The sequence below is a fragment of the Nitratireductor rhodophyticola genome, from assembly GCF_019891355.1.
GTDB classification, from domain to species: domain Bacteria; phylum Pseudomonadota; class Alphaproteobacteria; order Rhizobiales; family Rhizobiaceae; genus Nitratireductor; species Nitratireductor rhodophyticola.
In genome coordinates this window covers 227,226-341,664 of record NZ_JAHSSF010000002.1, presented here as the reverse complement: position 1 = coordinate 341,664, position 114,439 = coordinate 227,226, and the positions used below count along the sequence as shown (strand labels likewise).

Annotated in this window: 103 protein-coding genes and 1 riboswitch (2 of these 104 only partly in view); of the genes, 47 read left to right on the top strand and 56 right to left on the bottom strand. The window is 62.1% G+C overall.

Annotated features, from left to right (window positions below):
* The 5 genes in view from KUG85_RS07360 to KUG85_RS07340 are tightly spaced (at most 21 nt apart) and all read left to right on the top strand, a layout consistent with a single transcriptional unit that may run on beyond the window.
* On the top strand, positions 1 to 297 hold the final stretch of the coding sequence (locus tag KUG85_RS07360; RefSeq protein WP_223004718.1) for an ABC transporter substrate-binding protein. Its footprint begins 1,260 nt before the window's first position; 297 of the gene's 1,557 nt are visible here — the last part of the coding sequence; the start codon falls outside the window, past its left edge; its stop codon occupies positions 295 to 297.
* Positions 298 to 318: 21 nt separating this feature from the next.
* Positions 319 to 1,266: an ABC transporter permease gene (locus tag KUG85_RS07355; RefSeq protein ID WP_223004717.1), complete on the top strand. Its 948-nt coding sequence runs from the start codon at positions 319 to 321 to the stop codon at positions 1,264 to 1,266.
* The gene (locus KUG85_RS07350; RefSeq protein WP_223004716.1) at positions 1,263 to 2,105 is read left to right on the top strand and encodes an ABC transporter permease; all 843 of its coding nucleotides are present in this window, start codon (positions 1,263 to 1,265) and stop codon (positions 2,103 to 2,105) included. The genes KUG85_RS07355 and KUG85_RS07350 overlap by 4 nt, the downstream gene beginning before the upstream one ends.
* A 1-nt stretch (position 2,106) precedes the next feature.
* A complete protein-coding gene (locus KUG85_RS07345) occupies positions 2,107 to 3,885 on the top strand; it encodes a dipeptide ABC transporter ATP-binding protein (protein WP_223004715.1) in 1,779 nt (592 codons plus the stop codon).
* Positions 3,882 to 4,517: an FMN-binding negative transcriptional regulator gene (locus tag KUG85_RS07340; RefSeq protein WP_223004714.1), complete on the top strand. Its 636-nt coding sequence runs from the start codon at positions 3,882 to 3,884 to the stop codon at positions 4,515 to 4,517. The genes KUG85_RS07345 and KUG85_RS07340 overlap by 4 nt, the downstream gene beginning before the upstream one ends.
* Before the next feature lie 128 nt (positions 4,518 to 4,645).
* On the opposite strand, the gene KUG85_RS07335 is transcribed toward KUG85_RS07340, so the two are convergent.
* From KUG85_RS07335 to fmdA, 12 genes are all read right to left on the bottom strand, one after another.
* Complete coding sequence (locus KUG85_RS07335; RefSeq protein WP_223004713.1) at positions 4,646 to 5,722, bottom strand: ABC transporter ATP-binding protein; 1,077 nt, start codon at positions 5,720 to 5,722, stop codon at positions 4,646 to 4,648.
* A gap of 12 nt (positions 5,723 to 5,734) precedes the next feature.
* Positions 5,735 to 6,568, bottom strand: a complete 834-nt coding sequence (locus KUG85_RS07330) for a carbohydrate ABC transporter permease (RefSeq protein ID WP_025029913.1) — start codon at positions 6,566 to 6,568, stop codon at positions 5,735 to 5,737.
* Positions 6,569 to 6,572: 4 nt separating this feature from the next.
* Positions 6,573 to 7,508 carry a carbohydrate ABC transporter permease gene (locus KUG85_RS07325; protein WP_223004712.1) on the bottom strand — a complete coding sequence of 312 codons (936 nt, stop codon included), beginning with the start codon at positions 7,506 to 7,508 and terminating at the stop codon, positions 6,573 to 6,575.
* Between the two features lie 117 nt (positions 7,509 to 7,625).
* On the bottom strand, positions 7,626 to 8,885 hold the full coding sequence (locus KUG85_RS07320) for an ABC transporter substrate-binding protein (protein ID WP_223004711.1): 1,260 nt from the start codon (positions 8,883 to 8,885) through the stop codon (positions 7,626 to 7,628).
* A gap of 85 nt (positions 8,886 to 8,970) precedes the next feature.
* Complete coding sequence (locus KUG85_RS07315) at positions 8,971 to 10,143, bottom strand: PLP-dependent transferase (RefSeq protein WP_223004710.1); 1,173 nt, start codon at positions 10,141 to 10,143, stop codon at positions 8,971 to 8,973.
* The gene (locus KUG85_RS07310; protein ID WP_065817419.1) at positions 10,140 to 10,859 is read right to left on the bottom strand and encodes a FadR/GntR family transcriptional regulator; all 720 of its coding nucleotides are present in this window, start codon (positions 10,857 to 10,859) and stop codon (positions 10,140 to 10,142) included. The genes KUG85_RS07315 and KUG85_RS07310 overlap by 4 nt, the downstream gene beginning before the upstream one ends.
* A gap of 495 nt (positions 10,860 to 11,354) precedes the next feature.
* Entirely contained in the window at positions 11,355 to 11,510 is a 156-nt protein-coding gene (locus KUG85_RS07305; protein ID WP_223004709.1) for a hypothetical protein, read from the bottom strand.
* A gap of 113 nt (positions 11,511 to 11,623) precedes the next feature.
* Positions 11,624 to 12,823: a phosphopentomutase gene (locus KUG85_RS07300; protein ID WP_223004708.1), complete on the bottom strand. Its 1,200-nt coding sequence runs from the start codon at positions 12,821 to 12,823 to the stop codon at positions 11,624 to 11,626.
* A gap of 3 nt (positions 12,824 to 12,826) precedes the next feature.
* A complete protein-coding gene (locus KUG85_RS07295; protein ID WP_065817188.1) occupies positions 12,827 to 13,111 on the bottom strand; it encodes a hypothetical protein in 285 nt (94 codons plus the stop codon).
* A 128-nt stretch (positions 13,112 to 13,239) separates the two neighbouring features.
* The gene (locus KUG85_RS07290; protein ID WP_223004707.1) at positions 13,240 to 13,545 is read right to left on the bottom strand and encodes an FmdB family zinc ribbon protein; all 306 of its coding nucleotides are present in this window, start codon (positions 13,543 to 13,545) and stop codon (positions 13,240 to 13,242) included.
* A gap of 62 nt (positions 13,546 to 13,607) precedes the next feature.
* The gene (locus KUG85_RS07285) at positions 13,608 to 14,120 is read right to left on the bottom strand and encodes an AmiS/UreI family transporter (protein WP_223004706.1); all 513 of its coding nucleotides are present in this window, start codon (positions 14,118 to 14,120) and stop codon (positions 13,608 to 13,610) included.
* Between the two features lie 85 nt (positions 14,121 to 14,205).
* Positions 14,206 to 15,432, bottom strand: a complete 1,227-nt coding sequence (fmdA, locus tag KUG85_RS07280) for a formamidase (protein WP_007007629.1) — start codon at positions 15,430 to 15,432, stop codon at positions 14,206 to 14,208.
* Between the two features lie 376 nt (positions 15,433 to 15,808).
* Here fmdA and KUG85_RS07275 point away from each other — a divergent pair, with 376 nt between their 5' ends.
* Positions 15,809 to 16,546: a response regulator gene (locus tag KUG85_RS07275; protein WP_206546876.1), complete on the top strand. Its 738-nt coding sequence runs from the start codon at positions 15,809 to 15,811 to the stop codon at positions 16,544 to 16,546.
* Here the strand turns inward: KUG85_RS07275 and KUG85_RS07270 are convergent.
* The 7 genes from KUG85_RS07270 to KUG85_RS07240 form a co-directional block, all read right to left on the bottom strand.
* The gene (locus tag KUG85_RS07270; RefSeq protein WP_083213040.1) at positions 16,531 to 17,730 is read right to left on the bottom strand and encodes a sensor histidine kinase; all 1,200 of its coding nucleotides are present in this window, start codon (positions 17,728 to 17,730) and stop codon (positions 16,531 to 16,533) included. The genes KUG85_RS07275 and KUG85_RS07270 overlap by 16 nt on opposite strands.
* On the bottom strand, positions 17,727 to 20,357 hold the full coding sequence (locus KUG85_RS07265) for an ATP-binding protein (protein ID WP_223004705.1): 2,631 nt from the start codon (positions 20,355 to 20,357) through the stop codon (positions 17,727 to 17,729). Before KUG85_RS07265 ends, KUG85_RS07270 begins: the two co-directional genes overlap by 4 nt.
* Positions 20,358 to 20,515: 158 nt before the next feature.
* The gene (locus KUG85_RS07260) at positions 20,516 to 21,469 is read right to left on the bottom strand and encodes a Csu type fimbrial protein (protein ID WP_223004704.1); all 954 of its coding nucleotides are present in this window, start codon (positions 21,467 to 21,469) and stop codon (positions 20,516 to 20,518) included.
* Positions 21,460 to 23,841, bottom strand: a complete 2,382-nt coding sequence (locus KUG85_RS07255; RefSeq protein WP_223005217.1) for a fimbria/pilus outer membrane usher protein — start codon at positions 23,839 to 23,841, stop codon at positions 21,460 to 21,462. Before KUG85_RS07255 ends, KUG85_RS07260 begins: the two co-directional genes overlap by 10 nt.
* 4 nt (positions 23,842 to 23,845) lie before the next feature.
* Positions 23,846 to 24,562: a fimbrial biogenesis chaperone gene (locus tag KUG85_RS07250; RefSeq protein ID WP_065817192.1), complete on the bottom strand. Its 717-nt coding sequence runs from the start codon at positions 24,560 to 24,562 to the stop codon at positions 23,846 to 23,848.
* Positions 24,563 to 24,586: 24 nt separating this feature from the next.
* The gene (locus tag KUG85_RS07245; protein WP_223004703.1) at positions 24,587 to 25,084 is read right to left on the bottom strand and encodes a Csu type fimbrial protein; all 498 of its coding nucleotides are present in this window, start codon (positions 25,082 to 25,084) and stop codon (positions 24,587 to 24,589) included.
* Between the two features lie 390 nt (positions 25,085 to 25,474).
* Positions 25,475 to 26,242, bottom strand: a complete 768-nt coding sequence (locus tag KUG85_RS07240; RefSeq protein ID WP_065817423.1) for a helix-turn-helix transcriptional regulator — start codon at positions 26,240 to 26,242, stop codon at positions 25,475 to 25,477.
* Positions 26,243 to 26,721: 479 nt separating this feature from the next.
* Between KUG85_RS07240 and KUG85_RS07235 the strand changes: the two genes are divergently transcribed.
* From KUG85_RS07235 to KUG85_RS07225, 3 genes are all read left to right on the top strand, one after another.
* On the top strand, positions 26,722 to 28,701 hold the full coding sequence (locus KUG85_RS07235) for a TonB-dependent receptor domain-containing protein (protein ID WP_223004702.1): 1,980 nt from the start codon (positions 26,722 to 26,724) through the stop codon (positions 28,699 to 28,701).
* A gap of 197 nt (positions 28,702 to 28,898) precedes the next feature.
* Positions 28,899 to 30,779 carry a PhoX family protein gene (locus KUG85_RS07230; RefSeq protein WP_223004701.1) on the top strand — a complete coding sequence of 627 codons (1,881 nt, stop codon included), beginning with the start codon at positions 28,899 to 28,901 and terminating at the stop codon, positions 30,777 to 30,779.
* 206 nt (positions 30,780 to 30,985) lie between these two features.
* Positions 30,986 to 31,783 carry an ion transporter gene (locus tag KUG85_RS07225; protein WP_223004700.1) on the top strand — a complete coding sequence of 266 codons (798 nt, stop codon included), beginning with the start codon at positions 30,986 to 30,988 and terminating at the stop codon, positions 31,781 to 31,783.
* A gap of 9 nt (positions 31,784 to 31,792) precedes the next feature.
* On the opposite strand, the gene KUG85_RS07220 is transcribed toward KUG85_RS07225, so the two are convergent.
* Positions 31,793 to 32,884 (bottom strand): 2'-deoxycytidine 5'-triphosphate deaminase, encoded by a 1,092-nt coding sequence (locus KUG85_RS07220; protein WP_223004699.1) that lies wholly within the window; start codon positions 32,882 to 32,884, stop codon positions 31,793 to 31,795.
* An 83-nt stretch (positions 32,885 to 32,967) separates the two neighbouring features.
* Positions 32,968 to 33,045: riboswitch (SAM riboswitch) on the top strand.
* 50 nt (positions 33,046 to 33,095) lie between these two features.
* On the opposite strand from KUG85_RS07220, the gene KUG85_RS07215 reads away from it, so the two are divergent.
* Positions 33,096 to 34,286, top strand: coding sequence for an O-succinylhomoserine sulfhydrylase (locus tag KUG85_RS07215; protein ID WP_223004698.1), 1,191 nt, complete (start codon positions 33,096 to 33,098; stop codon positions 34,284 to 34,286).
* Between the two features lie 7 nt (positions 34,287 to 34,293).
* Here KUG85_RS07215 and KUG85_RS07210 read toward each other — a convergent pair whose 3' ends face one another.
* Positions 34,294 to 34,899 carry a CDP-alcohol phosphatidyltransferase family protein gene (locus KUG85_RS07210; protein ID WP_223004697.1) on the bottom strand — a complete coding sequence of 202 codons (606 nt, stop codon included), beginning with the start codon at positions 34,897 to 34,899 and terminating at the stop codon, positions 34,294 to 34,296.
* 192 nt (positions 34,900 to 35,091) lie between these two features.
* On the opposite strand from KUG85_RS07210, the gene apaG reads away from it, so the two are divergent.
* Positions 35,092 to 35,484, top strand: coding sequence for a Co2+/Mg2+ efflux protein ApaG (gene apaG / locus KUG85_RS07205; RefSeq protein ID WP_007007647.1), 393 nt, complete (start codon positions 35,092 to 35,094; stop codon positions 35,482 to 35,484).
* Here the strand turns inward: apaG and KUG85_RS07200 are convergent.
* Genes KUG85_RS07200 through KUG85_RS07190 form a run of 3 tightly spaced genes read right to left on the bottom strand, consistent with a single transcriptional unit; the run spans position 35,477 to position 38,590 of the window.
* The gene (locus KUG85_RS07200) at positions 35,477 to 36,478 is read right to left on the bottom strand and encodes an Hsp33 family molecular chaperone (RefSeq protein ID WP_065817200.1); all 1,002 of its coding nucleotides are present in this window, start codon (positions 36,476 to 36,478) and stop codon (positions 35,477 to 35,479) included. The genes apaG and KUG85_RS07200 overlap by 8 nt on opposite strands.
* On the bottom strand, positions 36,460 to 37,377 hold the full coding sequence (gene argF / locus KUG85_RS07195; RefSeq protein ID WP_025029930.1) for an ornithine carbamoyltransferase: 918 nt from the start codon (positions 37,375 to 37,377) through the stop codon (positions 36,460 to 36,462). The genes KUG85_RS07200 and argF overlap by 19 nt, the downstream gene beginning before the upstream one ends.
* Positions 37,378 to 37,396: 19 nt before the next feature.
* Positions 37,397 to 38,590, bottom strand: coding sequence for an aspartate aminotransferase family protein (locus KUG85_RS07190; RefSeq protein ID WP_065817201.1), 1,194 nt, complete (start codon positions 38,588 to 38,590; stop codon positions 37,397 to 37,399).
* Between the two features lie 374 nt (positions 38,591 to 38,964).
* On the opposite strand from KUG85_RS07190, the gene KUG85_RS07185 reads away from it, so the two are divergent.
* The gene (locus tag KUG85_RS07185; RefSeq protein ID WP_065817202.1) at positions 38,965 to 39,480 is read left to right on the top strand and encodes a GcrA family cell cycle regulator; all 516 of its coding nucleotides are present in this window, start codon (positions 38,965 to 38,967) and stop codon (positions 39,478 to 39,480) included.
* 73 nt (positions 39,481 to 39,553) lie between these two features.
* Here KUG85_RS07185 and KUG85_RS07180 read toward each other — a convergent pair whose 3' ends face one another.
* A complete protein-coding gene (locus KUG85_RS07180; RefSeq protein ID WP_255606370.1) occupies positions 39,554 to 40,417 on the bottom strand; it encodes a LysR family transcriptional regulator in 864 nt (287 codons plus the stop codon).
* A 121-nt stretch (positions 40,418 to 40,538) separates the two neighbouring features.
* Here KUG85_RS07180 and KUG85_RS07175 point away from each other — a divergent pair, with 121 nt between their 5' ends.
* Positions 40,539 to 40,925: a RidA family protein gene (locus KUG85_RS07175; protein WP_223004695.1), complete on the top strand. Its 387-nt coding sequence runs from the start codon at positions 40,539 to 40,541 to the stop codon at positions 40,923 to 40,925.
* Positions 40,926 to 40,992: 67 nt separating this feature from the next.
* Here the strand turns inward: KUG85_RS07175 and phoU are convergent, their stop codons facing one another.
* Both phoU and KUG85_RS07165 read right to left on the bottom strand, forming a co-directional pair.
* Positions 40,993 to 41,709 carry a phosphate signaling complex protein PhoU gene (gene phoU, locus KUG85_RS07170; protein WP_007007654.1) on the bottom strand — a complete coding sequence of 239 codons (717 nt, stop codon included), beginning with the start codon at positions 41,707 to 41,709 and terminating at the stop codon, positions 40,993 to 40,995.
* A 105-nt stretch (positions 41,710 to 41,814) separates the two neighbouring features.
* Positions 41,815 to 43,017 carry a sensor histidine kinase gene (locus KUG85_RS07165; RefSeq protein ID WP_223004694.1) on the bottom strand — a complete coding sequence of 401 codons (1,203 nt, stop codon included), beginning with the start codon at positions 43,015 to 43,017 and terminating at the stop codon, positions 41,815 to 41,817.
* A 161-nt stretch (positions 43,018 to 43,178) separates the two neighbouring features.
* On the opposite strand from KUG85_RS07165, the gene ppk2 reads away from it, so the two are divergent.
* Complete coding sequence (gene ppk2 / locus KUG85_RS07160; RefSeq protein WP_223004693.1) at positions 43,179 to 44,078, top strand: polyphosphate kinase 2; 900 nt, start codon at positions 43,179 to 43,181, stop codon at positions 44,076 to 44,078.
* Here the strand turns inward: ppk2 and KUG85_RS07155 are convergent.
* Both KUG85_RS07155 and KUG85_RS07150 read right to left on the bottom strand, forming a co-directional pair.
* The gene (locus KUG85_RS07155; protein ID WP_255606287.1) at positions 44,055 to 45,992 is read right to left on the bottom strand and encodes a glycosyltransferase; all 1,938 of its coding nucleotides are present in this window, start codon (positions 45,990 to 45,992) and stop codon (positions 44,055 to 44,057) included. The two genes, ppk2 and KUG85_RS07155, sit on opposite strands and share 24 nt — an antisense overlap.
* A 247-nt stretch (positions 45,993 to 46,239) precedes the next feature.
* Positions 46,240 to 47,130, bottom strand: coding sequence for a helix-turn-helix transcriptional regulator (locus KUG85_RS07150; protein WP_223004692.1), 891 nt, complete (start codon positions 47,128 to 47,130; stop codon positions 46,240 to 46,242).
* 165 nt (positions 47,131 to 47,295) lie between these two features.
* Here KUG85_RS07150 and KUG85_RS07145 point away from each other — a divergent pair, with 165 nt between their 5' ends.
* Positions 47,296 to 48,138 (top strand): transporter substrate-binding domain-containing protein, encoded by an 843-nt coding sequence (locus tag KUG85_RS07145; protein ID WP_223005215.1) that lies wholly within the window; start codon positions 47,296 to 47,298, stop codon positions 48,136 to 48,138.
* On the opposite strand, the gene KUG85_RS07140 is transcribed toward KUG85_RS07145, so the two are convergent.
* A complete protein-coding gene (locus KUG85_RS07140) occupies positions 48,132 to 48,956 on the bottom strand; it encodes a sterol desaturase family protein (protein ID WP_223004691.1) in 825 nt (274 codons plus the stop codon). The two genes, KUG85_RS07145 and KUG85_RS07140, sit on opposite strands and share 7 nt — an antisense overlap.
* Positions 48,957 to 49,017: 61 nt before the next feature.
* A complete protein-coding gene (locus KUG85_RS07135) occupies positions 49,018 to 49,431 on the bottom strand; it encodes a tellurite resistance TerB family protein (RefSeq protein ID WP_007007660.1) in 414 nt (137 codons plus the stop codon).
* Between the two features lie 146 nt (positions 49,432 to 49,577).
* On the opposite strand from KUG85_RS07135, the gene KUG85_RS07130 reads away from it, so the two are divergent.
* A complete protein-coding gene (locus KUG85_RS07130) occupies positions 49,578 to 51,230 on the top strand; it encodes a lysine--tRNA ligase (protein ID WP_223004690.1) in 1,653 nt (550 codons plus the stop codon).
* 226 nt (positions 51,231 to 51,456) lie between these two features.
* Here the strand turns inward: KUG85_RS07130 and KUG85_RS07125 are convergent, their stop codons facing one another.
* The 9 genes from KUG85_RS07125 to phnF all read right to left on the bottom strand — a co-directional run bounded on the left by KUG85_RS07125 (position 51,457) and on the right by phnF (position 61,804).
* The gene (locus KUG85_RS07125; protein ID WP_255606285.1) at positions 51,457 to 52,032 is read right to left on the bottom strand and encodes a thermonuclease family protein; all 576 of its coding nucleotides are present in this window, start codon (positions 52,030 to 52,032) and stop codon (positions 51,457 to 51,459) included.
* A gap of 47 nt (positions 52,033 to 52,079) precedes the next feature.
* Entirely contained in the window at positions 52,080 to 52,727 is a 648-nt protein-coding gene (locus KUG85_RS07120) for a S24 family peptidase (RefSeq protein ID WP_007010528.1), read from the bottom strand.
* Positions 52,728 to 52,883: 156 nt separating this feature from the next.
* Complete coding sequence (locus tag KUG85_RS07115; RefSeq protein ID WP_065817426.1) at positions 52,884 to 53,450, bottom strand: ActR/PrrA/RegA family redox response regulator transcription factor; 567 nt, start codon at positions 53,448 to 53,450, stop codon at positions 52,884 to 52,886.
* A 53-nt stretch (positions 53,451 to 53,503) separates the two neighbouring features.
* Entirely contained in the window at positions 53,504 to 54,838 is a 1,335-nt protein-coding gene (locus KUG85_RS07110) for an ActS/PrrB/RegB family redox-sensitive histidine kinase (protein WP_065817212.1), read from the bottom strand.
* A 38-nt stretch (positions 54,839 to 54,876) separates the two neighbouring features.
* Complete coding sequence (gene hrpB, locus KUG85_RS07105) at positions 54,877 to 57,336, bottom strand: ATP-dependent helicase HrpB (protein ID WP_223004688.1); 2,460 nt, start codon at positions 57,334 to 57,336, stop codon at positions 54,877 to 54,879.
* Complete coding sequence (locus tag KUG85_RS07100; RefSeq protein WP_223004687.1) at positions 57,336 to 57,998, bottom strand: ATP-binding cassette domain-containing protein; 663 nt, start codon at positions 57,996 to 57,998, stop codon at positions 57,336 to 57,338. Before KUG85_RS07100 ends, hrpB begins: the two co-directional genes overlap by 1 nt.
* A complete protein-coding gene (locus KUG85_RS07095) occupies positions 57,991 to 59,670 on the bottom strand; it encodes an ABC transporter permease (RefSeq protein ID WP_223004686.1) in 1,680 nt (559 codons plus the stop codon). The genes KUG85_RS07100 and KUG85_RS07095 overlap by 8 nt, the downstream gene beginning before the upstream one ends.
* Before the next feature lie 21 nt (positions 59,671 to 59,691).
* Entirely contained in the window at positions 59,692 to 60,918 is a 1,227-nt protein-coding gene (locus tag KUG85_RS07090; protein ID WP_223004685.1) for an ABC transporter substrate-binding protein, read from the bottom strand.
* A 124-nt stretch (positions 60,919 to 61,042) separates the two neighbouring features.
* Positions 61,043 to 61,804: a phosphonate metabolism transcriptional regulator PhnF gene (gene phnF / locus KUG85_RS07085; RefSeq protein ID WP_223005214.1), complete on the bottom strand. Its 762-nt coding sequence runs from the start codon at positions 61,802 to 61,804 to the stop codon at positions 61,043 to 61,045.
* Positions 61,805 to 61,927: 123 nt separating this feature from the next.
* Here phnF and phnG point away from each other — a divergent pair, with 123 nt between their 5' ends.
* Genes phnG through KUG85_RS07070 form a run of 3 tightly spaced genes read left to right on the top strand, consistent with a single transcriptional unit; the run spans position 61,928 to position 64,116 of the window.
* Positions 61,928 to 62,395, top strand: coding sequence for a phosphonate C-P lyase system protein PhnG (gene phnG, locus KUG85_RS07080; protein WP_223004684.1), 468 nt, complete (start codon positions 61,928 to 61,930; stop codon positions 62,393 to 62,395).
* Positions 62,395 to 63,006: a phosphonate C-P lyase system protein PhnH gene (gene phnH, locus KUG85_RS07075; RefSeq protein ID WP_223004683.1), complete on the top strand. Its 612-nt coding sequence runs from the start codon at positions 62,395 to 62,397 to the stop codon at positions 63,004 to 63,006. The genes phnG and phnH overlap by 1 nt, the downstream gene beginning before the upstream one ends.
* A 3-nt stretch (positions 63,007 to 63,009) precedes the next feature.
* Positions 63,010 to 64,116, top strand: a complete 1,107-nt coding sequence (locus KUG85_RS07070) for a carbon-phosphorus lyase complex subunit PhnI (RefSeq protein ID WP_223004682.1) — start codon at positions 63,010 to 63,012, stop codon at positions 64,114 to 64,116.
* A gap of 2 nt (positions 64,117 to 64,118) precedes the next feature.
* Here KUG85_RS07070 and KUG85_RS07065 read toward each other — a convergent pair whose 3' ends face one another.
* Entirely contained in the window at positions 64,119 to 64,286 is a 168-nt protein-coding gene (locus KUG85_RS07065; protein ID WP_223004681.1) for a hypothetical protein, read from the bottom strand.
* A 68-nt stretch (positions 64,287 to 64,354) separates the two neighbouring features.
* Between KUG85_RS07065 and KUG85_RS07060 the strand changes: the two genes are divergently transcribed.
* From KUG85_RS07060 to bfr, 6 genes are all read left to right on the top strand, one after another.
* Complete coding sequence (locus KUG85_RS07060) at positions 64,355 to 65,230, top strand: alpha-D-ribose 1-methylphosphonate 5-phosphate C-P-lyase PhnJ (protein WP_223004680.1); 876 nt, start codon at positions 64,355 to 64,357, stop codon at positions 65,228 to 65,230.
* Positions 65,231 to 65,357: 127 nt separating this feature from the next.
* Positions 65,358 to 66,134: a phosphonate C-P lyase system protein PhnK gene (gene phnK, locus KUG85_RS07055; protein WP_223004679.1), complete on the top strand. Its 777-nt coding sequence runs from the start codon at positions 65,358 to 65,360 to the stop codon at positions 66,132 to 66,134.
* A 2-nt stretch (positions 66,135 to 66,136) separates the two neighbouring features.
* Positions 66,137 to 66,844 (top strand): phosphonate C-P lyase system protein PhnL, encoded by a 708-nt coding sequence (gene phnL, locus KUG85_RS07050; RefSeq protein WP_223004678.1) that lies wholly within the window; start codon positions 66,137 to 66,139, stop codon positions 66,842 to 66,844.
* The gene (locus tag KUG85_RS07045) at positions 66,841 to 67,455 is read left to right on the top strand and encodes a DapH/DapD/GlmU-related protein (RefSeq protein WP_223004677.1); all 615 of its coding nucleotides are present in this window, start codon (positions 66,841 to 66,843) and stop codon (positions 67,453 to 67,455) included. The genes phnL and KUG85_RS07045 overlap by 4 nt, the downstream gene beginning before the upstream one ends.
* A 561-nt stretch (positions 67,456 to 68,016) precedes the next feature.
* Positions 68,017 to 68,331 carry a (2Fe-2S)-binding protein gene (locus KUG85_RS07040; RefSeq protein WP_223005213.1) on the top strand — a complete coding sequence of 105 codons (315 nt, stop codon included), beginning with the start codon at positions 68,017 to 68,019 and terminating at the stop codon, positions 68,329 to 68,331.
* Entirely contained in the window at positions 68,297 to 68,782 is a 486-nt protein-coding gene (bfr, locus tag KUG85_RS07035) for a bacterioferritin (RefSeq protein WP_065817226.1), read from the top strand. Before KUG85_RS07040 ends, bfr begins: the two co-directional genes overlap by 35 nt.
* A 177-nt stretch (positions 68,783 to 68,959) precedes the next feature.
* Here the strand turns inward: bfr and KUG85_RS07030 are convergent, their stop codons facing one another.
* Positions 68,960 to 69,934: a methyltransferase domain-containing protein gene (locus KUG85_RS07030; protein WP_223004676.1), complete on the bottom strand. Its 975-nt coding sequence runs from the start codon at positions 69,932 to 69,934 to the stop codon at positions 68,960 to 68,962.
* A 116-nt stretch (positions 69,935 to 70,050) separates the two neighbouring features.
* On the opposite strand from KUG85_RS07030, the gene KUG85_RS07025 reads away from it, so the two are divergent.
* Positions 70,051 to 71,061, top strand: coding sequence for a ligase-associated DNA damage response exonuclease (locus tag KUG85_RS07025; protein ID WP_223004675.1), 1,011 nt, complete (start codon positions 70,051 to 70,053; stop codon positions 71,059 to 71,061).
* Positions 71,061 to 72,659 carry a cisplatin damage response ATP-dependent DNA ligase gene (locus KUG85_RS07020; RefSeq protein WP_223004674.1) on the top strand — a complete coding sequence of 533 codons (1,599 nt, stop codon included), beginning with the start codon at positions 71,061 to 71,063 and terminating at the stop codon, positions 72,657 to 72,659. The genes KUG85_RS07025 and KUG85_RS07020 overlap by 1 nt, the downstream gene beginning before the upstream one ends.
* 191 nt (positions 72,660 to 72,850) lie before the next feature.
* Here the strand turns inward: KUG85_RS07020 and KUG85_RS07015 are convergent, their stop codons facing one another.
* Entirely contained in the window at positions 72,851 to 73,939 is a 1,089-nt protein-coding gene (locus tag KUG85_RS07015; protein WP_223004673.1) for a hypothetical protein, read from the bottom strand.
* 156 nt (positions 73,940 to 74,095) lie between these two features.
* Here KUG85_RS07015 and KUG85_RS07010 point away from each other — a divergent pair, with 156 nt between their 5' ends.
* Together KUG85_RS07010 and KUG85_RS07005 are read left to right on the top strand one after the other, a co-directional pair.
* Positions 74,096 to 75,238 (top strand): aminotransferase class I/II-fold pyridoxal phosphate-dependent enzyme, encoded by a 1,143-nt coding sequence (locus tag KUG85_RS07010; protein ID WP_223004672.1) that lies wholly within the window; start codon positions 74,096 to 74,098, stop codon positions 75,236 to 75,238.
* A gap of 101 nt (positions 75,239 to 75,339) precedes the next feature.
* The gene (locus KUG85_RS07005) at positions 75,340 to 76,296 is read left to right on the top strand and encodes an NAD(P)H-dependent flavin oxidoreductase (protein ID WP_223004671.1); all 957 of its coding nucleotides are present in this window, start codon (positions 75,340 to 75,342) and stop codon (positions 76,294 to 76,296) included.
* Positions 76,297 to 76,308: 12 nt separating this feature from the next.
* Here KUG85_RS07005 and KUG85_RS07000 read toward each other — a convergent pair whose 3' ends face one another.
* Positions 76,309 to 76,716: a GFA family protein gene (locus tag KUG85_RS07000; RefSeq protein ID WP_223004670.1), complete on the bottom strand. Its 408-nt coding sequence runs from the start codon at positions 76,714 to 76,716 to the stop codon at positions 76,309 to 76,311.
* Positions 76,717 to 76,942: 226 nt separating this feature from the next.
* Here KUG85_RS07000 and phnC point away from each other — a divergent pair, with 226 nt between their 5' ends.
* From phnC to pdeM, 9 genes are all read left to right on the top strand, one after another.
* Positions 76,943 to 77,785 carry a phosphonate ABC transporter ATP-binding protein gene (gene phnC, locus KUG85_RS06995; RefSeq protein WP_065817235.1) on the top strand — a complete coding sequence of 281 codons (843 nt, stop codon included), beginning with the start codon at positions 76,943 to 76,945 and terminating at the stop codon, positions 77,783 to 77,785.
* A gap of 87 nt (positions 77,786 to 77,872) precedes the next feature.
* Positions 77,873 to 78,781, top strand: coding sequence for a phosphonate ABC transporter substrate-binding protein (gene phnD, locus KUG85_RS06990; protein ID WP_223004669.1), 909 nt, complete (start codon positions 77,873 to 77,875; stop codon positions 78,779 to 78,781).
* A 67-nt stretch (positions 78,782 to 78,848) separates the two neighbouring features.
* A complete protein-coding gene (gene phnE, locus KUG85_RS06985) occupies positions 78,849 to 79,817 on the top strand; it encodes a phosphonate ABC transporter, permease protein PhnE (protein WP_223004668.1) in 969 nt (322 codons plus the stop codon).
* Positions 79,818 to 79,819: 2 nt separating this feature from the next.
* Positions 79,820 to 81,367, top strand: a complete 1,548-nt coding sequence (gene phnE, locus KUG85_RS06980) for a phosphonate ABC transporter, permease protein PhnE (RefSeq protein ID WP_223004667.1) — start codon at positions 79,820 to 79,822, stop codon at positions 81,365 to 81,367.
* Positions 81,368 to 81,479: 112 nt separating this feature from the next.
* Positions 81,480 to 82,187, top strand: coding sequence for a DUF1045 domain-containing protein (locus KUG85_RS06975; protein ID WP_065817239.1), 708 nt, complete (start codon positions 81,480 to 81,482; stop codon positions 82,185 to 82,187).
* Between the two features lie 2 nt (positions 82,188 to 82,189).
* On the top strand, positions 82,190 to 83,329 hold the full coding sequence (locus KUG85_RS06970; RefSeq protein ID WP_065817240.1) for an alpha-D-ribose 1-methylphosphonate 5-triphosphate diphosphatase: 1,140 nt from the start codon (positions 82,190 to 82,192) through the stop codon (positions 83,327 to 83,329).
* The gene (gene phnN, locus KUG85_RS06965; protein ID WP_223004666.1) at positions 83,326 to 83,958 is read left to right on the top strand and encodes a phosphonate metabolism protein/1,5-bisphosphokinase (PRPP-forming) PhnN; all 633 of its coding nucleotides are present in this window, start codon (positions 83,326 to 83,328) and stop codon (positions 83,956 to 83,958) included. The genes KUG85_RS06970 and phnN overlap by 4 nt, the downstream gene beginning before the upstream one ends.
* A gap of 288 nt (positions 83,959 to 84,246) precedes the next feature.
* Entirely contained in the window at positions 84,247 to 86,778 is a 2,532-nt protein-coding gene (locus tag KUG85_RS06960; RefSeq protein ID WP_223004665.1) for a ligase-associated DNA damage response DEXH box helicase, read from the top strand.
* Positions 86,775 to 87,482, top strand: coding sequence for a ligase-associated DNA damage response endonuclease PdeM (gene pdeM / locus KUG85_RS06955; protein WP_065817243.1), 708 nt, complete (start codon positions 86,775 to 86,777; stop codon positions 87,480 to 87,482). The genes KUG85_RS06960 and pdeM overlap by 4 nt, the downstream gene beginning before the upstream one ends.
* A 104-nt stretch (positions 87,483 to 87,586) precedes the next feature.
* Here the strand turns inward: pdeM and KUG85_RS06950 are convergent, their stop codons facing one another.
* The 3 genes from KUG85_RS06950 to KUG85_RS06940 form a co-directional block, all read right to left on the bottom strand.
* Entirely contained in the window at positions 87,587 to 88,366 is a 780-nt protein-coding gene (locus tag KUG85_RS06950) for a TIGR02186 family protein (protein ID WP_223004664.1), read from the bottom strand.
* Between the two features lie 3 nt (positions 88,367 to 88,369).
* On the bottom strand, positions 88,370 to 89,290 hold the full coding sequence (locus tag KUG85_RS06945) for a sulfite exporter TauE/SafE family protein (protein ID WP_065817428.1): 921 nt from the start codon (positions 89,288 to 89,290) through the stop codon (positions 88,370 to 88,372).
* Between the two features lie 223 nt (positions 89,291 to 89,513).
* Positions 89,514 to 93,245 carry a peptidoglycan-binding protein gene (locus tag KUG85_RS06940; RefSeq protein WP_223004663.1) on the bottom strand — a complete coding sequence of 1,244 codons (3,732 nt, stop codon included), beginning with the start codon at positions 93,243 to 93,245 and terminating at the stop codon, positions 89,514 to 89,516.
* Positions 93,246 to 93,683: 438 nt separating this feature from the next.
* Here KUG85_RS06940 and KUG85_RS06935 point away from each other — a divergent pair, with 438 nt between their 5' ends.
* The 7 genes from KUG85_RS06935 to KUG85_RS06905 all read left to right on the top strand — a co-directional run bounded on the left by KUG85_RS06935 (position 93,684) and on the right by KUG85_RS06905 (position 102,429).
* Positions 93,684 to 94,151 carry a MerR family transcriptional regulator gene (locus KUG85_RS06935; RefSeq protein WP_223004662.1) on the top strand — a complete coding sequence of 156 codons (468 nt, stop codon included), beginning with the start codon at positions 93,684 to 93,686 and terminating at the stop codon, positions 94,149 to 94,151.
* Positions 94,152 to 94,530: 379 nt separating this feature from the next.
* On the top strand, positions 94,531 to 96,327 hold the full coding sequence (locus tag KUG85_RS06930) for an acyl-CoA dehydrogenase C-terminal domain-containing protein (protein WP_223004661.1): 1,797 nt from the start codon (positions 94,531 to 94,533) through the stop codon (positions 96,325 to 96,327).
* 134 nt (positions 96,328 to 96,461) lie between these two features.
* Positions 96,462 to 97,568, top strand: a complete 1,107-nt coding sequence (locus tag KUG85_RS06925) for an acyl-CoA dehydrogenase family protein (RefSeq protein ID WP_065817248.1) — start codon at positions 96,462 to 96,464, stop codon at positions 97,566 to 97,568.
* Between the two features lie 47 nt (positions 97,569 to 97,615).
* Positions 97,616 to 98,824: an acetyl-CoA C-acetyltransferase gene (locus tag KUG85_RS06920; protein WP_223004660.1), complete on the top strand. Its 1,209-nt coding sequence runs from the start codon at positions 97,616 to 97,618 to the stop codon at positions 98,822 to 98,824.
* Between the two features lie 22 nt (positions 98,825 to 98,846).
* On the top strand, positions 98,847 to 101,066 hold the full coding sequence (locus KUG85_RS06915) for a 3-hydroxyacyl-CoA dehydrogenase NAD-binding domain-containing protein (RefSeq protein WP_223004659.1): 2,220 nt from the start codon (positions 98,847 to 98,849) through the stop codon (positions 101,064 to 101,066).
* Between the two features lie 137 nt (positions 101,067 to 101,203).
* On the top strand, positions 101,204 to 101,749 hold the full coding sequence (locus KUG85_RS06910) for a thioesterase family protein (protein ID WP_065817251.1): 546 nt from the start codon (positions 101,204 to 101,206) through the stop codon (positions 101,747 to 101,749).
* Positions 101,750 to 101,811: 62 nt separating this feature from the next.
* Positions 101,812 to 102,429 (top strand): 2-hydroxychromene-2-carboxylate isomerase, encoded by a 618-nt coding sequence (locus tag KUG85_RS06905; protein ID WP_223004658.1) that lies wholly within the window; start codon positions 101,812 to 101,814, stop codon positions 102,427 to 102,429.
* Positions 102,430 to 102,432: 3 nt separating this feature from the next.
* Here the strand turns inward: KUG85_RS06905 and KUG85_RS06900 are convergent, their stop codons facing one another.
* Together KUG85_RS06900 and cueR are read right to left on the bottom strand one after the other, a co-directional pair.
* On the bottom strand, positions 102,433 to 102,933 hold the full coding sequence (locus KUG85_RS06900) for an MmcB family DNA repair protein (protein WP_007008146.1): 501 nt from the start codon (positions 102,931 to 102,933) through the stop codon (positions 102,433 to 102,435).
* Positions 102,934 to 102,971: 38 nt separating this feature from the next.
* Positions 102,972 to 103,361, bottom strand: coding sequence for a Cu(I)-responsive transcriptional regulator (gene cueR, locus KUG85_RS06895; protein ID WP_007008145.1), 390 nt, complete (start codon positions 103,359 to 103,361; stop codon positions 102,972 to 102,974).
* A gap of 196 nt (positions 103,362 to 103,557) precedes the next feature.
* Here cueR and KUG85_RS06890 point away from each other — a divergent pair, with 196 nt between their 5' ends.
* Positions 103,558 to 104,181, top strand: coding sequence for a L,D-transpeptidase (locus KUG85_RS06890; RefSeq protein WP_007008144.1), 624 nt, complete (start codon positions 103,558 to 103,560; stop codon positions 104,179 to 104,181).
* A 97-nt stretch (positions 104,182 to 104,278) separates the two neighbouring features.
* Here the strand turns inward: KUG85_RS06890 and KUG85_RS06885 are convergent, their stop codons facing one another.
* From KUG85_RS06885 to KUG85_RS06860, 6 genes are all read right to left on the bottom strand, one after another.
* Positions 104,279 to 104,854: a NifU family protein gene (locus tag KUG85_RS06885; RefSeq protein ID WP_223004657.1), complete on the bottom strand. Its 576-nt coding sequence runs from the start codon at positions 104,852 to 104,854 to the stop codon at positions 104,279 to 104,281.
* 92 nt (positions 104,855 to 104,946) lie between these two features.
* The gene (locus tag KUG85_RS06880; RefSeq protein ID WP_007008142.1) at positions 104,947 to 105,438 is read right to left on the bottom strand and encodes a universal stress protein; all 492 of its coding nucleotides are present in this window, start codon (positions 105,436 to 105,438) and stop codon (positions 104,947 to 104,949) included.
* Between the two features lie 92 nt (positions 105,439 to 105,530).
* On the bottom strand, positions 105,531 to 106,598 hold the full coding sequence (gene trpS, locus KUG85_RS06875) for a tryptophan--tRNA ligase (RefSeq protein WP_223004656.1): 1,068 nt from the start codon (positions 106,596 to 106,598) through the stop codon (positions 105,531 to 105,533).
* A gap of 72 nt (positions 106,599 to 106,670) precedes the next feature.
* Complete coding sequence (locus tag KUG85_RS06870) at positions 106,671 to 107,864, bottom strand: acyltransferase family protein (RefSeq protein ID WP_223004655.1); 1,194 nt, start codon at positions 107,862 to 107,864, stop codon at positions 106,671 to 106,673.
* 54 nt (positions 107,865 to 107,918) lie between these two features.
* A complete protein-coding gene (gene murJ / locus KUG85_RS06865; RefSeq protein WP_223004654.1) occupies positions 107,919 to 109,493 on the bottom strand; it encodes a murein biosynthesis integral membrane protein MurJ in 1,575 nt (524 codons plus the stop codon).
* 250 nt (positions 109,494 to 109,743) lie between these two features.
* Positions 109,744 to 112,542, bottom strand: a complete 2,799-nt coding sequence (locus KUG85_RS06860; protein WP_223004653.1) for a [protein-PII] uridylyltransferase — start codon at positions 112,540 to 112,542, stop codon at positions 109,744 to 109,746.
* Between the two features lie 134 nt (positions 112,543 to 112,676).
* Between KUG85_RS06860 and KUG85_RS06855 the strand changes: the two genes are divergently transcribed.
* Positions 112,677 to 113,636 carry a small ribosomal subunit Rsm22 family protein gene (locus KUG85_RS06855; protein WP_223004652.1) on the top strand — a complete coding sequence of 320 codons (960 nt, stop codon included), beginning with the start codon at positions 112,677 to 112,679 and terminating at the stop codon, positions 113,634 to 113,636.
* A 14-nt stretch (positions 113,637 to 113,650) separates the two neighbouring features.
* Here KUG85_RS06855 and mutS read toward each other — a convergent pair whose 3' ends face one another.
* A protein-coding gene (mutS, locus tag KUG85_RS06850) for a DNA mismatch repair protein MutS (RefSeq protein ID WP_223005212.1) crosses the window boundary here: on the bottom strand, positions 113,651 to 114,439 show its end. 1,860 nt of this gene lie beyond the right edge of the window; the window shows 789 of its 2,649 coding nt (coding positions 1,861–2,649); the start codon falls outside the window, past its right edge; it ends in the stop codon at positions 113,651 to 113,653.

Sequence of the window (114,439 nt, the reverse complement as noted above, 5' to 3'; positions counted from 1 at the left end):
ACCTTCTCGCCGCGCCTGCATGCCGGGCTGAGCTTCGAGATGTTCACCGGGGACGCCGACCGCAAGGCATGGAAGAATCCGGAAGCGGTGGCGATGATGAACGAATCCCTGCGCAGGGGCGATCCGGAAGAACTGCAGGCGATTATCGACAGACTGCACGAAGCCTTCATTGAGGAAGTTCCCGCAATCGGCCTTGGGCACCGCACCCTTTTCACCGGCATGTCGAGCAAGATCGACGGGTTTGAAAACTGGGGCGCGGGGCTGCTGCGCGGCTGGATGCTCAGGGTGAAAGACTGACGGCAGGCCAGGGAGGCGACCATGCCCATCTTCGTGCTCAAGCGCGTGCTGATGTCCATACCCACTTTCGTGATCGTGGCGGTGATCATCTTCGCGCTGGTACGGGCGCTGCCCGGAGACCCGGCATTGATGATGCTGGGCGGCAATATCGACGACGAGGCGACGCTGGAGCAGATGCGCAGCCAGTTGGGGCTCGACCAGCCAATGCCGGTGCAGTTCGTTGTCTGGCTGCGCGAGGTTTTCTCCGGCAATCTGGGAACCTCCATCATGACCGGGCAGGAGGTGGGCAGCCTCCTGTGGCAGCGCTTCGGCGTGACGGCGACGGTCGTGCTCCTGGCCATGGGATCGGCTCTTCTGGTGTCGATCCCCGCCGGGCTTCTGGCTGCGCACCGCCATAACAGCCGCACGGACTACGCCATCGTCTTCCTGACCATCCTCAAACTCTCGATGCCGAGCTTCTGGGTCGGGCTGATGCTTCTTGTCCTCTTCGGGGCGATACTGGGCTGGCTACCGACCGTCGGCTTCGTTTCGATCAGCGACGATCTCGGCCGGGGCATGCTCTATCTCATTCTGCCGGTCACATCGCTGGCCCTTTCGGAGATAGCGGTTCTTACCCGCATGATGCGGGCTGGAAGCCTCGAGATCATGGGCCGGGATTACATCACGCATGCGCGGGCCAAGGGCCTGCCGGAGCGCAAGGTCCTGTGGCGCCATGTCTTTCCGAACGCTTTTGCGCCGACACTGACCATGGTGGGCGTGATGCTTGCGGGACTGCTGGCCGGTGCGGCAGTGACCGAAACGGTATTCACACTGCCCGGCCTCGGCAAGCTTCTGGTCGATTCCATCTACGCCCGAGACTATCCGGTGCTGCAGGGCGCACTCCTGTTCATCGCCGCGGTCTATGTGCTGACCAATCTCCTTGTCGACATCGCCTATTCCTTCTTCGACCCAAGGGTGCGTCTTTCATGAGTTTCGCGAACCGTATTCTGGGCAAGGCCAACGGACTGGCCGGCGTCATTCTCGTCAGCCTCGTTCTGGGTGTGGCATTGCTGGGCAGCGTCTATACGCCCCATGACCCACTCAAGTCCGACCTGCTGAACCGCTTTGCGGGAAGCTCCCTTTCGCATCCGCTGGGCACTGACATGTTTGGCCGGGATATCCTGTCGCGCCTCATGCGTGGCGCATGGGTTTCCGTTTCGATCGGTCTTTCCACCCTGTTGATTCCGGTGCTTCTGGGAACGCTGCTCGGTGCGGCAGCTGGCTATTTTCGCGGTTGGTTCGACCGGGTGCTGATCGTCGTTCTGGATGCGCTGATGGCCTTTCCGGGATTGCTTATCGCGCTTGGGCTGATGGCGATCATCGGTGCGAACCGCTACGGTGTCATTCTCGCGCTTTCGGTGGCCTATCTGCCTGCGGTAACCCGCGTGGTGCGCGGCTCCGTCCTCTCCGTCAGCCAGTCGGAATTCGTCGAGGCTTCGACGACTATGGGAAACTCGCGCTTCTATACGCTTCTGGTGCATGTGCTTCCCAACTGCATTGCGCCGCTCATCGTGCTGACCACGATGATGTTTGGCTGGGTGCTTCTGGCAGAAAGCGCCCTGAGTTTCCTTGGCCTTGGCGTGCCGCCGCCCGAACCAAGCTGGGGCAATATTCTCGCGGAAGCTAAGGCGCATCTGATGCGCTACCCGATGCTGGGGCTTTTGCCTGGGCTCTGCATCTCGGTTGCGCTCCTTGGCGTGAATTTCCTCGGCGACGCCCTGCGTGACGAGCTGGATCCGAAGTCCACCACCTCGAAGGAGGTTATCTGACATGACAGGAAGCACAGAACACACGCCCGTTCTTTCAGTCGATGATCTGGAAATCTCCTTCGGCGCGCGGCCGGTGGTGAAGGGCGTAAGCTTTCAACTCGCCCCCGGAGAGATCATGGGGCTGGTCGGCGAGAGCGGCAGCGGCAAGAGCATGCTCGGGCGGGCGATCATGGGGCTTTTGCCGGGCGGAGGAGAAGTGACGCGCGGGCGCATTCTGTTCCAGAACCAGGAGGTGACGTCTTGCGGATCGCAGGAAGAGCTGCGGCTGATGCGTGGCAGGCAGGTCGGGCTGATTTTTCAGGAGCCCCTCTCCTCGCTCAATCCGAGCATGCGGATCGGTGAGCAGATGTATGAGGCGATGAGAGAGCATACGGACCTGTCCGAGGCGCAGATCCGCGAACGCGCACTGGAGATGCTGCGGCAGGTGAAGCTGCGAAACCCGGAGGGACTTCTGAAGCGCTATCCGCACGAGTTCTCCGGCGGCATGCGGCAGCGGATCATGATCGCCTCGGTGATGATGCTGAAACCGGCGCTGCTGATCGCAGATGAGCCGACCACGGCGCTTGATGCCGTCGTGCAGAAGGAGGTTCTCGACATCATGGCCGAGGTCGCCCGCGCCAATGGCACGGCGGTCATACTGATCTCGCACGATCTGGCGGTCGTGGCGGCCTATGCCGCCCGGATCGCGGTCATGGAAAAGGGTATTCTCGTCGAGGCGGGCACCACGCAATCCGTGCTCGCGCGCCCTGAACACGATTATACCCGCAGACTTCTTGCCGCCACACAGCTTGGGGAGCCCAGTCCGGTCAAAGGTGAGGAAGGCCCTCCCCTGCTTGCCGTCGAGGGGCTGCGGGTGGAGTTCCGGGAAAAGCGCTTCTTCGGCCTTATGGCAGACACGACGACCCATGCGGTGCGCGACGTGTCCCTGACGGTGCAACCCGGCGAGTTCGTGGGCCTAGTGGGCGAGAGCGGCAGCGGGAAAAGCACCATAGGCCGTGCGGTCGGCAAGCTGGTCTCCAAGGCCGGGGGCCGGATTGTCTTTGACGGGCAGGACATGGATGACTGCCCGCCGGCGCTGGAGCGCCGGCTTCGCCGCCGCATCCGCTTCGTGTTTCAGGACCCCTATTCCTCCCTCAATCCGCGCATGCGGATCGGGCGCATCGTGCGCGAGGGCCTGCGGCAGGACAGGACCATGTCCGAGGCGGCCAAACGCGCAAAAGCCGAGGAGATGCTGGAGGCGGTGGGGCTGCCGCGTGAGATGGCGCAGCGCTTTCCGCACGCGCTTTCGGGCGGCCAACGCCAACGTGTCGCCATCGCCCGGGCCCTTATCAGCAAGCCTGACCTCGTCATCGCGGACGAACCCGTCTCGGCGCTCGACGTCACGATCCAGGCGCAGATACTGGCGCTCTTCAAACAGCTGCAGAGCGAGTTCGGCTTCGCGTGCCTTTTCATCAGCCACGACCTCCATATCGTCGAACAGCTTTGCGCGCGCCTCTACGTGCTCAACAAGGGGCGCATCATGGAACAGGCCGAAACCGCCGCGCTCTTCGATCTGCCGCGCCATCCTTACACACGGCAGCTGCTGTCGGCTTCACCACGGCTGGAACGGGCGCAGGACGGGGTGCGGCTGGCATCTAGCGACCACGTTTGCGGTGCCACTATGGACAAGCTCCCCTATTACGATGCGGCTGTCGCAGATGTCCCTTATCACCTCACAGAGGCAGCGCCCGGCCACTACGTTGCACTGCGCGGTGCAGTGGCCCAGAAGGAATGGCAATGACAGGGAAAATCCAGCGACCCTATGTACCGCCTCTCTATCGCGCGGGTGACGCGGAGACACGCGACCTTGTGCGGGCCTATCCGCTCGCAACGATCATGACCTCCCGCCGTGGCACGATGGACGCAACACAAACGCCGCTTTTCTTCGAAAGCGACGCAGACGATTGCAGCACCGTTATCGGCCATATCGCGCGGATCAACCCGCAGGCCGAAGACGTCATGGAACCAGGGCCGATGCTGGCGGTGTTCAACGGCCCGTCAGCCTATGTGTCGCCGGAGTGGTATGTGGAAGACGAGGACGTGCCGACCTGGATATATCAGGCGGTGCATCTGCGCGGGGAAATAGAGCCGGTGGGCGGTGCGGATATGCGCTCCCTGATGGAAGACATCGTTCGCCTGTCCGAGCGCCGCATCGGCGGCACTTGGCGGCTCGACAGGATTTCTGAAGCGGACATCGCCCGCATGATGCCGAGAATCGTGGGCTTCCGCGTTCACATTGAAACGCTGACCGGGATTTCGAAAGTGGAGCAGACACGCTCGGTCAGGAACCGCAACGGTGTGGCCGGAGCACTGGAGCGCGGCCGGGAAATCGGGCGCGACGTTCTGGCTGGGTTGCTGTCCAAATCCGTCTGAAGGCCTCATGGCCGCCGGCTTCATTGTGAAGCCGTGGTTTTCTCTGCCACTCGTGCAGCATGCGCCGAGCCCGGGGTATTATCCCCGGTCATATTTCACCTGTTTCGTGCCTGTTGGCCGTAGCCGGCCTACGAAGTAACCCTGTCGCCTTCACCGTCAAAGAGATGAAGATGCCCGGGCGGAAAAGAGACCTTTACCGTCGGCCCCGCGTTCAAATGCGTGCGGTCGACAGTGAACACCTTGAATGGCAATCCATGATGCATGAGATGCAGGATCGTGCCGAAACCGGTCGGCTCGATCAGTTCCACGCCGGCATCCACACCTGTTCCGTCTGCATCGGAAAGTTCCACGTGCTCGGGACGAATTCCCACCGTAACCGGCTCATCGGCCGCAAGCGCATACTTCTGCGCGAGCGCGATCAACGTGCCATCCCCCAGGCGCACCGACGCTCCGTTCTCGCCCGGAACATAATGCGCAGAAAGAAAATTCATCCCCGGCGAACCGATGAACCCGGCCACGAAGAGGTTTGCGGGCCGGTCATAAAGGTCGAGCGGGCTGCCCACCTGCTGCACCACCCCGCCGTGCATGGCGACGATACGGTCGGCCAGCGTCATGGCCTCGATCTGGTCGTGGGTAACATAGATGGAGGTCGCGCCAAGGTCGCCATGCAGCTTTTTGATCTCCGCGCGCATCTGTTCGCGCAGCCGCGCATCGAGATTGGACAGGGGCTCGTCGAACAGAAACGCCTTGGGCTGGCGAACGATCGCCCGCCCCATGGCGACACGCTGACGCTGACCGCCCGAAAGTGCTTTGGGGCGCCGCTCCAGCAGCGGGTCGAGCCCCAGTTTCGACGCCGCTGCCGACACGGCAGACTGGATGCGCTCGCGCGGCGTTTTGCGTAGCCGCAGGCTATAGCTCATGTTTTCCGCCACGCTCATGTGCGGATAGAGCGCATAGGACTGGAACACCATGGCAATGTCGCGATCCTTGGGCGCCAGGTCGTTGACCCGCTTGCCCGCGATCGCGATATCGCCGCCGGTGACCTCCTCCAGCCCGGCAATCATGCGCAGCAGCGTGGATTTTCCGCATCCCGAAGGTCCAACGAGAACGATGAACTCACCATCGCTGATGTTCAGGTCGACGCCATGCAGAACCTGCACGGCGCCATAGGACTTGCGGATATCCTGAATGTCGATGGAAGCCATGACGTTTCCTTTTCAACCTTTGACCGCGCCGGCGGTGAGCCCCTGCACCAGATACCGCTGGATGAGGAAGAAGAAGACGCAGGCCGGGATGAGCGCCAGCACGCCCGCGGCCATCATCTGCCCGAAATCGACCGAGAACTTCGACACGAACGAAAGAAGCCCGACAGGGAACGTCGCCGCATCATTGCCGGAGATCAGCATCAGCGCGAACAGAAGCTCGCTCCAGGCGGCGGTGAAGACGAAGCCGATGGTCGCGGCGATGCCCGGCAGTGTCAGCGGCAGGATGATCTGCCGGAATGCCGTGAACTGTGTTGCCCCGTCGATCTTGGCAGCCTCCTCCAGATCTTTCGGGATCCCGTCGAAGAAGGACTGCATGAGAAAGGTGGCAAAGGGCACGTTGAAGGCCGAATAGACGATCACCAGTCCGGTCAGACTGTTGGTCAGACCCAGCGGGGAGAGCATCTTGAAGATCGGTGCCACGAGCATCACCAGCGGAAACATCTGTGTGAGCAGCATCAGGGCGACGATCCAGTATTTTGCCCTGAAGGCGAAGCGCGAGAGCGCATAGCCGGAAAGCGAGGCGAGGATCGTCACCACGATTGCGGTGGAGCCGGCCACGATCAGGCTGTTGCGGAAGAAGATCGGAAAATCGCTGTGCGCGACGACGAAGCGGAAATGATCGAAGCTGACCCGGGAGGGCCACATCCGCACGCCTTCCGAATAGAGAAGATCGTTGGGCGTCAGCGACACCTTCAGGAGCCAGAACAGCGGAAAGAGCGCAAAGACGATATAGGCCAGAATGGCAAGCCGGTGCGCGACAGTGAGAACCATGGATTTTGCCGTCATGCCGTCAGTCCTTGTTCAACATGGTCTGCCGCAGCAGCACGATCAGCATCGAATAGACGAGCAGCAGCACCAGAAGCACCATCGAGATCGCCGAGGCATAGCCGAAGTCGAGGCGCTTGAAGGCCTGTGTGAAGATGTAGCTCGCCACGATCTGCGTGCGGTCGGCCGGTCCGCCATTGGTCATGACAATGATCAGATCGGCGAAATTGGATATCCAGACCGTCCTCAGAAGCACGGTGATGGCGATCGTCGGCGCGAGGAAAGGCAGCGTGATCGAGCGGAAACGCTGGAAAGGCCCCGCCCCGTCGATGGCCGCGGCCTCATAAAGGTCCCGCGGAATTGCCTGAAGCGCCGCAAGCAGCGTAATCGCAAAAAACGGGATGCCCCACCACACATTGGCGACGATGGGCCCCCACATGGCCAGCTGCGGATCGGAAAGAATGTTGCCCGGCTCATCCAGAAGCCCGAGCGCAAAGAGCCAGTGCGGCAGCGGCCCGATCACGGGATTGAAGAGCCAGGCCCAGTTGAGACCGGTCAGGAAGGTGGGCACCGCCCAGGGCAGAAACACCAGCGCCTGCGCGATACCCCGGCCGCGAAACGGCTTGTCCAGAAGCAGCGCCAGGATCAGGCCAAAAAAGAACTGCAGAAAGACCGACGCGCCGGTCCACCACAGCGTGTTACGCAGGGCGCGATAGAACGCCTGATCCTGCGAAAGCGCGCGGAAATGGTCGAGACCGATGAAGCCGCCTGAAAACGGGTTGAGAATCTGTACGTCACGAAACGCGTAGGATAGGCCCAGCGCCAGCGGCACCAGCATCACCGTGGCGATCAAAACAAGCGACGGGGCGCTGTAGAGATAGGGCTCGCAGGCGCCCGCAAGCCGCTGCAGGAGGGGGCGCTTCGGCTGAACTCTCATATCCGTCGAACTGGTGTGGGTCATCGGCGGGTTCCGGATGAACGGGTCGCGGTCACACCCTCGCGCCGGGGCGCGAGGGTGCCGGTGAAGACGACCGGGCATGGGGAGAATTCATCCCCGGCCGCAGGTCCACCGCAGGAGCTACTGCTTGGCGAGAAACTTCTGCTGCGCCTTGGTCAGATAGTCCGCCCACTGGTCGGCGAGCTCTTCCGGCGTGATATCGCCGAGCAACGCTTCCTGAGTGGTCTTGATCGCCAGCGAATCCTTGAAGAAGGCGAATTCCTCAAGATAGGTCGGCATGGAGATCGGAATCGCCTCCGGGTCTTCCAGCTGCTCGAACCAGCCCTTGAACTGCGCACTCGCATAGAAGGGATCCTTCTCCGCCGAAGTGTGCACGGGAAGCGCGCCGGTGCGCTTGTTCCACTCATTGTTGCCCTCCGGCCCTTCCAGCGCGGAGATGAGTTTCCAGGCGAGGCCCTTGTTCTCACTTGCCGCCATCATCGACCAGCCGGCATAGCCGATGGTCGGGAAGGTCTTGCCAGATGGTCCCTTCGGCATGGTCGTCACGCCGAAATCGTCCGCACTCATGCGCTCCGAGATCGCGATGAGCGCATCCGGGTCCTGGTCAAGGAAAGCGCAGGTGCCGGAGTAGAAGCCGGCGACGATCTCGTTAAAACCCCAGTTGACGCTGTCCTTGGGCGCAAGACCGTCCTTGTAGATGTCGATCAGCCAGGTGAACCCGTCGACCCAGCCCTCGCTGTTGGCGGTGGATGTGCCGTCTTCGTTGAAGAAGACATCCGAGCCGGACATGATCGCCCCGAACATCATCCAGCCGTTCAGACCACCTGAACCGCCGCGCAGACAATACCCGTATTTGCCCGGCAGTTCGGATATCTTTTCCGAAGCGGTGCGGAACTCGGCCATGGTCTTCGGCGGTTCGGCAACACCTGCCTCTTCGAGCAGCTTCTTGTTGTAGAACATGGCCCGCAGATAAAAGCCGTAGGGCAGCATATATGCCGTGTCGTCGATATCGCGCCCGAGTTCGAGCGCCCGCGAAGACAGGCTCTCCGTGTGCTCCCAGTTTTCCAGATAGGGCTCGAGGCTCTCCAGCATGCCGTTGTTGGCGTAAAGCGAGAGCCAGGTGTCGGGCATCTCCATCACGTCGGGAATTTCACCCGCCGAAACCATGGTGGCGAACTTCTGGAACGCCTCGCCCCATGGCAGCGATATGATTTCGACCTTCGTGCCCGGATTGGCCTCTTCGAACTTGCCGACAATGGATTTCAGCGTCTCGGTGCGCGCCGGACTGGTGATGACCTCCACCAGCTTCAGCGTCGTGTCGGCCAGGGCTGTTCCCGTCATCAGTGTGGCGAAACTGGCCGCCAGCAGTAACTTTTTCATCGGATTCCCCTTTTCTTGTTTCATTGCTCTCTCCCATTGAGCACGCGGCCGATGCCTCCACATTCGGCCAATGCCCCACTCTGCTTCATGATCCGGAAGCCGCGTTGATCGCTCCTTCCAGATCGCGCCAAAGAGCCTCGGTTCCCTCAAGGCCCACATGCAGCCTCACAGATCGCGGATCGATGCCGAACGCTCTTGCCGAATTGGGCTGTGCCTTCTGCTGCAAGACAATCTCCGCCGGCACCACGAGGCTCTCATGCCCACCCCAGCTCACGCCGAGCTTGAAGAGCCGAAGCCCGTCGGCGAAAGCACGGATGTCGATCCCTTCGCGGAAGGTGAAGGAAAACAGCCCCGATGTTCCCTTCAGACCCGGCGGCAGCGCATTGGCCAGTCCCGGGTGGCGCACGGTCTTCACGACCGGGCTTGCCGCAAGCCGCCGCGCGATCTCCAGCCCTGCTTCCTCGTGCGCCCGCATGCGCGTCGGGAGCGTGCGCATGCCGCGGATGAGCAGCCACGCATCGAATGGCGAAAGCTTTCCACCGAGATAGGCATAGGTTTCACCGCGAATGCGCTCGATCATCGCTCTGGAGCCGGCAACCACACCCGCCACCACATCGCTGTGTCCGCCCAGATATTTGGAGGCGGAGTGAACCACGAGGTCCACGCCCAGAGTGAGCGGCTGCTGGAAAACGGGGCTCGACCAGCTGTTGTCGATCACGCTCACTACACCCTGCGCCCTGGCGAGCGCCGCCAGCGCTTTCACATCATGTGTTTCCATGATCCAGCTCGTCGGGCTTTCCATATAGAAAAGGCGCGCACCCGGCAGGGCCTTCGCCACCGCCGTCTCGTCACGACCGTCCACATAGGTCACCTCGACGCGCATGCGTTCAAGCAGCGTGCCGAACAGCCGAAACGTATCGGGATAGAGATGGCGCACGGCAACGATGCGGTCGCCTGGCTTCACGAAGCTCAAAACCGTGGAGGAAATGGCCGCCATGCCGCTTGCAAACCCGATGGCGTCCTCGCCACCCTCGAGCTTCGCCAGCATCTCCTCGAACATGCGAACGGTCGGATTGAGCCCACGGGTATAAACAGGTCGCACCTTCTCGCCGCGATAGGTCTGGAGCATCTCGTCATAGCTGGAGAAGGTGAAGAGCGAGGTTTGCACGATGGGAGGCACGACGGCATCGAAGGCATTCGCCTCGTCATGCGCGACGATCAGCGAAGCCATGTCATCGGGGTGCAAACTGGCGCTCATCTGGACATTTCCCTGATATCTTCCTCGACCACTTCGAGGATGCGTAGTGTTTTCTCGCGCGCCATGGCGGTGTCCTGGTCGACAATCGCGTCGAACAGCTCGCGGTGGAATGGAAACGAGCGCCGGGCGAAATCCTCGCGGTCGAACGGGTGATCCCAGAACCGCTCGAAGGCCTCGCGCATCTGTTCCAGAAGCTGGCGGAAGAGCGGGTTATGGGTCGCATCGTAGATGGCAAGGTGAAACGCTAGGTCCTCCGGCCCGGACGTGCCTTCTGCCAGATGCACGCGCTCCATCTCGTCGAGCTTTTCCTCGATATTGGCGAGATCGGCTGCGGTGCGCCGGCGTGCGGCCACCACGCTGGCCTCGGCCTCGATGCCGCGTCGCACTTCGAGCGTCTGCAAGAGGGCGTCGCGCTGGCGCGCGGTGTTCAGAGAAAGCGGCATGTGAACGGTGCCGGCCGCCACCGGCTTCAGGAGATAACTCCCGCTTCCCCGCCGTGTCTCGATCACGCCGAGCGCCTCGAAGCGCCTGATGACCTCGCGGATCGTCGACCGCCCGACCCCCAGCGCAGACATGAGCTCCCGCTCTGCCGGGAGACGGTCCCCGACCTTCAGTTCGGCCCGCTCGATATAGGCGGCAACAGCATCGGTGACCTGGCGAACCCGGTCCTGCGCCGGCAATGCGGTTATGATCGAGGTGTCTCTGATGCCTGCCATGTCACCATCCAAATTGGTCTGACATCATAGCAATAGGATCACGATTGTAAATCCGTTCTCGTCCGCTCCCTTCACGGGTTCGTCGGATCCGCGCGCAAATTCCGCACACGATGGCGGAGGCGCCGGACAAGATCACAGCCAGAAATTCTGACGCGATCCAGATATCGCAACCGATTGAAAGAAAAGGATTTCTAGAATATCCGGGAGATCACGGCGAGAGCTGTATAGGTCGCCTTGGGTCCGCTCTCCTGCCAGCCGGCTAGCGGGTTTATAAGTGCGTGGGTGGGAAGTTGTGCATATTTTTTCCGGTGTCGAGGTGACGTCGCGGGGCCGGCCGAGCAGGAACCACAGCCGCTCCTGCTGCGCGTCGGAAAGAAGGCCTGGCCGTTCTCCCTGACTGGCACAGAGAGCCAACCCCAAACTGGGCGCGCTGTCTTAGGGTCAGGCCCCTAATCCCGGCTTGGCACGCTCGGGATGTCAGCCTGTCCAAAAGCGTCAAACATCCAGAACCGGAACCTGCACCTGCGCGAGTTTTTTCTCGATGCTCAAATCCGCAGCGTCTCCCACAGACCGGGCCATCTGCTGAGCGATACCATGAAACGCTATCAAATCTGGATCGAACCGGGTGTTCTCGAAACGAATACCTTCCACCTGCTTCTCCTCCGAACTGCGGTTTCCGCCTGTGTCGGATGCACTTCTTCTAAGAAATGTCTGCCCGGATAAATGTCGCGTTGCCGAAGCGCTCCTTCACTTCGACCCAAACGTCAGGCCTCACCCTTCAGCAGGTGGTCTGCCACGAGTTGCGCCACCTGCCTGAACGGCAGAATGCCGGCGCTCCCGCGCCATGGCATCCTGTCTCCGGCCAGAAGCAGCGGAACGCGCTCGCGCGTGTGATCCGTGCCCGTCCAGGTCGGGTCGTTGCCGTGATCGGCGGTCAGCATGAGCAGATCGCCGGGGCGCAGCTTCGGCAGAAGCCCGGCCAGACGGCGATCAAACCACTCCAGCGCCCGCGCATATCCCGCCACATCGCGGCGATGACCGTAATGGCTGTCGAACTCGACGAAATTGGCAAAGACGAGATCGCCATCGGCGGCACTTTCGACGGTCTCCAGAAGCCGGTCGAACAGCGCATCGTCGCTCGGCCCCTTCAGCACGCGGGAAATGCCCTTGCCTGCGAAGATGTCGCCGATCTTGCCCACGGCATGGACGGTGCGGCCGGCGGCCACCACACGGTCGCAGATTGTTTCTCCGGGCGGTGCGATGGCGAAATCGCGCCGGTTGGCGGTGCGGGTAAAGCCGCTTTCCGCATCCCCCACGAAAGGCCGTGCGATGATGCGCCCGACATTCATGGGATGGAAGATTTCGGCCGCTGCCTCACAGAGTTGCAGAAGCCGTTCGAGACCAAATGTCTCCTCATGCGCGGCGATCTGCACCACGCTGTCAGCCGAGGTGTAGACGATTGGCGCGCCGGTCTCCATGTGCTCCGCGCCAAAGCGCTCAAGCACGTCCGAGCCCGAGCCATGCGCGTTGAAAAGTGTGCGCTCCAGCCCGCCCGCACGTCGCAGCCGCGCCATCGCCTCTTCCGGAAAGGCCGGAACCTCATGGGGGAAATAATGCCAGTCTCTCGAGAGCGGGAGGCCCGCCAACTCCCAGTGTCCGGTCTGGGTGTCCTTGCCGGCGCTTTCTTCCTGAAGGGCCGCCCAGGACGCTCCGGCCTCAGGCCCCGTTAGCCCCGGCGCGGACTGGCCGCAGGCGAGCTCGAGTGCCGCACCAAGACCAAGGGCTGAAAGATTGGGAAGATGAAGCGGGCCGGAACGCCCCTCCTCCGCCCTGCCCGCAGCACAGGCTTCGGCGATGTGAAGAACCGTGTTGGCACCGGCATCGCCGAACCGCTCGGCATCCGGTGCCCCGCCTATGCCCACCGAATCCAGAACGCACAGGAAGACACGGCCGTTCACAGACATCTCTCACCCTTCCGCGAAGCGCGCCTCCATGCGACGGCGCAGCGCTTCGAACAGTTCATAAAAGCTCCAGAGGAGCGGCACCATGGCGAGCACTGTGGCCGTGTCGGCGCTCTCCTGTCCAGTGGAAAGGAGAAGGCCTACGCCCTCAATGGCGTCCGTCAGCGCGCCGGTCAGGACAGCCTTCATGGTGAGTGTAGCGGCCACAACCGCACCGGCAAAGAGCTGCGATCCCTGCCCGGCACCCTCGCCTCCAATGCTGATCGAGAGTAGACCGTACGGGTTTCTCACGGCTCACTCAGGCGCCTCACGACATCATCGCTTTCGTGCGCATTTTTGGGGACAGCGGCTCTCAGACTGGCGGAGGCAGGATTGTGACCCTATGGCATCCGCCAGCCTCGAAAGACCGTATGGCCGGATCAGCAATGGCCGATCATCCATTTCTTGCATGGCGAGGGTGGGCCTTTTTTGCCGACCTTGCAGAGCGCGCAGCCGCACCCGGCCAGATGCTCCTTCTTGACCACACGCGGCTCACTGCCGCTCATTTCCGAGCGCGCCAGCGCGCGCCGGAGTGTGCCGTTCATCAGGCTGAGGCTCGGTGCGGCCACATCGCGGCTGCTTGGCGTCTGGCAGCTCGGGCAGGCGCATGCATTGCCTGCATCAGCCATGGACGTCCACTCGTCGAAAGGTCCGCAATCTTCGCAAACATAATTGTAAAGCGGCATGTTGGTCTCCGAAAATTCTGTGTCGCATGGTGCGGCGGCCTGACGCCGCCGCACGAAAAAGCTCAGAGCATTCCCTGAAGCAGCAGGAACCCCGGCAGCCAGCCGGTGATGATGCCCGTGAGGAGCGTGACAACCGCAGTGGCCTGCAGGATCGGACGCTTCAAGGCAAGCAGCAGGAAATACATGAACCAGAGCACCGCCCAGATGGCCCAGTTGAGGCCGAGCCAGGTGTCGGTGAAGGTCTGCGCGCCGGCCAGTCCTTCAATCGCGATGGGCACGACGGTGATCGCCACGAACAGGCTGAACCAGCCAAGCCCGCGGCCATCGACCGCGACCATGCGGTTGTAGGCGACCCAGAGATAGGTGGTGGTGAACAGCAGCGTCAGCGCCGCAGACTTGATCGACGCAGCATCCGCCGCAGCGCCGAATGCCGAAGCAAGCGCGACGCAGAGCGTGACGAAGCCGGACACCACATTGATGACGACAATCTCCCTGTCGTCGATCTTTCCCATCAGCCACAGCCCGTTGAGAAACAGGACGGCGCCGACGTAAAGCAAGGCAAACCCGAGCAGCATGGCAGCTCTTCCTCCCGAAAGGCGGGTTCAGCCGGGTCCCACCCCGGCTGTCCCGTTTGTTTCATTGAATATGCCCGATCAGGCGTCAGCTTGTTCGCGCGACATCCACGCCGGAGACCTGTTTGGTCGGCCCGGTCGAGTTTGGATTGATGTCGAAATCGAAGATCGCTGTCGGAATGGCCAGCGTGGCGCACACATTCGGTATGTCCACAATGCCGGCTATTCGGCCCTCCACAGGCGCTGTGCCGAGGATACTGTATGCCTGCTCGCCCGTGTAACCGAACTTCTTCAGATACTCGATCGCGTTGAGACAGGCCCGGCGATAGGCCACATGCGCGTCCAGATAATACTGTTCGCCCGTGTGCTCATCGACCGAGATGCCTTCGAAGATCAGGTAATCATCGAAATGCGGATCGATCGGGCTCGGCTTGAAGATCGGGTTGACGACACCGTATTTCGCCATGCCGCCCTTGATGACATCGACGCTGATGTCGATCCAGCCGGCCATTTCGATGGCGCCGCAGAAGGTGATTTCGCCATCGCCCTGCGAGAAGTGGATGTCGCCCATCGAGAGACCGCCACCCTTCACATAGACAGGGAAATAGACCTTCGAGCCACGCGACAGGTTCTTGATGTCGCAATTGCCGCCATGTTCGCGCGGCGGCACGGTGCGCCATGCTTCTTCCGCCGCCTTGCGTGCTGCATCACCCGACATCTGGCCCATGAGCGCCGTGTCGGAATAAGGCAGTGCGGCCAGCGGCGGCACCCGGTTCGGATCGGTCGAAACCAGCTCTTCCTCACGGCGGTTCGCTTCGGCCAGAAGCGCATGATCGGGCAGACAGCCGATCAGGCCCGGGTGAATGATGCCCGGATAGCGCACGCCCGGAATGTGGCGCGAGGTCGTGTAAATGCCCTGGAAGTCCCAGCACGACTTGGTTGCGTTCGGATAGTGCTCCGTCAGGAAGCCGCCGCCATTTTCCTTGGCGAACAGGCCGTTGAAGCCCCATTCGGATTCAGGCATTGCGCCGATATCGAGAATGTCGACGACCAGCAGATCTCCTGGCTCTGCGCCCTCGAAACCGAACGGACCGCTCAGATAGTGAACGCGGGTCAGGTCGACATCGCGCACGTCGTTGGCGCTGTCATTGTTGCCGATCTGACCACCGGTCCAGTCATAGCACTCGACGCGGAACACTTCACCGCGCTTGAAGGTCTCAACCATCGGAATATCGGGATGCCAGCGATTGTGAGTCTTGATCGCTTGATCCTCAGGCGCCTTGTTGAGATCGACTGAAAACACTGTTTTAGGCATAGGTCTCCTCCTCTTGAACGGCCAGTCGGAGGTTCCAGTGTCGAGCCCCCCGTCATTTTTGCGCCCGGCAACAAGATGCGGCCGGACGAAACCGTGCCGGAGAAGATTAGGTCTGGACTGTAAGCCGATTGGCTCTGGAGAACGCCGGGTTTGTAATTTTTTGTAACCGGCAGGGGACATTCCTGAGAATTCGTTTGCGCTTGAACAGCCGGAAATAAGCACGGCATTTCAGTTGCTTGCCATAGGCGCGCCCAGAGCCACCAGCGCCGTGCCCGCCCCGGTTACCTTTGGCCGGATACAAAAGGCGCATTTTCCAAAAGGCCGGAGCAAACTCCCTTCTCGACCGATGCAACCGTTTGCGACTATCGTATGAGCCATGGGGATCACGGACGAAAAACATCGCGTACTTGTTGTCGATGATGATCAGCGTCTTCGGCGCTTTCTTCAGCGTTTCCTCACGAGCGAAGGCTATGCCGTGACAAGCGCCGAGGACGGTCGCTCCATGCGCCGCGCAATGGCGGATGAGGACTTCGATCTCGTCATTCTCGATCTGACCTTCCCGGTCGGCGAAGACGGTGTCTCACTGGCCCGCGGCCTGCGCGCCCAGCACGACCTGCCGCTGATCATGCTTTCAGGTAAGAACAACACGATCGACAAGGTGGTCTGCCTGGAGCTGGGGGCCGACGATTACGTGACCAAGCCGTTCGAACCGCGCGAGCTTCTGGCCCGCATCCGCACCGTCATGCGCCGCTTCGCCAAGCGCATCAGCATGCCGGAACCGCAGGAGAAAAGCCGCTCGCCGATCATGTGCTTTGCCGGCTGGCAACTTGATCCCGCACGGCATCAGCTTTCCTCGCCACGAGGGGAGTCGGTGCGTCTGACAAGCCAGGAATTCCAGCTTCTGGCGGCGCTGGTGGAGCGGCGCGGGCGCGTTCTCTCGCGCGAGCAGATCCTCGACATCGTCGCCAACCGCAACTGGAATCCCTATGACCGCAGCATCGACGTGATGATCGGAAAGATCCGTCGCAAGCTGCGCGACAATGCCCGCGACACCCAGTTCATCAAGACCATTCGCGGTGTCGGTTACATGTTCGCGCCTCAATCCGAGGAATAATGCGCCGGCAAATACAGATTGACGCTGGTGCCCTTGCCCGGCGTGCTGAGAATGCCGAGACGGCCACCGGCCTGCCGCACGAAACCATCCACCATCGACAGGCCAAGACCGCTGCCCTGCCCCGGCGGCTTGGTGGTGAACATGGGCTGGAGCGCGCGGCGGCGCACCGCCACCGGCATGCCATGGCCGGTATCGCGCACCGAGAGGAGCACATAGCGCCCCGGTAACAGCCCCGAAGCGACGCGCGCATCCTCCGGGCGGACGATCACATTCGACGCATCGAAATGCAGGCTCCCGCCGCCCGGCATCGCATCGCGCGCATTGAGCGCCAGATTGACGAGGCTCGGCTCCAGCTGACCGGCGGGAATGAGCACGCTGTTCAACCCGTCTGCGACATTGAGCGAAACGGACACCGTGTCCCCCAGCGTACGCCCCAGAACCCGCATCAGGGGCGGAAGCGCCTCGCCAAGCTGCACCACGGCAATGTCTTTCGCGCGCTGGCGGCCAAAGCGCAGCAGGCGGTCGGTGAGTTCGGAACCGGACCTGGTGGCCTCGAGCGCATCGGTTACCAGCTCGGCCAGTTCCGGCTGATCGGCCAGCCGCTCCTCCAGCCAGCGCAGATTGCTCAGGAGGACGGCGAGGATGTTGTTGAAGTCATGCGCGATGCCGCTGGTGAGCTGGCCCATCGCCTCCATGCGCTGCTTCTGCCCGAGCCGCTCGGCGGCCAGCCGCTTCTCTTCCAGAAGCCGGATGCGCTCGAAGCAGCGGGCCAGCGTGGCAAGCAGGTCTTCGCTGTGAAACGGCTTGCAGAGATAATCATAGGCGCCCGCCTGCAACGCCTCCACCGCCGTGTCGATGGAAGCGTAGGCGGTGACCATCACGCACACGACGTCCGGCTCACGCTGGCGGATCTGGCGCACGAGATCGACGCCATTGCCGGTGCCGAGCCGCACATCGACCAGGGCGACCGCAATCCGCGCTTCTTCGAGGAAGGCGAGCGCCGTCTGCGGATCATGGGCGACCACGATCCTGTAGCCTTCGAGTTTCAGGAGGCCCGACAGGCTTGCGGCGAAATCCTCGTCATCGTCGACGATCAGGACGCAATGGTCTTCCGCCGGCGTGGTCTCGCGCAACGGATGTTCGCCGATGACTTCTGCGGGGAGGTCGAGTTCACGATCGGTCATGCTTTACGCACTCCCGCACATGGCAGAACGAGCGACACGGTGGTACCGATACCCTTCTGGCTTTCGATGAGCACATCGCCGCCATGCTGCTCCATGATACGCTTGACGAGCGGCATGCCGAGCCCGACGCCGAACGCCTTGGTGCTGAAGAGCGGCTCGAACACGCGCTCGGCGACATCCGCAGACATGCCGCCGCCATTGTCGGACACCGACAGGTAGACCCGGTCGCGCAGGCGCTGCGTGGAGATGATGATCTGACCGCTTTGCTTCCCGCGCTCCTCGCAGGCCTGCGCCGCGTTCTGCAGAACATTGGAGAAGGCCTGCCGCAGACGCTCGGCATCGGCAAGGACATCACACCCGGCATCGAGCTTGGGCGTGATGAGATGCGCGATCTCCTGATCCTCTTCGCTCAATTGCTGCTTGACCCAGCGGTCGATGGCGACGGGCGACATGACGGGCGCGTGCTTGCGCGAGAAGTCCAGAAGATCCTCGATGATGCGCACGCAGCGCCAGGCATTGCGCTGCAGGCGCTGCAATTCGCCGGTGATGGGCTCATCCGCGTTCTTGAGCGAGCGGCGCAGAATGTCGGCGGAGGTGACCATCGTGCCCAGCGGATTGCGCAGCTCATGGCTGACCGTGGCGGTGATCTGACCGATTGCCGCCAGACGCTCATTGGAGGCGAGTTCCTGCTGCGCCTGCCGAAGCTTTTCAAGCGATGTCACCAGATCGCGTTCTGCGAGCTCGCGGCTTTCATGCGAAAGAACGATCCACCACGCGCCGATGGCGAGCAGCGGCAAAAGCGCCAGAAACACCCGCAGGAGAAGCGCGCCGCTTTCCACATGCGGCTGGAGCGCGGTGGGTTCTATCAACCGGTATGTGAGCAGGAACACGGCCGCCGTCATGACCGCCAGCGAGAAGAGAACGCCGCTCACCTTGAGCAGACGCTGCGTCATGCGCGGCGCGATCTTGCTGCGCAGGGCGCGGCCCAGATAATGCGGCGCTTCCAGATTTGCGTCGGGAGCCTTGCAGGCATCGTGGCAGTGGGAATCGAGACTGCAGCAGAGCGAGCAGATCGGCCGCCGGTAGAAGGTGCAGTGCACCATGTCCGGCCGCTCATATTCCAGCTCGCAGATTTCGCAGCGCACCACCGGCTTGTCGGGCTCGGCAAGCGGTACGCGCGGGCGGGCAAGATAATAGCGGCCGCGTGTCGCCACGCCGATCAGCACTGCGCTTGAAAGCGCGGTGAAGAAGGCGATGGGAGCGGCATAGGCTTCCGCCAGATCACCGAAACTGCCCATGAAGCAGATGATGGCGAACAGCGAGGCAAACGCCATCGAACCACAGCCAACCGGATTGAAATCGTAGAGATAGGCACGCTTGAACTCGGTGAAGGGCGGGCTGACGCCCATCGGCTTCAAGATAGCGAGATCGGCAAAGATGGAGCCGATCCAGGCGGCGGCGATGACCGAGTAGACCGCCAGCACCAGCTCCAGCGTCTGGAAAATGCCAAGCAGCATCAAAAGCAGCGAGATCAGGATGTTGAAGATCAGCCAGACCACGCGGCCGGGGTGATAATGCGTGACGCGTGAGAAGAAATTGGACCAGGCGAGCGAGCCGGCATAGGCGTTCGTCACGTTGATCTTGACCTGTGAAATGAGAACGAAGATCGCCGCCAGCGCCAGCACGGTGCGCGGGTCGTCGCTCACATATTCATAGGCCTTGATGTACATGTGGATCGGCTCAAGCGCCGTCGATGGCGAGAGACCCGCAGAGACCGCAAGCACGGCCAGCAAGCTGCCGCAGAGAATCTTGAAACCGCCGACCACGATCCAGCCGGGGCCGGCGGAGATGACCGCCGCCCACCAGCGCCAGCGGTTTTCGCGGGTCTTGTCGGGCAGAAAGCGCAGGTAATCCACCTGCTCGCCGATCTGTATCGAAAGCGCGCACAGAACGCCGATGGCCGAGCCGAAGGCGAGCACATCGAAACCGCCATCCGCCGTTTCGCTGCCGGCAAAGGCCATCCACTGATCGAGCGTTTCGGGATGGCCGACCGCGATGTAGATGAAGGGCGCGAGCAGCATGGCGATCCAGATTGGCTGGGTGACCATCTGCAACTTGCTGATCATCGTCACGCCCATGAAGGTGATGGGGATGATGACGAGCGAGGAGATGATGTAGCCCAGCACCAGCGGCACATCCGCAAACAGTTTTAGCGCCTGCGCCATGATCGCGCCTTCGAGCGCGAAAAAGATGAAGGTGAAGGTCGCATAGATCAGCGACGTGATGGTGGAGCCGATATAGCCGAACCCCGCCCCGCGCGTGAGCAGATCCATGTCGATGTTGTAGCGGCTCGAATAGTAGGCGATGGGCAGGTTCGTCACGAAGACGAACAGGCAGGTGATGAGCACGGCGGGAAACGCATTGGCGAATCCGTAGCTGAGCGTGATCGCCCCGCCGATGGCCTCCAGAGCCAGAAATGAGATGCCGCCGAGCGCGGTGTTGGCGATGACGAACGGAGACCAGCGCCGGAACGACCGCGCCGCATAGCGCAGCGAATAGTCCTCCAGCGTCTCATTGGCGATCCATGAATGATAGGACCGTAAGGCAGGCGATTGCGGCGTTTCCACTAACCCGCACTCCGCCCTGCACACCGCCAGTCAGGCGAAGCCTGTGCTTTACGCATCTTGTTGAGGTTCTCCCATTCTCCCCTTCTGGATGATCACACAAAGCCGGCGTCGAAACCAGCCCACGGGCCTGCTGGCGATCCGGTGGCTGCACATTCCCGTCAATAGGTGACCGTCACGACCACCGTATCCACATAGGTTCCCGGCGATGGGGTGTGTTGTGGGGGCACACGTCCGTAGACTGTAAAACTCTGGCCGCTTCCACTGCCGCTGCCGGACACCGTCGTGCCTGCCGTGCTCCCCCAGGGCTGGCTGCGGGCGGCATCCCTGTAGAGACCGTAGATCACGGTTTCCGTTCCCTTCGACATTTCCCGCTGTGTTGGCGGGGCACCCGCATTGCCGCCATCCAGAGAGATCGTGTAGGCACTGCCGGGCGTGCATGTAACGTCGACCTCGCCCGTCGCATCGACATTTGTGGCCAGCACGCCCTGTGCACCGAAGTCGACATCCTGGGTGTTCACCTGGCAATTTGCCGGCACCGTCGCTGACACGGTGAAGCCTGGCCGCTCAACATTGCCAAGGGACGTGCTGCAGTCGCTGGACGTGGTGTAGCGGTAGTAAATCTCGACGTCGCTTCCGGCAAAAGAGGACAGGTAGGATCCGGGCGGCGCACTTGCCTGGCCGCCAAACAATCGTCCGTAGATCATGACGGTTCCGCTGCCCTGCCCCAGAACACCGAGTGTCAGCGGATATGCCGGCGGCCCCGGCGCAAATGGCCACGAATTTGATCCCCAGACCACACTGCGTCCGGAATCGACGTAGAGCTGGTAGTCGAGCTGGTTGCCGCCAGAAGCCAGTTGCCGCGCTGAAGCCGTTGCACCGCCACTGCCGCTGCCAATTCCCGGGCATATGAGTATGCGCGTCAACGGCAGGCCGGTACAGTTGATGCTCATTGAGGTGGAGCTGTCGGCTGGTGCGCCGGACAGCGTATCGATCTGACCGAAACTCATGCCGGATATGCCAAAGCTGCAGCTTTGTGCTTTTGCCTGGCCGCTGGCCAGGCAGGCGAGCATTGCCGTAGCCAGCATCCGTTTGCTGAGGAAATCTATCTGCATGTCACACCCTGGATTGTCACCTGACTGCCCGGGTCGGGCTCGTAGGCAAATTCTGCGGAACATGACGTGCCGTCCTGTCGTAGAACCATAAGGGCATTCCGGGCTCGAAGTCCGGTCAGATAGGCCTGACCGTCATAGCCCACGACGAACTCGTCCCCATCGCGCAGCCTGCCGGACAGGCCCACCGGGAGAGGAATGCCATCCGCATCGACCAGCTCCACAAGGGCTGCGTTCGGGGTGTCCGAGACACCAAAATCCAGCACAACACCGCTGCCATATGCCGGCACCACAACTTCTCTGGTGGCCGGCACACTGGCGTCCACGGGGAGATTTTCCGGGTCGATCGACACGGTGTTGCGCTCATAGGAATTCAGGCGGGGAACAAGGATTCTGCCCTGGCGATTGGTCCTGCCCACCGGCCTGTTCTGGTGCTTCACGACGACATCGCTCGCCCCGACATCAACAACCGCAAACGCATCGTCAATGCGGTTCGTGGCGAACACGCCTCCGCCGGCCACCACGATGGCCCCATCGACCTGCACCGTCGCCCTGACCTTATCGTCGTGCTGCTGGATCCCCGCTTCGAACCGCGCAAAGGACGCGCGATAGCTGGCGGATGCCCTGCGGTCCGGCGTTTCTCCTTCAGAGGTGCGGAGCCGCCAGCCGAAACTGCCATTCTCCAGCTTTTCGGATTTGGCGAGTTCGACAAATCCATTCACGCCATCCGGTCTGCTTTCGACGCCGGTGGTCACATTCACATCGCCGCCGAGAGGGAAGGACACACCGGCGAAGACACCGAAACTGTCGTCGTCTTCCAGATCCGTGAAGGCACTGGCATAGAGGTTGCCCCTCTCGAATATGCGCTGGCTGTATGACAGGCCGAGGATCTGGCTTCTGTCCCCGTCGGCATCCTTCAGATGCGTATAGGAAAGATTGAGACTGGACAGGTCCAGTGGCATGGGCACGCCGATGGCGACCTGGTCGACAGCCCGGGGCACGCCCGCGCTGAACACCGGGAGTCCACTCCCGACTGAGACCCGGTCTGCGGTGATCGATGCCACATCCTGGTAGGAGTCGAACGCGCGCTGGATGCGCCCGTAAAAGCTCCAGTCGTTGTGGCGCAGTTCGAGCGTTGCGTTGATCAGTCCGCCTGTCTGGCCGCCGCTGCGGCTTCCCGCGAGCGCAACGGAGGCGGCGCCGTAGGTTCCAAGTGGGAATGCCACTCCCGCGCCTGCATTCACGAGGTCTTCTCCAAGTTCGACATGCCCCTCAAGCGTCAACCAGTTGGTGAGCCCGTAGCGGACGCTGGCGATGCCATAGACGCGTTCGTCATAGTCGCTGGATCTGAGGCCGAAATTGCGCCTTGGGAACCCAGCCTCAACCGAGAAGTCGAGCAGGCCTTCGCGCAGGAGCATGCTGGAGGTGTAGAAGGGAAGGGTTGTCACCGTTTCCCGGCCAAACCGATCGCGAAGAACGACGCGCGCTTCGCCGGAACCCGTGAAGACCGGCAGGTTGACCACCCTGAACGGCCCGGACGACACGTCTCCAGAATAGGTTCTGGCGTTTTGCGTATAGATTTCGAGCGTCGAAGGCACGGCGGCAGTCCCGGAGAATGACGGCAGGGGCAGACTGACCAGATCGGGTCGCAGCGAAAAATTGCGCCGCATCTGGAGACCGCCGAGATAGACCGGCCTGGTCCAGGACAGTCCTCCGGAGATGAAATCCCCCGCCTTGAAGGTGAGCAAGCGCTCCGGGTCGGAATACGCCCAGGTGGTGTTCAATCGGGTGAAGCCGTTGAAAGCACCGTCGGAATACTCAGCAATGAATGACTGGTTCAGTGTTCCGAACCGGCTGAACAAACGGCCATCGAAGCTGCCTGAAACACCCCGAAACAACGCGCCATCGCCTTCGAAAAGCGCGTTCGAACCAGCAAACAGCGCGTAGTTCAGCACCGCGCCAGTGTCTGAGCGAGGCTTGAGTCTTTCCTGATCTGCCGTAACCGAAAGATCGATCACCCTGGGAGCCCGCCCCGCATCGCCGGTCGACACATAAAGCCGCTGTGCGGCTTCATCGAGGCGATAGGTGAGGCCCGGCAGCCTGTCCAGGCTGATGAGGCCGGTGCGATCCTGCGCCTTGGTGCGTGGCTTGATGCCCAGCTCTGCCAGCTCTTCCGGCGACGAAGCCAATTCTCCATCGGATCGATGCACAAAGGCACCGATCAAATCGGTCGGTTCCTCATTGATGAAGACCTCAAGATAGAGTTCCCGGTCCACCGAGCTGGTTACCCCCGTTTCCAGAGCCGGCGCATCGGTTGCCTGAGTTTCCGCGATTGCGGGCGATGCGACCAGAGCAAGGAGAACGAGGACAGTCAGTCGGCTAGCGAACCGGGACCGTTGCCTCGACAGGTCCAAGATGGCTCTGTGCCCTCAGCGCCGCCGGCCCGCCCCCGACGCTACCGGCACTTCCGATCGGCCATTGCATCGTTGCCCCGCCCAGGACATAGCCGACCAACCCGTCACGTCTTCCTATGCGCCTCGCGCCCTGGCTGATCCTGACGTCCGAAAGCCGGAGCCTGCCAGCTCCATTGTTCCGGGCGACAAGCATCAGTGTCGCTCCACTCCGGCTGACACTCCAGGCAACCTGAGGCGCGCCCGCATTCTCACTTCTGAAGAAGACCGGGATCGAATGCCGGACCACCAGGCTCACCGTGCCGGCCCTCTGGCGGGCCCGGTCTGGCAGTTCATCGACCACCACGCGATAGCTCTCCTCTCCCTGCACGGGACGCCTGGCCACCCGCACAATGCGGAGAACATAGTCGGCTCCAGCAGGCAATTGGGTTGCGGGAGGGCTTGCAACAACGTCCCTGGTCGGCTGGAGTCGGTCGACACCGCCTTCCTGGGTCCATCTGTAGACGCGCACCTGAACATTGATGGGTCGATTTGCTTCGTTTCGAAGATTGAGAACCGCAGCGCTGTCGGGTGCGATCATGTCGACGGTCGTCGGCGCAACCCTTAGCGAGGCCGCACTCGAAGGCGATAGACCACACAGCGCGAAAAGTGCGATCGCACCGAGGCCTGTAAGCAGGGTTCGCATGGCGTTTTCCCTCCTGACCCTAGATCAGTACGTAACAGTAACGGTGACGCTATCAGTATATGTGCCGACGCCCGGCGTTGCCTGCGCGGGCACCCTGCCATACACCGTAATTGCCTGAACATTGCCGTTTCCGGTGCCGGCAACCGTATCGGTACCGACCGTTTCCCCCCAGTTCTGCGTTCGTCCGGAATCCCGGTAGAGCGCATAGCCGATCGTGGCGGAGGCCGGTCCGGTCATCAGTCGGTTGGTGACGGTCGCGCCACTGCCAGCTCCCGCCCCGAGCCCTACATTGTAAGGGGTGCCGTCAGTGCATTGAACCGAGATCGTGCTGGTCTGGTCAATGTTGGAAGCAATAATGCCTTCAGTGCCAAAGTCGAGATCCGTAGCCGACGTGACCAGACACTCGGCAATGATCTGTATCTGGACATTCATCGAGCCGGTGGCGGTGGCGGCGGAAGCCGGCTCCAAGGTTTTTAAAAATACACCCAGGGCGGTCATTGCGAATAGGAAATGAGTTCGCATGCTGTCCCCTCATGGTTCAGCAAATTCCTGAATCAGGAATTCATTCAGCCACCCACCCGCATAGAAAGGCTGCACAACAATTGTAATGATTCGATTAAATCGGCAAACTATTTTATACCTATATTACGACATGTTCGGCGCTGTTTTTGATCCTTTAGTCTCTTTCTTTGATCATATGTTCAAAGCGATATAAATATTTATTGCAGCGGGGGATCCTGCATCGCTGCAACGATCCGCACGATCCCGGACTGTCCTATTCCGGAAGGATAGCATCCCATGCCGGTGACCACGGGTTGAAGGCGACACTCGGCGTCACGTTTTGAATGTCGCGCCGGGTTTTCTGCCCGGCGCATCGACGGAAAACCGGTTTCCACTTTTCCTGGAACTGCCCTAAACACGCACCTGTTTCGGCGTCACGCCATATGCCCTTCGAAAGGCCGTCGTGAAGCTTGAAATGTTGTTGTAGCCAGCCAGATGCGCTGCGTGCGAGATCGGGATGCCATCGTCGGCAAGCGCCGCGCGTGCGGCCTCGAGACGCTTCTGCCTAATGAAGTCGAAGACCGTCATCCCGAAATGCGTCTTGAAATGCCGTTGCAGCGTGGACGCGCTGCAGCCAACCTCGCGTGCGATCAGGCCAATGGTGAGTTCCCGGTCCAGATTGCCGATGACAAAATCACGTGCGCGCTCGCAATAGCGCAGGCTCATGAGTGTCGGCGCGGGAAGTTGTTCCTTCCTGTCAGCCAGCATGGTGAGCAATGACTGCCACATCAGGTCGAGCCCCTGCGCTCTCAGATAAAGGGAAGTCAACTCGCCCTCCAGCGCAGGCGGTGGATGCATGATCTTCTGAGCCGATTGCACGATGTGCTGGCCGGGCTCGAACGAGAAGTGGGAGAGGTGCTGTGCAAAAAAGCTCTGCAACACCGATTTCTGCGCCTCATCCCGCGTGTCGAAGAGACGCTGCAACCAGGGTAATGGCGCCGAAATCATGACCTTGCGCAACGGGGTCCGGCTGTCGTTGAAGAAACGTAATCGACTGTCCTTAGCCACGTTCAGCAGGAACACAACCGGAGAGCTCGCCTCCTCGGTGCCCGCATCGATGACGAAATGTCTTTCATCGATCACGAAGTGCTGAGCGCCCTGCAAGAGCACCATCAGCATGAATTTCGGCCAGATGCCCAGTTCACGCGTATCGGACGTGCAGTTCGGCACTCCCTCGATGGCACCGACAAAAAGTTCCTGTGATGTGTACTGCATTCAATGACCCTGACACCGATCCGGCGCAGCCGCACCAGGACCGGCACAATGCCGTTTGAGCCTAAGAAATTGCGGTTCCCGACAAACTCTTTCGGCTCGACTCCTTCTCGCGGCCAAACATATACATGACCAATCTTCTCAAGATTAAGCCGTGTCGATGCGAGAAGCAAGCCCGCCGCCTGAAGCAGGCAACGGGCGCCCGGCACGGGGCTTGGGAAGTCCGCATGCGAGGGGGCGATTACGGTGGGGTACGGACGCAGCACGGTTGCATCAGCATGCACGCTCTCTGCGCTTCATCCGGTTCCAGCCCGCTGCATCATCAGACTTATGGCCGCCAAGCCGGGGCCAAGCGCTTGCCGGCCGGGGATTAACAGGGAAAGAAAATGACGTTCACGCGGATACTGCCGCTCACCGGCGTTTCGTTGCTTGCGCTTTCATCGGCATTGCAGGCGCAGGAAAACAGCCCGACCACAACCGTCCTCGACACGATCACTGTCATCAGCGACGGCAAGGAAAACATCGAAGCGACGGGTGGAACCGTCGTCACGCAGGAAGACCTGGAAATCCTGCAACCGAGCAACGTTTCCGAACTTTTCACGCGTGAATCCTCCATCAGCGTCTCGGGCGGTGGCGGCCCTTCCAAGCGCATTCACGTGCTCGGGATGGAACAATCGCACCTGGCTGTCAGCGTCGACGGCGTGCCGCAAACCGCGACAAGCTGGCATCACACGGGCTCCAACGTCGTCGATCCCGTGTTCCTCAAACGCGTCGAGGTGGAAGCAGGCGCCGCCGCCGCCGATTCCGGCTTTGGCGCGGCAGCGGGGGCGATCCGCTACGAGACCGTCGGCGCACTCGATCTGCTTGAAGACGGAAAGAACCTCGGTGCCCGGCTCGGCCTCTCTTATGGCACGAACGGCCGCGGCTTATCGGGCAGTGCCGCCGGTTATGGCCGGCATGAAGGGTTCGACTGGTTCCTCATGACCCATGGTGCAACCGGCAAGAACTATGAGAGCGGCGACGGGCTGGAAATCCTCGGCACCGAGCCCGCGGCCCGCAACATTCTCGCCAAACTCGGCTATGAAGCAGAAGGCCATCGCATCGAGCTTGGCTATGAGCGCAGCCGTGACAAGGCCGACCGCCTGATCAAGATGAACATGGGGCTCGCCGGCGATACGGTGCATCCGCTTGAGGTCGCGCGGGATGCCGTGAACCTGAAATACACCACCACCGCCCCCACCGACATGTGGGACCCGGAGGTGACGCTCTATTACAGCGAAAACAACTACTGGCGTCCGAACTACCAGAACCGCACCAACGGCAACATGGCCCTGGATGAAGATCTGTTCGGCGGTAAGGTCCAGAACCGTTTCACCTTCGACTACGGCAACATCACGACCGGTGTCGACTTCGGGCGGCATGGCTATTTCACCGACAACTACGGCAACAACAATCGCCGCTACCGCGACTTCTCGACCTTTCAGCTCGGCGCTTTCGCGCAGGGGCGCTTCGAATTCGACAACGGTCTCAACCTGTCGACCGGCGTGCGCTATGACGGGCATCGCTTCACCGACTGGAACGACAACAAGTTCTCCGACAGCGGCGCCAGCGTGAACGCGACGGTCTCCTATAAGTTCAACGATCATTTCGAAGTGTTTGCCGGCGCCTCGCGCACCTGGCTTGGCTATGTGATCGGCGACTATGGCTATGTGCATGCCCGCGACGACAGTTTCGCCACGGACCCGGGTTTCAGCGCCGGCACGGCGCAGAACCTGAAAGTGGGTGCGAATTTCGGCGGCGAGAACTGGAACGCCGGCGTGACCTTCTTCGATACGCGCATTGACGGTCTTCCCGTTTATGAATGGGGAACGGGCGGCACGCTGCACAATTCTCCGGACGAGGCCCGCTCACGCGGTGTGACGCTGAATGCGGGTTACCGTTGGGAGAATACCAAGATCGGTGCCACGTTCACCAAGGCCAAGGTGACAGTGGGCGGCGTGTCGGCACTGCCCAACAGCGGAACGTTCATGCCGATTGGCGACATGGCCACACTCTACATCGACCATGAAATCCCCGACTACAATCTGAAGCTCGGCGCATCGCTGGCGTGGGCGGGCAAGATTTCCGACGCGTATGCCACGGCAGAAGGTTTTTACGACCAGCCAGCCTACACGGTGGTCAACACATATGCCGAGTGGACACCTCCGGCTTATGAAAACATGACCATCCGCGTCGGTGTCGAGAATCTGTTCGATGAAACCTACTTTGAGCGCACCGGCTTTGCCGCAAGCTCGAACCGAGGTGGCATCGATCCTGTTTATGCGCCAGGCCGCACCTTCACCTTCCACACCGCGGTGAAGTTTTAGTCTCTCCGAAACCGGTAATGCGACGATCATCTGAAAGGCCGACCGTACGCCACGGTCGGCCTTTTCCATTTGCGCCTCATCAGTCTCGCCGTCTGGACACAGTGCTGTAACAATCCTGTCGCACGCATTCGCTACGACTACAGGCAGATGCCGCCACAGGCGGCTCGATCCAGCCAAACAGCCAGAGGACTGCCGTCATGAACAAGCAGGATATCGTTCGCCTGTCGTGGGACGAATTCGACGAAATGCGCGACCCGCGCCCTGACAACAACGCCTTTGACGCCGTTGTGGAGCGCGCCATTTCGCGTCGCGGGTTCCTGGGCGGTGTGCTCGCCTTCGGCTCTGCTGCAGCCGTTATGGGAACGGGCGTTCTTTCTTCCACGTCGTCTGCAAAGGCGGAGGGCGCAACGTTCAATTTCGAGCCCATCGGGATTGCCACCGACCACGAGATTCACGTTCCTGCCGGTTATAGCTGGAAGCCCCTGGTGCGCTGGGGCGACCCGCTCTTCAAGGATGCAGAAGGCGCCTATTCACCCGAAACGGGCGTGCCGGTCGAGATGTCGGACAAGGTGTTCGGTGAGAACACGGACGGCATGGAGACCTTTACCGATGGCGACAGGACGATCCTTGCCATCAATTCCGAATATGTGAACCCGAAGATCAATCTCCCCGCAGAAGCGGAAGGCATGCCCCGCAATGCGGACGAGGTGAAACTCCTCAAAAACATGCAGGGCGTGACGGTGCTGGAAATCGCTGACAGCGGCGATGGCTATGCCGTGGTGCTCGACAGCCCCTATAACCGCCGCATCACGCATGAGACGCCGATGACCATGGACGGCCCTGCCGCAGGCTCCGATCTGGTCAAGACCAATGCCGATCCGGAAGGCCGCTCGCCGAAAGGCACCATGAACAATTGCGGCTCCGGCAAAACGCTCTGGGGCACCTATCTGACCTGCGAAGAGAACTTCAACGGCTATTTCGGCACGACAGCCGAACGCGAGGCCACGGAAGGCGAAGTGCGCTACGGCATCGGCGGCGAAGGCCGCTACGCCTATGAAAAATTTGATGAGCGCTTCGACCTGTCCAAAGAGCCCAACGAGCCGAACCGCCACGGCTGGGTGACAGAGATCAACCCGCTCGATCCGGAATCGACGCCCGTCAAGCACACCGCGCTCGGGCGCTTCAAGCATGAAAACGCCGAGATGGTGCAGGCTGCCGACGGGCGCGTCGTGGTCTATATGGGCGACGATGAGCGTGGCGAGTTCATCTATCGCTACGTATCCAATGGCACCTGGGCCGAAGGCCAGCCGACGGACGGACTGCTTTCGGACGGCACGCTCTATGTTGCCAGGTTCAATGACGACATGACTGGCGAATGGCTGGCCCTGACGCCGGAGACCACCGGCATGCCGATCGAGGAAATCCTCGTCTTCTCCCGCATGGCCGGATCGAAAGTCGGTGCCACCACGATGGACCGCCCGGAATGGATTGCGGCCAATCCACTGCGGGTCGAGGCCTATTGCGCCCTGACCAACAACAAGAACCGCGGCGTCAAGGCCAATGCCGGCGGCGATGAACAGCCCGTGGGCGGCCCAAACCCGCGCGAGACCAACAATTTCGGCCAGATCGTTCGCTGGCGGCCGGAAGGCGAGGACCATGGCGCCGACACGTTCACCTGGGACCTTTATGTCATGGCCGGCAACCCGAAGGCTTATAACAATGTCTATGCCGGGTCGGACAATGTGAACGAAGGCAATATGTTCAACTCGCCCGATGGCATGGCTTTCTCTTCAGACGGGATGCTGTGGATCCAGACCGATGGCGACGACAGCAATGAAGGCGAGTTCGAGGGGCAGGGCAACAACCAGATGCTGGTGGGCAATCCCGAGACCGGCGAAATCGCCCGCTTCCTCACTGCGCCGAACGGCGCCGAGGTGACCGGCCTGACCTGGTCGGCGGACAGGAAGGTCGCGTTCGTCGGCATCCAGCATCCGGGCGGCAACTGGCCGGACGGCAATGGAAAGCCCCGCTCGGCGGTGATCTCCGTCTGGCGCGAAGATGGTGAAGCCATCGGCTGAGAACCGCCAACACAAATGCATGAACGAGGCAGGGAGCAGTGCTCCCTGCCTCTTTTTTTGACCTGACAGAGCGTGATGCGTCTGCCTGTCTGCACGCATGAAGCATACGCTTGTGGCCAGACTGTTATGGACGGCTTGACGTCGCCCCATTTCCATCCCACCTGTTTGCCGCCCAATTCTACAAATCACCAACCGGACTGCCAAACGTGCAATCGCTCAAGAGCCTGATCGAATCCCGCCGCTTCGAAGCGGTCATCACCGTTCTCATCATCATCAATGCGGTTACGCTCGGTCTCGAGACCTCCGAGCGGGCCATGGACGCTTTCGGTCCACTGCTCCAGACGCTGGATCAGGCAATTCTCGGCGTGTTCGTCGCCGAGCTTCTGGCCCGTGTGGCGGTTTATCGGCAGAACTTCTTCCGCGATCCCTGGCGCGTCTTCGATCTCGTGGTGGTGGGCATCGCCCTCGTGCCCGCAACGGCCGGGCTCTCGGTGCTGCGCGCCCTGCGTATCCTGCGCGTTCTGCGGCTGGTCAGCATGGTGCCGTCACTGCGCCGGGTGGTCGGAGGCCTCATTGCGGCCCTGCCGGGCATGGGCTCCATCATGCTGCTTCTGGGTCTCGTCTATTACGTGTTCGCCGTCATGGCCACCAAACTGTTCGGCGCTTCTTTTCCGGACTGGTTCGGCACGATTGGCCTCTCCGCCTACTCGCTGTTCCAGGTCATGACCCTGGAGAGCTGGTCGATGGGCATTGTCCGTCCGGTGATGGAGGTCTATCCCCTCGCCTGGATGTTCTTCATCCCCTTCATTGTCTCGACCACTTTCACGGTGCTCAACCTGTTCATCGGTATCATCGTCTCGGCCATGCAGGCCGAGCATGATGAAGAGGCTTCGGCAGAACGCACAGCCCTGCAGGCCGAGCAGGAGATCATCCTCAATGAAATCCGCGCCCTGCGCAAAGAGGTGCAGGCACTGACTGTCGATAAGGCGCGCGAAGAGCGCTGACCCCTGCGGTCAGCGCATGCGAAAGTGCTTGGAGAGCTTCAGCGACTGGCCCTGATAGTTGGACTTCAGGTCCGCGCCGTAGAGCGCACGGGGGCGTGAGAGCATCCGCTCGTAGACGAGACGGCCGACGATCTGGCCGTGTTCGAGAATGAACGGAACCTCGTGGCTTCGCACTTCCAGAACCGCACGGCTGCCGGTTCCGCCAGCGGACGAATGCCCGAAGCCGGGATCGAAAAAGCCCGCATAATGCACGCGGAACTCGCCCACCAACGGATCGAATGGCGTCATCTCGGCAGCGTGGTGCGGCGGCACATGCACCGCTTCCTGCGACACGAGAATATAGAACTCGTCCGGATCGAGGATCAGGCCGCCCGCACCGTCGCCGGTCAGCGGCTCCCAGAAATCCGCGATGTCGTGCTGATCGCGCTTGTCCACGTCGATGAGCGCCGTGTGATGTTTTGCGCGATACCCGATCAAGCCGTTTTCGCCACCACTCAGATCGACCGAAAGCGCGATACCGCCGCCGGTGATGTTGGGGTCGTCCGAAGCGACAAGCGTCTCGCGCGCATGCAGGTCCGCCAGCGCGCTTTCATCGAGCAGCGCCTTGCCGGTGCGGAACCTTATCTGCGAAAGGCGCGATCCGGTGCGCACGACGATCGGGAAGGTGCGCGGGCTCACCTCCATGTAGAGCGGACCGGAATAGCCGGCGGGGATCTTGTCGAACTCCTGCCCGTTGTCGGTCATCACACGGGTAAAGATATCGAGCCGGCCCGTCGAACTCTTGGGATTGGCGGAGGCGGAGATGCCATCTGGCAGATCGAGCCCTTCCAGCAGCGGCACGATGTAAACGCACCCGGTCTCCAGCACGGCGCCCTCGCCGAGCTGGATTTCGTGCAGCTTGAGTTTCTCGAGCTTTTCGGAAACCCGGTGGTTCGGCCCCGGCAAGAAGCTGGCGCGCACGCGGTATGCAACGGTACCAAGCCTCAGATCGAGGCTGGCCGGCTGAATCTGGTCGCCATCCAGCGGGTGGGCCGAGGCGAGCGCCCCATTGTCGAACAGTGCCGCAATGTCCTTGTCCGGCAGAATTCCCGCTTTTGCCAACGCCCCTCTCCTTGCACAGGGTTTGATTGAACGAGGTTTAGCGCCGCTTGTCGTTGACGCAAGGCGCCTGAAGGTCTAATGGACCTTTATCCCGTGGTGATTTGGCCGGTCGGCTTGCAGCCACGTTAAAGAAGTCGCTAAAAGGCCGCGCTCGATCACCGAACCGGCATGCGGCTTTTCGCGGCCGGTTTTTTTGTTGGGTGTAGAAGCGATGACAGACAATTCCGAGAACGACTGGAAAGCACAGACGGCGCTTGTTCATGGCGGGGTCACCCGCTCGCATTTTGGCGAAACCTCCGAAGCGATCTATCTGACGCAGGGTTTTGTCTATGACAGTGCGGAAGCGGCGGAAGCCCGCTTCAAGGGCGAAGAACCGGGCTTCGTCTATTCCCGCTATGCCAATCCGACCGTCGACATGTTCGAGCGCCGCATGTGTGCGCTGGAGGGAGCCGAAGAGGCGCGCGCCATGTCTTCCGGCATGGCCGCCGTTACCGCCGCGCTGCTTTGCTCGCTCAGGGCGGGCGATCATGTGGTGGCGGGCCGCGCGCTTTTCGGATCGTGCCGCTGGGTGGTTGAAACGCTGATGCCCCGCTACGGGATCGAGACAACGCTTGTCGACGGCGCGAAGCTTGAAAACTGGAAGGCCGCCGTGCGGCCGAACACGAAGCTCTTCTTCCTTGAAAGCCCCACCAACCCGACTCTGGAAGTGGCCGACATCGCCGGCGTAGCGGCCCTTGCCAACGAAGTTGGTGGGCGGCTTGTGGTCGACAACGTCTTCGCCACACCCCTTCTGCAAAAGCCGCTTGAGCTCGGTGCGCATGTGGTCGTCTATTCCGCGACCAAGCACATTGACGGTCAGGGCCGATGTCTGGGTGGTGTCGTCCTTTCGGACAGGGAGTGGATCGACGAGCAACTGCAGGACTTTTTCCGCCATACGGGGCCAAGCCTCTCGCCCTTCAATGCGTGGACTCTGCTCAAGGGGCTGGAAACGCTGCCGCTGCGCGTGCGCCAGCAGACCGAGAGCGCCGGCCGTATCGCCGATCTGCTCGCCGACCACCCCAAGGTCGCCCGCGTCATCTACCCGGGACGCAAGGATCACCCTCAGGCAGATATCATCGCCCGGCAGATGAAGGGCGGTTCGACGCTAATCTGCGCTGAACTGAAGGGCGGCAAGAAAGGCGCATTCGCCTTTGAGAATGCTTTGAAAATCTTCCAGATTTCAAACAATCTGGGTGACGCCAAGAGCCTGATTACCCATCCTGCCACGACGACGCACAAGAATCTGTCTGACGAGGCCCGCGCCGAACTGGGCATCGGCGACGGCACGCTGCGCCTTTCGGTGGGTCTTGAGGACGGCGACGATCTTCTCACTGACATCGAACGGGCACTGGACGCGACCTGAAGCGGGTTCAGCCGAACCGTCTGCCCGCCAGAACAATGCGTGACACGGTGGTGTAGGCGGTAAGCACGGCGAACCCGTAGGCAAAAACCGGGAACCAGGATGGTAAGAGACACATGGCCACGAATACGGCCAGTGTCTCGCTCGCTTCGGCAAGCCCCGTAGTGAAGAACAGCGATTTCTCACCGCGCGCATCGCTCTTGAGCCTGCGCTTTTCCGCCATGATCGCATAGGCGAGGAAGCTCGCCCCGTTCACGTAGAACGCCAGCAACAGGACGGCGCCGGCGATTGCGTTGGCACCGGGATCGGCGATGATGAAGCCGAGCGGCACGGCCCCGTAAAAGGCAAAATCCAGAACGATGTCGAGATACCCCCCGAAATCGGTCTTGCCGTGTATCCGGGCAACGGCTCCGTCCAGCCCGTCGCATAAACGGCTGGCCAGGATGAGGGCGAGCCCGGCCCAGTAAGCCTGAAATGCAATGGCGGCAGCGGCGGCCAACCCCAGGACAAGCCCCGCATAGGTGACAGCGTTGGCGCGCACCCCCGCTGCCGCAAGCTGAGCGGCCATGGCCGATAATCCGGGATCGATCTTTCGGTGCGCCCAACCGTCAAGCATGTTTCACCAGCACGTTGTCCTCAATGCCCCCATGCTTAACGCCATTCGACCTCTCATGCCGCTCACAATGGCGTCATGAAAGATCATCGAACCTCATACATGAACCGCCATGTCATCTCTGTTATGCTCTTGATCTTTCACGGGAAGGACCCACCCTTCCTGCGTCGGATGCGCGCAAGGCGAGTTTGAACCATGTACAGAGCTGTCACCCAATCGATCGAAGTAAGCGCCGAACCCAGCTACCTGTCCGCGCAGTCGGACCCCGAAAACGGGCACTTCGTCTGGGCTTACCGGATCACGATCACGAACCATTCGCCCGAGACCGTGCAGCTCGTCGCGCGCTACTGGCACATCACCGACGAAACGGGGCGGGTGCAGGAAGTGCGCGGAGAGGGTGTCGTGGGAGAACAGCCGGTGCTGCAGCCGGGTGACAGTTACACCTACACATCCGGCTGCCCGCTAACCGCCCCCTCGGGCATCATGGTCGGGCGCTATACGATGCGCGGGCCGCGCGGTGCGTTTTTTGACGTGGACATCCCGGCATTCTCGCTCGATCTGCCGGGTGCCGCCACGCGGATCAACTGAAATCGCCGGGATCGAACACGTATTCGGTCGAACAAAACTCGCAGGTGACGCGAATGACGCCATCCTCGATGCTGTCAGCCACCTCTTCCGGCGTGAACCCGTCCAGAACAGACCTGATCTTGTCGCGCGAGCACGAACAGTCGTCGCGCACGTCCGATCCTTCATAAACGCGCACGCCATGCTCATGAAAGAGGCGGTAAAGCAGGCGCTCGGCGCCGACCGTGGGGTCAACCAGCTCCGTCATCTCCGCGGTGGCGAGCAGCATGCGCGCTTCCTGCCAGGCGTCGTCTTCGGGATGGGTCGAGCCGTCGTGGTCCTCGTCGCCATCGCCGCCGGGAAGGTCGAAGCCGCGCATGCGCTCTGGAGACCCCGGCAGGAACTGCAGGAGTAACCCGCCTGCACGCCAGTGTTCCTGCCCGCTCTCACCCCCCGGAAGCACCATCTTGGCAACGCCAAGACGCACCTCGGTCGGGATCTGCTCGGACTGACGGAAATAGGTGCGTGCCACCTCTTCGAGCGTGGTGCCGTCGAGCTGCACAATGCCCTGATAGCGCTGCATGTCGGAGCCTTGATCAACTGTCAAAGCCAGAACGCCGGCGCCAAGCAGATCCTCGGGAGCGTCCCTGCCGGCGGCAATCGCTTCTTCAAGGCGCGCCTCGTCAAAGCGCGCATAGGCCCGCATGGAACTCGGCGTGGAGAAATCCGCCACCAGCATGTCGACCGGCCCGTCGGAGCGGGTCTGGACGATGAACTTGCCCTCGAATTTGAGCGAGCTTCCCAGAAGCACCGTCAGAACGATGACTTCGGCAAGCAGCCGCGCCACCGGTTCGGGATAGGTGTGACGGGCGAGAATCTGATCGAGCATGGGCCCGAGCTGGACCGCGCGACCGCGCACATCCAGCGGATCCACGTCGAACGGAACGACGTGATCGTCGCCGGCAAAACCGAATTCGCCCAACTGCCTCGTTTCGCTCGTCACCGGTTGAGACACCATGCAAGTACCGCTTTCTGTGCGTGCAGACGGTTTTCCGCCTCGTCGAACACCACCGAGTGCGGCCCGTCGATAACCTCGTCCGTCACTTCCTCGCCGCGATGCGCGGGCAGGCAATGCATGAACAGCGCATCGGATTTCGCGTGCTTCATCAGCGCCTCATTCACCTGGAAGGGCTTGAACACGTTGTCGCCACGCGCGCGATGCTCCTGTCCCATCGACACCCAGGTGTCGGTCACAACGCAGTCGGCATCGGCCACCGCTTCCTCGGCCGTTTTCGTGAAAGTCACCCGGCCGCCATTGGCGCGCGCCCAGTCGACATATTTCTCCATCGGCTCGCTACCTGGAGGGACGGCGATGTTAAGCCGAAACTCCATGCGGGCCGAGGCTTCGATCAGCGAGTGCAGGACATTGTTGCCGTCGCCCGTCCAGGCAAACAGCCTGTCCCTGACGGGACCGCGATGCTCCTCGAAAGTCAGGATATCGGCCATGATCTGGCAGGGGTGCGTGTCGTCGGTCAAGCCGTTGATCACCGGAACGGTGGCGTTTTCCGCCAGCTCGACGAGACGCTCATGGGCTGTCGTGCGGATCATGATCGCGTCTACATAGCGCGACAGCACCTTTGCCGTATCGGCAATGGTCTCGGAACGGCCGAGCTGCATTTCCGCACCCGTGAGCATGATCGTCTCGCCGCCAAGCTGGCGCATGCCGACATCAAAGGAAACGCGGGTACGGGTCGACGGCTTGTCGAAGATCATCGCCAGCGCCTTGCCCTCGAACGGCTTTTCACGCTCGCCGGCTTTCAGGCGTTCCTTGCGCGCCCGCGCATCGTCGAGCATGAAGCGCAGGTCCTGCGGATCAACGGTCGAAAGATCAATGAAATGGCGCAGACCGCTGGCCATGCCCGTCTCCCTGGTTTTCTCAAGCATCGGCTTTTTCAGTCGCCCTCACCGCAGCGGCAGCGTCGTGAATGCGCTTCACTGCCTCGCGGATCTCATCCTCGGTGATGATCAGGGGCGGAAGAAGGCGCAGCACATTGTCGCCGGCCGGCACCACAAGCATCTTCTGGTCGCGCAGCGCTTCCAGAAGGCGCAGGTTCTGCACCCTGCACTTGATGCCCAGCATCAGGCCCTCGCCGCGGACACCTTCGACAATGTCCGGGAACTCGTCCGCAACGGCAGCCAGGCTCTGCTTGAACAGTAGCCCCTTCTGACTGATGCTCTCCATGAAGCCGTCTTCCAGCACGACATCCAGCACGGCATTGCCCACGGCCATCGCAAGCGGGTTGCCGCCAAAGGTCGTACCATGGGTGCCCGGGGTCATGCCCTTGGCCGCTTCCGCCGTTGCCAGACAGGCGCCCAGCGGAAAGCCGCCGCCAATGCCCTTCGCCACCGCCATCAGATCCGGTGTGATCTCGGCCCATTCATGCGCAAACAGCTTGCCCGTGCGCCCGACGCCGCTCTGAACCTCATCGAGAATGAGCAGCAGACCATGCCTGTCGCACAATTCCCGCAAACGCCGCAGCGATGCGTTGGGGATCGGGCGAACGCCGCCCTCGCCCTGGATCGGCTCAACCAGGATGGCCGCGGTCTCCGGGCCTATGGTCTTCAGAAGCGCTTCCGTATCGTCGAACGGCACCTGGTCGAAACCCTCGACCTTCGGACCGAAACCCTCAAGATACTTGGCCTGTCCGCCGGCTGCGATCGTTGCCAGCGTACGGCCGTGGAATGCCCCCTCAAACGTGATGACGCGGTAGCGTTCCGGGTGCCCGTTGACGTGGTGATAGCGCCGTGCGGTCTTGATGGCGCATTCCAGCGCCTCGGCGCCGGAATTGGTGAAGAACACTTTGTCGGCAAAGCTGTTTTCGACGAGCCGCTCGCCGAGCCGGGCCTGGCCGGGGATCTCGTAGATGTTGGAGACATGCCATAGTTTGCCAGCCTGCTCCGTCAGCGCGGCTACAAGGTGCGGATGGGCATGGCCCAGCGAATTGACCGCGATGCCGGCGGCGAAATCCAGATAGCGATCGCCGTCGGCAGTCTCTATCCAGCACCCTTCGCCCCGCTCAAACGCGAGAGGTTGACGAGCATAAGTTCCATAAAGCGCAGATTCACGCATCCACACGGTCTCCGCTGAGCCTGAGATTGGTTTTCGCCCCGCACGGCCACGGGTACGAAAGAATGAAATCAAAATGCCGCCCAAGGGGCGGCACTCGTGAGATTTATCGGTTGTTTCCGCTTGCCTGTCAACGCACGCAGGCACGACAGCTCAGTGACAGCAAAAAACAGCAAATTGGGGAAAACCCCAAAAACCGAATCAGCTTACGGTAAGGACTCTTGTCACGGAGTCTGCCGATAAGGTAGTTTCAGCCCAAGCAAAAAGACTACATTTTGTGCGGCGGACCACACCTACCATGATCATATGGTGCTCCCTCGGCTTTGGCTGAGCGGGAATGGATTCGGATTCCGCACGCTGGACAGGAGCGTGTCCCGATGAACTGGACTGACGAAAGAGTCGAAACCTTAAAGAAATTGTGGGCGGAAGGCCTGAGCGCGAGCCAGATCGCAGCTCAGCTTGGCGGCGTCAGCCGCAACGCCGTGATCGGCAAGGTCCACCGCCTCAAGCTGTCCAGCCGTGGCCGCGCGACCAGTCCGCGTACCCGCCAGAAAAAGGCGGCGCCATCGACCCAGGGCACGACCACGACGCGCCGCCCGCGCAACACCCGGCCGACCACGGTCAGTGTCGGCGCGACGGCCCTTCAGGCACAGTTCGATGAAGAGCCGGTGGCGCGGACCTATCTTCGCCCGACCGCGGACGTGGTGGTTCCCATCTCGCGCAAGCTCGAACTTGTGCAGCTCACGGAAACCACCTGCAAGTGGCCGAATGGCGATCCTCTCTCGGAAGATTTCAGCTTTTGCGGCAATGAAGCCGGTGAAAACGGCCCTTACTGCACCTATCACTCCCGCCTTGCCTACCAGCCGGCATCGGAGCGGCGCAGGAGCCGCTGATACAGCTAAAACTCTCCTCTGGACTACCCGGCTGACGCATCGTCGCAGCCGGGTTTTTCTTTGCCCGAAGCGATCACCCTGTTCCCGAAAGGGCAGAGCACCACCATTGCCACACCGCCTCCTGCACCGAACTTTTCCTCCCGCGCGGGCGCACAAGGCGGAATTGCCCATAAGAGATGACCGGGCCATCCAGCCGCCGCAGAACGCCTGTGGCGAGCTCTCGCCCGAGCAGGCTGAGGTTTGCAAGGAGGGCACCCTGGCCGCCCATCGCCGCCTGCACGGCGTGCGCCTCGTCCGAAAACCACACGATGCGACCGGAGTTTAGGCGCCCGAGACCAGCCGTCCGCCACCAGCGCTCCCAATCGGGTGCTTCAGGGTGCGGTGAAGCCCATTCGAACGCCAGAAGAGGCGTTTCCTGCAGCGACTGCGGATCAAGCGACGGAGCCGCTACAGGCGCAAACCGACCCGGCGCAAGATCGAAGCTTTCGAGGTTCGGATCACTATCTCGCTGGAACCGAACGGCAAGATCGGCATCTCCGCCCGACAGGTCGACCACATCATCGGAGGCGAGGATACGACAGCCCAGCTCCGGAAACGCCGTGCGAAACGCACGCACCTGCGGTCCAATCCAGAAGGTTGAGACGGCCATGGTGGCCGCGACAACAAGAGAGCTCTGCGAGGCATCGCGCCGCACCGTTTCCAGCGCCTCGCCAATGCGCCCGAAGGCCTCATCCAGCACCGGATAAAGACGCGCGCCCTCCCGGGTCAGTGATATGCGCCGGACATGGCGTTCGAAGAGGGCAACACCCAGTTGCTCTTCCAGCTTTCTGATCTGATGGCTGACCGCCGTTGGCGTCACATTGAGTGAATCGGCTGCTTTCTTGAAACTCGCAAGCCGTGCCACTTCCACAAAAGTGCGCAGCGCCGGCAACGGCATCCAGGTCAAGACATGCCTCCGCTATAGATGAATAGAACTCATTTATATGATGAGATATCGCCTTTTGTCACAAGTCAATGGGAGGTTCATATCTGCTGCATAACCTGAATGGAGAACAGCCATGCAACTCAAGCAAATTGTCACCGATCCCGATCCCTATGCCCCCTACCTGCTCTCTCAGGGGATTCAGACGGGCAATCTCGTCTTTGTCTCGGGACAGGCCGGTTACGGCGATGACGGCAAGATCGTCGAAGGCGACTTTCTCACGCAGGGCCGGCGCGCTTTCAAGAACCTGGAACGGGCGCTCAAGAGCGGTGGGCTGAGGCTAAGCGACATCGCCAAAGTGACCATCTTCGTGACCGACATGCAGAAATTCGACGATGTCGTCACCCTGCGCCGGGAGTTCTTCTCCGCGCCCTACCCCGCAGACAGCATTGTCGAGGTCAAGGCGCTCTACACGCCCCAGGCGATGATCGAGATTGAGGCGATTGCTGTCGCCAATGCATGACGCAACGCTCCGGCCTGCGCTTGGAGCGCGCGCCGGAGCACAACAGCACCGGGTTTTAAAGAAGCGCCTACGCGTCCGGCTCCGCGACCACGCTGTGGCTCTGGTCTTCCTTCGGACGCTCCAGCGGCAACTGACGTCCGGTTACGATGTGGTGCACCGTCTCGGCAATGTTGGTCGCGTGATCGCCGATGCGCTCGATATTTTTGGCGCAGAACAGTAGATGCGTACAGGCCGTGATGTTGCGCGGATCTTCCATCATATAGGTCAGAAGTTCACGAAACAGCGACGTGTACATAGCGTCGATTTCCTCGTCCCGGTCGCGCACGAAACCGATCCGCTCCACCGAACGGGATGCATAGACGTCCAGCACTTCCTTGAGCTGGGTGAGTGCCAGACCGGCCAGCGCTTCCAGTCCGCGAAAAAGACGGACGGGCTGCTTGCCTTCGGTGACGGCGACGACACGCTTGGCAATGTTCTTGCCGAGGTCGCCGATGCGCTCCAGGTCCGAGGAGATGCGGATCGCGCCGACGATTTCCCGAAGGTCATCGGCCACCGGCTGGCGCTTGCCGATGATGATGACGGCCCGTTCGCCGATCTCGCGTTCCTTGGCGTCAAGAAAGGCATCGTCTTCCACCACCTTGCGGGCAAGCCCGGAATCCGATTGCACAAGTGCTGCAACGGCCTCCGCGACCATGCGCTCAGCATATCCCCCCATCGCCGCGATCTGATCCGACAGATAATTCAACTCATCGTCGAAGGACCGCATGGTGTGCTGGTTTTGCATGGTTTCATTCCTCCTCGGCCGATCCGGCGTCGCTATATCCCGCACTTTCTAAGTTATTGTGATGGCGGGAAAATGAAAGTCTGACGGTTGAAGCTGGGCCTGGCTTCAGGCGCTTTCGGCGCCGGTGCCAGATGGTGGGACAGGCGGGAAGTGAACCACAAACGTCGCGCCTTTGCCCGATGCCGATTTGACCGACAATCGCGCATCGTGCCGTGTCAGTATGTGCTTGACGATGGACAATCCAAGACCTGTGCCCTTCTGCGTGCGGCTGGTCTCAACGTCGACCCTGTAAAAGCGCTCCGTGATGCGAGGAATATGTTCTTCGGGAATGCCGGGACCGAAATCCTGCACCCTGACCCGCACCTCGTCCATGGGGCTCGCCTGCTCCGCCGAGACCAGGATCCGTTCGCCCGAACTGCCGTATTTGCAGGCATTTTCGAGCAGGTTTTCGAACACCTGAACCAGTTCATCGGAGTGCCCTGCGACAAGCAGCGGCGCATCGCCAAGTTCCGAAACGATTTCGACCCCGTTTTCACTGGCGATATGCCGCATGGATTCAATCACTCCCCTGACCAGCGCCACCACATCAAGCTGGGCGTTCGGCTTCTGATAGGGCTTCATCTCCAGCCGCGAAAGCGAAAGCAGATCATCGATCAGGCGCGCCATGCGCTGCGTCTGGTTCTGCATGATCTGCAGAAAGTTCTCCCGCGCCTTTGCATCGTCACGCGCGGGGCCGCGCAGCGTCTCGATGAAGCCCGCGACGGAAGCAAGCGGCGTGCGCAGCTCATGGCTCGCATTGGCGATGAAATCCGCCCGCATCCGATCGATCCGGCGCGCCTCGCTCTGATCCTTGAACATCAGCACGTAGAGACCGGTATCATTTCCGATGCGGCTCGCCACCACACGGTAGGCCCGCTCCACCGGGACACGCTCTGAATAGTTGATCGCCGTCGATTCCTCCGCGCCTGAAATGACGCGGCTGACCAGCTCGTGCATTTCGGGAGCGCGGAATTTCAGGCGTAGCGAGACGCTCTTGGTCATCGGCCCAAACGCAAGGTCCGCAGCCTCGTTGGAATAAAGAATGCTTCCGGCGCCATCGAAAATGTAAAGCGGATCAAGCACGGCCGCCGCCAGATAGACTGCCGGCAGAGAGTCGATATCGCCCCGAACGACACGGGGACGCTCGCTCGGCTCGGTGGTATTTTTCCGGTTCGCCAAAGTCTGAAGCGCCTGCTTCAGGGGCGCAGCACTCTTTGCAATGTACCGCAGCATCCGTCTTCGCGGCGTCTGCCGCTCTTCATCACTCATACCGCCAACCAACTCCCACCAACCACCTTCATCGCCGCGGTCGCCAGAGAGCCCTTCATCGAGCTCGTTTCATGAAGACCTGTTGCCGCTTCTTCTTCGCCGCTGGACCTTGTATCAAGCTGCAAATAGCATGGACACTCCCACGGTTCAGGATCGATTTTATGAACAAGCCTCTGGATAACCCCGCACTTGAAAAGATCGAGCCCTTCAAGCTGACACTATCAGGCAAGAAGCGGGTGTTCGATATTGATGACCCGGATCTGCCCGACTGGATCAAGGACAGGGAACTGACTGCGGGCGGCTATCCCTACGAGGAAAAGCTCGACAAGGACGATTACGAGGAGCAGCTGGAGGCGCTGCAGGTTGAGCTCGTCAAGCTTCAGTCCTGGATGCAGGCAAGCGGCGCCCGCGTCATGGCGCTCTTCGAGGGCCGCGATGCCGCTGGCAAAGGCGGTACGATCTCGCGTATCCGCGCCTATCTCAATCCACGCAATGCGCGAAATGTTGCCCTGCCAAAACCAAGCGAGACCGAGCGCGGCCAATGGTATTTTCAACGCTATGTGGCGCACTTTCCGACCAGCGGGGAGTTGGTCACCTTCGACCGCTCCTGGTACAATCGGGGCGGCGTGGAACCCGTGATGGGCTTCTGTACACCCGCCCAGCACGAGCAGTTTCTGGATGAAACACCCGATTTCGAACGCGCGATCGTCAATGACGGGATTCATTTCTTCAAGTTCTGGCTGAACATCGGTCAGGAAACGCAGCTCGGGCGGTTTCACGACCGCCGGCACAGCCGGCTTAAATACTGGAAGTTCTCGCCAATGGACGTGGCCGGCATCAAGAAGTGGGACGACTATACCCACTTCCGCGACCTCATGCTCGAGCGGACACACAGCGCCCATGCACCGTGGACCGTGGTGCGCGCCAACGACAAGCGGCGGGCAAGGCTCGCCGTTATTCGGCGCATGCTCCTGTCGATTTCCTATGACGGCCGCGATCTCGGGGCCATCGGCCAGGAGGATCAGCTGGTCATCGGCTCAGGTCCCGGTTTTCTGGAGTGAGACGCGCACCCGGTTGCGGCGTTTGTGCGGCGTCTTCTCCCAGTGATGGGGGTTCCAGTAGAGCTGCCAGACGCAGCGCCAGGCAGCGATCGACATGAGGCACCAGTAAGCCGGCGTCCAGAGGATGCATTTCCAGAAGCCCGGCTTCTCGGTCTTCTGGAGTGCGGACCAGCCCAACAGCAGAAAGGCGACGTGACCGAGCGCGACATTCAAAACATCAACCAGAAGCAGAATGCTCTCGGTCGGTCGAAACTCACCGCCTAGATACCAATGGATGCCAATTCCCAGCGCGGTCGCCCAGAAGACACTGTAGGCGAGCGCTGAAAAGACCATGCCCGCAAACAGGACCTGCATGACGATAAAGGACAGAAGCCCGATTTCACGGGCGGTCGCGGCCGGATCCCGCATGTGAACCAGCCAGGTCTGCACCCATCCCTTGAACCAGCGCGTGCGTTGCGGCACCCAGGTGCGAATGTCGGTGGGGGCATCTTCCTGTGTTGGATTGCAGATCACGTCCGCCCGGTACCCATAGCGATGAAGACGCGCCCCCAGATCGGCGTCCTCCGTCACGTTGTAGGGATCCCAACCCCCCACCGCCTCGAGCGCGGACCGGCGAAAATGATTGGACGTACCGCCCAGAGGCAATAGGAGGCCGCGTCGCGCAAGCCAGGGCAGAACCGCTCGAAAGAGCGCAGCATATTCCAGCGCAAACATCGCCGAGATCCAGCTCTCCCGCCGATTGGAGATCGTCAGGGGAGCCTGCACGCAGGCAAGGCGCTCATCCGCACCGCGAAATGCATGCCAGGCCTCGACCAGTTGAAACGGATGCGGCCTGTCTTCAGCGTCGTAGAGCGCGACAAACGCGCCCGACGTCATCGGAAGCGCATAGGACAGTGCCTTCGGCTTTGTGCGCGGCACACCCGGCGGCACCTCAATCACCTCGATGTAGGGGCGTAACTCCTGAGCTCTGAGGGCGGCGAGCGTTTCCTCGTCATCCTGCTCGCAGACCAGTTTGATCTCCAGTTTGGAGCGGGGCCAGACGATCCTGCTAAGAGCGACGAGGAGATCCGGCACAATCTCCGCCTCCTTGTAGAGTGCGATCAGCACCGAGTAGACAGGCATCTCAGCGGGCCGGACCGTCGTCATCCGCGGCTCTGTCGAAACCCGCCCGCCCAACCGGACCATGACTCTCAGCAGAACGCAGGCGAGGAACGCCAGCGAAAACAGCATATGCAGTGCGAGCAGGGTCGCCGACGGCGCAAACAATGCGGCAAAGGCAAGCGCCACGGTTGCCGCGCCCAGCACCGCCCCCTGCCACGCATTGGCGACTATGCGCGCAGACATCTCCGGTGCGATTGTAAACAACCTCTCCGTGGCAATGCGCATGAGCGCCTTTTGCGAGCGGACGGAGATCGCGTCACGTAGAACGGTCGGCTGTACCACGCGTATGCGGGTCGACGCCCGCGGATATCGCTCTACAAACGATCTCAAAGCAGGGATGTTCAGCCTGTCTGGCGCGATCAGAACGATCGACTGACCACGCTCATCGACGATCAGGCTTACCCGCGCACCGCCGCGCCGTGCCAGCGCAGCCAGACCCTGCCGCTCACGCATGACCAGAGCGTCTGGATCCGGGTGGGCAACAAAGGCAAGTCCCATGTGCTTTGCAAGAGCGAGAAACAGCGTCCGCTCCGACACCAGGCCGGAAGATAGAAGCTCCGTCTGGAAACAGACCCCCGCGAGCCTTGCCCGCGCATCCACGCGACGGGCCTCTTCTTCGTCGATCGACAGAGATCTCAGGATCGGCAGCCAGTCCGCCATCGGCGACGGAGACACGGCAGCCGGCAATCCATCGGTTTCATTCAGTTTGTCGGGATTGCTTTCCGCATCCCAACTCCCGGCGAGATGATCCATCTTCGATCATCCCTGTCAAGTTAACAACCTGAACCCCACATCTGTTTTCTTGAAAAAAAGAGATCCTCTGAAAGAAGATCCTGAAAAATCCCAGATATCACAAGACCGCAATCTGCGCGTAAACCGGAAGTTACACATCATGATTCCCCGTCCCCCGCAATATTTCAACTATAGCATCACAATATCTCAGACTTCGCAACTTTCGTGCGAAATGGAATAAAAATGCCCTTCTTCCTGCAAGACCGCTTCATTCAAAGACACCGCACCGGATGGCCTCGGCGACGGCATGAACACGATTTGAAGCTCCCAGCTTCGTCTTTGCATTAAGGAGATGTTTCTCTGCCGTATGCTCGGATATGCCGAGTATCTGCGAAACCTCCCATTCCGATTTTCCCAATGCCGCCCATTGCAGACACTCCTTCTCCCGTGGCGTAAGGCGTGGCCCCTCACCCTGACGGTAAAGTGTGTGGCCCGGGCCGAGTTTCCGCTTCGCCTGCTCCAGATGAGCGCTCACCTCTATTTCCGACAAGGCAAGCTTTTCGGCGATTTCCGGGACGGTGCGCCCGCGCGTGGAGAGTTGCAAACACTCCTTTTCAAGAGCTTCAAGTTGGCCGAACCGGTCTTCTCCGCGCAGGCTCAGCGCATGGCCGAGCGCGTATGAAGAGACAAACGACACGACATCCAGGTCGCGTGGAGAGAGTTCGGCCTGCTCACCGGCGAACGACATGACGATCTGGAGCCCTTCAAGCGTCGTGAACGACATGGCTATACCGTCCACGAGCCTGAACTCCCGCGCTTCGCTCAACAGTTTTGACGTTTTGCAGGATTCCTGTCGCTCTTTCAGAATATCGCGCCACAGAATGGCATTTCCGCTCTGGCGGGCATGGTTTACGATGGGGTCATGAAAGATGTAGTTGCACGAAACATAACGGTCGATCCACTCTGCCGGCCAACTACTGAGAACCAGATGCCCAACCTGATCGCCGGGCGTACTGCCTTTAGCCGGAAGTGTGCCTGCGCAAACGGCATGAAGACCGTAGTGCTCCGTGAACGACACCAGTGTATTACAGATGGCCGAAGGGCTTCGGGCCTTTTGAATCTGCTGAATAATCGCCCGCGTCTTTCCAAAATCGAACATATGTATTCATCCCCGCCGACATTCTATGCCGCCGCGCAAAATCTACGCGCGTACCCGCCACTATACCTCGCCATGGCGAAAGATGATAACAATGATATTTAATAACCCGCTAAATTCTTCTCAAAAGAAAATTAATATTTATTTGCCGGCTATATGGACTCAGCCATGAATTTCCGCGCGCTTCACATAGTGGCCACTCTCTTTTTCTTGCTGCCTGCGCACGTCACCATCGCGCAGACCCCGGCTCCCCCCGGCTTTTCCGAGCCCAAGCAGCGGCAGTCGAAACCGGACCTTTCAGCACTGCCGAGACTGCGCTTCCTGACCACCGTCGACTTCTTTCCATTCAACTATCTGGACGCCGACAACCGCCTGAGTGGCGTTCACATCGATCTGGCCCGGCAGATTTGCGCCGAACTCGACATGATGGAGCGGTGCCAGGTGCAGGCGCTGCCCTGGCACGAACTCGACACAGCCATCGAAAGCAAGCAGGGCGAGGCAATCATCGCAGGTCTGGCGATCACCGCCGAGAACCGGGAGCGTTATCTGTTTTCACGCCCCTATATGCGTTTTCCCGCACGCCTCGTGACGCGCAGGGGGGCAACGCTATCGGAACCGCTTCACGCATCCACCGCCGGTAAACGCATCGGTGTCATTGGTGCGTCGGCGCACGAGATGCTGTTACGCGACCTCTTTCCGAATGCCCAGAGCGTCGTCTACACTAGGCGTGACTGGCTTTACGAAGATTTGAAATCCGGCAGGCTCGACGGCATCTTCGGCGATGGCGTGAAGCTGAGCTTCTGGCTCGCCGGCCAGGCCTCCGACAATTGCTGCGCCTTTTCCGGCGGCCCCTATCTCGCGCCGGAATATCTGGGGCAGGGTCTTGCAATCGCAGTGCCCGGCGACATGCCCCAGCTCGCCGAAGCCATCGATTTCGCCCTTCAAAGCATCGACGTCAGCGGTCGCTTCACCGACATCTATCTGCGCTATTTTCCGGTCGACTTCTACTGATCCCGCCGCAATGTGCGAAACGGCAGGGCAAGCATCCATAAAAGCCGCGCCGTGAATGACCCACGATATGCGGACAGCCCGATATTCATATCTTCATGCCCGAGTTTCGGTTGGGCAATATAGGTGCCGAACAGACGGTCCCAGAATGGAAAATTGAAACCGTAGTTGGAATCCGTCTCCCGCCTGATGGTGGAATGATGAACGCGATGCATGTCCGGGGTGACCACGAAAAACCGTAGCAACCGGTCAAGACCAAGCGGAATTTTCACATTCGAATGGTTGAACATGGACGTCCCGTTGAGGACGATCTCGAACAGGAGCACGGATAGAACAGGTGCGCCCAGCGCGACGACGACTGCCGCCTTCCAGACCATCGAAAGGAGGATTTCGAACGGATGGAAACGCAGCCCCGTCGTCACGTCGAAGCCGTTGTCGGCGTGGTGCATGCGGTGGATGCGCCAGAGAAGCGGGATTTTGTGGCTTGCTACATGTTCGAGCCAGACCGCGAAATCGAGCACGACAAACGAGATCAGCCCCGCAACAAGCGGATCGATGCGCAGCGCATTGAAAAAGCCCCAATCCGATGCTTCCGCCCAAAGGGCGGCCCCCACGGCAGCGGCCGGAAACACCACCCTGAGCATCACCGATGAAATGAGAACCATGGAAAGGTTGGCGAACCACCGGCGCGATTTCAGTGCGCCGGTCATTTCCGGCCGCTCCAGGCGCGGCGACCAGAGCTCGTAGAGCGCCATGGCCGCAAATATGCCGATGAATGCGAAGAGACGGATGGCCGCTTCGGAGAGCAGAAACGAGGTCATGCCGCCATTATTCCGCTACCCCGTTCAAACGCCAGTCACATGCGCTTGACCAAACACCCGGTCAGGCAAGAGTGCGCTTGCGGGCCTGAACCGTCCGCTCGATCGCAGCCGCCACGAGCGGTTCCAGATGCAGTCGGCTGCGCACGATGTGCAGCATACGCTTTTCTTCCGGCTCCACATGCATGTCGGCGGCCGCGACCTCGACTGCCAGCGCATAGGCCGTGTCGTGCAACTTCGCCGGCACGGTGTCGCGCACGGCATTCAGGATGCGTTCAAGCCCGCTGTCTTCCTGGAGGATCTGCTGGCACTGACGCGCCACTTCGATGATGCGATTGTCGTCGAACTCGCGAAACACCGGCCAGGAACGGATCGTGTCGCCGATAATGGCGAGCTCCGCGTCGGTCATATCCCGGTCGGCGGCCGACATGACGACCATCAGGTAGATCAGGGCTTCGTGGGCGGTCGGCTCAGCCATTACGTTCTCCGCTGGTAAAATACTGGAGCCCGAAAGTAGGTAGCCGGGCGTCATGCCGCAATGAAAAATCGTCGCTTCGATTGACGCACCGGCTGAGCCGCCTTACAGGCTTGGCCCTTGATCGAAACATAATTCTGGAAAGCGACATGACGACGGCAAGCCGAGACGCGCTTGAATTGACGCCCGATGTGATGGAGGCCGCAGCCGAGAGCAAGGCCTGGCCCTTCGAAGAGGCGCGCAAGATCGTCAAACGCTACGAAGGCGGTTTCCCCGACACCGTGCTCTTCGAGACGGGCTACGGCCCCTCGGGCCTGCCGCATATCGGCACGTTCGGCGAAGTGGCCCGCACCTCCATGGTAAGGCACGCTTTTCGCGTGCTCACCGAGGACAGGATCAAGACCAAGATCCTGTGCTTCTCCGACGATATGGACGGCCTGCGCAAGGTGCCGGACAATGTGCCCAACAAGGAGATGCTGCGCACGCATCTGGGCAAGCCGCTGACGAAAGTGCCGGACCCGTTCTCCAACGAATACCCGTCCTTCGGGGCGGCCAACAATGCACGGCTTCGGGCGTTCCTCGACCGGTTCGGCTTCGACTACGAGTTCGCTTCCTCGACCGAGTACTATGCCGCCGGCCGCTTCGACGAGATGCTGCTGACCATGCTCGAGCGCTATGACGCGGTGATGGACATCATGCTGCCGTCGCTGCGCGAAGAGCGCGCGCAGACCTATTCGCCCTTCCTGCCCATCCACCCGAAAACGGGCGTGGTGATGCAGGTTCCGCTGGAAGAGCGCAAGGTGGATGCCGGCAGCATTGTCTGGCGCGACCCCGAAAGCGGCGAGCTGTTCGAGACGCCCGTGACCGGCGGACACTGCAAGCTGCAGTGGAAGCCCGACTGGGCCATGCGCTGGGCGGCCCTTGGCGTCGACTATGAAATGTCCGGCAAGGACCTGATCGACAGCGTCAAGCTGGCGGCGCAGATCTGCGCAGCACTCGGCAAGAAGCCGCCGGAAGGGTTCAACTACGAGCTGTTCCTGGACGAGAACGGCCAGAAGATCTCCAAGTCCAAGGGCAACGGCCTGACCATCGACGAGTGGCTCGCCTATGCCCCGACCGAGAGCCTGTCGCTCTACATGTTTCAGAAGCCGAAAGCGGCCAAGAAGCTCTATTTCGACGTGATCCCGCGTGCGGTGGACGAGTACTACACCTTCCTTTCGGCCTATGATCGCCAGGACTGGAAGAACCGTCTGGGCAACCCGGTCTGGCACATCCATGACGGCACACCGCCGGCAATCGAACTGCCGGTGCCGTTTGCGCTGCTGCTCAACCTGGTGAGCGCCTCCAACGCGCAGAACACGGATGTTCTGTGGGGCTTCATCTCGCGCTATGCGCCCGGCGTCACGCCGCAGACGCATCCCGAGCTCGACCGCCTCACCGGCTATGCGCTGCGTTACTTCGAGGATTTCGTAAAGCCGTCCAAGGCGTTCCGCGCACCCGACGAGATCGAGCGCGAAGCACTTGCCGGCATCAATGAGGCTCTTGGAGCGCTGCCGGCGGACGCCGATGGCGAAGCCATCCAGAACGCCATTCTTGATGTGGCGCGCGGCATCGAGCGCTATCAGGACCACAAGCGCAAGAGCCCGAATGGCGGGCCGGGTGTCTCGGTCGCCTTTTTCCAGATGCTCTATCAGGTGCTTCTGGGCCAGGAACGAGGCCCCCGCTTCGGCTCGTTCGCGGCGCTCTATGGCATCGCCGAAACACGCAGCTTGATCACCGCAGCGCTGAACGGCGAGCTCTGAGGCAAAAGAACTCAGGCTTTCGTTAGAGCGGAGCACCGTTGCACGGAAACGATGCTCCGTTCTATCTGTCTGTCTTTCCGCATTTGTGCTGACGTCAGGTGATTCCACCTGACTGCAAAATGCTCTGGAGCGGTTCACCGTTTCACGGAAACGCTGCTCCGTTCTATCTGTCTGACTTCCTGCATTTGGGCTGACGTAAGGTGATTCCACCTGACTGCAAAATGCTCTACGAACCGGACGGCCCGCCACTGAATATGCCTTTGCCGGCATTGCGGGCCGCCCGGGACTTTTCGGCGTAGGGACCTCCAGTCTCGGCAAGCGCCCAGCCATTCTCCACCAGCCACGTGCCGACGTCATAGCCCGCAAGCGAACAGCGCATCGGCCTGTCGCTTTCTTCCTCCGCAGCGGCGTCCTCACCTGCTCCTTCAACGTGACACTCCACGGCGCGCCCGCGCAGCCAGTAGCGAAACGCGGTGCGCGCGCGCTTGCCGCAGGGCCACACGCCACCGTCACTGGCATCGCAGACCTGATCCGGCGCAATGATGCGGATACCGTCAACGGTTATGGTGCGGCCTTCGGATTCAAACATACCCGCAGCAATTGCCATCGGCCGGTAGTAGAGCGTGTCCTGGGGCTTGGGTTCGGGCGCTGGTGCCCCAAGCTCGCTGAGCGGCATGCGCGGATCGGCACGTTTCAGTCCCGTGGCGTCAATGGGTGGCGGCGCGACGAGTTCCGGTGCGATGACGCGTGGTTGCCGCCTCTCCTGTGCCTCTATGGGGCTGAAGCCGGACGATGCGAGCATCGCTGCGCAGGCCAGAAACAGGGACCGACAACGATATCGCCCCGCCATCACTGGCTCGCCCAGATAATGCGCGCCATCCATTCCATCTGCGTTTTTTCCAGCAAGCGATTGGGATGTTCGGGGTTGAGGGAAAGCAGTTCCACCTGCCGGCTCGTCTGCCGCAGAAGAACCTTTGCCATGACTTCGCCACCCGCCGTCTTGACCACCACACGGTCGCCGCGTCGCAGGCGCGCGGTCGGATCCACGATCAGCGTGTCGCCGTCACGGTAGAGCGGCATCATGGATTCACCCTGGACCTGCAGCGCATAGGCCCCTTCATGTGCCGGCCCGGGCAGGTCGACATGCTCCCACCCTTCTCCGAGCGGAAAACCCGCATCGTCAAAGAACCCGCCGGCGCCTGCCTGGGCAAAACCGATCAGCGGAACGCTGGATGAAGGCTGCTCATAGGGCTCAGCCGGCTTGCCGTCATTCTGCAGAAGCGCCACGAACTCCCAGAGCGTGGTGCCGGTTGCATCCATGATCTTTGACAGGGATTCCGTCGAGGGCCAGCGCGGGCGTCCATCCGCCGAAAGCCGCTTGGATTTGTTGAAAGCAGTCGAATCCAGGCCTGCCTTCCGGGCCAGGCCGGAGGCGGAAAGCGAGTGACGCACAGCCAGTGCGTCTATGGCTGCCCAAACCTTGTCGTGCGAAAGCACGCGACTCATCCTTCCGGAATCTCGAAACAGGAAAAAATACCTGTTTTTCAGTTTTACCGCTGGTTATGGAACTTGTCCATAAACCCATGCTTGCCGGCAGACATCACAATCCCGGGATCGGGCTCCCTGTACGCAGCAGGAACCACAGGAAGAGCCCTAGCGCGGCGCGCGCTTGGCAAGGATGCGCTGCAGGGTGCGCCGATGCATGTTCAGCCGGCGCGCCGTTTCCGAGACATTGCGGTCGCACATCTCGTAGACCCGCTGGATATGCTCCCAGCGCACGCGGTCGGCGGACATGGGATTTTCCGGGGGTGCAACCTTCTCACCGGCCTGCCGGGTAAGTGCTGCGTAGATGTCGTCGGCATCGGCGGGCTTTGCCAGGTAGTCGACCGCGCCAAGCTTCACCGCAGTGACCGCGGTGGCGATGTTGCCGTAGCCGGTCAGAATGATCGTGCGGGAATCCTTGCGCTTTTCGCGAATGGTGGCCACCACGTCGAGGCCATTGCCATCGGCAAGGCGCATGTCGACCACGGCAAAGGCCGGCGGGGTCGCCCTGGCCCGCGCCACGGCTTCTTCCACGCTCTCGGCCGTTTCCACCGTGAAGCCACGGCTTTCCATCGCCCGCGCCAGACGCGTCAGAAACGGCTTGTCATCGTCAACGATGAGAAGGGAGCGGTCTTCACCCAGGACTGCTGCCGGGTCTTCCTCGGTGTTGCTTGTCATATCCAGCACGTTCAGCACGTTACTCTTCCTAGAATCTTTCTAACCTAAATCTGTCAGCTTTCCAATTTAGGACTCTTTTCGCCTGATTCCAGATTGTCGTCAGGCACCACGAAAATCGAGCGCTGCCAGATGACCTCTGCATAGGCACCCTTGCCTTTCTCGGCGAGATTGCCGAAGCGGATCTGCGCACCGGAACGCTCAAGCAGCGTCTTGGCAATAAAAAGCCCCAGCCCCAGCCCGCCGCCGCTGCTGCCACCGGAGGACCGCTTCGACATATAAGGCTCTCCGATCCGGTCAAGGATCTCGGCCGGAAAGCCGTTTCCGTCATCGACAACCAGGAGCCCGACCGTATCCGCATCCCAGTGCCAGCGGATCGTCACGCTCTCCTTGGCGAAGTCGACCGCGTTCTCGACCAGATTGCCAAGCCCGTAGATCACGCCCGGGTTGCGTCGCCCCACCGGCTCCGGACCCTCTGTCGTGCCCGGCTCCAGGTGGATATCGATGCCGAAATCACGGTGTGGTGCTGCCGTTTCCTCGATCAGCGACGTAAAGGGCTGGCGCGCCATATGCGCCTCGCCCTCCGATGACAGGCTGGTCAGCTGGCGCAGAATTTCACGGCAGCGTTCGCTCTGCGTCCGCAGCAGCGTCACATCTTCGCTGAAGCGCTCGTCCTTGCCGAGCGCACGCTCCATCTCGCGCGCCACCAGCGCGATGGTGGCGAGCGGCGTTCCAAGCTCGTGCGCGGCCGCCGCCGCCAGCCCGTCCAGCGCCGAGATGTGCTGCTCGCGCTGCAGCACCAGTTCGGTGGCGGCGAGAGCGTTGGCCAGAAGCCGCGCCTCCTTCGCCACCCGGTAGGCGTAGACCCCGGTAAACGCGATGCTCGACACCACGGCGATCCACACGCCGATAATGTAGATCAGCGGCATCACCAGTTCCGTGCCCGGGAACCAGGGAAGCGGGCGGTGGAACACGGCGAGGGCCGTTGTCAGCGCCACCACCAGAAAACCCAGAAGCGCGGTCCAGCGCAGCGGCAGCGATGTGGCCGAGATAACCACGGGCACCGTCATCAAAAGCGAGAACGGGTTGGTGAGGCCACCCGTCATGTAGAGCAGGCCGGCAAGCTGAAACGCATCGAATGTGAGAATGCCGAGAGCGGCAAGCGGCGCGAGGCGGTGCGCCGCCGAATAGCGGATGGCGAGGTGCACGTTGAGCCATGCGGAGGCGGCGATCAGCGCGAAACACAGGCCCACAGGCAACGGAAAATCGAGCCCGAAAGCGACGACGATCACCGCTGCGCTCTGACCGATGATCGCCAGCCAGCGCAACTTGATCAGCGTGTTGAGCCGCAGGCCGTGGTTCGGATCGTGTGCCCTGATATCCTCAAGCATTGCGGGGTTATGAGGGAAGTCCGCCCGCACTCCAAGAACTATTTTTTGCGCGGTTTGGCGCGATGTGTCGCGGCTGCGTTCGCCGGATCTTCCGGCCAGACATGCTTGGGGTAGCGCCCACGCATGTCTGCGCGCACATCCGCCCACGATCCGGCCCAGAAGCCCGGCAGATCCCGCGTGGTCTGGATCGGTCGGTGCGCCGGCGACAGAAGCTCAAGCTTCAGCGGAATGCCATCGGCGACCGTCGGGTGTTCGGTCAGGCCGAAAAGCTCCTGCACGCGGATCGCCAGAACCGGCCCCTCCGCCTCGTAGCGAATAGGCACATGGCTGCCCGAAGGCGCGTCGTAATGGCTGGGCGCCATCTTACCGATGCGCCTTTGAAATTCGTGCGGCACCAGCGCGGTCAGCCCTTCGCGCAGGATGTGCGGCGACAGTCTGGAAAGCGACGCTTCGCCGGTGAGAAATGGCAGAAGCCAGTCGTCGAGCCGTTCGAGAAGCGCCTCGTCCGACATATCCGGCCACGGATCGCCCTTTGCCGCATGGAGCCAGGCAAGCTTGCCCCTGAGCGCCTTCGCCTCCCTGTCCCATGGCAGGAGCGACAGCCCGTTTGCCCGCACGGCGTCGATCACCGCGCGGTCGGCGGCGGCACCCGATGGCGGCGGCAGAACCTGCTCGGCCAGCACCAGCGCGCCCAGCCGGCGCACCCGCCGCTGCCTGAGCGTGCCCGCGCCCCGCTCAAAGCGCGTCTCCGTGACCTCCTCGATCAGATGCCCGAGTGCGGCCACGATCTCTTCCTCGTCAATCGTCGCTGCCGAGGCGATGCGCGCATTCTGCGCGCGCCCCTGAAGATCGGCGACCACCAGAAAGGCGCTGCCGGCAAGCCGTTCCTCCGGCGCCAGCACACCACCACGACCATTCACCATGACGAAATGCCCATGCGCGCCCCGCGCCTTGGCAACGCGGTCGGGCCAAGCGTTGATGAGCAGAGCGCCCGCATGCGGCGCATCGCCGGCGCGTTCACCACCGGCAGATTTGGCAAGCCGCGCGGCCAGCCCGCGCGCCTGTTCCGCCCGCGCACCCCGCTCCCTGCGGAAGCGCTGCAACCGGTCGTCCAGATCGGCGGACCGGCCGCCCAGCCCGCGCTCCGACAGGAGTACGGCGAGTTCGGCTGCGGCGAGCGCGTGACCGTCTTCCGCCGCGCGCGCCACCATATGCGCCAGCCGCACCGGCAGGGCGAGCCTGCGCATAGCCTCGCCCGCCGCCGTCAGCCGGCCCGCCTCGTCCAGCGCCTCAAGCCGCTGCAAGAGGCTGCGCGCCTCGGCAACCGCCGCGGCCGGCGGCGCATCGAGAAAGGAAAGAGAGGCCGGATCGCTCACGCCGAAGGCAGCGCAGTCGAGCAGCAGGCCCGACAGATCCGCCTCCAGAATTTCCGGCGGCGTGAAGGCGGGCAGCGCCGCCGTCTGCTCCGCCCGCCAGAGCCGAAGCGCGATACCCGGCGCAGTGCGCCCCGCACGGCCCGCCCGCTGATCGGCGGAAGCGCGCGAAACGCGCACCGTTTCAAGCCGCGTCAGGCCCGTTGAGGGCTCGAATTTCGGCAGGCGCGACAGGCCGCTGTCGATCACCACGCGCACACCGTCAATGGTGACCGAGGTTTCCGCAATGGCCGTCGCCAGAACCACCTTGCGCCGCCCCGCACCCGCCGGGCGGATGGCTGCATCCTGCGCCCGCCCGTCGAGACCGCCATAAAGCGGCGTGATGTCCACATCGGCAGGCAGCCGTTCGGCAAGGCGCTCCGCCGTTCGCTCGATCTCGCGCTGACCGGGCAGGAAGGCGAGCACGCTGCCCTCCTCCTCCGCCAGAACCGTGCGCACCGCACGCGCCATCGTCTCGTCGATGGCCTCGCCGGCGGGCCGTTCCGCATGGCGCAGTTCGACGGGAAAGCTCCGCCCCTCGCTCTCGATCACCGGCGCATCGCCAAGAAGCGCCGCCACCCGCGCGCCATCAAGCGTGGCCGACATCACCAGAAGCCGCAGGTCCGGCCGCAGCGCGGCCTGCGCATCGAGCGCCAGCGCCAGCGCGAAATCGCCATCGAGCGAGCGTTCGTGAAACTCGTCAAACAGCACCGCCGCGATGCCGGAGAGCTCCGGATCATCGACGATCATGCGGGCGAGAACGCCTTCCGTCACCACGAGAATGCGGGTTCTGGCGGAGACCTTCCGCTCCATGCGCATGGCGTAGCCGACGGTCTCGCCCGGCTCCTCGCCGAGGATCGCCGCCATGCGCCGGGCCGCAGCCCGCGCGGCGAGCCGGCGCGGCTCCAGAAGCACGATGCGCCCGCGCGACGCCCACTCGGCGTCCAGAAGCGCAAGCGGCGCAAGCGTCGTCTTGCCCGCTCCCGGCGGCGCGACCAGCACCGCCTTGCCCTGCGTCTCCAGCGCCGCGCTCAGCGCCGGCAGCACTTCCGTTACCGGCAGGTCGGGGAGTTTCGGTCTCTCCATCACACCCCAATCCGCACGATGTCGCCACCGGCGGCTTCCGCGTCGGCCTCGTCATGCGTCACCAGCAGAACCGGCAGCCCGCTTTCGCTCGCCTTGGAGAAAACCAGTTCGCGGGTCTGCGCGCGCAGTTCCGCATCGAGCTTGGAAAAGGGCTCGTCCAGAAGCAGGGCGCGTGGCGAAGAGGCCAGCACGCGCGCCAGCGCCACCCGCGCCTTCTGCCCACCCGACAGCGTTGCCGGATCGCGCGTCTCGAGCCCCGCAAGGCCCACGCCCTCAAGCGCCTGTGCGACACGCTCCGCCCGCGCCGCGCGGCCGCACACCGCCTCCGGCAGCGCGAACATCAGATTGCCGCCCACACTCATATGCGGAAACAGAAGCGGGTCCTGAAATAGCACACCCATATGCCGGTCTTCGGGCTTCAGCGCCGTCACCTCGGTTCCATCGACAAACACCCTGCCGCGCGCCGAAAACACCGGATCGAGAAACCCGCCAATATAGGCAAGCAGCGTTGACTTGCCCGCGCCTGACGGCCCCATGACCGTCAGCACCCCGCCGGGCGCAACCCGCCTGGTCAGCGAAACGATCTCGCGCCCTTCAAGCGCAATCGTCACCCGGTCGATGAAGAGTCCGGCTTCCGTCAAATCCCGTGTCCGTTCAAACATGCATGTCGCGATACCGGCGGAATATCAGCGCCGGCACGATTGTGGCAACGGCAAAGCCGACGGCCGGCAGCACCATCTGCATGAAGGCATAGATGCCGATCACGCGGCGATTGCCGCCCGAGGCGAGCGCCACCGCCTCCGTGGTGATCGTCGTCAGCCGCCCCGCGCCGATCAGCACCGTCGGCAGATAGAGCCCGACCGACACCGAAAAGCCGATGGCCGCAACGGCAAGAAGCGGTCGCGCCAGCATCGGCAGGCGGATCTGGAAGAACCGCCGCAACGGCCCCTTGCCGAGCCCCGCCGCGATCTGGTCGTAACGCCGGTCGAAGGCGCGCCAGGGGTCTTTCAGGGCGAGCCAGGCATAGGGCAGCACGAAGACGAGATGGGCAAAGACGAGCGCCGCCAGCGTCGCCTCCACACCGGTCAGGATGAAGAGAAGCTGGAGCCCGAACAGGAACGCCACCTGCGGCACCAGAAGCGGCAGATAGAGAAGCGCCAGCGCGCCCCGCCCCGGCGGATGCCCCATCTCGTCCTCCCGCACGAAGCACAATATGGCGATCACCGCCGCAACGAATGTGGAAATGAACGCCACGAACAGCGTGGTTGCCAGCGGCTCCACCAGATTGGGCAAAACCCGCATCCAGTTGCGCAGGTCAAAGCGCGCGGGCAGCAGGTCCGGATACTGCCACAGCCCCGCCACCGACCACAGGCCGAGCGCCACAAGCCCGGCGAAGATTGCGCCGGCAGACACAAGCATCGCGGCCAACGCGCCCCAGCGCAGAACACTGTCGCGCCGAAGCCGCCGCCCGGCGCAGGCAAGCCGGTCGCGCAGCCACGCGCCGAGCTTCTCGAAACCGATCCAGATCAGGATTGCGGCGGCCGTGACGCCCAGTTGCAGCACCGCCCCCGCCGACGCCAGAAAGCGCATGGAGAGGTCGGGATCGTTCATCCAGTTGACCAGCCGCACCGCCAGCGGCGCGGGCGTGGTCGGCCCCAGAATGGCGGCCACATCCACCACCGATGTAGCAAAGGCGATGACCGCGAAAACCGGCAGACGGATCTGCGGATAGATCGACGGCCAGAGGCCGAACACGAAACCGGAGATGCGCCCATATCCCATCGATGCGATGAGTGCGCGCGTGCGCGCCGGTTTCACCTGCGGCAGCGCCGCCAGCGTAACGAGAAGCAGGAACGGAATTTCCTTCACGATCAGCCCCGCCATCATAGACAGGCCAAACGGGTCGTGCACGATCAGGAGGTCGGGCGGGCGTTCCCAGCCGGTCAGCCCCGGCGAGATCAGCCGCGCGATCATGCCCGATGGCGCAATGAGAAAGGCGAGCGCAAAAGCGCTGGCCGCGTGCGGCACGGAAAGCAGCGGCGAAATCAGATGCTGGATGCGCGCGAAAAGACGCGTGCCGCCCCAGGCCGCAGTGAAGAGCATCACCACCGCAAGCGAGATCGCCGCCGTCGCAAGCCCGCTGACGAGGCTCATCAGCGCCGACATGAGAATGGCCGGCTCGGCAAACAGCATGGCGAAGGGCGCAGGCCCGAACTCCATGCCACCCAGCGCCGGCAGATAGCCGAAGGCCGGCAGCAATGTGCCGGCCAGCCCGAACGCGACCGGAACGGTCAAAAGCCCGATGGCGAGAACGGGACCGAGGCGCGTCAGCATCAGGCTGGTCCCGTGCCTTGGCTAGTTGCCAACCCCATAGCGCCGCTTCCACTCGGTTTCGATGCGCTCCATCCAGCTCGGATGCGGCTCGTCCAGCGCCGGGCCGAGTTCGTCGGGCCGCAGCGTTGCGACACCGAGATCGATGGCGTCGAAACGGGCGCGGTCTTCCACATCCAGCTTGTCGAGCGCGAGCACCGTCGGATCGCCCCAGATGGCTGGATCCTGCTTGCGCGCCTGCGCCTCGGGCGACATCAGGAAATTGGCCGCCACCAGCGCGCCCGCCTTTGCCGAAGCATTGTAGGGGATGGTCAGGAAATGGGTGTTGGCCAGCGTGCCGCCGGGAAAGGTGAAGGAACGCACCGTGTCGGGCAGCTCGCCATTGGCAATGGCGTTCGAGGCTTCAGCCGGATTGAAGGCGAAGATGATGTCGAGCTCGGAATCGGCCAGAAGCTGCTTCATCGCCGGATAATTCTGCGGATAGGCACGGCCGGAACGCCACATGACCGGGTTCAGCGCATCGAGATAGTCGAACAGCGGCTTCGTCACCTGATCGAACGTATCTTCATCGACCGGCTGTTGCAGCAGTGCCGGGTCTTCGACCGTTTCGGCCAGAACCTGCTTCAGGAAGGACGAGCCGACGAAATCCGGCGGCTGCGGGTAGGAGAAGCGACCCGGGTTTTCCTGCGCCCATTTCAACAGCCCGTCGGCATCCTGCGGCAGGTCTTCCACATGGATGCGCGCGGTGTCGTAGAAGAAGACGAGTTTCGCCATGCCCCACGGGCTTTCCAGCCCTTCCACCGGCACGGTGAAGTCGGAGCGGACGGTCGGCTTGTTCTCGACATCGACAAAGGCCCAGTTCGGCAGCTTTTCCGCCCAGCCCGGCGAGAGGATCAGCCCCTGCCGCTTCATGGCGGCAAAGTTTTCGCCATTGATCCAGATGAGATCGACCGTTCCGCCCGCATCGCGACCGGCAGCCTTTTCCGCCACCACGGTGGCGACCGCACTGGCCGTATCCTCGAGCTTCACATGTCTGAGCGTGACGCCGTAGCGTTCTTTCAGCTCCGCGCCGGCCCACTCGATATAGGCATTGATGTTCTGAGAGCCGCCCCAGGCGTTGAAATAGACCGTTTCGCCCCGCGCATCCTCCAGAACCGAATCCCAGTTCGAGGGATCGGGCTGTGTCGTGTCGGCGCTGGCTGAAACCGCGCCAATGGCCAGAAGTGCAGTCGAGAAAAGCAGTGCGCGCAAGCGAAACCCCTTTGGTGCCCTTGGTTGAAACCCGTTGGGATAGAGCACGTCAGGGCAGATCAAATCAACGTAAACCGCCTCGCGCTACGGTCACTTCACGGTGAGTGTCAGGTGAAGTGCAGCGTCAGTCGCCTGTCTCCATGCCAGCGCCGGGAATGTGCAGCTCGATCCGGTCTGCGGCAAAGCGGGTCTGCGAATACTGCACGGGGCGGCCGTCGGTATCGACATTGATGGCGATGGTGACGAGAACGATTGCACCGGGCGAGAGATTCAGGTCTTTCAGGTCACCGGCATCGGCGTGCTGCGCTGTCACCGTGGTGCTCTGGCGCAGATAATCGGCGAGCCCAAGCTCCCTGAACGACGCCGTGATCGAACGCGAGCGCTCAAATGCTTCCGCCATGCCGGAAAACCGGTGCGCATCAAACCAGCTTCTGGCCCGGGAGACCGGCCGCCCGTCAGCATGCGAGCGTGTTTCAAGCCGGATCACGGGCGAGCCGGGAGCAAGCATCAGAGCGCGAGCAACATCAATCGGCGCCGCTTCAACCGCGTGGTCGAGCAGATCGGCCGCAAGCCCGCGCGACTGCCCGGCCAGCCCCTCGGAGAACCGCGTACGACTGCGGATGGGATAAGCCAGCCGCTTTCGCCCTTCCACGAAGGTGCCGCGCCCCTGCTCTGCGCGCAGGACGCCCTCCTGCACCAGCGCCGCAATCGCCGTGCGCACCGTATGCCGGTTGACGCCGAAGCGCTCCGCAAGCGCCATTTCAGGCGGCATGCGGCCATCGCTGCCGAGCACGCCTTCGCCGATCTCGCGCCGCATGCGGTCGGCGATCTGCCGCCAGAGCGCTACGCCGCTGCGCCGCTCGATCACCGCTTCCTTAACCTGCACCACTTTTCTGCTTCCCTTGCCGGCCTTGTCATCAACGCGTCATGGACACCCGCTAGGCAAAACCCATAATATGTTTGGTTGTCTAGAACAATAGACAAATTAACGAACGAGGAAGGAGACGTCATGGTCTCACGACAGGAAAGACAGGCGGTCACCGAACGGCGACGCGAGGCGATGGCGGTGCTCGCCATGGCCAATGGAAGCGACCTGATGCGGCTCTGGAACGAAGCCGGGCTGCCCGACGAGGCCGAAACGCTGCGCGGACCTGAAACCGGCCTCGTGACCGTTCGCGGCCGGATGGGCGGCGGCGGCGCGCCGTTCAACTTCGGCGAAGCCACCGTCACGCGCGCCACCGTCAAACTGCCCACCGGCGAGGTTGGCCATGCCTATGCGCTCGGCCGCGAGAAGAGGAAGGCGCGGGTTGCCGCCCTCATCGACGCGCTGCGCCAGAAACCCAACCTTGAAGCCCAAATCGAGGAGAAGATCCTCGCGCCGCTGCGCGCCCGCCGCATCGAGGCTGACGCGACCCGTCGCGCCGAAACGGCGGCCACCAAGGTCGACTTCTTCACCATGGTTCGCGGAGAGGACTGATGACGCTCGATTCCATCGCCATCGAAGGCGGTTTCCAGAACCCGGTCTTCGACGCCCAGACCATTTTTCGCGCCGTCATGCAGGCCATGGCCGAGCCCGGCACGATCCATAAGGGCATCGCGCTCGCCAAACCACCCGCACCGCTGACGCCAGAGGCCGCCGCCGTTGCGCTGGCGCTTTGCGATCAGGACACGCCGATCTGGCTCGACCCCGCGCTTGCGGGCGACGATGCCGTCCGCGCCTGGCTCGCCTTCCACACCGGCGCGCCGCTCGCCAACACGCCGGCGGATGCGCATTTCATCCTGTCGGCCGATCCCGAGCACCTGATCGGGCTGGAGAATTTCGCCCAGGGCTCGCAGGAATATCCCGACCGCTCCGCCACACTCGTTCTTCAGGTGAGCGACCTTTCGGGCGGTGAGGAACTGGTTCTCGACGGCCCCGGCATCGAGAGCGAAGCGCGTCTGGCACCCCATCCCCTGCCGCGTCATTTCACCCGCCAGTGGGCACAGAACCACGCCCGGTTTCCCCGTGGCGTCGACCTGATACTGGTCAGCCGCGAGGGCCTTGCGGCCCTGCCCCGCTCCACCCGCATCACCAGCCAGGAGGCCTGAGCCATGTATGTAGCCGTCAAGGGCGGCGAAGCCGCCATCCAGAACGCGCACCGGCTTCTGGCCGACCGCCGCCGCGGCGACCGCAACGTGCCCGCCATCACGCTTGAGCAGATCGCCAGCCAGCTTTCGCTCGCCGTCGACCGTGTCATGTCCGAGGGCTCGCTCTACGACACGGGCCTTGCGGCACTTGCCGTCAAGCAGGCGCGCGGCGACATGATCGAAGCGATCTTCCTTCTGCGCGCCTACCGCACCACCCTGCCACGCTTCGGCTATTCGCGCCCCGTCGACACGGCGGCCATGCTGGTCGAGCGACGCGTTTCCGCTACCTACAAGGATCTGCCCGGCGGGCAGCTTCTCGGCCCCACCTTCGATTACACGCATCGCCTGCTTGACCCGGAACTGGCCGAAGACGCCGAACCGGCAACACCCGAGGCGCGCAGCGAAGCCGAAGAAGCCATGCCCCGCGTGTCCGACATTCTCGCCGACGAAGGCCTGATCGAGGAAGACGGCTCCCTGCCGGAAGACCGCGAACCCGGTGACATCACCCGCGAGCCGCCGGAATTCCCCATGGAGCGCGACCAGCGCCTCCAGGCGCTTTCACGCGGCGACGAGGGTTTCCTTCTGGCGCTCGGATACTCCACCCAGCGCGGCTATGGCCGCAACCACCCCTTCGCCGGCGAGATCCGCATCGGCGAGGTGGAGGTGGAGATCGATGTGCCGGAACTCGATTTCCCGCTCACGCTCGGTCGCATCCGCGTCACCGAATGCCAGATGGTCAACCAGTTCAAGGGCTCGAAGAAGGTGCCGCCGCAGTTCACCCGAGGCTACGGGCTGGTGTTCGGCCAGTCGGAGCGCAAGGCCATGGCCATGTCGCTGTGCGACCGGGCGCTACGCGCGGGCGAGCTGGACGAAGACATCACCGCACCGGCGCAGGACGAGGAGTTCGTCATTTCGCACTGTGACAACGTGCAGGCGACCGGCTTTGTCGAGCACCTGAAGCTGCCGCACTATGTCGACTTCCAGGCCGAGCTCGGTCTGGTCCGCCAGATGCGCCGCGAATATGAAGAGGGTCAGCAGGACAAGGCCACCATGGCGGAGGCCGCCGAATGACCTCAGTCGCCACCGCAATCGCCGCCAGACCCGCCGTCGTAGCCGCCGGGGATATGGTCGTCATTGCCGGTTCTGTCCGTATGCGCGGCGCGCCAGATCAGGATGGCAAAGCCGATGCAAAGAGCGACGATTCCGAGACTCTCGATCGTTTTGATGTCCGGCATATCCATTCGGAAGCTCCATCAAAGGCTGTGACCACCCCTACACCAAAACCCCTAACAGAACATTGGGGCCTGTGATGAACGAGATTGCCCAGTACAACTTTGCCTATCTGGATGAGCAGACGAAGCGCATGATCCGCCGCGCGATCCTCAAGGCCATCGCCATTCCCGGCTATCAGGTTCCCTTCGCCAGCCGCGAAATGCCGATGCCCTATGGCTGGGGCACTGGCGGCGTGCAGGTGACAGCATCGATCATCGGCATGGACGATGTGCTCAAGGTCATCGACCAGGGTGCGGACGACACCACCAATGCGGTCTCCATCCGCGCCTTCTTCCAGAAGGTCGCCAATGTGGAGGTGACCACCCACACGAGCGACGCCACCATCATCCAGACGCGCCATCGCATTCCAGAAGAACCTTTGAAATCAGGGCAGGTGCTTGTCTACCAGGTGCCGATCCCGGAGCCGCTGCGCTTTCTCGAACCGCGCGAGACCGAGACGCGCAAGATGCATGCGCTTGAGGAATACGGCCTCATGCATGTGAAGCTCTACGAGGACATCGCCCAGCACGGCCACATCGCTACTACCTTCGCCTATCCGGTCAAGGTCGAGGGGCGTTATGTGATGGACCCCTCGCCGACGCCGAAATTCGACAATCCGAAAATGCACATGTCGAAGGCGCTCCAGCTTTTCGGCGCAGGCCGTGAAAAGCGCATCTACGCCGTGCCGCCCTACACGCGGGTCGAAAGCCTCGACTTCGAGGATCACCCTTTCGAGGTGCAGACCTTCGATGAGCCGTGTGCGCTGTGCGGCGGCACGAATGTCTATCTCGACGAAGTGGTTCTGGATGACCGCGGCGGGCGCATGTTCGTCTGCTCCGACACCGACAATTGCGAGGCGCGCCGCGCGGAAGGCCATCGCGGGCATCTGTCCGGCGAAGAGGCTGCAACGTGAGGAACGACAGCGCATCGATGACAGCGCCCGGATCGCGGCCGTCCTCCTCCTCCCCGCTGGCGGGAAGAAGGCGCCGGCAGGCGGATGAGGGGCTGCGCAAACTTCTGAAAATTCGCGGAGAAATCCAATGACCGACGAACCGCTGCTTCGCGTTCGCTCTATCTCGAAATTCTACGGCAACCGTATCGGCTGCAACGACATCTCCTTCGACCTGTGGCCGGGTGAGGTTCTGGCTGTGGTGGGTGAATCCGGCTCCGGCAAGACCACCCTCCTGAACTGCCTCTCGACACGCCTCCTGCCGACCTCCGGCACCGTGTCCTACCGCATGCGCGACGGGGCCTTCCACGACCTCTACCGCATGAGCGAGGCCGAACGCCGCTTCCTGATGCGCACCGACTGGGGCTTCGTTCACCAGAACCCCTCCGACGGGCTGCGCATGACGGTCTCCGCCGGCGCGAATGTCGGCGAGCGGCTGATGGCCGTGGGCCAGCGCCACTATGGCGACATCCGCGCCACCGCTACCGACTGGCTGGGCCGCGTTGAGATCTCCAGCGACCGCATCGACGACCAGCCGCGCGCCTTTTCCGGCGGCATGCGCCAGCGCCTGCAGATCGCCCGCAACCTCGTCACCGGCCCGCGCCTCGTTTTCATGGACGAGCCGACCGGCGGTCTCGACGTGTCGGTGCAGGCCCGCCTGCTCGATCTCCTGCGATGCCTCGTTCATGAACTGGGTCTCTCCGCCATCGTCGTCACCCACGACCTTGCGGTCGCCCGCCTTCTCTCCCACCGCATGATCGTCATGAAAGACGGTCATGTGGTCGAAAGCGGCCTGACCGACCGGGTGCTCGACGATCCGCAGGCGCCCTACACCCAGCTTCTCGTTTCCTCCATCCTGCAGGTGTGATCATGGCAACGCCCCTCGTCGTCTCCGAAGTCTGCAAGAGCTTCACCATGCATCTCCAGGGCGGCATTCGCCTGCCCGTGGTGGCCGATGTCTCCTTCTCGCTCTCCGCCGGCGAATGCGCCGTTCTTGGCGGCCCCTCGGGCGCCGGCAAGAGCTCCATCCTCAAGATGATCTATGGCAGCTACGCCATCGACAGCGGTCAGGTGATCGTCAGCCATGGCGGCAATCTGGTGAACCTCGCCACCGCCGATCCGCGCACCGTCATCGCCATCCGCCGCGACACGATTGGCTATGTCAGCCAGTTCCTGCGCGCCGTGCCGCGCGTTTCCGCCCGCGATGTGGTCGCCGAACCGCTCATCGCACGCGGCGAAGTTCTGGAAACCGCGCGCGGCAGGGCCGAGATGCTGCTCGAGCGCCTCAAACTGCCGGAGCGCCTGTGGGATCTGCCGCCCGCCACCTTCTCCGGCGGCGAACAACAGCGCGTGAACATCGCCCGAGGCTTCATCACCGACCATCCGGTGCTGCTTCTCGACGAACCGACCGCCTCTCTCGACAAGGCCAACCGCGAAATCGTGGTTTCCATGATCGACGAGAAGAAGAAGGCGGGCGTCGCGCTTCTCGGCATCTTCCACGATCAGGATGTGCGCGAGATCGTCGCCGACCGCATCATCGACGTCACCGACTTCGCACCGGGCAGGAAAGCGGCATGAAACAGCTCTCGGAAAGACCTTCGGTTCACCCCTCTGCCGAAATCGTCGAATCCACGCTCGGCCGCTACACGGAAATCGGCGAGCGGTCGCGCGTGCATGAAACGGTCCTGGGCGATTATTCCTACATGACGCAGGATTGCAGCGTCTGGTGCGCGGAGATCGGCAAGTTCTCCAACATCGCCGCCGCCGTGCGCATCAACGCCACGAACCACCCCACATGGCGACCGACCCTGCACCATTTCACCTACCGCTCCGGCGACTACTGGCCGGATGCGGAGCATGACAGCGATTTCTTCGGCTGGCGGCGGGAGAACATCGTGCGGATCGGCCATGACACATGGCTCGGACACGGCTCCACCATCCTGCCCGGCGTCACAATCGGCGATGGCGCGGTGATCGGCGCAGGCGCGGTCGTGTCGAAGGATGTCGCGCCCTACACGATTGTCGGCGGCGTTCCCGCCCGCCCGATCCGCGAGCGTTTCGACCGCAAAACCGGCGAGCGCTATCAGGCGCTTGCGTGGTGGAACTGGAACCATGACAGGCTGCGCGCCGCACTGAACGATTTCCGCTCGCTGAACGCAGAGGAATTCCTGGAAAAGCACGGGGGTTAGGGTCAGGACCTGTTAATATGATCGCAATGGCGTTCGATAGACCAAGAGATGCAAGGAAAAGCCCGCAGAGCGGGGTCCTTCCCCCGGTCAAGGGGTTTGACGCGGCAGATCGCCGGTCTATCGAGCGTCCTTCGGATCGGCCTGATTTGCACGGCCTACTTTGTCGCAAGACCTTGAAAGACGTGAAGTCTTCCTGCGGTCCTGCTTCGCGTATCCGCACAAATCAGGCCGACCATTGCGACCATATTAACAGGTCCTGACCCTAGGGCCCGCGCCATCGCGTCGCAGCTTTCCCTGAATATAGTTGTCAGGTTTTTATTGACAGAACCGCAGCCGTGCGGTTTCTATAATCCTGCATCCGCGCGATGCGTCCATGATGTCTGGGCCTTTAACCCTTTCGATCGCAGGACGTCTGTCGTCGCCCACCATCCTGTATGCCGTCGAACCTGCCGGCACACATGGAGATGGTTCGGGTTCTTCCTCCGACAAACTCCCGCCTCGAGGGTTCTGGCTCTGCACCTGGGCCCGACCTTGCAAAGCCACGGAGTTTCCGACGTCGCCATGCTCGTCTGTCAGTGCAACATGATCACCCAGAAAGAGGTCGAGGATACGATCATCTCCATGCTGGACGAAGATCGGTGGCAGCTCATCGTGCCGGCCAAGGTCTATCACACGATGTCAAAACGCGGACGGTGTTGCGGCTGCTTCCCAAATGTGGTGGAAACGATCATCCGAGTCACGGAAGAGTACCACCAGCGTCACGATCAAAGCGAGGGAGCTGAAGTCGTGACATATCTAGACCAGGTTCGCGCCCTGCGCGAACGCTACGGGAGCAGGTTCAATGAAAGGCGACAAAAAGGTTATCGAGCGGCTTAACGAAGCGCTCACCCACGAACTCGGTGCGGTCAACCAGTACTGGCTGCACTATCGCCTTCTTGAGGATTGGGGCTACACCAAGCTTGCCAAGAAGGAACGCGAGGAATCCATCGAGGAGATGCACCACGCCGACAAGCTGGTCGAGCGCATTATCTTCCTCGAAGGCCACCCCAACCTGCAGGTCGTCGGACCGCTTCGCATTGGCCAGAACATCAAGGAAGTTCTGGAGGCCGATCTCGCCGGCGAGCATGACGCCCGCAAACTCTACAAGGAGTCGCGCGACGACTGCCACGCCGCAGGCGATTACGTCTCCATGAAGCTGTTCGAAGAGCTTCTTGCAGACGAGGAAGGCCACATCGACTATCTCGAAACGCAGCTCGAACTGCTTGAGAATATCGGTCTGGAAAAATACGGCCAGCTCAACGCCGGTTCAGCCGACGAAGCCGAGTAACGTGGTCCCGGGGCGGCCGGTTGAAGCTCTGCTCCCGGCCAACCCCTTTTCCCCTGTTTCGCAGAGAAAGTCATAAGACAAGCATCTTGCAGTCAGGTGGAATCACCTGACGCCCGCACACATGCAGAAAATCAGACAGATAGAGCGGAGCGGCGTTCCATGAAACGGTGAAACGCTCTAATGGGCCCGAGGCCGCTCTTTCCGGCGGGAGATGATGGCGGGATCGGCGGGCCGGGTCTCATTGCCAACCCGTTCTGCGACCACGATCAGACCTTCTATCGGCTCTCCACGGTCCATCCGGATCGTCGCCTTCTCGAGCAGCACGGGGTCGAACCCGGCTTCGGTAAGGACCGCACGCAGGTGTGGTTCGGAATGGGCGTAGCGGCGCGAAGCACGCAGCACCATTGCTTCGGGGCCCGTGTGATGCTCGACCGAGAAGATAAACAGCGTGCCCGGTGCGAGCGATGCACCGGCCACGGCAAACAGTCTTTCAAGTGCCCCCAGATACATGAGCACATCCGCCGCCGTCACCAGATCTGCTGCGCGCGGAAGATCGGCGAGCGCTGACAGATCCGCCCGTGCCAGCCGATCGTAGATCTGCTTGCCCTCTGCCCGCCTAAGCATTTCCGCGGAAATGTCGATCCCCTCGAGAAAGCTCACACGGGCTCTCAGCCGCTCGCCCATCAGGCCGGTGCCGCAACCGAGATCAACGGCGTGGGCGAAGCTTTCCCTGCCGACACGCAGAAGCGCCTCGTCCAGCAATTGCGGCACGCGATAACCGAGCCTGTCCACCAGCGCGGTGTCGAATGTATCCGCATATTGATCGAACAGCGTTTCGACGAAAGCGGAAGGCACGGCCCCGAGCCCATCCAGTGCGCCGTGCAGCTCCAGCTTCAGCGCTGCCCCAAGCCGGTCTTTGCCGTCGAGCCTCAGAACCGTGCGCCAGGCTTCCACGGCGGCAGCGATTTCGCCGGCTTCAGCAAGCATCTCCCCATGGCGATAGTGCCCGGCCGCCCACCCGGGCGCGAGCTGAAGCGCGTCGCCCAGAAGCGTGGCGGCAGCTTTAAAATCCCCAGTTTCGAAAAGCATTTCGGCGTATTCGGCCCGGCGGTCGGCCAGGAGATTGCCCGAGGTAAAGGTGAGCGGGTTCATGCGGTGCGTGTGTTCCGGGAGGGCCCTTGCGCGGGCGGTGAGCGCTTATGCTCCCGGAAATCTCTCCTGACAAGCCTGTCTTTCGCTGCCGGAAAAATATCCTATCTTCTCAGACCATGAAGCCGCAGAACCTGCTCCAGCCACGTCCGGCGGGGCTTTATTGCCCGCCCGGCGATTTCTACATCGACCCCGTGCGACCGGTGGGGCGGGCCATGATCACGCATGGCCATGCGGACCACGCCCGCGCGGGACATGGACATGTCCTGGCGACGAGGGAGACGCTCGATATCATGGAACTGCGCTACGGCGCGGGCTTTGCGGCAAGCCGGCAGCCCATCGGCTATGGCGAGCCGCTTCAGCAGGATGGCGTCACCGTCTCGTTTCACCCGGCGGGCCATGTGCTCGGTTCCGCACAGATCGCGGTCGAGAAGAATGGCCTGCGCATTGTCGCTTCAGGCGATTACAAGCGCCATCCCGATGCAACCTGTGCACCGTTCGAACCGGTGCGCTGCGACGTCTTCATCACCGAGGCAACCTTCGGCCTGCCGGTTTTCGTCCATCCCGACCCCATGAGCGAAATACGGCGTCTGACCGCCTCGCTGACGCAGTTTCCCGAGCGCGCGCACATCCTCGGCGCCTATTCGCTCGGCAAGGCCCAGCGCGTCATCAGCCTCCTGCGGGCAGCCGGCCATGATGCGCCCATCCTTATTCACGGCGCGCTGGAAAAGCTCTGCCATTACTATCAGGAGCAGGGCATCGATCTTGGCGAACTTGAACCCGCAACGGTCGAGGAGGGCATCGAGGACCGCGCCGCGGGCCGGGTTGTCGTCGCGCCCCCATCCGTGTTCGGTGAACGCTGGACGCGGCGTTTCGCCGACCCGCTCAATGTCTTCGCCTCCGGCTGGATGCGCATCCGTCAGCGTGCGAAGCAGCGCGGTGTCGAGCTGCCTTTGATCCTTTCCGACCATGCCGACTGGAACGAGCTGACCGCCACCATCCGCGAAACGGAAGCGAACGAGGTCTGGGTGACGCATGGGCGCGAAGAGGCCATCGTGCGCTGGTGTGAACTGAACGGTATCATGGCCCGCCCGCTCAATCTCGTCGGCTATGAAGACGAGGCCGAGTGATGCAGCGCTTTGCAGATCTGCTCGACCGCCTTGTCCTGACCCCGTCGCGCAACGGGAAGATCCGGCTTCTCACGGATCACTTTCGCGCCGTGCCCGATCCCGACCGTGGCTACGCTCTGGCCGCGCTGACCGGCGGGCTCGACTTTCCCGCCGTCAAGCCCGCCATGCTACGCACCCTGATCGGCGAGCGCATGGACGAAGTGCTTTTCGCTTACTCCTACGACTATATCGGCGATCTCGCCGAGACCATCTCGCTTGTCTGGCCATCCGCAACCGAGGGCGAGACCCGGCCACCCCCGCTCTCGGAGATCGTTGAAACGCTCTCCAGGCTTGGACGGGCCGAGGCACCCTCCGTCATCGCGGGCCTGCTCGACCGGCTCGATCCTTCCGCCCGTTTCGCGCTCATCAAGCTTGCGACCGGCGGTTTGCGGATCGGCGTTTCCGCTCGGCTTGCAAAGCAGGCGCTGGCCATTTTCGGCGACCGCGATGTGGGCGAGATCGAGGAGCTCTGGCACGGGCTCGAACCGCCCTATGAAGCGCTCTTCGCCTGGCTCGAAGGAAGAGTCGGGAAACCCGTTAGCGATGCGCGGGCGCTGTTCCGCCCGGTCATGCTCGCTCATCCGGTCGGCGACGGCGACCTCGCAAAGCTCGATCCAGCTGACTATGCGGCCGAATGGAAATGGGACGGCATTCGGGTGCAGGCGGTCTGTGAAGGAGGTGTGCAACGGCTATATTCACGCACAGGAGACGATATTTCCGGCGCGTTTCCGGACCTTTTGGCGGAATTCCAGGCCGAAGTAACGCTGGATGGAGAGCTTCTGGTCGGAAATCCAAGGTTCAGGACCGGAACATTCTCGGATCTGCAACAGCGCCTGAACCGCAAAACGGTTTCAAAAAAGATGCTGGCTGAATACCCGGTCTTCCTGCGCTGCTACGACCTTCTGCGGGTCGAAGGCGAGGATCTGCGTTCCCTTGCCTTCACCGATCGCCGGGCGGCGCTGCAAAAGACGCTTCCGGCCTTGTCGCAGGACCGTTTCGACCTCTCGCCCCTTGTCGACTTTGCAAGCTGGGAAGATCTGGATGCCAGGCGCCGCGCGCCGCCCCACCCGGTCATCGAAGGCGTTATGCTGAAACGGCGCGATTCCACCTATGTGCCGGGTCGCCCGAAGGGGCCGTGGTTCAAATGGAAGCGCGATCCGTTTACCGTCGATGCCGTGCTGATGTATGCCCAGCGCGGCCACGGCAAACGGTCAAGCTATTACTCCGACTATACGTTCGGCGTGTGGAAGGGGCCGGAAGAGGCGCCCGAACTGGTGCCTGTCGGCAAGGCCTATTTCGGTTTCACCGACGAGGAACTAAAGCAGATCGACAAATACGTGCGCGACAACACCATCGAACGGTTCGGCCCCGTCCGCTCGGTGCGCGCTGAACGCGGTCACGGCCTCGTTCTGGAAATCGCTTTTGAAGGGTTGAACCGCTCGACCCGCCACAAATCGGGCGTCGCCATGCGCTTCCCGCGCATCTCCCGCCTGCGCTGGGACAAACCGGCAGCCGAGGCGGACCGGCTTGAAACGCTGACGGCCATGCTCGCTGACTAGATCGCCGTGCGTCCATCCGGACGCACAAAGGACGATCTAAACGATTGATGGAGCATCGGAATAATCCGAAAACCGGATCCCACTTTTCGGTCCGATGCTCTAATGCATGTCGCTTTCAAATGAATTCATTTGAAAGTGTTACAGCGTCCTTTGCGCGTCTTATAAGACGCGCGGCGCTGTAGAGGCCCGGACTACCGCGTTGCTCTGGCAGCGCGGATGGAGAAAACGTCAAGCGCGTGCCCTTCGCCCGTTGCATCGGGAATGATCGTGATCGTGCCGCCGCCACTGGGCGACTGATTGGGCAGCTCGACTTCGAAGAGGTAGTCAGCGCGGGTTGGCCCCACCACGTAGCGGGTGCGCCCGCAACCGCCGAGTGCTCCGAAACTGCAGGACAGCGAGAGCTGCGTTTCCTCGCCATCCTGCGCCCGGGCCTCGATGCTGAAAATGGCGTTTCGTCCGGCAAGTGTCTCCAGAACGCCCTGCCCGACATCGAAGGAGATGCCGGCGCTGCCAGCGGTGCTTACGCGCAGGAATATCTGATCGTCATTGCGCATCACGTCGATATTGCCGCCGTCCGGTGCCGAAACACTGGTCGGGTCGGCCGGGTCGAAAACCGTGATCCACTGGCCGGCCGCCCGGCTTCCACGTGATCCGGAAGATGACGCATCGTCGCCGCCTGAAAAACTGTCCTCCTCAAGGGCCAGCGGCGGATTTCGCACACTGGTGTCGCGCTCATCGCTGGACATCAGGATTCCACTGGACATGGTCCACCAGAGCCCCATGCCGGCGAAAGCCACCAGGGTCGCCACCAGAAAAAGCATGGCGTAGGGACGGCGCTGCCGGGGTAGCGCCGCGCGAATACGGCGCTTTGCATCCTCCTGCGAGGGCTCATCGGGAGTGAAGCCGCGGTCACGGGGGTCAATCCGCGGCGCGAAATCGCCATTGTCGTCCTTCGGGCGCGGCGCACGACGCGGCTCCGGCGATACCTGCGGTGAAGAAGCCTGTCGCCGACGCGGTTCGGGCCGCGAAACCGGAGGGGCCTTCGGCGCCGCCGGAGACGAAGGCGCGGCGGCAGGCACGAACTCCGTCTCGATCTCCGTAATCGTAGCCTTCAGATTGTCGCGTCTTGCGAGCTTCGCATCTTCTGAAAGATCGTCGCGCGCTTCGAGCGTGCGTTCCAGTGCGGCAAAGGCAGAACGATAAACCTTCTCACGAAAAGGCCGTTTGCTCGCATCGCCCTTTTCGAACGCCTTTCTTATCGCATTTTCTATCGCGTCCAAGGCTGGCTGCCCTCTTTGCCTGTCATTGCCCCATGGTTAACCTTTGGTGAGTATGCAATCAACGGTCATAACAAGGTGTGAACAATCGGCTTCTCCCGCCCAGGCACGTGGAATCCGGTTCAATGTCCATCCCAATCATGCCCCAAGGAGTTCAGAATGCGGGATTTCGCGCTCGAGGTTCACTTTTCCCGCTGGGAGTTCAACGCCCGGCATCACATGACCGCTTCCGACATGGAGAGCATGACGCTTGGCGAACTGACGCAGATGGCCGGGCCTTCCGCGCGTGAAAATCTCGATGCGCTGTGGCTCGGCTACACGGAAACATGGGGCGCGCCCGACCTGCGCGAGGCCATTGCCGCCACCTATGACGGTCTTTCCGCGCGTGACATTCTCTGCTTCGCTGGGGCGGAGGAAGGCATTTATGCGGCCATGCGGGTGATGCTTTCATCCGAGGATCACGCCATCGTTTCCGTTCCAAACTACCAGGCTGCGGAGACCGTGCCGCTGGGGCTGTGCGCGGTGACCGGCGTTCCGCTTCTGGAAAACGACAACTGGCGGCTCGATCTCGATGCGGTGCGTGCCGCGATCCGTCCCAACACGAAGCTCATCTCGGTCAATCTGCCCAACAATCCGACCGGCGCCCTGATGCCGCAGGAGGATTTCGCGGCCCTCGTGGCGCTGTGCCGCGAGCACGATCTCTACCTTTTCAGTGATGAGGTCTACCGCCTGCTCGAACGCGACGAGGCCGGGCGCCTGCCGCAGGCAGCGGAAGCCTATGAAAAGGGCGTTTCCCTCAACGTCATGTCCAAGGCCTACGGCCTGCCGGGCCTGCGTATCGGCTGGATCGCCAGCCGCGACACGGCGCTGTTGCAAAAGCTGGAGCGCTACAAGCACTATCTCTCCATCTGCAATTCCGCCCCGAGCGAACGGCTGGCGGTCATGGCGCTTTCGGTGAGCGACCGGATCCTCGCGCGCAATCGCGCGCTTATCGCAGAGAATCTGGAGAAGATGGATACTTTCTTCGCAGAGTATCCGGACCTGTTCGACTGGCGGCACCCGGATGGCGGCTGCGTTGCCTATCCACGCTACAACGGGCGGGACGGTGTCGAGCGGTTCTGTCATGATCTCGTGGAGCAGGCGGGCGTTCTGCTGTTGCCCGCCTCGGTCTACCGGTCAGAGCTGATGGAGACCCCCGCGGGACGCTTCCGCGTTGGCTTCGGACGCAGGGGCATTGAAGCCGGGCTTGCGGCGATGAAGGATTTCCTCGCGCGCCGGCACAACGACATCGCGCCCGGCTGAGAAAGCATCGGCACAAAATGTGCGGCCGGAGGTTTTCAACACGGGGTGAGATGCTGTAGAAGCTTTGACGTTTACGAATACGTCAATTAAGGGGATAGCCAATGGCGCTTCCGGCCGTTTTCGACACATTGCGTTTGCCCGTGGTCGGCGCGCCTCTGTTCATTATCTCGCATCCGCCGCTGGTGGTGGCGCAGTGCAAGGCCGGCGTGGTGGGCTCGTTTCCCGCGCTCAACGCCCGCCCCAAGGAACAGCTCGACGAGTGGCTTTCGCAGATCACCGAAGAGCTCGCCGCGCATGACGCACAGAACCCGGATCGCCCCTCCGCCCCCTTCGCGGTCAACCAGATCGTTCACCGTTCCAACGACCGGCTGGAGCACGACCTGAGGGTCTGTGTTGATCACAAGGTGCCGATCGTCATCACCTCGCTCGGCGCGGTCGAGGAGGTGAACCAGGCCGTCCATTCCTATGGCGGCATCGTGCTGCACGACATCATTCACGACCGCCATGCACGGAAGGCCATCGAAAAGGGCGCTGACGGGCTGATCGCGGTTGCAACCGGGGCCGGCGGCCATGCAGGCACGCTTTCTCCCTTTGCCCTGGTGCAGGAAATCCGCCAGTGGTTCGACGGGCCGCTGCTTCTTTCAGGCGCCATCGCCAATGGCGGTGCGGTTCTTGGCGCTCAGGCCATGGGCGCGGATCTCGCCTATATCGGCTCGCCGTTCATCGCCACACACGAAGCGCGTGCGCCGGACGATTACAAGGAAATGATTGTCTCTTCGCGCGCGGCCGATATCGTCTATTCCAACCTCTTTACCGGCGTGCACGGCAATTATCTGAAAGGCTCCATCGTCAAGGCCGGCATGGACCCCGACAACCTGCCGGAAGCCGATCCGTCGAAGATGAATTTCGCCAGCGCCGATGCAAAGGCCTGGCGCGATATCTGGGGCAGCGGACAGGGTGTCGGTGCGGTGAGCGAGATCACCGGCGCAGAGGCGCTGGTGGATCGGCTTGCGGACGAGTACGCAGCCGCAAGAAAGCGGCTCTGCGGCCCTCGCTAACCATTTCACGCATCACCCCGGCAGGCCGTCCAGCCGGGGTACCTCATCCAGCCCGTCATCCCAGTTCGCCCGGCTGGAAAGACAGATATGCGCGTTGGGCCGGATATCAACGGGCGTATCGAGGCTGCCGGCAGGAACGACGACCATCGCGCCCCCCGCCTCCACCCTCGGCAAAGCTGAACCACAGGTTCGGCAGAAGCTTCTCCTGTGTCGCGCATCGGGCACGCGATAACTCTCGATACAGTCTTCGCCTGAAAGCCAGGTGATCTCGGCCTCGCTCGAAAACAGATTGGCCGCATGGGCGGAGCCCGATCCTTTCCTGCATCGTGAACAGTGACACAGATAAAAGCGCTCGAATGTGCCTGAGATCTCAAATCTCACCGTGCCACACAGACACGTGCCGGAATGCTTCGTACTCATGGTTTGTTTCCCTCCAGACGGTGCCCCTTAGGGGCAGGACCCACTAACACATCCGGCAGAGAACCGCATTCGATGCGTATCGCCCCGTACCTGCCGGAGCTGTGCACTGTCAAAAAACCGTCACCCAGGCGACATCCAGGTTTCATCCACACCCATTAGGCGAAAGAGCAACAAGGGCGGAAAGCCCGCGGGAGAGCCGCAACAAGGCGCTTAACGGGATCAGCAAATGCTTGAAATTCGACAGGTCACCCGACGCTTCGGACAGAACACGGCCGTGCGCGACGTGGAACTGGAAATCGAACAGGGCCAGATGGTCGGCGTCATTGGCCGCTCGGGCGCCGGAAAATCGACGCTTCTGCGCATGATCAACCGGCTGATCGATCCTTCAGAGGGCTCGATCACTTTTCATGGCAAAGAGGTATCGGCCCTCAGAGGGGCGGAGCTTCGCCGCTGGCAACGCGACTGCGCCATGATCTTCCAGCAGTTCAATCTGGTGCCGCGCCTCGACGTGCTGACCAACGTCCTGCTCGGGCGCCTCAACCATCGTTCCACCGTTCTCAACCTGATGAACATGTTCACCCGCGAGGAGCGCATCCGCGCCATCGCCGCACTGGAGCGCCTCGACATCGCCCAGACGGCGCTGCAGCGCGCCGGCACGCTTTCCGGCGGCCAGCAGCAGCGTGTGGCGATCGCCCGCGCACTCATGCAGGAGCCGAAGGTGATCCTCGCCGACGAGCCGATCGCCTCGCTCGATCCGCTCAACGCCAAGGTGGTGATGGACTCGCTGGCCGATATCAACGCCCGCGAAGGCATCACCGTCATCACCAACCTGCACACGCTCGACACGGCGCGCGCCTATTGCAACCGCATTGTCGGCATGGCCAAGGGCGCTGTGGTCTTCGACGGCCCACCCGAGGCGCTGACCAGCGAAGCGGTGCGCACCATTTACGGCGGCGAGGAAGGCGCGGAGCTTTCCGAAGCCATCACTTCCACCAGCATCAATGTCCCGGCTCCACAGCCGGCAAGGAAATCGACCGGTCAGGCGCAACCGGCGCTCGCCGCCGTCTGACCCACGGGATCGCCTGGCCCGCGTAACGGGCCGCTCTGCCTGAAAACCCGCCGGCGGGAAAAGCCGGCACCCAAATGGAGAGACGTCATGTTCAAGAAAGCTCTTATGGGCGCCGTAGCGCTCACCGCAATGATGGTCGGCGGCGCACAGGCCGAAGACCTGAAGGAGTTCCGCATCGGCATTCTCGGCGGCGAAAACGAAGCCGACCGCCTGCGCAACTTCTCCTGCATGGTCGACAAGCTTCCCGAGGTTCTGGGCGTCGAGAAGGTCGCTCTGTTCCCGGCTGCCGACTATGACGGCGTGATCCAGGGCCTGCTTGGCGGCACGCTCGACTATGCCGAGCTCGGCGCTTCGGGCTATGCGAAGGTCTATCTGGAAGATCCGGAAGCCGTTGAGCCGATCCTCACCACCGTGCAGACCGACGGCTCCACCGGCTATCACTCGGTCATGGTGGCCCGCAAGGATTCCGGCATCAAGTCGCTGGAAGACATGAAGGGCAAGAAGCTCGGCTTCGCCGACCCGGATTCCACCTCCGGTTACCTCGTTCCCGCCGTCACGCTGCCCAAGGCAGTCGGCGCTACTGTTGAAGAGTTCTTTGGCGAGACCGGCTTCGGTGGCGGCCACGAGAACCTCGTTCTCGAAGTGGTGAAAGGCACGTTCGACGCCGGCACGACCTGGGCTTCCGGTGTTGGCGAGTTCTCCGACGGCTACACCTCCGGCAACCTGCACAAGATGGTCGAGAAGGGTATTCTCGACATGGACGATCTGGTTGAGCTCTGGAAGTCCCCGCTGATCCCGAATGGTCCGGTCGTGGTTCGCACCTCCATGGACGCCGACATGAAGACCAAGTTCAAGACCTTCATGATGGAAATGCCGGAAGCCGATCCGGAGTGCTTCGCAGCCATCCAGGGCGGCGACTACAAGGGCTACACCGAAGTGACGCCGGCATTCTACGAGCCGATCATCGACGCCCGTCGCTCCAAGATCGGTTCCTGATCCCTTTCCCGCAATCTGACACGCCGCCGGCCCGTGCCGGCGGCGTTGTCGCACAGGCGTGCCAGACATGACAGCAACGACCCATTCCCCGCTTCTTTCCGAAGCCGGCCAGGCCGTGGAGCGCCACTGGCGCGAACTGGCCGGACGCCGTCGTCTCTACACCATTGGCGGCATCGTGTTCATGGTTCTCGCCATGAGCGGTTCGCTCTGGTTTGCCAATGAATCGAACGCCGGCAAGTTCTTCGACCGCCTGCCCTATCTGTTCGATTTCGTGGGACAGATGATGCCGCGCGATGGCTGGGAAATCTGGCGCGCCCTTTTCGACCTGCCCTCGCCCTATGACGATGGCAGCCTGAAATACAATTATCCCGATGGGCGGATCTATCTCACCGAGACGTTCTATCTGCCCGAATATTTCTACAAGATGCTGGAGACCATCAACATTGCGCTGGTTTCCACGCTGATCGGCTTCGGCCTTGGCTTCGTCCTTTGCTTTCTGGCAGCATCGAATCTGACGACCCGGCGCTGGCTGCGCTTCTTCGTGCGCCGTTTCATGGAACTGCTGCGCGCCTTTCCCGAGATCGTCATCGCCGGCTTTTTTCTGGCCGTGCTGACCATCGGTGCCGTGCCTGCCATCATTGCCGTGTCGATCCACACGGTCGGTGCGCTCGGCAAGATGTTCTTCGAAGTGGTCGAGAACGCCGACATGAAAGCCGAGGAGGGCCTGCGCGCTGCCGGTGCGAACTGGACCGAGCGCGTGTGGTTCGCCATCGTGCCGCAGGTCATGCCCAACTTCCTGAGCTACGCGCTCCTGCGTTTCGAGATCAATGTGCGCGCTTCCACCATTATCGGTGCAGTGGGGGGCGGCGGTATCGGCGAGGCGCTGCGCCTCTCGATCAGTCGCACGCATGAGGCAAAGACGCTCGCCATCATCCTTCTCCTGTTCTGCACCATCGTCGCGGTCGACCAGCTTTCGGCCTGGCTGCGCGGGCGCCTCGTCGGCAGGCAGGCATTCGAATTCGGCCGGGGAGGCTGACCATGACCGAAACCGAAGCCAACGCCATCGTCGCGCGCCACACGGATGTTTTTCAGCGCCCGCTGCTTGAGCGCTTTCGTGCCGCGCTCATCATCGCTGCCGTCGCACTCTATATGGTCTTCGCCTGGTGGCTCTTTGCGGTGGGGCAGGTGATCTCCAACGGCAATTGGGATATCGCCGGAAGCTATCTGGCCGACTGGGTTTCCTATGAGGTGCGCCCGGACATCGAGTATGACGGCGATGCGCTGGATGTTTCCTTCCCCCGTTTCTCGCCGCTGGGCGACGATCCGAAACCGGACTGGGTGGTGACGGAAACGGCGACCGTGGAACGCCGGAGCGCAGCGACCAGCGCAGCCGCCGGCTCCGACGGCGGCCAAACCAGCGGCGCCGGCTTCCTCGGGTCGCTGGACACGAAACCGGCTGCGAAGGACGGCGGTGGGTTTCTTGGTGCCATGTCGTCTCCTTCCGCGCCATCAGAAACTCCGTCCGTAAACACCGCACCGGCGGAACCGGTGGCGACCCGCGAGGAAGCCATTGTGAGCGCCGATGTTTCGTTCGGTGGCGACACGCATATCCGCGTTCAGCCGGGCTTTGTTTCGGTCTCGCACAATGGCGAAACACTGGAACTCGATATCAAAGAGGGGCAGACCGTTCATGCGCGCAGCCCCCTGCCCGACTGGGCAAGCCAGCGCGCACCCGGTGCCAAGGTTATCGTGCGCTTCGGCTTCGCCGGCCGCGCGGAAATCGAGGATGACGAAGTCAAGATACGCCGCCGCTTCCTCGGTTGGGAGAACTTCTTCTTCGACACGCGATCTCCCTATTGGGGCATGTCGGCCAGCGAGGTTCTGGGCACGATCTTCTTTGGCGATCGCATAGAGGAAGGCCGCTCCAATCTGGCCGTTGCCTGGGACAATATCGTCAACAATGCCGACTGGCAGCATGGCGATGTGTGGCTGAAGCTGCTGCAGACCATTGTCATGGCGTTTGCCGGCACGGTGTTCGCCTCGCTTCTGGCCTTCCCGCTCGCCTTTGCGGCCGCGCGCAACATCATGCCCAACCGTTTTATCAACCATCTCTTGAAGCGCTCGTTCGATTTCCTGCGCTCGGTGGACATGCTGATCTGGGCGCTGTTCTTCACCCGGGCGTTCGGGCCGGGGCCGCTGGCCGGCATTTCGGCGATCTTCTTCACCGACACCGGCACATTCGGCAAACTCTACTCGGAAGCGCTCGAGAACATCGACGACAAGCAGCGCGAGGGCGTGCGCTCCGTCGGTGCGGCCCCGTCCTCGGTGCAGCGCTACGGCGTCGTGCCGCAGGTTCTGCCGGTGTTTTTGAGCCAGTCGCTGTATTTCTGGGAGTCCAACACGCGCTCGGCCACAATCATCGGTGCAGTGGGTGCGGGCGGCATCGGCCTCAAGCTCTGGGAGGCGATGCGCACCAATCAGGACTGGGAAAACGTAGCTTACATGGTACTCCTCATCCTGATGGTCGTTTTCGTCTTCGACAATATTTCCAACATGCTGCGCCAGCGCCTCATCGGCAGGCAATGAGGTGGATGATGACGCAGCGGAAATTGGCTGATAGCTTCTGTGGTCCTTTCGAGGGATTCGTTAACCTGTCACACAAATCGCCTATTGCACCGCAATCGGCGAGGAAAAGCTCATGCGCTACGCAATCTACTTCACACCTGAACAAGACGACCCGCTGACGCGGGCCGCCGCCCGCTGGCTGGGACGCGACGCCTTTACCGGCATGCCGCTGACCCCGGTGGAGGCCGGGCCGTTCTCGGCTGCGGAGATTTCGTTTCACACGGCTGCGGCACGCCGCTACGGGTTTCATGCGACGCTGAAAGCCCCGTTCCGGCTTGCCGAAGGCCAGAGCGAGCAGGGGTTGATCCAGGCGCTGACAAAGTTCTGCGCGCAGATGGAACCGGTAACGATCCCGCGCGCGGTGGTGCGCAGGCTGGACGGCTTCTTCGCGCTGGTGCCGGAAGAACGGTCTGAACGGCTGGATGCGCTGGCGGGCAGCATCGTGGAGAGCTTCGAACCCTTCCGCGCGCCGCTGACGGCCAATGAGCTTGAACGGCGCAACCCGGAAAACCTCTCACCCGGACAGCTCAAGAATCTGCACAAATGGGGCTATCCCTATGTGTTCGAGGAATTCCGCTTTCACATGACCCTGACTGGACGCGTGCCACAGGCCGAAGCGCCCCGCATGGAACGCGCCATCGATGCCTTCTTCGGGCCGCTTTTGTCGGAACCATTGGAGATTGGCTCGCTGGCCCTGTTCATCGAGTCGGAGCCGGGCGCGCCGTTCCAGGTGAAATCCTTCCAGACGCTCGGCTGGAGCAAGACAAGAAAGACTGCCTGATAATGACGAACGAACTGGTCCTCAAAAATGCCCGCATCGTGCTGCCCGATGAGGTGATCGAAGGCAGCATCTCGATCCGTGACGGGCGCATCGTCGACATCGCCACAGGCAATACCTCTGTCGGTGAAGATATGGATGGCGATTACGTCCTGCCAGGCCTCGTCGAACTGCACACGGACCATCTGGAGCGCCACTACGCGCCACGCCCGAAAGTGCGCTGGAACCCAATCGCCTCGGTGCTCGCGCATGATGCACAGATTGCGGCATCCGGCATTACCACCGTGTTCGACGCGCTGCGCATCGGCCTCGATGAAGACAGCAACCTCGGCGCGCCGGAAATGCGCGAGCTTGGCCACGCCATCGAAAACAGCGTGGAAGCCGGCCGCCTGCGTGCCGACCACTTCCTGCATCTGCGCTGTGAGGTCTCCGCGCCCGATTGTCTGGAGGGTTTCGAACTTTTCAGAAACGACAGCCGCGTGAAGCTGGCTTCACTGATGGACCATTCGCCGGGCCAGCGCCAGTTCACCAGCATCGAGACCTACAAGGTCTACTACATGAACAAGACCGGCATGACGGAAGAGGATTTCCGCCAGTTCTGCGACAAGCGCATCACCCAGTCGCAGACCTATTCGAGCAGGCATCGCAACGCCATTGCCGAAATCTGCCGGGACAACGGCATCATTCTGGCAAGCCATGACGACGCCACGATGGAGCATGTGGACGAAGCCGCGACACAGGGCGTGCGCGTCGCCGAGTTCCCCACCACGCAGGAGGCCGCCAGGGCTTCGCGCGAGGCCGGCATGCAGGTTTTGATGGGGGCGCCCAATGTGGTGCGCGGCGGATCGCATTCCGGCAATGTTTCGGCGCGCAGTCTGGCGGAAGGCAAGACGCTCGACATTCTGTCGTCGGATTACATCCCGTTCAGCCTTGTTCAGGCCGCCTTTGCTCTGGGCGAGACGGTGGAGCACATCTCGCTGCCGCAGGCTGTCGCCATGGTTTCGAAGAACCCGGCAGAAGCCGTCGGGCTCGATGATCGCGGCATTCTCGAACAGGGCCGTCGCGGCGACATGATCCGCGTGCGGGTGGACGAGCATGTGCCGATCGTGCGCTCGGTCTGGCGCGAGGGAGCGCGGGTGGCATGAGGTCCTCGGCCACGCTGGAGCGCGTCATCGACGAGCAGGATTTCCCGATCCGACACGGCGTTTTCATCGCCGTGGCCGGCCCCTCGGGTGCCGGCAAGGATTCGGTGATGGACTATGCGCGCCAGCGGCTCGGCCCGCAGGACAGCGACGTCACCTTCGTGCGCCGTGTCATCACCCGCGAGATGGACGGCGCCGGTGAGGCCCATGACTGCCTCACCCGCGCCAGTTTTGACGAGGCAGAAAGCAAAGGCGCATTCGCTGTAAGCTGGGAAGCGAACGGGCTGAAATACGGCCTGCCCGCCAGCGTGGACGGCATCGTGCGCGAAGGTCATGTGGCAGTCGCCAACGTTTCCCGCGCCGTCATCCCGCTCCTGCGTGAACGCTATGGCAATGTCATCGCCGTGATCGTGACCGCATCGCGCGAGGTCCTTGCCGAGCGGCTTTCAAGCCGTGGCCGCGAGACCCGCGAGGAAGTGCTGGCGCGTCTCGAACGGGCGCACGCGAAGGAGCTCGCCGTGGAAGACGCAACAATCATCGACAATTCCGGCACGCTGGAAGAGGCGGGTGAAAAGTTTCAGGACATTCTGCGCCGCGCCGCTGCCTGGAGCGCGGTGAGCGATTCCGTGTGACAGTCTGCGGGGAGGGAACGTGCATCACGTCGAATGTTGATGCCGAGATACCCCCCTCTGGCCTGCCGGCCATCTCCCCCTCAAGGAGGGAGATCAGGCGGTGGAGCTGCTTTCGCCAATCGCCACCATGTTCGTGAGAGCTACACTTCGCAGTACGCCAATCTCCCCCCTTGAGGGGGAGATGGCCGGCAGGCCAGAGGGGGGTTATCTCGGCACTGTCATCCCGGTATGATAAATCTTTCCCCCTCCCTTGGCGCTTTCTCTGTTCTGGTTTAGTTCTAACCCATCTTGGAACACCGGACGCACCCCATTGACGGCATTGCCGCGCCTTTCCTTCCAGCGCCCTTCAGCGAATGGTTCGCCACGCGTGGGTGGCAGCCGCGCGCGCATCAGCTCGAACTTCTCGCCCGCACACAGGCCGGTCGCTCGGCACTGCTGATCGCACCGACGGGTGCCGGCAAGACGCTCGCCGGTTTTCTGCCAACGCTCACCGATCTCGCGGGCCGGCCAAAACCTCGGCCCGGTGAAGCGCGGCGTGGCGTTCACACGCTTTACATTTCTCCGCTCAAGGCGCTCGCCGTCGACATTCAGCGAAATCTGAACATGCCGGTGGCCGAGATGGAGCTGCCGGTGACCATGGAGACACGCACCGGTGACACGCCCACCCACAAGCGCCAGCGGCAGAAACATGCACCGCCCGACATTCTGCTGACGACCCCCGAACAGCTTGCGCTTCTGATCGCCTCGCCCGATGCGGAGCGCTTCTTCTCGGACCTCAAATTCGTGGTGTTCGACGAGTTGCATTCGCTGGTGATCTCCAAGCGTGGGCATCTGCTCTCACTCGGCCTTGCGCGGCTGCGCCGTCTGCGACCGGAGTTGCAGACCATCGGGCTTTCGGCGACGGTCGCCGAACCCGAAGCGCTGCGTCGCTGGCTGGTGCCGCAGGACAGGCCCGGCGCCATGGCCGACATCGTGACCGTGTCGGGTGGCGCAAAGCCGGACATCACCATTCTGGAAACGGAGGAGCGTGTGCCCTGGGCCGGGCACTCCGCGCTCTATGCCATTCCGAAGGTCTATGAGGCGATCAAGGCGCATCGGACCACCCTGCTCTTCGTCAACACGCGCAGCCAGGCCGAGCTTCTGTTCCGCGAATTGTGGCGCGCCAATGAAGACAATCTTCCCATTGCGCTGCATCACGGCTCGCTCGATGTCGGCCAGCGACGCAAGGTGGAAAAGGCGATGGAGACCAACAGCCTCCGGGCCATCGTCGCCACGTCGACGCTGGATCTGGGCATCGACTGGGGCGATGTGGATCTGGTCGTGCATGTGGGCGCACCCAAGGGGGCGAGCCGGCTGGCGCAGCGCATAGGCCGCTCCAACCACCGCATGGACGAGCCGAGCCGAGCCATTCTCGTGCCGGCAAACCGCTTCGAGGTGATGGAGTGCCGTGCAGCGCTTGAAGCGAACTATCTGGGCGCGCAGGACACGCCGCCACTGGTGGAAGGGGCGCTCGATGTGCTGGCGCAGCACGTGCTGGGCTCGGCCTGCGCCGCCCCCTTCGACGCCGATGTGCTCTATGGCGAGGTGGCGGGGGCAGCCCCTTATGCCGCGCTCGACCGGGAGACATTCGACCGCATTGTCGCGTTTGTCGCCACCGGAGGCTATGCGCTGAAGAGCTATGAGCGCTATGCCCGCATCCGCAAGACGAAAGACGGGCTCTGGCGCATCGCCAATCCACGCATCGCCCAGCAATACCGGCTGAATGTCGGCACCATCGTGGAATCCCCCATGCTCAACATCCGCATGGTGCGGCGCGGGCGTGGCAGCGCCTCGCGCGGCGGCCCCGTGCTGGGCAAGGTGGAGGAATATTTCCTCGAAACCCTCACGCAGGGCGACACGTTCCTGTTCTCCGGCCGGGTGCTGCGCTTCGAGGGCATTCGCGAGAATGAGTGCCTCGTTTCGGCGGGCGGCGGCGAGGACGCCAAGGTGCCCTATTACGCGGGCGGCAAATTCCCGCTCTCCACCTATCTGGCAGCGGAAGTGCGCGCCATGCTGGCCGATCCAAAACGCTGGAAGGCGCTACCGCCGCAGGTGGCCGAATGGCTTTCCATCCAGCGCGACAAATCGGTCCTGCCTCGCCGCGAAGACCTTCTGGTCGAAACGTTTCCGCGCGGCAACCGCTTCTACATGGTGCTCTACCCGTTCGAAGGACGGCTCGCACACCAGACGCTCGGCATGCTCCTGACCCGCCGGCTCGAGCGTGACGGCGCACATCCGCTCGGCTTTGTCGCCAACGACTATGCCATTGCCCTATGGGGTCTCAACGATATGAGCGCCATGCTGAAGAGCGGCAAGCTCAGTCTGGCCGCGCTCATGGACGAGGACATGCTGGGCGATGATCTGGAAGCGTGGATCGCCGATAGCTGGCTTTTAAAGCGCACCTTCCGCAATTGTGCGCTGATCTCGGGGCTGGTCGAAAAACGCCACCCCGGACAAGAGAAGACCGGCCGGCAGGTGACCGTTTCCGCTGACCTCATTTACGACGTTTTGCGGGCCCATGAGCCCGACCACATTCTCATGCAGGCCACATGGGCGGACGCCGCGCAGGGGCTGCTCGATGTCAGGAGACTGGGCGAGATGCTGTCGCGCATTCGCGGGCGAATCGTGCATAAATCGCTGACGCGCATTTCGCCGCTGGCCGTGCCCATCATGCTGGAGATCGGCAAGGAGGCCGTGGCCGGCGACGCCAACGAGGCACTGCTCGGCGAAGCTTCGCGGCTTTCCGGCGAGGAGCTAATGCAGGAGGCTCTTGAGGCATGAACAGCCTTGCACCCGCAACCGATGCAAGCACGGCGCTGACGGTCCGGATCGTCGGTCACGAGGCCGTGTGCGACTGGCGCGGTGTGCTGTTCTTTCCGGCGATGGGCCTCATGGTCGTCTCCGACCTGCATCTGGAAAAGGGGGCGGCTTATGCCAGGCGGGGTCGCATGCTGCCACCCTACGATACCGCTGCGACGCTGACGCGGCTGGAAGGCGTTTTGGCAGATTACGACCCCGAGATGGTCATCAGCCTCGGCGACAGCTTTCATGATGAAGACGGAGCCGCCGAAATGCCGACAGTCTTCCGTGATCACCTTGTGCGGATCATTGGCGAGCGCGACTGGCACTGGATCGCCGGCAACCACGACCCTGCACCGCCACCCGATCTTCCCGGCCGCTGCGCGCAGGAAATCGCCGTTGAAGGCCTCACCTTTCGCCACGAGCCTGCGCGCGGCGCCGGCCCCGGCGAGATCGCCGGGCACCTGCATCCGGGAGCGCGCATCGTAAGACGCGGGCGCTCGGTGCGGCGGGCCTGCTTTGTCTCCGACGGGGAGCGGCTCATCATGCCCGCCTTCGGCAGCCTGACCGGCACCCTCAATGTGCTTGACCGCGCTTTCTCCGGCCTGTTCGCGCGTGAAAGGCTGGCGGCCTACATGCTTGGGCGGCAGGGCATCTACGCCATTGCCGGCAGCATGCTGCGTTAGAGCGGTGCACCGTTTCATGGAAACGTCGCTCCGCTCCGTCTTGTTATTATTGCGCAATTTCCAACAGAAAACCGGTACCCACTTTTCCTGGAATTGCGCCAGGATCAGTCCTTGCGGAAAATCAACCGCCCGAGCCAGCCTGTCACAATGGCGATCAGCACCGCCAGAATGCCGTAGAGCATGCTGTTCTGATGGGCAAACTGATAGAGGCGCTGTTCAAGACCCGCCTTGCGGATGGTGAGCTGGGCCGACGTCTCGCGCAGGAACATGCCGTTGCGGAACAGAAAGGCGCGGGCCCTGTGCGTGCCGACCGCAACGTTGGGTGCCAGCCGTAGCGAAGCCCGGAAGAGGCTTTGCGACAGAAAACGCACCGCGCCCGCCCGCGTCGAATAAAGCCCCTCGGCCTCCTTGCGATCACGCAGCGCACGGGTGAATTCCTCGATCGTTTTCGGATCGCCATCGGCATCAAGCGGCTGCAGATGCAGATTGTCCGCCCCAAGCGCGAGCTGCCGATAGCCATCCGGCGCGGTGATGTCCTGGGGCGCGCGTGTCAGCGCCATGGAGTAGGACGCCGGCACATCGCGGAATATGACGGACTCCGTGTTGATCCACATGCCAGCGACACGGGTTTTCTTGCGCACCGTTACGGCACGCGGTGGCCCTTCCAGAACCACGATCACATCGTAGCGCCCCTGCCGGGAGACCAGTGGGTCGGCGTTGTCCAGAGCGCCGAAAATGGTGAGTTCCGCGCCACTGAAATCCGAGGTGATTGAAACCTGGTCCGTGGACAGACCGATCTGGATGTTCTCCGGGATATGGTCCTGCGCCCGGGCAGCCAGCACGGGCACCAGAAGGGCAAGCGTGGACAGGATTGCAAAACGCATCGCTCAGACCCCTCCCATGGAGAGGGAGTAGACGCTCTCGGGCCGAACGAAGAGATCGAACCCCAGACGAAGCGCCACCGCCAGAACAAGCAGCGCCAGAAGCGCGCGCAACTGCTCGCCGCGAAGCTTCTGCCCCACCCTTGCGCCATATTGCGCACCGGCAACGCCACCGACCATGAGGAGAAAAGCGAGCACCACGTCGACGGTCTGGTTGGCCGTCGAATGAACGATCGTCGTGAAGGCCGCCACGAAAATGATCTGGAACAGCGACGTGCCAATCACGACATTGGTCGGCACTTTCAGAAGGTAGATCAGCGCCGGCACCATGATGAAGCCGCCACCGACACCCATGATCGATGCCAGGAAACCGATGAACGCCCCCAAAGCCAGAACCGGTATCACGCTGACAAAGAGCTTCGAGGCGCGAAAACGCATTTTCAGCGGCAGGCGATGAATCCAGTTGTGCTGGCCGGGTTTGCGCAGCGTCACCGTCTGGCCGCCGCGCGAGCGTCTGATGGCACGCACGCTTTCCATCAGCATCAGACCGCCGACCACGCCGAGAAACGCCACATAGAGCAGCGAGACGATCAGGTCGAGCTGTCCCAGCCGCCGCAGATAGGCGAAGACGGAGACACCCAGCGACGCACCGACAATGCCGCCGGCCAGCAACACCGTGCCGAGCTTGAGATCGAGCGACTTGCGCTTGAAATGCGCCAGCGCCCCGGAGAAAGATGAAGCGATCACCTGGTTAGCGCCGGTGGCAACCGCAATGGCGGGCGGAATGTTGTAGAAGATCAGAAGCGGCGTGATGAGAAACCCGCCCCCGACGCCGAACATGCCGGAGAGAAAGCCGACCGCGCCGCCCATGGCCAGCAGCACGAAGACATTGACGGACATTTCGGCGATTGGGAGATAAATACCCACCCGCGGCACCCGAATAATTGTTTCCCCGACGGCGGCGCCGGGCGAGATGTGGAAGCGTTATGCGTGCTTCCGTTCTGCGCTCTGGCGATCACGAAGTCAAACCGAGTTGTCACCGAATCGGGAAAAGTTTGAACGACTTGCTCGGCGGAGGTGAAGTGCGTCCGTTCGGACACACTTAGGATGGGGACCCTAAAAGCCGGCTGTCCATCAGATGCGAAGCCGCCTACTGAGCGGCGGCCGCTGCCTTGTTCTTTTCCAGAAGCGCGCGCACCAGCGCCTCATCGACCTCTCCGGTCGGCGTCATGCCGTTGGCCTTCTGGAAAGCGCTGATCGCCGTCTTGGTCCTGGCGCCCATGATGCCGTCCGGCTTGCCCGCATCAAACCCCTGCTGATTCAGGATGAGCTGAATGTTGGTGACCGCCTTCTTCATGTCGACGCTGGCGGTCAGCTCACGGCTCTCACGCCAGGATTCGGGCACATCGACCATGTTGACGGCGGGATCGATGGATTTGGCCTTCCACAAAGCGGTCTTGTTTTTCGCCTGTTCCAGTTTTTCAGGCGAAAGGGCAGCCGCGATCTCGTCGCGCTTGCTGGCAGCATCCCTGTCACCGCCATTGGCGACGATGGCAAACCACTTATAGGCTTCGGTCAGGTCCTGCGGCACCCCCATGCCCTTGGCAGAGAGAATGCCGAGGTTGAACTGGCTGTCCTTGACGCCATGCTCCGCCGCTTCAAGGAACCAGCGTGCGGCAGAGCCGTTGTCTGCCGGCCCATCGGCGCCCATGGCATAAAGAACACCCAGATTGTGCATGGCACCTGCATTGCCCTGCTGTGCCGCAAGCTGGAACCACATCTTCGCCTTTGCCGCGTCGCGCTCGACGCCGGTCCCCTTCTGGTAGAGATCACCGACCCGGTATTGAGCGGGTGCGAAGCCGGCTTCGGCAGCCTTCGTGTACCATTCGACGGCCTTTGCCATGTCCGCCGTCGTCCCGCGTCCTTCCGCATAACGGCTGGCAATTTCGAAATACGCCTTCGGATCTCCTCCGGCAGCCGCTTCGCGAAGCGGTATCGGCCCGGCATCCATCGGGATTTCATCCAGCGAAACCGTTTGAACGGCTTCCACAGGCGGTGCTTCGGGAAGGCTGGCCGTCTCGGTCGTTGAAAGCGGCTCCTCGAACTTGCCCTGCGCAGGCGCGTCCATCTGCGGCATGGAGGCCAGCGTATCGACGGTCTCATCGACTGCCTGGTTGGGAGTCGACCCGTCCAGCGGCTGCTCATCCACAACACGCACCCGGCGATCTTCCGCCTTTGAGCTGGTGCCGGCCACAACGGCTGCAGGCTCCGGTGCCGAGCTATCGCTTGCCACTGGCATCGGGATGGACGTCGAGTTCGACAGGTATGCCTTGCCGACCTGATAGCCGCCGGCGGCGACAATGCCGGCTCCAAGCATCACCATAAGCGGCTTCCTGCTGCGCTTCAGGAGGCGCCCGAGGCCGAAGCGGCCGGTTTCTTCCGTCGCTTCGGACCTGCGCTTCTTCAGAATCTCCGCCTCGGCCGCGGCAGCCTGCGCCGCCCGCCTTGCCGCGGCAATGAAATCAGATTTCGCAGCGTCATCCGTCTCCGAGCGGACCGGTGCCTTCTTCTCATCACGCACGCGACGCAGGATTGCATTGAGATCGGGAGCGCCGGAGCCCGGTTCGAGTGGCTCATTGATGCGTTCAGCATCCAGCTCTACCGCCTCAAGGCTCCCATCGGCCTCCAGCTCGGTCTCCTCGAAAATGTCTTCTTCGACATCAGCCTGCTGCTTTTCACCGCGCGTGCTCCATGCCCGTGACAAACCGCCCAGAAGCGAGGTGCGCCCCGGCTTCACCTGCTCCTTCTGCCCGTCCTCATCCAGAGCCGCACGGGCCGCAGCAGCGGCAGCCTCGGCCGGCGAACGGTTTGGTGCCGGTTCATAATCGCGCGTCACCGTTTCCACGGCCTCATCGCCGGCCGGCGAAATCGAAGGTGCGGCTGCAACGGCAATTTTCGCCGCACCGCTACCCGCGCTGGCTTTCGACGTGCTTTCCACCGCGCCGATGCGGTCGACAATCTTGAGGAGCGTGTCGTGAATGGCTTCGAAGGTCTTGGTGTTGCGTTCGTCCGACTTGCGCGTGAGCTCCTCGAGAGCGCGCAGTTCGGCCCGCAGCTCGCGATCGAATGCCTCCGCCTGGGGAGCGTTTCCGAGTGCGCCGATCGCCTGCTCCGCAGCGTGCCGCGCTGCTTCGACAACAGCGGCACGGTTCTCGTGAATGGAGCGCTCGATGTTCTCCAGACGCGGGCCCAGATCCTCGAATTCCGGCAGGTCGGCACCCGGGCGCGAAAGGTGTTCAGAAAGGCTGCGCACCTGCGCTTCGAGATTCCGGATCACTTCGGGATCGACGGAAGAGGCCTGTGAAGAAGAGGCCTGCAAACGTCCCGAGATGTCGTCGAGCCGCGCCTCGAGCGCGCGAAGCGCTTCACCATTACGGTTTTCACCAGCACCAACGTCGAGGCGCGCGGCCAGTTCGTTGAAGCGCGCGTCGATTGTCGCCATGAGGCCCGCTTCGGCGTGAGCCGGATTGCCGCGCTCATCGATCCGCGCGGAAATCTCCTGCAGGCGGCGCTCCAGTTCGTCAACCAGCGTCCGGCCCTGCTCGGCGACATCGCCCTGCCGCTCCTCAATAAGCTGGGAAAGATGCGCGAACCGATCCTCTATGCCGCGCAGCATGTGCTCCGCGATCTGCGGCTGCGGCTGCGGGGCGGTATCGAGTTTTTCGGCGATGCCGGCGATCTGGCCGGCCAGCCGTTCAACCGTCTGTTCCGGCATGTCGATACGGCGGGCGATATCGTCGACCCGCTGTGACAACGAATAAAGCTGTTCGCTGAGCTGGCCGACCGCCTCGCCGCCCGAACGTTCAGAAAGCAGTTCGGACACCTGACTGGCGAGAGAGGAGATCCGCGCCTCGATACGCTCGAAGGGCTGTGGATCGAAACTCGCGGCCTGCGCCTTCGGAGCGGAGGCCGCGATTGCCCTGCTGATCTCGTCAAGACGTTCGTCCAGGGCAGCATAAACCTCGGGATTGCTCTGCTGCTTGCGCTCCAGCAACTGGTCGAGTGCGCCCGCAAGCGTGCGTACCCGGTCCTCAAGCGACTGGATCGAGAGGGATTCCGGCAGGCTATTGACCGCATGGGCGATTTCTTCGATGCGCTGATGCAGCATCTCGATCGCCGGGTCGCTCCTGCGAATGTCATTGGAAACACGAGTCTCGAACGCGCTCCAGCGATCGTCGAGCGCATCCCAGCGCTGATCGACGGCCCGCAGCGTCTCCTCGCGCGCGAGATTGGAAATGGACGATTTCAACTCCTCCATTTCCAGGCGCAGCATTTTGACGTTCTTGTCATCGCTGCGCTCGGCAAGCTGTGCGATGGCATTGGACAGGCGTTCAAATTCAACCACAAGCTCGCTGCTCAACGCACTGTTGGGCACCGAAGCCATAATACCCGCCAGTTCACGGCGCAGCGTGGTGAACTCGTCGTTGAGGCCGGAGCGCATTGCATCACGAAGGTCCGAGCGCAGGGTCTTCAGCTCGCTGGCGATGCTGCCAATCGATGAGACTTCGCGCTCCTGCCTGTGGCTGCGCTCAAGCTCATGCGCGGCGCGCTCGAAATAGGCCTGCGGCGCGACCTTGTGCCTGTGCGGCGCCGGGCGTTCGCCTGGCCGCGCATAGGTCTGGGACACCGTTTCCGACAGTTCCTGGATGCGCCGGGCGACCTCGTTTTCCTCGGCCTGCTGGTCGAAACGACCGGTGGCGCGTCCGAGCCGATGCTCCATCTCTTCGAGTGTGCGGCTGATCTCATCAAGAGACGCGTTGGCCCGTGGCCGCCGACGACGACCGGCATTTATGTTTTCCAGATAGGAACGCTTGTTGTTCATCGGAACGCCCGCCTCTCCACCGGTTGCCGGTTGGCCATCGATAGTTCTTGCCGCGCGGGCCCTTCAGCTTTGGTACGCCGGGAAGGCAGAAGACAAACACTGCAGAGACACCCACGGTCAGACCGCCATGCCCAGGCTTCGAACGCGAACGGGCATGGTCTGCTGACGGGTCCACAATTCCCCGATCATGGTAAACACGGAGTTAACATTTCTTACCGGCGATTAAGCATACGCGCGAAAATCCGGCAAAAAGGTTGTTGGCAAGCCGTTCACAATTTGGCCAAAGGCCCTTGTAATGCCGTATTCTGCGACGCATAAGCCCGCCTTCTAAACATGTCTGAGCGGTGCGTCCTTCGCCCGTCGGCGAAGTTTGGCCGTCAGGCATGTCACCATTCCGGTTCCCCCGCCGGAGTGTTCATTCGATACGGAACAGTGATCATGACGAACATTGCAATGGCTGTCGAAAAGACCGCCGAGGGAAATGATTCTCCCGAGACCTCCGAAGAATACACCCGCATTGGCGAGATGGCGCGCGAGTTCGGCGTCACCCTTCGCGCCCTGCGCTTTTACGAAGACAAAGGCCTTCTCACGCCGGAGCGCGTGGGCACGACACGCCTCTATTCGCGCAACGACAAGCTCCGCCTCCAGCAGATATTGCTTGGCCGCAAGATCGGCTTCTCGCTGAGCGACATAAAGGAAGTGCTTGATCTGCACGACCCCAAGGCGGACCGCAAGAAGGGCAATGTCGAGCAGTTGCAACTCGTCCTGACGAAATCCGAACGCCAGATGGTGCGGCTTCAGAAACAGCACCGCTCCATCGAGGATGCCATTTCCGAGCTGAAGAAGCTGATCGCGGACGTCAGCGACCGGCTGGATACCGCCTCGGCTCTGGGCACCGCCGGCTGATTTCGCCCGACACATCCGGACTGAAGTCTGGCGAAGCACCGTCAGCGGTTTTTCTCCTCCCGGCACTTGCGCGCACGGCCGAAATGGACCGGAGGCAGATGCCGGGAACAATCCGCCCGGACGCCCTTTCATCGTCTGCATTTCTGCGGACGTCAGGCCATTTCACCTGACTGCAAAACGCTCCGGCGCGCTCTCCGCTGCGGGGCCGCAGCTTCAGTTTCATTCCAGAACTCACCGTGCCCGTACCGCTCTGCACGGGGTTTTGTGACGCCGTGCGTCGTTTTTGACGTTTACGCAAACGTCAAAATTTGCTAGAGCGCTTCCGATGCTGCGCGAAAGCTATGTTCGCGCCTTTTGTTCCGAGAGCTGGAGGAGTCTCATGCCGACCTACCGGGCGCCCGTGCGCGATACGCTGTTCGTGCTCAACGATGTTCTTGGCTACGGCAATTACGACAATCTGCCGGGCTTCGCCGACGCCTCGCCGGACATCGTCGAAGCGATCCTGAGCGAAGGCGCCAAGCTGGCCGAAAACGTCATGCAGCCGCTCAACCGGGTTGGCGACGTGGAAGGCTGCACCCGCCATGACGATGGCTCCGTCACGACGCCAAAGGGCTTTGACGAGGCCTACCGACAATATTGCGAAGGCGGCTGGCTGGGCCTTTCCGTGCCTGCGGAATATGGCGGCCAGGGTCTCCCCTACACGGTGCATTCAGCCGTCAGCGAATATCTGGTTTCCGCCAATATGGCGCTGATGATGTATCCCGGCCTCACGCAGGGCGCCATCGCGGCGATCCTTGCGCATGGGACCGAGGAGCAGAAGCAGAAGTGGCTGCCGAAGATGGTGGAAGGCAGCTGGACCGGCACCATGAACCTGACAGAGCCCCATTGCGGCACCGACCTCGGCCTTCTGACTTCCAAAGCCGTGCCGAACGGCGACGGGAGCTTCAAGATTTCCGGCCAGAAGATCTTCATTTCCGCAGGCGAGCACGATCTCTCGGAAAACATCATCCATCTGGTTCTGGCTCGCATTGAGGGTGCGCCGGCCGGTGTGAAGGGCATCTCGCTCTTCATCGTGCCGAAGGTGATGGTCGACGATGCCGGTGCGCCCGGTGCGCGCAACGGCGTTTCCTGCGGTGCCATCGAGGAAAAGATGGGCATTCACGGCAATGCCACCTGCGTCATGAATTATGACGACGCGACCGGCTATCTGCTTGGCGAGGAACATGGCGGCCTCAAAGCCATGTTCACGATGATGAACGAGGCGCGCCTCGGCGTCGGGCTGCAGGGCCATGCCATTGGCGAGGCTGCCTATCAGGGTGCGGTGGAATATGCCCGCGAACGGCTTCAGGGCCGCTCGCTCACAGGGCCGAAAGCGCCGGAAAAGAAGGCCGATCCCATCATCGTCCACCCGGATGTGCGCCGCAATCTGATGACCATGCGCGCCTTCAACGAGGCCGGACGTGCGCTGATCCTGTGGACTGCCCTCAAATCCGACATCGCGCATCTCTCCGAAGACGAGAAGGACCGCGAAGCGGCATCCGATCTCCTGGCGCTGATGACGCCCGTGATCAAGGGGGTGCTCACCGACAAGGGCTTCGAGCACGCCGTCATGGCGCAGCAGCTTTTCGGCGGTCATGGCTATATCGAAGAGCATGGCATGAGCCAGTTCGTGCGCGATGCACGCATCGCCATGATTTATGAAGGCGCGAACGGCATTCAGGCGCTGGACCTGGTGGGCCGCAAGCTGCCGGCCAAGGGTGGCCGCGCCGCACAGGCCTTCTTCAAGGAAGTCGGCGATTTCTGTGAGGCCCATCGTGGAGACGAGGCGATGGCCCCCTTCACGAAGGCGCTGAAGAAGGGGCTCAACGACCTGCAGGCCGCCTCGCTGTGGCTGATGCAGAACGCCGTCCAGAAGCCGGACAATGCGGGCGCAGCCTCCTACGACTACATGCATCTGATGGGCCTTGTGGCGCTTGGCTACATGTGGGGCCGAATGGTCAACAAGGCACAGGAACAGCTTGCCGCCGGTGCCAATGGCGACGCCTCCTTCCTTGAAGCCAAGATCGCCACGGGCCGCTACTTCATGGAACGCGTCATGCCGGAGACGGCGGCGCATCTTGCCCGTATCTCCACCGGCGCCGACGCGATGATGGCCCTGCCGGAAGAGGCGTTTTGACTGGTATGAAAGCCGTGCTCGTTCTAGCGTGCTTACGCTAATGCGCAGCGTTGTCAGCGAGGAGGCGTAGAGTGGCAGACCCGCAGTCCGTACTTGGCCTTTCCCGGCCCGACTGGGCCGGTGAAGACGTCGCCATGCTCTATGACATGGCGAGCCGCTTCCTGACGGAAGAGATTGCGCCTCACTATGAAGCGTTCGAGAAGGCGGAGATCTTCGACCGCGCGAGCTGGGAGAAGGCTGGCGCTGCGGGCCTTCTCTGCGCCTCGATGCCGGAGGAGCATGGCGGTGCGGGCGGCACCTACGCCCATGAAAGCGCGATCATCGAAGCGATCAGCCATGTGGGCGTCGATGGTTTCGGCATCGCGCTCCACAACGCCATCGTCGCGCCATACATCCACCATTACGGCTCGGAAGAGCAGAAGCAGCGCTGGCTACCGAAGCTCGCGAGCGGCGAGCTGATCGGCGCAATCGCCATGACCGAACCCGGCGCCGGGTCCGACCTCCAGGGTGTGAAAACGCGGGCGGAGAAGGACGGCAACCATTACCGCCTCAACGGCTCCAAGACCTTCATCACCAACGGGCAGTTAGCCAATCTCGTCATCGTGGTGGCCAAGACGGACCCGAGCCAGGGCGCGAAGGGCACATCCCTGATCGTGGTCGAAACCGACGAGGCCGAAGGTTTTGAGCGGGGTCGCAACCTCGACAAGATCGGCCTCAAGTCCAACGACACTTCGGAACTCTTCTTCAACGATGTGCGTGTGCCAACCGCCAATCTTCTCGGTCATGAGGAAGGCCAGGGCTTTGTGCAGCTCATGCAGCAGCTCCCGCAGGAGCGGCTTCTGATCGGTGCCCAGGCGATAGCCATGATCGAGCGCGCTCTGGCCGTCACCATCGACTATGTGAAGGAGCGCAAGGCCTTCGGCCAGAAGGTGATCGACTTTCAGAACACCCAGTTCAAACTGGCGGAACTGAAAACCGAGGCAACGGTCGGCCGCGTTTTCTACAATGATTGCGTGGCACGTCACCTCGCCGGCAATCTCGATACCGCCACCGCCTCCATGGTCAAATACTGGCTTACCGACCTGCAGTGCAAGGTGGTCGACGAATGCCTGCAGCTCCACGGCGGCTATGGCTATATGAACGAATATCCCATCGCGCGCATGTATCGCGACGCCCGCGTGCAGCGCATCTATGGCGGCACCAACGAGATCATGAAGCTGGTGATCGCAAGAACCCTTTGAACCAATCGCACGACCCCGCGTTGGGTCGGTAAAGCAGGGAGACCGATATGGCTGACGCTTATGTATATGACGCCGTGCGCACGCCGCGCGGACGGGGCAAGAAGGACGGTTCGCTGCACGAGGTGCCCGCCGTGCGCCTTGGCGCGAAAGTTCTCGAAGCCGTGCGCGACCGTAACGGCCTCGATACCGCCAAGGTGGACGACATCATTTTCGGCTGTGTCGATCCGGTCGGCGAAGCCGGCTCGGTGATCCCGCGCTCGGCTGCCTTCGAGGCGCGCTACGCGAACGCGGCTCCGGGCATGCAGATCTCGCGCTTCTGCGCCTCCGGCCTCGACGCCATCAATCTGGGCGCGGCCAAGATCGCCGGCGGCTCCGACGAGATCGTCATTGCCGGCGGCGTGGAGAGCATGTCGCGCGTCGGCATGGGCATGTCCGGCGGCGCGTGGTTCATGGACCCTTCGGTCGGCATCCCATCCTATTTCATGCCGCAGGGCGTGTCCGCCGACCTGATCGCCACGAAGTATGGTTTTTCACGCGACGATGTGGATGCCTATGCGGTTGAAAGCCAGAAGCGTGCCAAGAATGCCTGGGACAAGGGCTATTTCAAAAAGTCCGTGATTCCGGTGGAAGACCAGAACGGCCTGACCATTCTCGATCATGACGAGCACATGCGCCCCGGTACCGACATGCAGGCGCTTGGCCAGTTGAACCCCTCCTTCGTGATGCCGGGTGAGATGGGCGGTTTCGACGCCGTCGCCGTGCAGCGTTATCCGGAGCTTGAGAGCATCAACCACGTGCACCATGCCGGCAACTCGTCGGGCATTGTCGATGGCGCTGCGGCCGTGCTGCTCGGTTCGCGCAGGGCCGGCAAGTCCATGGGGCTTGAGCCGCGCGCGAAAATCCGCGCCTTCACCAATATTGGCTCCGAGCCAGCGATCATGCTGACCGGTCCGGTCGACGTGACGGAGAAGCTTCTCAAGAAAGCCAAGATGAAGCTTTCGGACATCGACCTGTTCGAGCTGAACGAGGCTTTCGCCTCGGTGGTGCTGCGTTACATGCAGGCCTTCGAGATCGACCATGACCGGATCAATGTGAATGGCGGCGCAATCGCCATGGGCCACCCGCTGGGTGCGACCGGCGCGATGATCTTCGGCACGGTTCTCGACGAGCTTGAGCGCCGCGACCTGAACACAGCGCTCGTGACGCTGTGCATCGGCGCGGGCATGGGCACCGCAACCATCATCGAACGCGTTTGAGCTGTCGGGGAGAGATCAGACCATGACCGACTACAAGAACTTTACCGTTGACGTGGACGCAGACGGCATAGCACTCCTCACCTGGGACATGCCCCACCGCTCCATGAACGTCTTCACCGAAGAGGTGATGGACGAGCTGGATGCGATCATCGATCACGTTGCAGGCAGTGACGGGATCAAGGGTGCTGTCATCACTTCCGGCAAGGAGACCTTCTCCGGCGGTGCGGACCTGACCATGCTGCAGAAGATGCTCGGCCAGTTCGAGAAGGAAAAGGCCAAGGACCGCAAGAAGGCGGTCAAGCTTCTGTTCGACAATGCCGGTCGCATGGGCTGGCTCTGGCGCAAGCTTGAAACCTCCGGCAAGCCGTGGGTCTCGGCCATCAACGGCACCTGCATGGGCGGCGCATTCGAGCTGTCTCTTGCCTGCCATGGCCGTGTTGCAGCCGACAGCCCGGCAGTGAAGATGGCGCTGCCTGAAGTGAAGGTCGGCATCTTCCCCGGCGCAGGCGGCACCCAGCGCGTGCCGCGCCTAGCCAAGCCGCAGGAAGCCTTGCAGATGCTGACCACCGGCCAGACGCTGACGCCGCAGAAGGCGAAGGCCATGGGGCTGATCCACGAGATCGCCGCGCCGAAGAAGCTGGTCGAGACGGCGAAGAAGATGATCCTCGACGGCCTGAGCACGGTTCAGCCCTGGGACGAGAAGGGCTTCAAACTGCCCGGCGGCCCCGTCTACTCGGCGGCGGGCGCAAACCTCTGGCCGCCTGCAATCGCCATTCTGCGCCGTGAGACCTACAACAATTACCCGGCCGCAGCCGCGATCCTGAAATGCGTCTATGAGGGCATGCTGGTGCCCTTCGACACGGCGCTCACCATCGAGCAGCGCTATTTCACCGAGATCATGCAGACGACCGAAGCGAAGATGATGATCCGCTCGCTCTTCGTCTCGTTGCAGGAACTCAACAAGGGCGCGCGCCGTCCGGACGACGTGCCTGCGAAGAAGTTCAGGAAGATCGGCGTTCTGGGCGCGGGCTTCATGGGCGCGGGCATCGCCTTCGTGACGGCCAAGGCGGGCATTCCCGTCGTTCTGATCGACCGCGACACGGCATCCGCCGAAAAGGGCAAGGCGCATTCCGCCGATCTGATGGACAAGGCCATCAAGAAGGGCCGCGCCACCGCCGAGGACAAGGAAAAGCTCCTTTCGCTCATCACGCCGAGCGAGGACTATGCCGAGCTTGAAGGTTGCGATCTGGTGATCGAGGCCGTGTTCGAGGATTCGGAGATCAAGAAAACGGCGACAGAAAAGGCCGAGGCCGTTCTGAAACCATCCGCCGTCTTCGCCTCCAACACCTCGACCATTCCGATCTCCGGTCTGGCGAAGAACTCCAAGCGCCCGAAGAACTTCATCGGCATCCACTTCTTCTCGCCCGTCGACAAGATGATGCTGGTCGAGATCATCATGGGCAAGAAGACCGGCGACAAGGCGCTGGCCATGGCGATGGACTATGTGCGCGCCATCAAGAAAACGCCCATCGTGGTCAACGATACGCGCGGCTTCTACGTCAATCGCTGCGTCCTGCGCTACATGCAGGAGGCCTTCTCCATGGTCATCGAAGGCGTTCCCGCCCCGATGGTGGAGAACGCGGCGAAGATGGCCGGCATGCCGGTTGGCCCGCTTGCGCTCACCGATGAAACGGCTGTCGACCTCGCCCAGAAGATCATGAAGCAGACCGTGCGCGATCTCGGCCCCAAATCCGTCGACCCGCGCCACATGGAGCTGATCGACACGCTGGTCGACAAGCATGGCCGTCTTGGCCGCAAGAACGGCAAGGGCTTTTATGACTATCCGGCAAAGCCCGCGAAGAAGCACCTGTGGGCCGGCCTGAAGGATCTCTATCCGCAGAAGAACCCGGACAAGATCGAGGTCGAGGAACTGCAGGAGCGCTTCCTTGCCACGATTGCGCTGGAAGCGGCCCGCATCATGGAGGAAGGCATTGTGGTCGATCCGCGCGAGGCGGATGTCGGCTCCATCCTCGCCTTCGGCTTCGCACCCTATACGGGCGGCGCGCTGTCCTACATTGATGGGATGGGTGCTGATGCCTTCGTTGCCATGACCAAGCGCCTGCAGAAGAAGTACGGCAAGCAGTTCAAAGCCCCGAAGCTCCTGCTGGACATGGCTGAGAGCGGCGAGACCTTCTACCAGCGCTTTGCGCCTGAAAAGGCGGCGGAGAAGAAGGCCGCCTGAGGCTTTTGCTGCGAAAGCGAAAAAACTCCGTTCCGGATGCAGTAATGCGTCCGGAACGTTGAACAGGGCACAATTTCGGAACGCTGCTTTGCCGGGCAAGCGCTGGTCGCAGCACTAACCTCTCAGGATAGAAAACCATGTATGTCTGGATGCGTCTTCTTCGCGTGGCCGCCACACGCAAGAGCCGGGGCGTCTACCGACTGGGCGACGAGAGCAAACTCTCCTTTCGGTGCCTGCCCACCGACATCGACATGAACATCCACCTGAACAACGCCCGCTACATGATGCTTGCGGATATGGGACGGATCGACATCTTCCTGCGCAGCGGGCTGATCGGTGCCGCGCGCGAACGCGGATGGGCCCCGTTGCTCGGTGGACTGCAGACCGCCTATGTGCGCGAGGTTCGCCTGTGGCAGCGTTTCGACGTGGTCTCCACCATCGAGACGTGGGACGGCACGCAGATTATCGGACAGCATCGTTTCGTCCTCCAGGACGGACGTATCGCCGCCATGATCCTCACCACCGGAGGTGTCTACGATTATCGCGGAAAGCGCTTCGTTCCGATGGACGAGTTGATGAGCGCGCTCGGCGTCGATACGGCACCGCGCGCTCCAAACGACGAGGAAAAGGCTTTCATGGCCTCGCATCAGGGCCTGCGCGCTCGCGCAAAAGTGTTGGCCTGACGTCTATCGGTGCGGCGCCTGGCTCGCTAGGGTCAGCCTCGGAAAATGTACCGGAGACACTCATGCCAGCCACCGTCGACTACTATTTCACATCCGCTTCGCCCTTCACCTATCTGGGTCATCAGCCACTGCGGACGGTTCTGTCCAAACATGGCGCGAACGTGCGGGTGAAGCCGGTCAACCTGATGGGCGTGTGGGAGATTTCCGGTGCGGTCCCGCCGGCAAAGCGCCCTCCGGTGCGCCAGCGGCTGCGGCTGGTGGAACTGCAGCGCATCGCGGACTTTCGCGGCATGCCCATCAACAAGACGCCAAGGCACTGGCCTGTCGACCCGGCTCTTTCAGACCATGTGATTGCGGCCCTGGTCGCCGAGGGGCACGACCCCATGAGCTACATGGAGCGTGTTTTCGCCGCCGTGTGGGCGAACGAGGAGAACATCGCCGATCCCGACACGCTGGCGAAGTATCTTGAACTGGAGAAGTTCGACGCCGCATCCATTCTGGAAAGAGCACAAACCGAAGAGATTTCGGCAATTCGCGCACAGAACACGAAAGATGCCGTTGAAGCCGATGCTGTCGGCGTTCCTACCTACGTACTCAATGGAGAGGCCTTCTTCGGGCAGGACCGTGTCGAATATCTCGATCACGCCCTTGCGACGGGCCGCGCACCCATCACGCCCTGAGCCTCAGCCTGCCTCGCCTTCGGCAAGCGGGACCTCGATGCCGGCAAGCTCCGCGGCGGTGACGCGCGCCGCACCCGCCCGCGCAAAGCGCAGCATCATCGCCTTGCGTGTGGCGGCGGCGAGCCGGTGTTCGTCGGGCTCACGCAGGATCTCGGCCCCATAGCCGTCAGACAGGATAAAACCGCACTCCTCGGGGAAAATCTCTGCCGGCACTTCCGGGTGGGTCGCAAAGAAGAAGCGATCGGAGTGCTGGCGGTAATCTGGCCATTTCCGATCCACTCGAAAATCCTCAACCGACGATTTGATCTCGATGATCCAGATGTCACCTTTCCGCGTCAGCGCTACGAGATCGGCGCGGCGACCGGTGGCAAGCGTCAACTCCGGCAACACAACGGCCCCCATGCTCATCAGCAGGCGTTGCACGCCACGTCGGATGACCATGGCGCGATCCGACTGGCGCCCATCGGCCAGAGGATTGACGGGAATCGGAGAGATGATCGGCATTGCGGAATTATGCCATCCTCATAGCCCCGTTTGAAGCCTTACCGTGCTCCGGCGATGTCATTGAGGATTGGGCAATCGGGACGTTCATCGCCCCGGCAGGCAAGGATCAGCTTGTTGAGAACTGCGCGCATGGATTGGAGTTCAGCAATCTTGTCGTCGATTGCCGCCACATGGGACACGGCTATATCGCGCACGTCCTGGCTTGCCCGCTCTTTATCCCGATAGAGAGCCATGAGTTGCCGGCACTCGTCGATGGAGAAACCCAGCCCCCGCGCGCGCTTCAGAAAGGTCAGAAAATGCAGATCCTGATCGCTGTAGGCGCGATAGCCGTTGCCCGCACGCTGCGGCGCTATCAAGCCAATTTCCTCATAATAGCGAATCGTCTTAGCCGGTAATCCCGAACGGCGGGCGGCCTGTCCAACATTCATGATGCGACTCCTGCGCTTTCATCAATGCAGAAACTGGGGATTGTGTTGCCTGTTTGCAATAATGAGAGCCAATAAGGGGCTTCCGCTACGTCAGCGCGGTCGAAGCCTTGGCAATTTGTTAACCAAGAATTTAACAATGATGATCAGATTACGACGCGCTTCAGGCATAATTAAGGTATCCGGGCTGGGGGAACATATGAAATTCAAATCCATCGCCGTCGCTGCGGCACTGGGGCTTGCAACGGCACTTGCCGGCTGTACGACGGGCGGTCCTTTCAAGGTTTTCACGTCCGACTACGGCACGGTGAAAGACGCTGGCTACCAGCTTCCCCGCATTCCGATCAATGAAGTTCCCCGGCAATACCATCGCCAGATCGTTTCCTACGAAACCAAGGAAAAGCCTGGCACCATCATTGTCGACACCAATGCCAAGTTTCTCTACCTCGTGATGGATGGCGGCAAAGCCATGCGCTATGGCATCGGGGTCGGTCGCGAGGGTTTTGAATGGGCGGGCACGGCGCGCATCGCCATGAAGCGCGAGTGGCCGACCTGGACGCCGCCTTCTGCAATGATCGGTCGCCAGCCGGAGCTGGCGAAATGGCGCCGCGGCATGCCGCCCGGCCTGTCCAATCCGCTCGGCGCACGCGCGCTCTATCTGTTCAACCGCGGTGGCGACACCGGCTATCGCCTGCACGGCACGCCGGAATGGCGCTCCATCGGCAAGGCAATGTCGTCGGGATGCATCAGATTGATGAATCAGGACATCATTGACCTTTACAACCGTACCGAAGTTGGTGCTAAAGTAATCGTTAAGCGGTAGAAACCGTCTCAGCGACCGGGGTCAATCGATCCGACCCTGAAAAAAACCGGGCCCTGGAGCCCGGTTTTTTCTTGTCTTGATCCTGACGCGGGAGCGATCAGAGCACCTGTTCGACTTCCCGAACTTCCGGAACGAAATGATGGAGCAGGTTCTGGATGCCGTGCTTCAACGTGGCTGTGGAAGACGGGCAGCCCGCGCAGGCACCTTTCATGTGCAGAAAGACGGTGCCCTTCTCGTAGCCGCGAAAGGTGATGTCACCCCCATCCTGGGCAACCGCCGGGCGTACACGCGTATCGAGCAGCTCCTTGATGGTCGAAACGATTTCCTCATCCGCCTCGTCGTAGAACTCGCCTTCGCCGGAAACCGGAAGGCCGCCGAGCCCTGCCTTGGCCATGACCGGTTGGCCCGACATGAAATGTTCCATGATGGTGCCGAGAATGGCCGGCTTCAGATGCTGCCAGTCCGGACCGTCCTCTTTGGTGACGGTAATGAAGTCATAACCGAAGAAGACTCCGGTCACACCGGAGACCGAAAACAGCCGCTCGGCCAGAGGCGATGTTTCCGCCGCCGACTCCGCCTCGCGGAAATCGGCCGTTCCTTCTTCCAGAACCACCCGGCCAGGCAGGAATTTCAGCGTCGCGGGATTGGGGGTCGCTTCAGTCTGAATGAACATGGTGGTTTTCCGATCTGGCGTTTCTTGGAATGATTCTAAAATAGGTGGAATCGCTCCGGTGTTCAAGCGCACATATGGGGAGCGTCGCGCCCCTATGCCAGACTTTCGATTTCCTCGTCGCTCAGATTCTGCGGCACGACTGTGACGGGGATGGGAAAAGCGGCCGTCTTGCCGGCAATGGACGAGACCAGCGGCCCCGGCCCTTCCTTGGAACTGCCCGCTGCCAGAACGAGGATGGCGATATCCTGATCCTCTTCGATCAGCTTGTGAATCTCGTCGGCGGACTTGCCTTCGCGCACCACGAGTTCCGGCTCGATGCCGATTGTCTCGCGCACCTTGGTGGCGTGCGTGTCGAGCGCCGCATTGGCCGTTGCCGTCGCTTCCTCACGCATGATCTGCTCGACCCCCAGCCAGTGCTGGAAGTCACCAGGTTCGATCACGAAAAGAAGCACCAGAACGCCATTTGTCGACTGGGCGCGCCGCGCCGCGTAGGCAACGGCCCGCTCGCATTCGGGCGTGTCATCAATGATGGCAAGGAACTTGCGGCGGTGTCCCGCCTCGCGGATCAGTCGCTTGGAGACCATTCACACGTCCTGTTTCGCCGGCGAGTGACCCGCCAATTCCGCGCAATCTGCCATCGCAGAGAGCTTTCGGCAAGCCGGGGTGTTCAAGGGGCTCACCCGTCGATGAGCCCGATGATCTCGCGCACCATCTTCATGGTCGCTTCCGCCTTCTCGCGCGCCCGGCCAGCACCTTCACGCAGAACACCGTCAATATAAGCCGGATCCGCAAGAATGCGGCGCATCTCGCCGGCGATCGGCGAGAGTTTCTCGACCGCAAGCTCCGCCAGCGCCGGCTTGAACTCGGAGAACTGGCGCCCGCCGAACTCGGCAAGCACATCGGCCTTGCCGACACCGGAAAGCGCGGCGTAGATGCCGACGAGGTTCTGCGCCTCGGGCCGCTCGGCCAGGCCGTCCACTTCTGAAGGCAGAGCCTCGGGGTCGGTCTTTGCCTTCTTGATTTTTTTGGCGATGGCGTCAGCGTCGTCCGTAAGATTGATGCGCGACAGGTCGGACGGGTCCGATTTGGACATCTTCTTGGAGCCGTCACGCAGGCTCATCACACGGGTGATCGCGCCTTCGATGAGCGGTTCGGTCAACGGGAAGAAGCCGTTCACCTTTTCTTCGCCCACCTCCATCTCCACACCATAGCCAAGCTCGGCAATGCGCCCGGAAAAGTCGTTGTTGAATTTCTGCGCAATGTCGCGCGTCAGCTCGAGGTGCTGCTTCTGATCGTCCCCCACCGGCACGTGGGTGGCGCGGTAGACGAGAATGTCAGCCGCCATCAGGCTCGGATAGGCGAGCAGACCGAGGGACGCGTTCTCACGGTCCTTGCCGGCCTTGTCCTTGAACTGCGTCATGCGGTTCATCCAGCCGATGCGCGCGACGCAGTTAAATATCCATGCGAGCTCAGCGTGCTGCAGCACCTGGCTCTGGTTGAAGACGATGTTCTTCTTCGGGTCGATGCCGCTCGCCAGGAAGGCGGCGGTGATCGAACGCGTCTGGTCGGCCAGATCGTCATGCGCCATGGTCGCGGTCAGCGAATGCAGATCGACGACACAATAGATGCACTCATGGCTGTCCTGCAGCGCGACAAACTTCTGCAGCGCGCCCAGATAATTACCGAGGTGAAGATTGCCCGTCGGCTGAACGCCGGAGAAGACGAGCTCCCTGAATTCGCTCATGGATCGTTCCTGAATGCCTTTTGAAGCGCGAAAACCGCGCGCCATGGCTTATGAACGACGCGAAACCGGCAATCAAGCCCCACGCACCGATTGCGTTTCCGCTCCGCCGGCGGGCAAGGGCCGACCGCGCGGTGCGAGCCCCACCAGAATGCCGCTCCGGCCGGGCAGCCACTCAGCCGCGATGGCGAACAGGAACGAACCGGCAAACGTCGCAGTCAGAACCAGCGCATATTCGGGCCAGACGCCAAGCCCGAGCGGCAGAACATAATAGAGCGCTGCCACCACCACGGTCTGATGCACAATATAAAGCGGAAAGACCTTGCGGTTGAGCCAGGAGACAGTAGCACTCGGTGCGTTCAGACGCTTCGCCGTAAACCCGCACAGCGCCAGGATCATCGTCCATGCCAGCGCCATCAGGAGCGTCTTGAAGAGCGGCGTCATGGTTTCATAGTCGCCGATGAAAGCACCGCCGGCTCCTGTCCAGGAAAAGAGGTAGAGCGCCGCCGTCAGCGCTGCGGCCAACCCGGCGCTTTGCCAGCGCAAGCCCACCACGGTCCCGATCAATGCCTGATGGTATCGGGCAAAGAGGAAACCAAGCCCGAACCAGCTCGCCCATACTGCAAACCATGCGCCGTCATTGTAGAGCGCATTGGTCTGGCGCGGGAAAACGGGTGACAGCGCCAGATTGAGCACGAGTGGGAGGAGAAAAAGCAGATAGACCCATCCGGAGCCTGCCACCCGTTGAAACCAGTCGGTGACCGGCTTCATGAAGGGCTGGTCGATCAGCCGGAAAACCGGATAGCAGACGAGGGTCATCACCAGCAGATAGGCAACGAACCACATATGCGCCCAGGTGAAATTCCCGTCGGGATATTTGCCTTCGGTGAAATAGCGCGTGAGCCAGAAGGTGAGCAAGGAGCCCTGATAACCCTCCTCATACATGCGTTCATACCAGACCTGCGGCACGATGATGACGCACATGGCGAAGATCAGCGGCGGGAAGAGGCGCGTGAACCGGCCGGTCAGAAAGCTGAGATCGTGGCACCGCCGATAGACGAACCAGGTGCCCATGCCTGACACGAAGAAGAGCAGGGCAAGCCGCCAGGCGCGCGGATGTTTCATGATCAGCGACAGGGTGGCGCTGCCCTCCGGCGCCTCGATCAGCCATTTCATATCCGGGAAGAAGGCGACCGAAGCGTGATAGGCGATCAGCAGCATGAACGCGGAGACGCGCAGGAAATCGATATAGTAGAGCCGTTGCTGCATGCCTCTCCCCCGGAGTGATGAAGGCAATGCTAGATGCACCGCCTTCGCATTCCGTTAATGGGAGACGTTCTTGCGGTCCCGTCGCCGGGCACGGGCAAGCTCCTTCCGGTCGATCCCACCGGTTGCAAGCGCCACGCCGAAATAGGCAACCGCCGCGAGCACGACGATGGCGACGACGGTGAGAATGCGTACGATCAGAAGGTCGTGCCCGACAAACTGCGGTAGACCTGTCAGCATTCCCCAGACGACCACGCCCATCACTGCGCTGGCGAGCAGCATGAAAGCGATGCGCCGCAGGGTTAGCGACGAAGGTCGGAAATCGCCGCGCCGCCAAAGGGTGACCGCCAGAAGAAGCACATTCACCCAGGCTGAAAGCGAGGTTGCCGCGGCGATCGCCACATGGCCGTAGACGGGGAAGAACAGCAGGCTCGCTGCAATGTTCACAACAACCGTGACCAGCGAGAACCACATCGGCGTTCTCATGTCTTCGCGCGCGAAGAACGCCGGCTGGAACACTTTCGTCAGCACATAGGCCGGCAAACCGCTGGCGAAAGCGGCAAGCGCGGCAGCGGTCATTGCCGTATCGAGTGCCGTGAACTGACCACGCTCATAAAGGATGGCGACGATGGGGGCTGGCATGACCATGAGCCCCACGGCGGCTGGCAGTGTGAGCCCCAGCGCGAATTCCATGGAACGGTTCTGCAAATGCTGAGCATCCGCGTGATCGCCGGCTTTCAGGGCGCGTGAGAGCTCCGGCAGGAGCACCACACCCACGGCGATGCCGATGACGCCGAGCGGCAACTGGTTGATGCGGTCGGCGAAGTTCAGGAGGCCGATGGCGTTGTCCTGTGTGGAGGCAATGATCTGCCCGACCAGAAGATTGATCTGCATGATACCGCCGGTCAGAAGCGCCGGCGCCATGAGTACAAGCAGGCGTTTGACACCCGGCGTGAGGCGCGGACGCCGTACCCGCATGGAGTAGCCTGCGCGGCGCGCACCCTGGATGAGAAAGAAAAGCTGCGCCAGACCCGAGGCGAACACGCCCCAGGCAAGCCAGATGCCCGTCTGGCGCGGGTCGAACTGCCAGAAAAGCGCGACGAGCAGAACCCCGATCAAAATCACATTGAGAAGCGTCGGCACCAATGCCGCCAGGAAATAGTGGCGCATCGCATTCAGAATGCCGGAGAACATGGCAACCAGCGACATGCAGAACAGATAGGGGAACATGATCCGCGTCATGAGCACCGTCAGGTCGAACTTCTCCGGCGAAGCGGCAAAGCCCGGTGCGATGATGGTCGAGACCAGAAACGGCATTGCGAGCATGGCGGCGGCCGAGAGCGCAAGAAGCACCGTCATCAGAACGGCCAGCACATCCTCGCCAAAGCGCCGTGCGGCCTCCACACCACCGCCCTCCATCTCCTTGGCGAAAAGCGGAATGAAGGCGGTGTTGAACGCCCCTTCGGCGAAGAGCCGGCGGAACAGGTTGGGAAAGCGGAACGCAGCATAGAAGGCGTCCGTAACCGGGCCAACGCCAATGGCGGCCGCAATCAGTGCTTCGCGCGCAAAACCGAGAATGCGGCTTGCCATGGTGGCGCTGCCGACACTGGCGAATTTTCCGATGAGACTCATGGGAGGGAAGACCTGAAAATGGGCGCGGGATGGGGGCTGCAATCCAAAGAATTGCAATGCTGAGATGCGCTGGCATGGATCCTCGGGTCAAGCCCAAGGATGACGAGCTTCTTCAGTAGTGCCTGCGCCGCTGCATATACGAGTGATCGGCCAACCAACCCCGTCGTCATCCTCGGGCTTGACCCGAGGATCCACGCCGGAACGCTGCTCCCGCCGCCGCCCTGCAAGGTTTCCTCCCCCGCCACCATGCTCATTCGGCAGCCGTCCGCGATTTGCCTCTCACCGATCGCTCCACGCCGCTTTCCAGCGTTTTCAAAAGCGCCTTGCGGATCGCATCCAGTCTGTCGGTGCTGACGATCTTCTGGCCGGTGAGATCGGTCACGTAGAATGTGTCGATCACTTTCTCGCCAAACGTCGTGATGTGTGCCGAGGCAATGTCGAGCGAGAGGTCGGACAGCGTTTCGGTTACTTCTGAAAGTAGCCCCGGACGATCGAGCCCCCTCACCTCGACAACGGAAAAACGGTTCGACAGCGTGTTGCCGATCTCAACGCGCGGCTCGACGCGGAAGGCGCGGGTGCCGCGGCGCGGCTTGGCGCGCTTCTCGATCATTTCGGGGAGATAGGATCTGCCCGAGAGCACATCCTCGATCAGCCTGCGCACGCTTTCGGCGCGGCGGCGCTCATCGGCATCGAAATCGAACTCGCGGTTGATCAGGATCGTATCCAGCGCGCGGCCATGGGTGGTGGTGAAAATCTGCGCATCGACGATGTTCGCTCCCGCCGCCGAGCACGCGCCAGCGATGATCGACAGGAGGCGCGGGTGATCCGGCGCGAACACCGTGATCTCCGTCACCGCCTCGAATGTGTGCGGCTTCACCATCGTTGCAAGAGGCCGCTCCTGCCTGTCGGCATCGCGGATGAAATCCGCATGGCGTATCTGGTCATCCAGATCGACGGCCAGCAGGTAGGCCGAATAGTGCAGATCGAGATAGTCCTCGATGTCTTTTTCGGGCCAGCCGTGCTCTTCAAGCGCGCCTGCCAGCCGCTGGCGCGCCTCGTCCGCACGGGTGGAGCGCGGCGCTTCGGAGAAGCCACCGGTCAGAAGCACTTCGGTCTCATAATAGAGCGTGCGCAGAAGCTGGCCCTTCCAGCCATTCCACACGCCGGGCCCGACGCCGCGAATGTCGCAGACGGTCAGCACCAGAAGCAGCTTCAGCCGCTCCACGGACTGCACCATGTCGGCGAAGTCCTGGATCGTCTTGCGGTCGTTCAGATCGCGCGTCTGGGCAACCATGGACATGTCGAGATGATGCTCGACCAGCCAGGCGATCATCTCCGTCTCCTTGGGATCGAACCCCATATGCGGACACAGCCTGCGGGCGATCCGCGCACCCGCCGTCTCGTGGTCTTCCGGCCGCCCCTTGGCGATGTCATGCAGAAGAACCGTGGTGTAGAGCACTTCGCGCCACGGCTTCAGCGACGGCATCAGCGAGTGGGAAAGCGGATGCAGCTTCTCGCCGTCGCCATGCTCGATCTCGGACAGGACGCCGATGCAGCGGATGAGGTGCTCGTCGACCGTATAGTGGTGGTACATGTTGAACTGCATCATCGCCACGATCTTGTTGAAATCGGGGATGAGCTTGCCCAGAACGCCGGCCTCGTTCATGCGGCGCATGTTGAGCGCGGGATCGCGGTCGGATGTCAGCACATCCATAAAGAGGCGGTTTGCCTCTTTGTCACGGCGCAGATTTCGGTCGATCAGCTTGAGCGAACGGGTGAGCAGTTTCAGCGCTTCGGGGTGATATTCGAGACCGTGCCGGTCCGCGAACCAGAACAACCGCAACAGGTTCACCGGGTCGCGCTCGAACACGCCCTCATCGGCCACGTTGATGCGGTGATTGTCGACGATGAAATCGCTGGTGCCGGCAAGTTTTCTGCGGCGGCGCGAAAAGTTCATGAAGAAGCGGTTGAAGCCGGGAACATGCTTGCCCTGTTCTTCCTCAAGGGCCGCGCAGAAAATACGGGTGAGATCGCCCACGCCCTTGGCCGTCAGGAAGTAATGCTTCATGAAGCGCTCGACCGCCGACAGGCCGGGATGGCTTGTATAGCCAAGCCGCTCTGCGATATCGCGCTGAATATCGAAATGCAGCCGCTCTTCCGCCTTTCCGGTGAGAAAGTGCATGTGGCAGCGCACCGCCCAGAGAAAATCTTCCGCCTTGCGAAACTGGAGATATTCCTTGCGGGTGAAGACGCCCTGCCCCACCAGGTCTTCCGCACGGCGCACGCGGTAAAAATACTTGCCGATCCAGAACAGCGTGTGCAGGTCGCGCAGGCCGCCCTTGCCGTCCTTCACATTGGGCTCGACCAGATAACGGCTCTCGCCCGCCTTGGCATGGCGCAGGTCGCGCTCGGCAAGCTTGGCCTGGCTGTATTCGGCGCCCGTATCCTTGACCACTTCCTCGTCGAAACGCTCGACCATCTCATCATAGAGAGGTTTCTCACCGCAGATGAAGCGCGCTTCCAGAACGGCGGTGCGGATCGTCATGTCGGTGCGCGCCTGGCGGATGCACTCGTCGATGTTGCGGGTGGCATGGCCGACCTTCAGTCCCATGTCCCACAGCATGTAGAGCACATATTCCACGATCTGCTCGCCCCAGGGCGTCTGCTTGTAGGGCAAGAGAAAAAGGAGATCGATGTCGGATCCGGGCGCCAGCGTGCCGCGCCCATAGCCGCCGACGGCGACTATCGCCAGGCGCTCCGCCGATGACGGGTTCTGTGTCGGGTAGATGTGCGTTGCCGCAAAATGCTGCACCTCAGTGATGATCACATCCATCAGATGCGAGAGGCGGGCCGCGCAGGCCGTGCCGCCGCCATCGTTCATCAGCATGGTTTCGGCGGCTTTCCGGCCTTCCGCAATGCGCGCCTTCAGCGCTTTCATCACGCTTGTGCGCAGTTCTGAGCCGCTCGACTTTTCGGCATAACCTGCGAGCTCGGCGCGCAGGTCTGCGCCGTCTATGATCTGGTCGAGCTTGAGTGGAACCTTGGCCATGAGTTTCCCGAATTGGCGGCGCTGTATAGCGTGTTTTCGCGCGCCGCGAAATGGCTGTCAAAAACTGCGGTTGCGAGGCTTCGGCCCTGCGGCTATGTCGCATGGGTTTCGCACAGCAAGCACACGGGTTTCAAATGGAGCTTCCCGCCCCTCTGCGCCGGGCAGTCGACGCGTTTCTGGAAGGCACGCCGCTTTCCCAGATACAGGATGCTGCCCAGCGCCTGTCAAAGCGCTACCGCGCCGAAACCCGTGACGGAAGCCTCCACGTGGGCGATGCACTGGCGGCAAAAGCCTATCTGGCAACCCGCCTGCCCGCCACCTACGCCGCCGTGCGCCAGTGCCTAGCGGAGACCGCAGCACGGCGTGAGGATTTTGCGCCATCGCGCATGCTCGATGTGGGCGCCGGCCCGGGCACCGCGCTCTGGGCCGCACATGCACAGTGGCCTCACCTCGGTGCGGCGACGTTGGTCGAAACGAGCACTGCCATGCGCGAGGCGGGAGCAGAGCTGGCAAAATCGCTCGCCATAGACACGAACTGGCATGCTGCCAGTGTGGAAAGCGGGCTTGCGGACATCGCGCCCGCCGACCTCGTGACGCTCTGCTACGTTCTGGACGAGCTTGCTCCGGCGGTACGCGATACGCTGATCGACCGTCTCTGGGCGCTGACCGCCGACACGCTGGTGATTGTGGAGCCGGGTACCCCTGCCGGGTGGCAGCGCATTCTCGCCGCGCGCGACCGGCTGATCGCCCTTGGCGGCCACATTCTCGCCCCCTGCCCGCACCACGCGCCCTGCCCGGTGGCTGCGCCCGACTGGTGCCATTTTTCGCGCCGCGTCGCCCGCTCGCGCCTGCACCGCACCGCCAAGGGCGGCGAGGTGCCATGGGAGGATGAGAAATTCAGCTTTCTGGCGGTTTCACGCCGTGCCCCCGACGACCGCCCCGCCCGCGTGCTCGCCCCACCGAAAACGGCAAGCGGCATGGTGCGCCTGAAACTGTGCACGAGCGACGGCGCGCTGGACGAGCGCCTCGTCACCCGCCGCGAAGGCCCCTCCTTCAAGGCCGCCCGCAAGGCCGACTGGGGCGATGTGCTTTAGGTTGGTAGCGCAGCCTATTTCTCCCCAGCAAGCTGCTTCAGCCGATAAAGCGCCTCCAGCGCCTCGCGCGGCGTCAGATCATCCGGATTGAGCGCCAGCAGTTCCTCGCCGACGCGATCCGGCACTTTCGATGCCTTGGCTTCCTGCTTCGCCGCCACCGAGAAGAGCGGCAGATCGTCGATCAGTTTCGACGCCTTGCCGGAGGTCTCGCCCTCCTCAAGCTGCTGGAGCACCTCGCGCGCGCGCTCCACCACCGCATTCGGCAGACCGGCGAGCCGTGCCACCTGCACACCGTAGGAACGATCAGCCGCGCCGCGTCCCACCTCGTGCAGAAACACCACGTCGCCCTCGAATTCCTTCACCCGCATGGTGACATTGGAGAGCCGTCCGAGCTTTTCGGAAAGCGCGGTCATCTCGTGGAAATGCGTGGCGAAGAGCGCCCGGCAGCGGTTTTGTTCATGCAGATACTCAACCGCCGCCCAGGCGATCGACAGGCCATCGAAGGTCGCCGTACCACGACCAATCTCGTCGAGGATCACCAGCGCACGCGGCCCCGCCTGATTGAGGATCGCCGCGGTCTCCACCATCTCGACCATGAAGGTCGAACGGCCACGCGCCAGATCGTCGGATGCGCCGACACGGCTGAAGAGACGATCCACCACGCCGATGCGGGCAACGGACGCCGGCACGAAGGAGCCCATCTGCGCCATCACCGCGATCAGTGCGTTCTGGCGCAAAAAGGTCGATTTACCGCCCATGTTCGGGCCGGTCAGAAGCCAGATCGCTCCGGCCTGCTCCCCACC

Bases quoted from the DNA above. Each gene is read 5' to 3' on its own strand.
- KUG85_RS07355 (WP_223004717.1), top strand. From the start codon at position 319: ATGCCCATCTTCGTGCTCAAGCGCGTGCTGATGTCCATACCCACTTTC.
- KUG85_RS07350 (WP_223004716.1), top strand. From the start codon at position 1,263: ATGAGTTTCGCGAACCGTATTCTGGGCAAGGCCAACGGACTGGCCGGC.
- KUG85_RS07345 (WP_223004715.1), top strand. From the start codon at position 2,107: ATGACAGGAAGCACAGAACACACGCCCGTTCTTTCAGTCGATGATCTG.
- KUG85_RS07340 (WP_223004714.1), top strand. From the start codon at position 3,882: ATGACAGGGAAAATCCAGCGACCCTATGTACCGCCTCTCTATCGCGCG.
- KUG85_RS07335 (WP_223004713.1), bottom strand. From the start codon at position 5,722: ATGGCTTCCATCGACATTCAGGATATCCGCAAGTCCTATGGCGCCGTG.
- KUG85_RS07330 (WP_025029913.1), bottom strand. From the start codon at position 6,568: ATGACGGCAAAATCCATGGTTCTCACTGTCGCGCACCGGCTTGCCATT.
- KUG85_RS07325 (WP_223004712.1), bottom strand. From the start codon at position 7,508: ATGACCCACACCAGTTCGACGGATATGAGAGTTCAGCCGAAGCGCCCC.
- KUG85_RS07320 (WP_223004711.1), bottom strand. From the start codon at position 8,885: ATGAAAAAGTTACTGCTGGCGGCCAGTTTCGCCACACTGATGACGGGA.
- KUG85_RS07315 (WP_223004710.1), bottom strand. From the start codon at position 10,143: ATGAGCGCCAGTTTGCACCCCGATGACATGGCTTCGCTGATCGTCGCG.
- KUG85_RS07310 (WP_065817419.1), bottom strand. From the start codon at position 10,859: ATGGCAGGCATCAGAGACACCTCGATCATAACCGCATTGCCGGCGCAG.
- KUG85_RS07300 (WP_223004708.1), bottom strand. From the start codon at position 12,823: ATGTCTGTGAACGGCCGTGTCTTCCTGTGCGTTCTGGATTCGGTGGGC.
- KUG85_RS07290 (WP_223004707.1), bottom strand. From the start codon at position 13,545: ATGCCGCTTTACAATTATGTTTGCGAAGATTGCGGACCTTTCGACGAG.
- KUG85_RS07285 (WP_223004706.1), bottom strand. From the start codon at position 14,120: ATGCTGCTCGGGTTTGCCTTGCTTTACGTCGGCGCCGTCCTGTTTCTC.
- fmdA (WP_007007629.1), bottom strand. From the start codon at position 15,432: ATGCCTAAAACAGTGTTTTCAGTCGATCTCAACAAGGCGCCTGAGGAT.
- KUG85_RS07275 (WP_206546876.1), top strand. From the start codon at position 15,809: ATGGGGATCACGGACGAAAAACATCGCGTACTTGTTGTCGATGATGAT.
- KUG85_RS07270 (WP_083213040.1), bottom strand. From the start codon at position 17,730: ATGACCGATCGTGAACTCGACCTCCCCGCAGAAGTCATCGGCGAACAT.
- KUG85_RS07260 (WP_223004704.1), bottom strand. From the start codon at position 21,469: ATGCAGATAGATTTCCTCAGCAAACGGATGCTGGCTACGGCAATGCTC.
- KUG85_RS07250 (WP_065817192.1), bottom strand. From the start codon at position 24,562: ATGCGAACCCTGCTTACAGGCCTCGGTGCGATCGCACTTTTCGCGCTG.
- KUG85_RS07245 (WP_223004703.1), bottom strand. From the start codon at position 25,084: ATGCGAACTCATTTCCTATTCGCAATGACCGCCCTGGGTGTATTTTTA.
- KUG85_RS07240 (WP_065817423.1), bottom strand. From the start codon at position 26,242: ATGCTGATGGTGCTCTTGCAGGGCGCTCAGCACTTCGTGATCGATGAA.
- KUG85_RS07235 (WP_223004702.1), top strand. From the start codon at position 26,722: ATGACGTTCACGCGGATACTGCCGCTCACCGGCGTTTCGTTGCTTGCG.
- KUG85_RS07230 (WP_223004701.1), top strand. From the start codon at position 28,899: ATGAACAAGCAGGATATCGTTCGCCTGTCGTGGGACGAATTCGACGAA.
- KUG85_RS07215 (WP_223004698.1), top strand. From the start codon at position 33,096: ATGACAGACAATTCCGAGAACGACTGGAAAGCACAGACGGCGCTTGTT.
- KUG85_RS07210 (WP_223004697.1), bottom strand. From the start codon at position 34,899: ATGCTTGACGGTTGGGCGCACCGAAAGATCGATCCCGGATTATCGGCC.
- apaG (WP_007007647.1), top strand. From the start codon at position 35,092: ATGTACAGAGCTGTCACCCAATCGATCGAAGTAAGCGCCGAACCCAGC.
- KUG85_RS07200 (WP_065817200.1), bottom strand. From the start codon at position 36,478: ATGGTGTCTCAACCGGTGACGAGCGAAACGAGGCAGTTGGGCGAATTC.
- argF (WP_025029930.1), bottom strand. From the start codon at position 37,377: ATGGCCAGCGGTCTGCGCCATTTCATTGATCTTTCGACCGTTGATCCG.
- KUG85_RS07190 (WP_065817201.1), bottom strand. From the start codon at position 38,590: ATGCGTGAATCTGCGCTTTATGGAACTTATGCTCGTCAACCTCTCGCG.
- KUG85_RS07185 (WP_065817202.1), top strand. From the start codon at position 38,965: ATGAACTGGACTGACGAAAGAGTCGAAACCTTAAAGAAATTGTGGGCG.
- KUG85_RS07180 (WP_255606370.1), bottom strand. From the start codon at position 40,417: ATGCCGTTGCCGGCGCTGCGCACTTTTGTGGAAGTGGCACGGCTTGCG.
- KUG85_RS07175 (WP_223004695.1), top strand. From the start codon at position 40,539: ATGCAACTCAAGCAAATTGTCACCGATCCCGATCCCTATGCCCCCTAC.
- phoU (WP_007007654.1), bottom strand. From the start codon at position 41,709: ATGCAAAACCAGCACACCATGCGGTCCTTCGACGATGAGTTGAATTAT.
- KUG85_RS07165 (WP_223004694.1), bottom strand. From the start codon at position 43,017: ATGAGTGATGAAGAGCGGCAGACGCCGCGAAGACGGATGCTGCGGTAC.
- ppk2 (WP_223004693.1), top strand. From the start codon at position 43,179: ATGAACAAGCCTCTGGATAACCCCGCACTTGAAAAGATCGAGCCCTTC.
- KUG85_RS07155 (WP_255606287.1), bottom strand. From the start codon at position 45,992: ATGGATCATCTCGCCGGGAGTTGGGATGCGGAAAGCAATCCCGACAAA.
- KUG85_RS07150 (WP_223004692.1), bottom strand. From the start codon at position 47,130: ATGTTCGATTTTGGAAAGACGCGGGCGATTATTCAGCAGATTCAAAAG.
- KUG85_RS07145 (WP_223005215.1), top strand. From the start codon at position 47,296: ATGAATTTCCGCGCGCTTCACATAGTGGCCACTCTCTTTTTCTTGCTG.
- KUG85_RS07140 (WP_223004691.1), bottom strand. From the start codon at position 48,956: ATGACCTCGTTTCTGCTCTCCGAAGCGGCCATCCGTCTCTTCGCATTC.
- KUG85_RS07135 (WP_007007660.1), bottom strand. From the start codon at position 49,431: ATGGCTGAGCCGACCGCCCACGAAGCCCTGATCTACCTGATGGTCGTC.
- KUG85_RS07130 (WP_223004690.1), top strand. From the start codon at position 49,578: ATGACGACGGCAAGCCGAGACGCGCTTGAATTGACGCCCGATGTGATG.
- KUG85_RS07125 (WP_255606285.1), bottom strand. From the start codon at position 52,032: ATGCTCGCATCGTCCGGCTTCAGCCCCATAGAGGCACAGGAGAGGCGG.
- KUG85_RS07115 (WP_065817426.1), bottom strand. From the start codon at position 53,450: ATGACAAGCAACACCGAGGAAGACCCGGCAGCAGTCCTGGGTGAAGAC.
- KUG85_RS07110 (WP_065817212.1), bottom strand. From the start codon at position 54,838: ATGCTTGAGGATATCAGGGCACACGATCCGAACCACGGCCTGCGGCTC.
- hrpB (WP_223004688.1), bottom strand. From the start codon at position 57,336: ATGGAGAGACCGAAACTCCCCGACCTGCCGGTAACGGAAGTGCTGCCG.
- KUG85_RS07100 (WP_223004687.1), bottom strand. From the start codon at position 57,998: ATGTTTGAACGGACACGGGATTTGACGGAAGCCGGACTCTTCATCGAC.
- KUG85_RS07095 (WP_223004686.1), bottom strand. From the start codon at position 59,670: ATGCTGACGCGCCTCGGTCCCGTTCTCGCCATCGGGCTTTTGACCGTT.
- phnG (WP_223004684.1), top strand. From the start codon at position 61,928: ATGGTCTCACGACAGGAAAGACAGGCGGTCACCGAACGGCGACGCGAG.
- phnH (WP_223004683.1), top strand. From the start codon at position 62,395: ATGACGCTCGATTCCATCGCCATCGAAGGCGGTTTCCAGAACCCGGTC.
- KUG85_RS07070 (WP_223004682.1), top strand. From the start codon at position 63,010: ATGTATGTAGCCGTCAAGGGCGGCGAAGCCGCCATCCAGAACGCGCAC.
- KUG85_RS07065 (WP_223004681.1), bottom strand. From the start codon at position 64,286: ATGGATATGCCGGACATCAAAACGATCGAGAGTCTCGGAATCGTCGCT.
- KUG85_RS07060 (WP_223004680.1), top strand. From the start codon at position 64,355: ATGAACGAGATTGCCCAGTACAACTTTGCCTATCTGGATGAGCAGACG.
- phnK (WP_223004679.1), top strand. From the start codon at position 65,358: ATGACCGACGAACCGCTGCTTCGCGTTCGCTCTATCTCGAAATTCTAC.
- phnL (WP_223004678.1), top strand. From the start codon at position 66,137: ATGGCAACGCCCCTCGTCGTCTCCGAAGTCTGCAAGAGCTTCACCATG.
- KUG85_RS07045 (WP_223004677.1), top strand. From the start codon at position 66,841: ATGAAACAGCTCTCGGAAAGACCTTCGGTTCACCCCTCTGCCGAAATC.
- KUG85_RS07040 (WP_223005213.1), top strand. From the start codon at position 68,017: ATGCTCGTCTGTCAGTGCAACATGATCACCCAGAAAGAGGTCGAGGAT.
- bfr (WP_065817226.1), top strand. From the start codon at position 68,297: ATGAAAGGCGACAAAAAGGTTATCGAGCGGCTTAACGAAGCGCTCACC.
- KUG85_RS07030 (WP_223004676.1), bottom strand. From the start codon at position 69,934: ATGAACCCGCTCACCTTTACCTCGGGCAATCTCCTGGCCGACCGCCGG.
- KUG85_RS07025 (WP_223004675.1), top strand. From the start codon at position 70,051: ATGAAGCCGCAGAACCTGCTCCAGCCACGTCCGGCGGGGCTTTATTGC.
- KUG85_RS07020 (WP_223004674.1), top strand. From the start codon at position 71,061: ATGCAGCGCTTTGCAGATCTGCTCGACCGCCTTGTCCTGACCCCGTCG.
- KUG85_RS07010 (WP_223004672.1), top strand. From the start codon at position 74,096: ATGCGGGATTTCGCGCTCGAGGTTCACTTTTCCCGCTGGGAGTTCAAC.
- KUG85_RS07005 (WP_223004671.1), top strand. From the start codon at position 75,340: ATGGCGCTTCCGGCCGTTTTCGACACATTGCGTTTGCCCGTGGTCGGC.
- KUG85_RS07000 (WP_223004670.1), bottom strand. From the start codon at position 76,716: ATGAGTACGAAGCATTCCGGCACGTGTCTGTGTGGCACGGTGAGATTT.
- phnC (WP_065817235.1), top strand. From the start codon at position 76,943: ATGCTTGAAATTCGACAGGTCACCCGACGCTTCGGACAGAACACGGCC.
- phnD (WP_223004669.1), top strand. From the start codon at position 77,873: ATGTTCAAGAAAGCTCTTATGGGCGCCGTAGCGCTCACCGCAATGATG.
- phnE (WP_223004668.1), top strand. From the start codon at position 78,849: ATGACAGCAACGACCCATTCCCCGCTTCTTTCCGAAGCCGGCCAGGCC.
- phnE (WP_223004667.1), top strand. From the start codon at position 79,820: ATGACCGAAACCGAAGCCAACGCCATCGTCGCGCGCCACACGGATGTT.
- KUG85_RS06975 (WP_065817239.1), top strand. From the start codon at position 81,480: ATGCGCTACGCAATCTACTTCACACCTGAACAAGACGACCCGCTGACG.
- KUG85_RS06970 (WP_065817240.1), top strand. From the start codon at position 82,190: ATGACGAACGAACTGGTCCTCAAAAATGCCCGCATCGTGCTGCCCGAT.
- phnN (WP_223004666.1), top strand. From the start codon at position 83,326: ATGAGGTCCTCGGCCACGCTGGAGCGCGTCATCGACGAGCAGGATTTC.
- pdeM (WP_065817243.1), top strand. From the start codon at position 86,775: ATGAACAGCCTTGCACCCGCAACCGATGCAAGCACGGCGCTGACGGTC.
- KUG85_RS06950 (WP_223004664.1), bottom strand. From the start codon at position 88,366: ATGCGTTTTGCAATCCTGTCCACGCTTGCCCTTCTGGTGCCCGTGCTG.
- KUG85_RS06940 (WP_223004663.1), bottom strand. From the start codon at position 93,245: ATGAACAACAAGCGTTCCTATCTGGAAAACATAAATGCCGGTCGTCGT.
- KUG85_RS06935 (WP_223004662.1), top strand. From the start codon at position 93,684: ATGACGAACATTGCAATGGCTGTCGAAAAGACCGCCGAGGGAAATGAT.
- KUG85_RS06930 (WP_223004661.1), top strand. From the start codon at position 94,531: ATGCCGACCTACCGGGCGCCCGTGCGCGATACGCTGTTCGTGCTCAAC.
- KUG85_RS06925 (WP_065817248.1), top strand. From the start codon at position 96,462: ATGCTCTATGACATGGCGAGCCGCTTCCTGACGGAAGAGATTGCGCCT.
- KUG85_RS06920 (WP_223004660.1), top strand. From the start codon at position 97,616: ATGGCTGACGCTTATGTATATGACGCCGTGCGCACGCCGCGCGGACGG.
- KUG85_RS06915 (WP_223004659.1), top strand. From the start codon at position 98,847: ATGACCGACTACAAGAACTTTACCGTTGACGTGGACGCAGACGGCATA.
- KUG85_RS06910 (WP_065817251.1), top strand. From the start codon at position 101,204: ATGTATGTCTGGATGCGTCTTCTTCGCGTGGCCGCCACACGCAAGAGC.
- KUG85_RS06905 (WP_223004658.1), top strand. From the start codon at position 101,812: ATGCCAGCCACCGTCGACTACTATTTCACATCCGCTTCGCCCTTCACC.
- KUG85_RS06900 (WP_007008146.1), bottom strand. From the start codon at position 102,933: ATGCCGATCATCTCTCCGATTCCCGTCAATCCTCTGGCCGATGGGCGC.
- cueR (WP_007008145.1), bottom strand. From the start codon at position 103,361: ATGAATGTTGGACAGGCCGCCCGCCGTTCGGGATTACCGGCTAAGACG.
- KUG85_RS06890 (WP_007008144.1), top strand. From the start codon at position 103,558: ATGAAATTCAAATCCATCGCCGTCGCTGCGGCACTGGGGCTTGCAACG.
- KUG85_RS06885 (WP_223004657.1), bottom strand. From the start codon at position 104,854: ATGTTCATTCAGACTGAAGCGACCCCCAATCCCGCGACGCTGAAATTC.
- KUG85_RS06880 (WP_007008142.1), bottom strand. From the start codon at position 105,438: ATGGTCTCCAAGCGACTGATCCGCGAGGCGGGACACCGCCGCAAGTTC.
- trpS (WP_223004656.1), bottom strand. From the start codon at position 106,598: ATGAGCGAATTCAGGGAGCTCGTCTTCTCCGGCGTTCAGCCGACGGGC.
- KUG85_RS06870 (WP_223004655.1), bottom strand. From the start codon at position 107,864: ATGCAGCAACGGCTCTACTATATCGATTTCCTGCGCGTCTCCGCGTTC.
- murJ (WP_223004654.1), bottom strand. From the start codon at position 109,493: ATGAGTCTCATCGGAAAATTCGCCAGTGTCGGCAGCGCCACCATGGCA.
- KUG85_RS06860 (WP_223004653.1), bottom strand. From the start codon at position 112,542: ATGGCCAAGGTTCCACTCAAGCTCGACCAGATCATAGACGGCGCAGAC.
- KUG85_RS06855 (WP_223004652.1), top strand. From the start codon at position 112,677: ATGGAGCTTCCCGCCCCTCTGCGCCGGGCAGTCGACGCGTTTCTGGAA.